This is a genomic window from Exiguobacterium sp. s130, from assembly GCF_018619055.1.
Lineage (GTDB): Bacteria > Bacillota > Bacilli > Exiguobacteriales > Exiguobacteriaceae > Exiguobacterium_A.
In genome coordinates, this window is sequence record NZ_JACSNI010000002.1 from 57,672 (window position 1) to 166,193 (window position 108,522).

The window sequence follows — 108,522 nt, forward strand, 5'->3', positions numbered from 1 at the left end:
ATGAATCCAAATTGTCCGTCTCCTTGTTTCCAGCGGGAGTTTAATTCATAAGCATAGATACCAGGCTTTGTTGGAGCATTGAACTGGTCATTGTTCAAAGTGACGCGAGACTCTTGTTTTTGATCGTTCCACTGTATCAGTTTCACGCTTTTAAGATCACCGGATAATTCGACACGGATGGGGGCTCCGGCAGAGACGGTAACTGACGTTTTTTCCTTTGCTAGATCAAGACCGTCACGGTACGTCTTATCGACACATTGACTGCGAAGTAAGCTATCCCAACAATAAGAGCCTTGGACGGTCGGGACATCCTTTCCGTTTGCCTCGACGTCAGGGTTTGGCGGCGCACCACGGAACGGTTCGAAGACGATGATGCAGACGACTAGAATAAGAAGAACGGCTAACACTAAGGTACGTTTCATGAGACACCTCCATTTGTTTTTATTTATTTTATCAAAATAAAACAAAGCAAGCGGAGGTGTCTTTCAAAAGAAAGGCTATTCCTTTCTTAAATTTCTAGAATCCGTTGCTGACGGATGGGTGCTTGATCCAGCGGTAATGTTGCGACGTACAACTGAATGTTTGTTAGTGGAACCTCCGGGAGAAAATCAAGAACATCATCATGTTGAAGCGCACGTATGATCGCAGCGGTCGTCGTACCGCGCTCATGCCAGTGGAATCGTTCGCTCTGGAACCGTTGCGTCCTTACAAGAAGCGATGAGGCAGGAGATTCAAATCCATATTCGGACTGTTCCACGGTTAAAGCCATCACATCTGCCAGAATACGCTCGACTCTTGTCGCAAACAGATGAATGTACACGACTTGAGTTAACGTCAAAAGAAGATATTCCGAATTTACTCATCTCGCTTGCGAAACAAGATGTCAAAGTGTACGAGGTGCAAATCGCACGCCAATCGTTAAAAGAGATTTTCTTAGCGGTCTGACCAATCAGCAACGGATTGTGTCTCCGGAAGCTCTTCGAGTAAAAGACGACCTCCGTCATTCCATTGACCGTACATCTGATTCAGTTTCGTTTTTTCAATCAACGTTTGCAGACGTTTTTCATAGAGAGCGGGATCCTTACGTACACTTTGAATCGTATCAATCCGGATGCGTCGATAGAGCTCCGGGAAGTCATTAAACTGTTCATGAACGACCGGGTCTTCTTGTAGACGCGTCTTTATTACGTCATCAATAACGAACGCATCAGGTCGCATATCCGGGAGAACCTGTCGTCCGGACGGTTGCATCAAACCGAGCCGTTCTAAGCGACGGACCCGTTCCTTATTTAGTTCGGTCCAGTTACTGTTCTTTCGACGCGGGGTGAACCGTTGCGCCAGTTCACCGTCCGCTGTCTTCTTCACAATTCCATCAATCCAGCCGAAACAAAGTGCATCCTCGACGGCATCAAGATAGAGTAAACCTTCTCTTGTCTGTTTTCGACTGAGGATTATCCAACAAAACGACTTATGTTCCGCGTGTTCTGATAACCACTGTCTAAAGTCCTCGCGATTAGTGAACCGTAAGACGTCCGTGATCTCCATGCTCGTTCCTCCTGTTCATATCGAAATCCCCCTTCGCGTTACACGAGGGGGGATTTCACTTTTTTATCGTAACGGGTCATGATGAAAGACACAATTCCGACCACTCTTTTTCGCTTGATAGAGGGCAGCGTCTGCCTGCTGGATTGTCTGTAGAAAATTGTAGATCTCAGACGGTTGATGGGTTTGGCGAGACACACCAATCGATAACGTTACTTGTAGCGGTTCCGTCGCTGATAACTCATACGTTCGCGTGGCACTGGCTTCACAAATTTGTTCCGCGATTCGACGCGTCTCAGGCAATGAATATTCCGGTAACAGCATCATGAATTCTTCACCGCCGAATCGCCCGAGCACACAAGAAGGGGGACAATAGGACGTAAGCAAGGCACTGATTTGTCGTAAGATATGATCCCCTCGGTCATGACCATATGTATCATTGACCTGTTTGAAATGATCGACATCGATGATCATGATTGAAAAGTTCATCTGTTGTGATTTATATCGTTGGACCGTCTCTTCTAAATGGCGCCGATTATCAAGTCCCGTCAACATATCCGTCAAAGCGAGACGCCGATGCATCCGGACTTGATGGAAGTGCCAGCGGACTTGATGCAGAATACTGTGTAGCAGGAGACCGGCACAGCCGTTTCCGACGAGAAATACCGTCTTCGCCGTCACGTCATTCGGACGAACATGTTGAACGAATGGTAAACAAAGAATGAGTGCGATTGAAAAAATGATCGGAAACGAGATAAAGCGATCCGGTGCTTCATTTTGTAAGTATAAGACAACGATGCTGACGATTAGATACGTACCGACAAGCCAAAATGCATGATTGGAATGAAAAATAAACGTTTGAAGGGAAGCGAAGACGAGCGTCGTGATGAAGCCGCTACTGATGCCTCCATAGATGAAGGCGATGACGATTAAAGTAATCGACAAATCGAAACGAAATCCCTCATAGGTGATGGCATTGTGAATGACCCAGTAGCCGGCACCGGTTGCAAGAATGAGCACTAACAGATTTTTTTTCAGCCAACTGTCGAGCGTATTTCGGAATTGAAACCGCTTAAAAAAGAATAGAGAGATGAGCACGAAGAAAAAGGTTAAAGCGACGTTGAGGATGAGATGATTCAATGTATTCCACATGTTCGTGTTCCTCTCGAATGGTTTATGGAAGATAATTACAATGAAATGATTTACTTAGTAAATATTTACTCTATACAACCAACGATACCCTAAAGGTGTATTAAAGTATCGTAATTACCTTATCTTTAAAAAAAGATAACAGGTTCTCTTCTAAATCAATAATACTCTGAGATTTTCTCGCGTGAAGACTCGATTAGATAATCAAGTGAGACGAAATTATGAATGAATGCAAACGAGCCAATTTCCTTGATGGATACCCCTAATCTCTCTGCATCTTGATTGCGGAAATCTTCATTCGAGTGCAGAATTTCAAAACCTGCTGCTTGCATTCTCTCCCCGTCGAATTCGAGGGTGACGATATCTCCATCTTGCCACTCACTCTTTAATTGATGAAAGTGCATTTGGTACGCTTCGCTTGGGGGATCGACTTCAAACGCGATCCAGCCTTTTGGTGCGTCGACTTGGAATGCCGGCGATAATCCTCCGCGTGACACGATGGATTTCATATGATGCCGATGTGTCATATGACGTAATAGCATGGTCAGACCACTCCTTTTCATCTATTATTACGCGTCGGCGTCAGAATATCGAGAAAAATTTTAAAAAGAAATTGATTCAAAAAATGAAATTGAAAGATAATTGAAATCGGATAACACATTTTCTTGATTCCTGAAAAAGGAAATTTTGAATATCTCCTTTTTGTATAATGAGTGTAATCATATTGATCACGAACATTTTTTAAAGGAGGGAACGATTGGATGAGAATCGTGAAGATAGACCAATTGATAGTAGCATTGAGCATCTTTAGTGGACTTCTTGTATCCTTGGGTCGCTCGACGCAAATATATCCACAACAAATTAGTGGCAATGGGAATCTAGGGTTTCTTCCGCTTCTGTTACTTCTGTTACTTTTTCCGATTGGGATCGTTCTGATGTTGAAATGGATAAGAGAAGCGCAGTTACGTTTTTTATCCTTGATTGGTCTATCCACCAGCACGACAATCTATCTTGTGTGTGGCATCCTTTATCAAATCGAACAGTTCAGCCAGTATCAAGTGTTGGTCAAACAACAAGTCATTGCAGATCGTGGAACGATTGATGGGGACTATTTAACGAGTATTACGTCGATGCCTTCGCCCTATATGAACAGTCAATACTTTAACGGCAATACCTTCTTGATTTACTGGGCAAGCATCTTATTAATGGCGAGCTTGATCGCATGGTGGACTCGAGAGGAATGGCAAATATCTGAGTCAGATTAAAAAATCGCGCGACATGATGTTACCAATGAATAACAAAAAGAGTCCTTCTCTCTCCTGTACCGTGCAGAAGAGAGAAGGACTTGCAAAGTTTTAGCGACTAGAAGTATTTAAAAATGATCGCTCTGCATCTTATGCAGCAATTGATCAAACGTTTCGTGGTCCTTTGATGTAAAGGCGCGGAAATAACGATCATCGATTTCCTCGATTTCAGGAGCGGACGTTTGGATCAACTTCGTTCCCTGTTCTGTCAACAAAACCCGCTTTTCTCGATTGATCCGTTTCCGGATGACGAGATGTTCAGCAAGTAATTTCTTGACCGTTTGTGAAATGGCGCCACTTGAGAGTTCAAGCGTTCGTTCAAGTGATTTTTGCGTCGCACTTTCTTGGTGATACAAGGTCATCAATAAATCGAATTGGGACTTCGAGAGTCCTTTTGGTCTCAACACATCGTTGACTTCTTTCGAATAACGGCCATGGAGTCGCTGAATGGCGTTCCAGTGCTGCATCGAGGATTCGAATGTGAAGGTCATATTTTTTCCTCCTCTTTCGTCACGCAGGGTTGAGCTTATCGAAGAAACGGACCAATTCTTCTTGTTGTCGAGCCGTCAAAGCGGCGAATTGTTCTTGATGAAACGTTCGTAGGCGGGCACCACTTCTTGTAGGATGGCTGTTCCTTTTTCCGTCAGCAGAAGATAGTTCGTCTTCCATTTCCGTTGACGCGTGATCAGTTGCCGGTCGAACAGTCGTTTGATTCCGTGTGAAATCGTGCCCTCGGTCACTTGGATCCGTTCGGCGATTTCCTTCTGACTCGTGCATGAGGTCGTGTGTAAGCAACGTAATACTTCCAGATTCGTATGGGAAAGATCCCAGTGTTTTAAGAAATCGTTGGCACGCTTGATTTGTTGATTATGATAGGCCGCAATTTTATGCCGGCATGCCATTGGATATGTCTCTGTAGTTGTTGTCCTGGAGAACTTCTTAAATATAGAATGTACTGCTGTTGAACTAGTTTCACCATACCATATTAAAAATATCTCGTGCTACTAGTTTGAGCGAAAAACCATCACTTTCCATTATTTCGATATACCTATAAAAAATCCTGATCGAATCAAATCCGATCAGGAAGTATACCGCTTGATAACGTGAGATACGAATCCTTCAATTGGAATCCATATTTCGTAAAGCACATCTCAGAGACGCGTCCTTGTAAGGTGATCGTCGCATAGTCGCCACGAATGACAAAAGACTTAAATTTTTTCACAATGTCTTGAATCAAAGCCTCGAGCAACAAACCACGTTCGCCAAGACCTTCTTCTCTGACATTGATTTCAATTAAAGAAAACGTACCATATTCTGTATTTTCCGTCTGTTTCGTACCTTCATAAAGAACGGTCAAATAGGATCGTTTCGAGACAAGCGATCGACTATTCGGTGGTTCAAGAATCGTAACGTAATAACTTAGTGAAGGGAGACGTAAGTTTCGAGTGACCTCAACAATCTGGCGTTGATTATTATATGCAAGCCCAACGAGTTGTTCTTGTGGATGATTCGGCACTGTCAATCCTTCTTGCTTACAAACGGTTTGCCACTCGGCTTCTGGAATCCAGACAGCCTCTTCGGTTTTCGCTAAAGCTTTAAAGAACTTCACGTTAAACGGATGACCTCCTATATAAAATGACTATCCCATCATGCCTGACGGGTAGATGAAAAACGATTTACAATCTGACGACAAATTTGTCTTCTTTTGCTATAAGTATACCTTGAAATTTCATTTTGAAACAGACTACATCTCGATGAATCTACTGTCTATACTGAATGTATCAAGTCAGGAGGCGAGTATATGAAAACAGTCGAAGGTCCATTTTTCCATGGCACGAAAGCGACACTTCAAATCGGTGACGAATTAAAGCCGGGACATGCATCGAATTTTCGAGAACATCCGCTTCAACATATCTATTTCACAGCAACGCTCGATGCAGCGAAGTGGGGCGCGGAGCTCGCACAATCTGACGCTCCAGAGCACATCTACCTCGTCGAGCCGCTCGGAGCGTATGAAGATGATCCGAATTTGACGAACAAACGATTTCCAGGCAATCCGACCAGGTCGTATCGTTCGACTGAACCTGTGAAGATCATCGCTGAACTCGGAACGTGGGAACGGCATGCGGACGAAGAGATTGAGACGATGAAAGCATCGCTTCAGCGGTTACGAGCAGAAGGGAAGGACACGATTATCGATTAACAAATCAATCTTACTCATTCCGTTTTTTGAAACTCGCTATTTCAACATCAACAGCTGATGATGAACTCTTTATTTAATCAACTAATATCATCATACAAGAGAAGGACATAATGGTACAATATGTAAAAAGGGGGTTATTCGATTGTCTCGCTACAAACAAGAAAAGAAACAAACACTCGATCATCTACGCGATGGTGTTGATCAAGGTCTTGGTAGTGCCGTACCTCGTGGACAAAACGACGGAATGCGCGGACTTGAGATGCTTGCAGTCGTCGTAATCCTTGGTGGAGGATATTTGCTATACCAATGGTTTTTCTAAAGTAAGAAGCATCATCCTATCGAGGACGATGCTTCTTTTTGTTTGATTTCATTGACGATATCATCAAGCGTGACATGAGCCAGCACTTTCTCAAGGGCGGATTGTGCAAGCTCGAAGATTGGCGTGACCGTCGATTGGATGTTTCGTCCGACCGGGCAGTCTGGATTCGGTGCTGCATGGACGCCGAACAATTCCTTGTCCGGTACGACAGCGACAGCGTGATAAACGTCAAGCAGCGTGATGCTAGACAATGGACGGGCGAGCCGCGCACCGGCAACACCCGGACGAACTTCAATCAAATCGGCTTTTTTGAGCATGCTCATGATTTTACGGATGACAACTGGATTCGTATTGACGCTGCCGGCAATCAAGTCGGATGTCATTTTCTCGTCGGTCGCAATCAACGAGAGAATGTGGATACCGACGGAAAAACGTGTACTGATGGCCAACGGATGACCCCTCCTTCTTAAAAACAGTGTTCTCTTATTATACGTCGTATTGTTCATTTGGCAAGAAACGGGGAATAGAGACAATAATGTTGACAAGCACTTCAATTGTAACTATATTAGTTACATGTGATCGGAGTAGTTACATATCAAAAGGAGGAATCATCATGAACATTGGAGTTATCGGTGCAACAGGAAAAGCAGGGCAATTGATTCTACAAGAAGCAATCGAGCGCGGTCATGACGTCACAGCAATCGTCCGTAATGCGGCAAAAGTGACGGCTAACGTCACGATTCTCGAGCGCGATGTCCTCGCTCTGACGAAAGACGACTTGAACGAGTTTGACGCAATCGTCAATGCGTTTAACGCAGCACCCGGTGAGGAGACGAAACATATCGAAGTCGGGCGTCACTTGATCAATCTGTTAGCAGGCAGTGAGACGCGCCTATTCGTGGTCGGTGGAGCAGGAAGCCTATTCGTCGACGAGAGTCATTCGACACGCGTCATGGAAACACCGGATTTCCCGGAAGCGTATTATCCGACAGCCTCGAACATGGGGAAAAATCTGATCGAACTACAAGGACAGCAAGACGTGACGTGGACGTATCTCAGCCCCGCTGGATTCTTTGATCCGAGCGGTCAACGAACAGGAACGTATTCGGTCGGCGGTGAGCAGATGATTCTAAATGCAAAAGGGGAGAGCTACATCAGTTACGCGGATTACGCTATTGCTGTAGTGGATGAGCTTGAAAAAGGACAACACCTCAACGAACGGTTTTCCGTCGTTGGTGAACAAGAATGACGTTGTCAGACCGACGTATCTAGTCGGTCTTTTTTGATGGGCGGAGTGAGAGATACAGCGGAGGACGGATGGCGAAGTGGCGCGGTTTGCTTAAAATGAGAAGAGAAACGACAAAAGGAGCATACATCATGATGCGACGATATTTTAGTATCATCAGTCTGTTAGCTGTCTTGATCGTCTGTACGACGTCGACGCAACCGTCTCGGTTCGAACGTTCGGAACCAGTCGCGACGATTGAGGATCATTACGCAGGACAAATCAATTGGCCGAGTGACACCGATCCGTTGCTAGAGCTTCATGCCAAACCGTGATCTACATATGACCGATCAAAACCCGTCTCCTTAAAGAAGACGGGCTTTTGGGGGACGTTAAATGACAGTCATTGCGCTCAAGAAGACGAAGAAGAACGTGATGCCGCTCGTCAAAATCAAAAAGGGGAGGACGATCAGTAATTCGAGATGCGGACGAAGACCGTAGTAAAGCAGAAAGAACAGTGTCAAACAGGCGGTCGTGATCGTCAACGCAAGAGAAGTCATCAAGAGATGAAGAGGTTCGACGAACGGAACGAGAGACGATCCTGTGATCGTATCGAAAGCTAAACCGAAGGACAAAAAAATGAGTAAATACAGAAGCGATTTTTGACGAAACATGCGGCATGTCTCCTTTTACTAAACGATACATTTAGTATAAAGCGTAGGTCTTCTTGTTTTACCTAACAAAAATGTAAGAACGTGGCTGATTTCAAACAGCTGAATCTTTCTTGTATAACAATGTCAAACGCGTCATCAAAAAGTAAAGGAAAGCGGCGCTACTCGCGATTGCCTGAAAATAGATCGGTTGAAACAGACCTTTGAATACAAGTAACAGTACGCCACCGAGTAATAAAGCGATGCCTTGATTCAGGAGGAGGTGTGTTATCCAAGGTAGTGGACGTGAGCGAAATCGGAAGTAACGAATCGCGTCGGTCAGGATGCCACCGACCGTGATGACGATCACAAACGACAGCAAGGTTTCGAAGACACCTGGATAATACCCAGTGTCTGTATCGGGCATAAGTCGTGGTGACGACAGGAGGTGTTGATAAAGCATCAAAAAAATCCAATTACTCATCAGTAGTCGAAATGACAGACGCATCATGGTACTCCTCCTTCCCGGTTTTCATGACGATGAATAGACGGGTGATCATTACATATAAACAGGCAGCGACTACGTTTCCGATGAAAAATAGCGCGGGAAGTGAACTGAACAAGATGAACGCACCGGCAAACACGAAGACTGTACCTTGATGAACGAGGAGATGCGTCATCCACGGTAGCGAACGCTTTGTGAAACGGACAGCTACTAGCATGTCAGCAATCACGGTACCGCTGAAGAATAATAGCATCACAGTATCTAACTGTTCATTGACGAGCTGCACCGTGTGAGACAAACACGGAACCATCATCGTCATCGAGCCAAACAAGTTAAGAAATAAAAAGAAGCTGAAGACGGTCCGACCGAGCCACCCGAACAGATAGGGGAGGAATGACGGATACTTTCGCGCCGACTCGGAGACGATGAAATAGAGCAACGCTACACCAGAACAGAATAAAATCAGAACGAGCGAAAACGAATTTAGTTGCATGAGTAGATAGAGGACGATGCTTGCGAATAACGCGACGATTTGATTGAGGATGACCCGTTGTGCAAATGAAATATCCGAACGAAATAACAGGCGCGGAAGCCCTTCTGTCAAGAGTGCACCGATCAGAATGAAGGGACCGGCAAACAATAGACCAATCATAAAGAAGTCGGTGAAGGAAGTGCCGTATATTGCTGGGTCACCCATCTCAAACCCAGCAATGAGTGCATACAAGAAAGCGAACAATATCGCGGAAATGAAACTGTTCTTTACGATAGATAACATGAGATAAGCCCTTTCCGACTGACGTTCAAAATAGTTTATACCAATACAACGTCAGATCGATATGTGGATTGGCGAATTGTTTTAAACTATCGACACCGCCGAGCACGAAACCTTCTCGTTCGTAAAAACGGCAAGCAATCAAGTTATCGTCCTGTGCTTCGAGTGACAGACCACTCAACTCACGTTGCTGTGCCCATTTTGATGCAGCGACAAGCAATTGGTGTCCGACGCCTAGTTTACGAAACGCTTGTTTGACCGCGATGTTTTCGATGTAGGCGAAACGGTTCCAGTCACGAACAAGACGAATCTGTCCGACACAAGAAGTGCCGGAAAATGCGAGGAGGACGATTCGATTCTCGTTTTCGATATACGTCGCCCAATCGAGTCGATCGTCAGGGAAACGGGTTTCAGTAGCGGTTTCATAGAGTTCTTCCGTATAGGACCATGTGGTACCAGAAAACTGCGGAACGATGCGTCCGATGATCGGGAATGAATCGTTGGCATGATTGACGAATGGAATGCTCTCGAACGATAGCGGTTGAATCGTCAGCTTTTCAGTCTCTTTCATTGTCATCCTCCTTCTTTCTATAGAGATCTACTTCACTCTATTCATCATCTCCTACAGACTAAGAATTGTCACGAGGAGAGATGCGAGAACAGGTCAATTTTCGAATGAACCAGGTTTTAATTTTTCTAAAAAAGGAATTGCTTCAACAGGAACGAATACATAGTCAGAAGACGTTGAAACAGTACAGAAAGACAGCAGTAGAGGACGTGACAACATGAATATGGATACGGTCAATCAGTATCTCGATGCCTATGGATATGGCGTTATTTTCATTTTTTTATTTTTTGGCATTGTCGGGATTCCAGCACCGGAAGAATCCTTACTCGTCCTGATTGGCATCTTAAGTGGTCAAAACGAAGAACGTTTAATTTATTCAATCTTGACCGCGTATGCTGGGACGTTCGTCGGTATGCTGACGGCATATGGAGCGGGGCGCTTCTTCGGACCGACCGTCCTACGGTACGGTCGATTCCTCGGATTGACGAAGGAACGCTGGGAGCGGGTGTCAAACGGCTACATGGAACGAATCAATCGAACGATCATCGGCGGTCTTTACATTCCGGGGGTGCGGCAGATCAATCCGTATTTTGCGGGCATGAAGCGGATTTCGTTCGGTCGGTACTTCTTTGTGTCAGCAATCGGTTCCGCGCTGTGGGTCGTCCCCTTTGTCTTACTCGGTCATTTAGCAGGAAAGACATTTCATATCAAGCCGGAAGTCGTACCGTATTTCGGACTTGCCTTACTCGTATTGTTCCTGCTCGGAGTGCTCGTGAAATGGCTCAAGCGGAAGCGACTTGAGAAACGCGTCGTTTCAGGGAAAAACGAAGCGGGAAAAGAAGACTAAACGTTACTTCTTTTTTGAAGGATCGTCGGAACAGTTTGAAGGAGTGGACAAACGATGCAAAAAATAGTGATCTTTCCTTTTTTAAGGATGCGATCCGGTCATCATCTGGTTGCCGAAGCGATCGCTGAACGACTGCAAGGTCCAGGGATTGAAGTCAAGGAAGTAGAATTGCTCAGTACGATCAGCCCGTTTGCGGAATGGGTGACATCGAAGTTTTACCTGAACTGGATCCGACACTTCTCAAACGGCTATAGCCGTTTTTATCATCAGCATATTGCCGGACGTTCGAGCAATGCGCGGTCGACAGGGTGGACATCGCATTATTTCCAACAACAGATGTTACGGATCATCCGGACGGAACAACCGGACGTCATCATCTGTACACATGCGTTTCCCTCCTATCTCTTGAATCAATTAAAGGAACGAAACCTTTGTGACGTACCGGTCATCAATGCCTATACGGATTTATTCGTCAGCCGCGTCTGGGGAAAGACGCATATCGAGTATCATCTGTTGCCGAATCGTGAGGCAAGGCAAGAATTGCACGAGCATCATGCTGTACCCATTGAGCGCTTGTTCGTGACAGGTATCCCCGTCCATCCAGCAATCGCTGGCGGTTCCATTTTTCGCTCGACGCAGTCACGCAAACAAATTCTTGTCGCAGGCGGAAACGGTGGACTAGGTCAACTCGAGACCTTACTGACGCAGATCGAACAGTGTCCAGAAGCAGATTTCCATGTCTTATGTGGGAAGAACCAAACATTGTATAAACGACTAGCTTCGCGACGTCATCCACATATCCATCCGCTCACCTATATTGATTCACGGGATGAGATGAATCAGCTGTATGAACGAATGGATGCGATTGTTACGAAACCGGGTGGCGTGACGGTCAGTGAAGCATTCGAAAAACGTGTACCGTTGTTCATTCAGCACGTCCTACCGGGACAAGAAGAGATCAATCGTACGTATTTGATGGAGAAAGGGCTCGCGTTTTCCTTTGATCAAACGGATACACTCGCGGACGTCATCCGTCGGACGCTTGAGAACCCAGACGTCATGCATGCTTGGCAACAAGCAGTCACAGTGTATCAAAATGATCGCGTCATGGCCGATCAGCGGTTCTTCGCGGAACGGATTGCGGGTTGCTTGCAAGACCGTCGCCGAAAAGTAAATGAATAAAAGGGAGTTAGTTTCTATGCGTTCACGTCTTATCACAGCAGGAATTCTCGCGACAATCGCTTATACGGTCGTCCCGTACGTGGCGTCACGCGTCTTTGGGTGGCGCGTGACAAAATCACTGAACTCACGATACGTCTCCTTGACGTTCGATGATGGTCCTGATCCCGTCTATACGGCAGAACTGCTTGATCTCTTAAAACAAGAAGGCATTCAGGCGACGTTTTTTGTCGTTGGTCATAAAGCAGAAGCACATCCGGACCTCATTCGCCGGATACACGACGAAGGGCATCAACTCGGTATCCACAATTACGTCCATCGACCGAACTGGTCGATGCGACCGTCGACGGTCCGGGCAGGAATCGAGCGGACGGCTATGATCATTGAACGGATCACCGGTGAACGTCCGACGGTCTATCGTCCACCGTGGGGTGCACTCAATGCCGGAGATGTCCTCTGTCCAACCGCTTACAAGATGATTCTCTGGTCGAAGATGGCGGAAGACTGGAAGGTAGAAGGCGGGACAGTAAAAATCAAGAGGCTACTATCGAATGTGTCAGAAGGAGATATCATCTTGCTCCACGATAACGGGGATACGTTCGGCGCGGACCCACAAGCACCTGTGCAGACGATTGAAGCGCTTCGTGAACTTTTGCCGAACTGGAAAGCACGCGGCTTACAGTTTCGTCGCATTGATCAAACGTAAAAAAAGAGGAGCTATCCGGTGCCGGATAGCTCCTCTTTTGCATGGATTATGCTTCGCGTGACAAGTCCTCATCTTCTTGACTATGATGGAGAATCAAGCGCCGCACGACGAACGAGCGTAAGAATAGAATGAAGGTGATGACCGGAAGTAGTAACCACCAAGATTGCGTCAAAAATAAGTCGTCGAACGTCGTGATCATGACGAAATGCCGACCAATGTAAAGCCACATGAAAAAGGAACTGACGAATAGAATTGCTTCCGATGTCGTCATGAACTCAAACTCATTATTCATTGAACTACTCCTTATGGGTGGATTTGGTTGATTTTACGCTATCCACCATATCACAAGACCGATACCAATGCCCCAACAAACTAATACGAACGCTAGACCATAACGTCGGAGCAATGGAAAGGAACGAGTTCCTTGTTGTTCAAGTCGTCGTTGTGCTTGTGTCAAGATTTCTTTAGGAATCGAACGGATGATGAAGTAGATACCGAGTGGAACGAGTAAGAGATCGTCGAGAAGGCCGATGACGGGCAAAAAATCTGGTATCAAGTCGATCGGACTGACAGTATAGGCGATCAAGGCGATGATTCCCCATTTGATATGACGAGGTAAACGAGGATGTTCGATTGCATAAGAGAGGACTGATAATTGTTGCTTCATCCGTTTAGCGATCTGTTTCATTCGCTCTAACATAGGCGAGTACTCCTTTCTTATGAGCGAACCGGTTCCCGTTCGTTTGTCGTGACGGCTGCCTCGTCATCCGCTTCATACAGAATGACACGATTTCGTCCTTGTTCCTTTGAGGCATATAATGCGTCGTCCGCAAGAATATTCATTCGTTGAATGGCAATATGTTTCCCGTGAGCGATCCCGACGGATGCCGTGATGGCTATCGACGGGGATCCGTCAAGCTGAAAGTGTGTGTTCGCGATCCGTTCTCGAATCCGGTTAGCGACTTTCATGACTTTTGGAGGCGTGAGATCATAGATGAGGACCATGAATTCCTCGCCGCCAATTCGAGCAGTGATATCATGCGGACGTGTCTCCTCCTGTAAGATCCGTGCGAACTGTTGCAAGACGAGATCACCGTTCGCATGACCGTACGTATCGTTGACATGCTTGAAATGATCGATATCGAGCGCAAGCACATTGTAGACGCGTCCTTCTGCTTCAAGCAATGCCGTCTGTTCGTCCCAGACACGCCGATTGTACAGTCCTGTCAAGTGATCGAGTTCTGCTGATTGTTTATAACGCTGGACCTGTTCGTTGAGCAACTGAAAGTCGATCGTCAAGAGACTCGATAACAGTCCAACCGCAAGTCCGATCGTCCACGTTGAAGCAAGTAAACGAAGAGCGGCGTCACTGAAGCCGAGATTGATCGAGACAGCGATCGAGATCATGAACAAGGACCAGACGTTCATAATCAGGTTTTGCAAGAGCGGTCGATGGAGTAACCGCTTATGAATGAAGTACATCCCGGTGCTGATGCCGAGGACTGCGAGAAAGGCGACGATTGATTGCGGGGTCCAGCCGAAGTAAAATCGAGAACAACCGATGATCAGCGTCGCGATGATGAGAGGCGAACGAACGCCATAAAAAGCGAGCAGGACGAGCGGTAAATGACGTAAGTCCATCCGTAACGATTCATTGACTGCAATTCCTTTGAACATCAATAGCACACCGAGTAGTCCGGTCGCAAGACCAACGATGAGGGACTTCATTCTGCTCGATGCGAGGCGTTGACTATAGATGATTTTAGCGATTAAATAAAAGCCGGTGAAGGCGATACAAGCATTCAATAACAACTCGGCAATGAACATGAGTTCCACATCCTTGAGTATGATACTTTCACGATAGCAGTTTGAAAAGGGATGTCAACGAGAGAGACTCAAAATTTTAAAGATTCAGGAAAATCCTTGCTCTATTGAAAGTATTTGGTAAAATAAGAGAGCTTCAGGAAAAGGGAGGGATGAAGTGAAATTAAAACGTCTTATGATTGAGGCACGGAAACTTGACGGACGTCCGCACTATTCGTGGGATGGATATGTCCTAAAGCAGACAAAAGATTATCTACTCGTCGCGAATATTCCAGGGCGGACGCTTATACATACGACAACTATAGTCTCGAATTCTAGCCGTTTGACGGCTATTTAGATGCTTTCATCCCGACCGTCATGAATAGGAATGATGGAAAGGATACCCAATAAAAAAACGCGATATTACGCATTTAGTCTGTTCCCATTTGTCTCAAGACGTTTGAGTCAGTCTATACGTTGACTCTCTTGATCCTATCATTAAAGCTAGGGGGCCACCTGTTTGTCTCGTCTTAGTAGAGTGATCCCATGTAGTTCATTGAAATATCCTGTAGTGAGAGTATCGTCGTCTACGTAACGTTATGGAGGTCGCTGAACGTTCGTTTGTGATCCAAGCGTACTTTAAACAACGAACAAACGGCTTGAGTCCGGTAAAGTACCGAATTCAAGCCGTTTTAAGGGACATTCGTTCATCTGTTAACGATTCATTCATGAAGTAACAATATGTTTCTTCATCATGTATTGCACGCAGTTAAAAAAGGCACTGATGGCTAGTGGGATGATGACGATACTTATTCCTACAAGCACTAATCCAGGAGCATCATCTAACTGACCTATATAAAAAAACACGGGAAGAATAGAAATCGCTAAAACAGCAATCACGAGGAATGCCTTTTTAATGCTATACGACGATGAAGAAATACGAATAGCCGTGTCCTGCCTTTTTGTAAAGGCGCTCAAAATGCGGAAACCGTGAAAAATAGAAGTCATTAGCGGTATAAGAGCAATATAAGCAACGATCAATACGACATATCCTGGTTTTTCAAAAATGATTGAACTCTTGATTCCGTTCAGCAATGTAGGGATGGCATAGCCCGCTAAACTCAGTAGACCAAGAGATAGTACAAATAGGCATGACTTTAGTAAAAAAACACTTAACTTCAGGGGATTCATGGTAGCAATCCTTCTTTCCATATGACTTTTCATTTAGTGATCTATGTAAAGTGTATGATGAGATACGAACTATTACGTTAGACTTTAGACTGATTTTGTAACGATTACTATAAAGCTAACCGCATTACCGCGTTCTTTAGATATCAATATGTTTAAGTGTCATTGTGATAAAAAATAAAAAATGTAAAAGAGAAGTGAAGGGAGGTATGATGAATGAAAACGATTCGTTGTCACCGTGCATTTGGAGTCTATGGCTTATTAATGAAAGAGGATGCCTTACTCGTCATCGATAAAAATGGTAGACCGTATATCAATCGCTATGATTTACCAGGGGGTAGCCTAGAAGAAGGGGAGACGCTCGCTACGGCGATGCGCCGTGAGTTTACGGAAGAGACAGGGCTTGAGGTAGCACTCGAACGACAGATCGGCGTCGCTGACTTCAAGTTCCCGTGGGACTGGCGAGAGTTCGATGAAGTCCATCATATCGCCGTCTTTTATCTCGTTCGACAGACCGATGGAACGCTTGGCATTCCCAAGCAATTCGTTGGACAAGACTCACTCGGTGCGCGTTGGGTCAAGGCGAGTGAAGTTTCAATCGACAATGCGTCACCGCTCGTACTTGAAGCATTCCGCTGGATTGAGGAACAACAACTCGATCTTGAGGCACGACACTTTTCGAATTGGGATGTCTTAAAATGAATCGAAGCGCTCTTCGCATGCGGAGAGCGCTTTTTCCTGTTCAATTGGCTAGCGCAGCGTCGAGTCGTCGTTTTTGATGCCGGTGATGCGCGAGATGGTACGAGACGAGGGCATACCACTCGGCAGCGTTCAACCAGCCCATCCCACCGTGTTGCGTCTTTTGATCAACGGGTGTCGCCTGAGCAATCGTTGCGAGCGTTACATGACGATCAATCAGTTGCAACCAACGTGTCCGTAATTGTTCAACCTGATCCGTCTCGTTCGGTGGGGCGTTCATTGCATCCGGTAACCGGATCGGTGTCGCCGGAAATGCACCGACAGCAAATAACTGTTCGCCGAACGGTGACTTCCCGGACGTGGTCACGGGTGCGAACCGGCACGACTCGACTTCATCCAAATACTCATGACTGACGACGATCAAATGATCGTACATTTGACTAATCGACCACATGTCATGATCGAGATGATGAATCAACGCCTCCGGATGATAGCGATCAAGTTCTTGTAGATAATAGGTGAATAGTTCGTTCATCCTGTCACTCCTCTCAAAAAATATCTTCTTCTCTCTTTTCGAACAATCCTCGATTTCTTCCTGTCATATTTCTTAGAAAGGAGGAATCACCATGCAAGCTCCATATCTTCCGGTTCCCCATACGCTCTTACGGAGCGGGACGGCATTCGCGTCCGTCCATGAAAAAATGATCTACCTGATCCTTGAAAGCTTCAGCGGTCAAGATGGTCAAGCGTTTCCGTCCTATCAGACGATTGCCGATGCTGTTCCGTGCAGTAAATCGACAGTCAAGTCGTGTATCCAGACCTTGATCGCAAGTGGTCGGATCGAGAAAGTCGAACGGTTCACGAAACACGGAGGACAGACCTCGAATGCTTATCGTGTCCTGCCCCGTGTCGATACGCCATCCCCGGCGAGTCACGAGACGACTGCCCCCGAGACTTCTGCTGGCTCCGAAGAAGAAGTCTTGAAGAAGACGTCTTTAAAAAAGGAACTGGTGCAACAGTATAAGTCGAATATCGGAAAGGCGTCACCACGAATCGAACAAGAGTTGCTGTTGCTTGCGAACGAACATCCAATCGAGCGAATCCAGTACGCAATTGAAGAAGCGGGACGGGCGAACAGTCGTCATTTCGGTTACATTGAACAGGTCGTTAAGCGTCTTGCAACCGGATCCGCGTCAGAACGTTCGAAACAAGTAACCAAACGTTCGAGAAGGAATAATTCATTATTTCAATTACCGAATTGGGTAGAACGTGAAAAAGAAGCACAACGCGCATACGAGGCAAAACAACAGGAACGACAAGTCATTCCTGACGATGACGAGATTGCTGCTTTATTACATACATTGACCAGGGAGGGAGCCTGATGCAACTAGAAGAATTACTGCGACGCGCGAATCAAAAACTAACCGTTCCCGGCATGCATCCGTCGGTCGTCCGGATTGCCCGTGACGTGATTCAAGAGCTTTATCCGCATGGAATCAAACTCGGTATAGCCCAAAGTTTTCGGAGCATTGCGGAACAGAACGCGTTATACGCAAAAGGACGGACGACCCAAGGACCGATCGTGACGCAAGCCCGTGGTGGACAATCAAACCATAATTTTGGTGTTGCAATTGACGTCTTCCTTTACGAAGATGGTGCATTATTTCTTTCTCCACCGGACGCGCGACTTCGCCGAATCGTTGCGGCAATGAAACGGCGCGGAATGGACTGGGGAGGCGATTGGTCCCGTTTTCCCGATTATCCACATTTTGAATTGTACGATCATGTCAGTCTTGCGCGGCATCACGTGCCAAAACCAGGACACTATCTACGCGAACGAATTCAAGCACCGGAACTCGTCCGAGCGATTGAGAAGCGATTGGGTCTGATGGTGACAGGAATCTTTGATATACGTTTGACGCGAGCCATCCAAGCGTTCCAGCAGACATCTCGACTTGCGGTTGACGGGATTGTTGGACCGCAAACATGGCGTCGTCTCTTTCCGGTGTCGCCATGATTCGTTTTCAAGCATGGCTCCGCCTCATGATACCGCTCTATGTCTTTCTAGAGTTGTTCTTACCGACGCTCGGATTTACCGCTTTACCGGTGTCATCGAATGACGTCGAACGGTTCGTGACCGGTCTGGTTGGGGTAATCAGTTTGTTCGTCGCTTGGTGGAAGAATAACGACGTGACCGAGAGGGCATTAAGAAGACGTCAGTCGCAAGAACAGCTGGAAAACACATCCTTAACCGATTGAGCGGTCGGGAAGCGTTTGGATTGTGTCAGCAACGGGCATTATTTCATACAAATGACTAATTGTTTGACTTCAAGATACTGATTGAAGAAATAGACTTTAGTCAAGTAGATAGAGAAAGAAAGGTCGGTCTTCTTGTGAAATGGTCAACGTTGCAACGGTATTTGTTTTTGGCACTCTGTGCGCTTTTATTTACAAGTGTTTGGAGCTATCAAGCTTTCCTAAAAATCGAACGAGAAAACGCCCGTATCTTAAAAGAAGCTATTCCGATCTCGACGGAAGCAGCAGAACTGTTTCCAGCGTTGTTGAATTTAGAACTCAGTGTCCGGAGTTACATCCTTTCACCGAACAAAACGGATCTAGCACAGTATGAACGGACGATTAATCAGCTGGATCAAACGATCACGCGGCTGAACCGGCTCGATGCGAACCATCCCATCATGCGAAAACTCGTTCGGACGGAAGCAATTCCCCGTATCGAGACGGCGACGCAGTTTTACGACAAGCAATTTGAACTCGTCAAGGACGGTGACAGAGCTTCAGCAGAGGCAAGACGATATCAAGGAATGCAGTTCATCGAAACGTTCCGACCGGTTGATGCCCGTTTGCGGACAGACGTCAACCGAATCATTGCGGAAGCAACACAACGTTCCGAGCAAGCATCGAATGCTGCGAAATGGGTCATCGTTGTCGTCGCGAGCATCGCTGTTCTTGTTTTGATTGCCTTCATCCAGACGTTTCGAATGGAACGCAGCAAACAAGTCTTGATTCATCGTTCCTTGCATGATGCATTGACTGGCATCCCGAATCGGCGAGCGTTCGATGAACGATTGGAGAAGCTTCTCGAAGAAGCCAAACAAGAGCGGACACCGCTCTCCTTAATACTGATTGATGTCGATGCCTTCAAGTCCTACAATGACACGTATGGTCACTTAAAAGGGGATGAATGTTTGAAGGAAGTGGCTCGCGTCATAAAACGGCAGGCTCGGCATGGACAAGTCGCACGATACGGAGGAGAGGAGTTCACGGTTTTACTGACGCGTGGCATAGAAGAAACCCGTCATATCGCAGAACGGATTCGACAGGACATTCTTGATTTGAACATCACACACGAGCAGTACGAACCCCTTTGCCGGGTCAGCGTCAGTCTTGGCTTGACGTCACTTGTACCCGAAGCACAGACGACAGAGAAGGAAATCATCGACCAAGCCGATCAAGCACTATATCGAGCGAAAGAGAACGGACGGAATCAGATTGGGGACTTGTGGCAGGGTGAATACGATAAAATCCCCCGCGTGAGTGTTTGCTTCTCACACGGGGGATTTTTCATTGTAGGATGACGCAATACGATCGATCGGAAATGAGAGGCGCCGATATGACATAAACCGTCCTGACAGGTTCACCACCGACACGCGCATTAAGTTGTGTGAGCTGGGAACGAATCTTACGGCTTAAGCCATATCGTAATTCAGTACTGAGCTCATCAACATCTTCCTGTACGTGCAAGAGAAGTTGAAACGGTTCAAGCGAAAAGATTGAAAAATCACAGGAAATCCGTGGATCCTCGAATTTTTCATTCAATTCCTTCTTAATGTAATAGGCTTCTTGTGCACTAATCAACTTTTCTCACCTCACTCTCCTGGTAAATCAACTCTTTCTCTACTATAGTCTATATTACCCATTTTTCTGGCAACTAATCGTCTGATTTTGAAAAAAAGTCAATCCGAATTTTGAAATCATCCAAAATCTAATTTCAAGAAATCCTCCAAAATCTAATTTCAAGAAATCCTCTTAAACTCCGCAAAAAAAAACGCCAAGCTTCAATGAGCAGGGCGGAAGGAGAGAAAAATTCAAGATATCGAAGACTGGACATGGCATTTCTTTAAATATTGTTCCATAGCTTGGACGAAGAAGGTCAGTTGATGAGTGGAGATAACGGGTACCTTTCCGTACCGCACTTCAAAATAAAGCGGATCAACAGGTGACGGAAAAGCGATTCGCTCGAACCATTCCGTCACGGTCTCATGTGTCCTGCGCTGTAATGAAAACGGAAGTTGCTCATTAAAACGAACGAGTTGTTTTCGAATCGAGTCAGCAGGTAGGTCTTTTGTCTCGTAAACGAAAATCGGGAAGCGTGGTGGAAGTACATGACCCGATGCATCTAGTCGCGGACGACGCAACCACTGGAGATAGTGCCATAAAAACCAGCTACAAAACAGGAGAACGAGACATAAGATGAGAAGATAAGGAGGTGTCGTCACCGAAGAGTCAAAACCGGTCCGGAACCAAGGAGTAGGAGGATCGGCTTCACTAATCGTGACAGTACTTCCGTCTCCGCCGTATGAGGTTCCTTCCTCGACTGCACTAAACATCGATGCTTTCGGACCACAGCGATCAATGCAGTATGTATTTGTTGCTGGATCGATTCGTCCAAGCAGTGATGTATAGAATGTCGGGACGAATTGTTGAATGGCAAGCAGTAGAAGACAGACGATTGAAATAAGAAGCAACAGGCGAGTGCGGAGCGTTTGCACAATAGGGACACCTCCTTTGACGAGTACGACTAACAGACGTTCGCTACACAGTATAGCAAAAGTGGAGATGGAATATTTTGATTTTTTCAAAAAATAGTCATTGATTGAGAAAGGAATGAATAGTGTGGATTTACGATCGAGTTACCAAAAAACGACAAAACGATTGGATGGACACGGAAGTCGAACCATCGGAGTATTACAAGAAGCGTTGCAAAGCGTTTCTGCCGATCAACCAAGCGATATGTATGGAAACGGCGAATTGATTAAAACGTTCGAACGTAAGATAGCAGACTTACTCGGGCACGACGATGCGATCTTTTTTCCGAGCGGTACGATGGCGCAACAAATTGCGTTACGGATCTGGTCTGATGAACGGAATAATCGTAAGGTTGCCTACCATCGCCTTTGTCACCTCGAGATTCATGAGCAGGATGGGTTGAAGGAATTACACGGGATTAAACCAGTACTAGTCGGAGAAGTCGATCGCTTAATGACGATAGACGACGTCAAAGCCTTGCCGGACGTCAGCTGCCTGTTACTCGAACTGCCACAACGCGAACTCGGCGGACTGCTTCCGTCGCGTGAGGAACTTGAAATCATTTGTGCATATGCACGGGAACAAGGAATTCGTCTGCACTTGGATGGGGCACGCCTACTTGAAATCTTACCGTACTATGAGGCATCGGCAAAAGAAATCGCAGAGTTATTTGACAGTGTCTATATCTCTTTTTATAAAGGTCTTGGCGGCGTCGCAGGAGCAATCTTAGCCGGACCGGAAGCATTTTGTCGCGAGGCTCGCATCTGGAAACGTCGCTATGGCGGTGATTTGATTAGTCTCTATCCGTATATTCTATCCGCGGATCATTATTATGAACAACGAAAAGACCGGATGGCGGAGTACTATGTAGCCGCAAAAGCACTAGCGAGCAGCTTGAATGCGATACCAGGCATCTCGACTCGTCCCCTTGAGCCGGTCTCAAACATGTTTCATCTTTACTTTGAGGCAGATAAAGCAGTCGTCGAGGAAAAATTGATTGAAATCCAGTCGCACGGAAAAATTGGTATCGCCGGCTATCTTGTCGAGAAAGAAAAAGGCTGCGCAACGGAAATCAATATCGGCGATAGTTTTCTTGCATTGACGACTGACGAACGCGAAAACGTCTTTCGTCAATTGACGGAGGCGTTCTCAGAGGATTGAATGACATCAGGGGCGGGAATCGTAGGATGGAGGCGACGATAGGTGTCGACTTTTTCTGCGATCATTCGCTCCGTTTCTTGTAATGCTGCCAGTTGAGCTAAGACGTTTGCATGGTGTGCTTCAAGCAACGCAAGGCGTTCGCGGGTCGTATCCTGCTCGCCGTGAGCAAGAAACAGTGACACATACGTACGGATTTGCTCGATCGGCATATGCGTTTCACGTAAGCGGAGGACAAATCGAAGCCACGTCACGTCTTGGTCGTCATAACGTCGTTGACCATTCTGGCGCTTCGGAAACAGTAATCCTTCTTTCTCATAATAGCGAATCGTATGGGCACTCGTCATCGTCAGTCGACTGATTTCAGAAATCGTATACATGAATCTCACCTTTCTACTTGACTTAGAGTTCACTCTAAGGATTAGACTCTGACTATACCAAATCGAAAAGGGGATATGCTAGATGAAGTACACGGTCATTACAGGAGCAAGTTCAGGAATTGGGTATGAGACGGCAAAACTACTCGCAGGAAAAGGAAAGTCACTCGTCCTCGTCGCACGCCGGACGTCAGAGCTCGAAAAACTTCGGGATGAAGTCAAACAGATTTCACCAGACAGTGATGTCATCCTCAAGTCGGTCGATCTCGCTGATAACCAAAATGTTCATGATCTTTATGAAGGCTTAAAAGAACTTGAAATTGAAACATGGATCAATAATGCTGGGTTTGGTGATTTTGATCTCGTCCAGGACATCGATCTCGGGAAAATCGAGAAGATGCTCCGCTTGAACATCGAGGCACTGACGATTCTGTCGAGTCTGTTCGTCCGCGACCATCATGATGTCGAAGGAACGACGCTCGTCAATATCTCGTCAGCTGGCGGCTACCGGATCGTACCGAACGCGGTCACGTACTGCGCGACGAAGTTCTATGTCAGTGCCTATACGGAAGGACTCGCGCAAGAACTGCAAAAAGGCGGCGCGAAACTCCGGGCGAAAGTGCTCGCACCAGCAGCGACCGAGACAGAGTTCGCCGATCGTTCGCGCGGGGAAGTAGGGTTCGACTACAGCAAAAACGTTAAGAAATATCATACGGCGGCTGAAATGGCAGGCTTCCTGCATCAGTTAATCGAAAGTGACGCAATCGTCGGCATCGTTGACGGCGAAACGTATGAATTTGAATTGCGTGGCCCATTGTTCAATTACGCGGGATAAAAACTAAGTAAGATCCCTTTTTCAAATGAGAAAGGGACCTTCTTTATGTAAGCATTATATATACGAATTTCATAAATGAATCAAAAAAGACATCAATTACTTATTTTTTAAAGAGTTTCTTTGCTAACTTCCATACGACATAGACGACTGCGCCGATGATCAAAAGATTTATTAGAGCGCCGAAAATCATGAATTGTTCCACGATGTGACCACCTTTACATACATTTTTTGAGGCGTAAGCATTCTATTTACGTTTTCGTTTTGAGAACCTCAAACCTATAAAGAATAAACTATTGCAATGTTCACGGCTAATGTTAATCGCTCATTATCAATGACTCGACCATTCAAAAGATTCAAGATGATAACAATGATCATAAATGACATTAAAAAGTATTTTATGGATTTTTTTATCATAAATGACTTCCTTTTTTTGTGTTCTTCTATTAGTTTAAACATATCGACATTTTAAAAACAAGGAGAATGTCTAATACGAAGAATGACACAGAAACGATTCTCAGGAGTGATGAAATGAAACGAACCTATGTATCGATTACGTTATTGATGATTCTAGGAGTCGGCATCATCGGTGCTTCAGCCTATAAGTCGTTGTACTATGATGAAAAACAAGAGGTCACTCAGAAAATCAATCTCTTTTTGAAGCAACAGAATTATATGACATATGTGAAGAACAAAGAAATTCGCTATGATACGAGCACAGGTGAATTCTTCGCACGCGTCGTGTTCGAAGATGAACCGAATAATGAATATGAGATTTATCAATCGGGATCGAGTCATATTGACGTCACGGGATATAAAGACGGCGTACAGATTACGAACAAACAAGAAGGACGGTATATTTCAAAGGATTGACAACACGTTAAATCCTTTGAAGAAACGAGGTGATCGAATGAAAAACATGTTTTTTTAGGAAGCGTCGTTGCGCTACTCATGGTACTCTTTTCACTTCATTACGGATTTCACGTAATCAGTGATATAACGCTTAAAGTATCTTTATTGGTTTCGCTGATCGTTGTGTTGATTGCGCGGAACAAATGGAAGATTTCGTTTTAATGAGGGATTGATTAGGACGACAGATGACTGTTTGGAGGAAATGATACATGAACGTCAATGAATTTTTGGGTTGGAAAATCAGCTTGGATGATGAACTATATGCCGTCATTGATGAGAAGGCGAGAAAAATGGTAGTCATGGGAAACTTCATCGAACTAACTGCAGTCTTGTGGTTGGATCAAAAAGGCACACTGCAATTAAAGCCGACGTGGGATTGTGTCATATCCATCGATGATGCTGCAAAACAGATTACGATACGCTCGGCAGAATCATTGAACATGAAAGAAGAATGTTAAGTTACCAAAAACGAGTCCATTCACGAAAATCGTGAAGAGGACTCGTTTTTGATTTGAAAAGACAAGTTATTTTAATTCATGTTGACCAGGGACAGTCACTTCAACATTATGCTGGTCGTATACGGTCGTCAGTACATGCCCCTCAATGATTTCATAGTAGTATGTATGATCCAGTTCATTCGTGTATGTGATTTTCATCTCATATCTCCCAGTTTTTGAATCATAGACCGTTTCTTTTTTAGAGATATCCTGATCGTATCCTGTTTCAGCCAACAAACGTTCAATCTTGATTTCCGTAATCACCTTAGATCCTAATCGATACGTTGGATAGGCGGCAATTAGCATGACAAGAACGACAAGGGTATAGACTAGTGGACGTACTTCTTTTTTCATGCGGTCACTTCCCGTCAATTTGATGGTATAAGTATAAAAGTCGTTTGAAAAAGGTCGCTCGTCTGAGTCATTTAACGAAATCGAATTATTTGCATCAAACGAATCATGGTAGAAAGAAGAAGATACAAAGCGGACGCGGTCATTAATACCAAACAGATATATATCAGAAATGTGTTCAGATTAAAAAATTGTGAGTTTAGATAAACGGAGAATCCGACTAAAACATCATCGATGTAATCTAAAGCTAATCCGGCATCGATCATATGTTGTCTTTTGAGATGCTGATATGTAACGTAGCTTTCCCGCTGATGAAAATAACCGATGTAGGTATAGATAGCGGCTAAAATGATCGTAATCATCAAAGAGAGGGGACGAGCGTCAATCAAATAAAAAAGAACGATGATTCCTAATACGATAAGTGGAAACAGGAAAACGATGATGTAAGCAAATAAAATTCCTGGATTGCCGTTTCCGCTGATCTGATGAGAACTTACTTCAAATCCATGTCCTGCCCAGAAGAAAAAAGCACAAATCGTTATTAACACTAACAAGACAATCTGTAATTGTTTCAAACGGTTCATTTGCTGACTCCCTCCATAAAAAAACGTCTATGTATAGTATTACATGTTTCTCTGATTTCATAGTGTTAGGTTTCAGTGATAAGGGATATCGGAAATTTACTTTTCTATCATTCTCCTTTCGCAAACGGACGCAACGCATGTTACGGGACTTGATCTCTTCGAAGACAATGGTTCGTTCTGCGACGCTTCGTAATCGACAAGCCATTCAAGCAAACCGAGCGACGATTCAGCGAGCCAATCTGATTCACTTGAAGTTAGTGCATGAGACGGTCGATGGTATTTATAGTATTTATACGATCTATTTTTGGGAATCCGTCGATCGAACGCTTCAAGAAATGTATCGAGCCTTACGACCAGACGGACGATTCGTTTTAACATACTGTGATGGAAAAGCAGGGGAAGAGGGGGAAGAACTACATGAGCGGATCGAACGGGAATTCATCCTGCTTGCAAACAAAAGGGGATTCGAATCAGTCATTTTGAAACGTAGACCAGTCATTCGTTCGTTTCATACGGTAGCGCTTGTGGGATATAAAGGATGAGCCCGTTGACCAAAGAACAGTGGCACGTTATAATTCGAATAGACGTTTGAATGAAAGGTAAAAGGAGGCAATGTCATGGCACATGATCATCATCATCACCATCCTCATACGGACAATAAAAAGGTACTCGGCCTGTCGTTCCTGATCATTACTGTGTTCATGATCGTCGAGGTCATCGGCGGAATTTGGACGAACAGTTTGGCATTGTTATCAGACGCCGGGCACATGTTAAGTGATTCGATTTCACTTGCGATTGCCCTGTTAGCCTTCCAGTTCTCGAGTCAAGCACCGGATGCGAACAAGACGTTCGGTTCAAAACGCTTTGAAATCTTAGCCGCAATCCTAAATGGCGTGACGCTGATTGTCATCGCTCTCTATATTTTCATTGAAGCCATTCAACGCTTCATCGATCCACCCGCTGTCGCAACGACGGGGATGCTGATCATTAGTGTCCTCGGGTTGCTCGTCAACATTTTAGTTGCCTGGATCATGACACGCGGCGGTGGGCACGAACATAACCTCAACATGCGCGGTGCGTATCTGCACGTCTTAAGCGACATGCTCGGATCGGTCGGTGCGATTGTAGCCGCCTTGCTGATCCTGTTCTTCGGTTGGGGATGGGCGGATCCACTTGCGAGTATCATCGTAGCGATCCTCGTCTTACGGAGCGGTTATTACGTGACGAAGGCGTCCGTTCACGTCTTGATGGAAGGAACGCCGAGTGATGTCGACATTGATGAGGTCGTTTCGACGATTCAGACGAACGAAGCCGTTCTTGGACTACATGATCTACACATCTGGTCGATCACGAGTGGTTATAACGCGTTATCGTGTCACGTCGTCGTCAAGGAGAACATGACCGTCCGGGAGTCGGAGTCGATTCGCGAACAGATTGATCACGACTTAAAACATGTCGGTATTACCCACGCGACCATCCAGGTCGAGACGGATCAACATGCACATGGCAATACGTTGTATTGTGACGGCAAACACGAATCGCATACGCATTAAAAAACGAGCACACGTCCAAAGTCGGACATGTGCTCGTTTGCTTATGCTCAAATGATCGGCACCGTTGGTAGAAACAGCGTCGCGAACAGACTGATACTCAAGAACATCGAGTATCCGAAAAAGGTCGTTTTGGCATTTCCAGCAGCTCGGTTACCTAAGTACATGAAAAAGACGATGGATAAGAACGTCAAACCCGTCAATACGGACGAGTGGTGTTGATCCGGCGAAGGAGCAAGCGACTGGACAAGATGCGCGAGACCAAGCGGCAGGACAATCAAAAGAAAGTAGTAGCCTAGACGTGCCTCAGACGGGACGTCGACCTGTTCCTGTTCGGTTTCATAGTCATAACGCGTTTGCGTTTTCATGGATCTTCACCTCCCTATGCGTTTTAGTATAGCGAATGAACATGTCGGCTCTGTTACAGATGGGTAAGAATGCCTTAACAGACGATGACGATGTGATGACGAAAAAAGAATGGGCAGCAATTGAGAAAAATTGTAAGATGAACAAGAAGTCGTTTTAGGAAAGGAATAAAGCATCATGTCACGTGCGTTTCGTTTTATGTATGTCTCCGATTTGTTATCGACTGTCGGGACGAGTTTTGTTTATATTGCGATTTACTGGTTGAGCGCGGAACAGATTAGTGCTTCAGGTGTCGCCTTGCTTGCAACAGGTGTGTTTTTGATTCGTTTTCTCGTCTCAACGTTCGTTGGACCGTGGATTGACCGTTTCGTCAGCGCATCGTTGTATCAAACGTCCTTACTCATTCGCTTGCTAGCGCTTGGTATTACGTTAGTGGGAATCGGTCTGACAGACGTCGTCTTACCGTGGTTACTCGGCTTGCTCGTCGTTCAGACGATCCTGCAAATCGTTGGTGGAAATGCTGTCTTCACGTGGGTCGTTGATCTAGTCGAAGATGACCAATTGCCGCAAGCGAATGCCTATCTCGCAACAATCGAACGGATCGGGACGTTAAGCGGATTCTTACTTGGTGGGATGATGGTTGCCCACTTCTCGATTGCGAGTATCTTGTGGCTCGATCTGGGACTGCATCTCGTTGCCTGGTTGCTCGTCCGACACATGACGGGACAGGTCGCAGAAGGAGCGCGTGTCGGATCGTACCGCGAAGCGTTACTCGAAGGGATTCATTACGTCGCGCGTGACGGTCGCTTAAAATGGATCCTTGGTTGTGCGATCCTTGCGAACTGGATGATCACACCGATGAATACTTTACTTGCACCATATGCCAAGGATGTCTTGTCGGGAAATGCCCAGACGTTTTCTGCACTCGAACTGGCGACGGTGATTGGGGGGATCACGATGTCGCTCCTTTACGGCAAGTGGGTCGTCTCGATCAGACAGGATAAGCTGTTTCGGATCGCAGTCGTACTGCAAGGACTCGCGATTGCAATCGTTGCTTATATGTCGTCCGTGCCCCTTGCGATTGGCGGATTCGTTTTACTCGGCATGGCGCTGACATTGTTCGGGATTCCGTTTGCGACATTGTTACAACGCTCGACGCCTGCGCACTTGCTTGGACGGGTTCGAACGGCGATGGTCGCAACATCAACGGCGTGTTCTGCACTCTGTTACGGATTATCATCGTACTTGACGTCGCTCTTTAACATCTCATTTGTTTTCCTACTGTTTTCCTTAAGTGGTCTCGTGTTGACAGCTATCTGGTTACTCATTCATCGTAACGTTTCCTTTACCGAGGCACGACAGGACAAGGTCGGATGAAATATCCGCCTTGAGGTGGAGGTAAGCGGTTTCGCGCTTATATACACTAGAGATAGAAATGAACGATGAGGAGTGGAGTCGATGGAGAGTTTATGGATCACGGCATTATTGTTTTTGATTCCGATCAGTGGGATGACGGTCTTTTTGAATGTACTATGGCGTCGAATGGCAACGGAAGGCGTTTCGGAGTAATCATGAACTAAACAGTGCGCCTGCTTACCGAGATTAGATCGGATAGCAGGCGCTTTTTTCATTTGAGTCATGACTGGTCGTAGAAGAATAACCTCAGATTCGTTAATACAGCGATTCGCGTGTAAACTGAAGTAGCAAGTGGTTTTATGATTTTTTCGATCGAAACTAAGGGGGATGAATCACAATGAAAGCAATCATTACAGGCATGAACGGAACGGTGGCACCCGTCGTTGCGGACGTCTTAGCAAAGCACGATATCGAGACAGTCGCGTGGGATCGGACGAAAGTCTCAACGACTGACGAGTCTCAGATGCGGACGTTTTTAGAAACGGAACGACCGGATTATTTCCTACATATAGGTATGGGGTCCGTCAGTTGGACGGAAGCGCTCGTCCGTTTGTGCCAGGAATATCAGATTCCGTTCTTTTTCACGAGTACAGTATCTGTTTTTTCGGACGACGTACCAGCACCGATTGAAAAGGACGCTGTACCGGATGCGACCGATGAGTATGGTGCCTATAAGATTGCTTGCGAGCAAGCGATTCAAGCAATTGATCCTCAAGCAAAAATCGTCCGAATCGGCTGGCAGATCGGGACGGAGGCAGGTTCGAACAACATGGTCGACTTCTTCACGAACGAGATGAAGCAACACGGTGTCATTCAAGCAAGTCGAAACTGGTATCCGTCGAGTTCGTTGCTTGAAGATACAGCAGAAGCGCTCGTTACGATTTTACTTGAACGCGAAGCGGGGCTTTATCAGTTGAACGGAAACGATCGTTATTCGATGTACGATTTAGCGCATGCCTTAAATACACTCCACGCGAAAAACTGGACGATTGAACCAGTCGATGAACCGCGCCGGGATAACCGGATGGCGACAGATGTCGTTTTGGTCCGTTCGTTGTCAGAACGATTGCCACTCTAATCAAACATCCCGCTCTCCTTGACCTGTATCAAAGAGAGCGGGATGTTTTTTACTGCGTGACTGGCGTTTCCGCGGCAAAAGCGAGTGCAGGTCCAAAGATTTCGTAATGCAGTTTGTCCGAAGACGCCGTGAAGTGTTTAATGACGTATTGAATCATCGCTTCCGGCCCACAGACGTATGTCGGATCCGTGATGCCTGCGATAACGTCTTTCGGCAGGCGACCTACTTGATCCGTCGCCTGATGCTCTGCGTAGCGAATGACGCGTGCGCCACGTTGCTCAAGCAAGGCAAGTTGCTCGTTAAATGGACGATTGCGTTCGTCTTGGACGGCGTGATGTAACGTTACCTGTCGACCAGCAGCTAACGCTTCGTCTGCCATTGCAAGCATCGGTGTGATGCCGATTCCACCAGCAATCAGAACGACGGGTTCACCTGATGCATCAAGCGTGAAGGCACCTGCTGGCGCACTGATCAATACCGTGTCACCGACTTGCGCTGCATGTAAGTAGTCCGAGACGATGCCTTCTCGTTTGACACCAATCGTATAAGTCGTCGTGTTTGATGCCGTCGTCAGACTGTACTGACGATTGTGCCATAAGCCGTCGCTATCCTGAATCCGTACCGTGATGTATTGCCCTGCTCGATAATCAGGGAGCGGACCGTCCGTTTTGAAAGTCAGCGAGCGGATGCCGTCTGCTTGTTCCTGAATGTCAGAAATCTCGACGGACTGATAACCGGAAAAGTCTTTCGCCTGTTCGTCCTGCGCGTATAGTTCGGCTTCGAGTGTGATGAACAAATCGGCAATCTCCCCGTACGCTTCGCCCCATGCTTGCAGGATTGCAGGCGTTGCGGCTTCCCCTAAAACGTCTTGCATCGCTCCGAGTAATTCTTGACCGACGAGTGGATACATCTCCGGCTTGATTTGTAGACTTCGGTGCTTATGGAGCACAGGTAATAAGACCGGTTTTAACGTCTCGAGTCGATCGATGTGAGCAGCAGCGGCATACACGGCTGTAGCGAGTGCTTGCGATTGGCGGTCGCTCCGTTGATTCGATTGATTGAAGACGTGTTTCAGTTCCGGATGAGCTTGAAACAAGCGCTGATAAAAGACTTTCGTGATCGCGGCACCGTGCGACGCAAGGACGGGAACCGTCGATTGAACGATTTGAATGGTAGAGTTTGATAACATAAGACCACTTCCTTTTCACTAAGTAATGAAGACAGTCTTAGTATTTCGTAGCCTCGTCATTAATACAACATTTAAAATACTAGATTAAAGAATATCGTGCGTTTTGTCACAAGCAAGTCAAAATATCGACAAGGATTCGTCACGATTGATTGGAAATCCAGAGCTTTGAGAAATCAAAATAACCGAACGAGTCGATCGTGATATTTTGCAGCTCGATCGGATACGGAATTAGTCGTGTATCGTGATAGAACGGGATGAAATACGATTCGTTAATCAAGTAGCGTTCGATCGTTTGATGAATCGGAAGCCAGTCTTCAAACGGTGTTGTATCGTATTGTTCAATCCATGTCAGCATCTCGGGCATCTGCTGAAATAGTCGGATCGGTGGTGAAAACGTATTCGTCATGAACTGATAGAAGGCGTACTGGATATTTCGCTCGAACACTTCGGCATGATTGGCGAGATCGATCGTATCGTAGACATGAAAATCCGTAATACTCTCTTCGAATCCGACTTCGACGAACTCATACGGAATCCTGTCCTGATCAAATCGCTGACAGAGCCAACGTGTTACTTTGTCCGTAAAATCAGTCAACTTGATCCGGATCGGTTGCGTGAACAAAACAGCAGGACCGTCCGGGACGGTATACGATGGACTATAGGACTCAAGAAAACCAGAGTCGTTCGGTTGTGTCCGTTCATGGAAGTCATGAATGCCACCACGGACTTCCGCGACGAGCCGGTGGATATAATGCCGCGCGGCTTTTGATTCAAACGGACCACCAGAACGTGGATGGAGTAAGACGAGACCAAACCCGGATTGCGTTGCGATCGTATCAATCGGACTAGAGTCAGAAGCCGATGTCCGGTAGACCGGGTCATATTGCTCCGGCATCTGGATGAACTCAATCCGGTCGAGCAGGGCGCGGATGCCAAAGTAATTCGGAAATGCCGTCAGAACGGTCTTCTTATCGTCATGTTGCGTCAGTTGAAATGGTCCCGTCCCAACACCGTCCTTGATGATGCTCGTATGTATCGAGGCAAGTTGCGGCAAAATCGAACTCCGGCGCTGATCGAGTGTGAGGTCGACCCGGTACGGACCGTTCGAGACGATCTGTTTGACGTGCCGGTAGGAATAAGCGTAAGCCGGATAGTTGATCAGAGCACGGAAACTCTTCGTCACTTCCTTACTCGTCAGGAGCGAACCGTCATGGAAGCGGACATCCTTCCGTAAGAAGAGACTGAGCATCGGACCATTCCAGACATAGTGATGCGCCAGTTCACCTTGAATATTGCCGTCGACGTCGATCGTAAACAAACGATTGAAGACGTTTTGGACGAGATGGGCACTATGGATATCCGCTGCTTCTAACGGGTGGGTCGTCAAGAAGTTCCGTTTCCGAGGAATCAGCAAGGCGTCCGATGTCGTCTGTGTATAGCCGAATTTTCGTTCGAGTTGCCGCATGAAGCGACCGGCTTGCGCCGGCGACCAGTCCCACGTCAATTCCTCCGTCACTGATTCGATCGAATCACTGTCGATCCGCTCGAGCATCCGTTTCGCATACTCCCGTTCAACGTGGCGCAACCAGACGAGTTCACTTAAGTTGCCTCGTCCGCGACCACTCGTGTAATTCATCCAGCCATCTTCCTGCCATTTATTGAGATATCGTTTCGTTTGTTTAGTACTGAGATGGATGGCGTCGGCAAGCGTCACGATCGAGTAGTGTCCATTTCGGCAAGTCTTCCATAACATAAAAAGATAAGCATCCATCGTCCTTCTCCTCCTTAAAAGGGGACATCTTTTTTAAATGACGTCCATTTTTCTTGTGTCTTGTCTTGTTTATGATACAGGTAGGGAATGGAAGGTGACAATATGAAATGGAAAGAAATACCGAAGCCAATTAAAGTACGTCTCATCACATCGTTTTTCAACCGGGCTGTCTCGTTTTCGATCATGCCGTTCATGGCTCTCTTGTTCGTCAAGGCATTCAACGAAGTCATCGCCGGTGCGTTTTTGATCGCGATGGTCTTCGTCAGCTTCATCACGAATCTACTCGGCGGATATCTTGCCGATCGTTTTTCCCGTAAACGCCTACTCGTCACGACTTCTGCGCTCACGGCGTTGACGTTCATCACGATGGCGATTTCGTTGACGCTCGACTGGATGTTGCTGTTCATGGTCATTTACGCCGTCTTCTCGGTGACGAGTAATCTTGGTCGTCCGGCAATGGGGGCGATCATCATCGATGCGACGACGAAGGAGAACCGCCAAGCGGTCTATGCGCTCGACTACTGGTTGATCAATCTCTCGATCGCCATCGGAACAGCGCTCGGGGGCTGGCTCTACGTCAGCAATCAATTGCTGTTGTTCTGGATCTTGAGCTTTACGTCGTCCGTTTTACCAATCGCTTACTACCTGTTTCTCGACGACACACCGCGAACGTGGCAACGTCAGAAACTACGTGGTGTCATCACGGATATCTTTACAAGCTATCAACTCGCTTGGCGGGACCGTCCGTTCGTTAAGGTCGTCTTTGGTTCGATGTGTATCTTAGCGGCTGAGTTTTCGATGGGCAGTTACGTCGCCGTCCGCCTCGCTGATTCGTTTGAACCGCTATCGTTTGCCGGGTGGTCGATCAACGGGGTTCGGATGATGAGTATCATCAACATCGAAAATACGTTGCTCGTCGTCACGTTAACGTTCGTCGTTCAGCAGCTTGCGAAGCGTCTTTCTCCGCGCCGAACGCTCGCTGCAGGTCTGATGCTGTACACGATCGGTTACGTCGTCGTGACGAGTGCTAACAGTATGACGGCACTGATGCTTTTTATCTTCATCGCAACGATCGGCGAGTTGCTCTACTCCCCGGTCTTAAACACACAAAAAGCGAACATGATGCCGGCGGATCAACGCGGGGCGTACTCGGCCTTCGCCGGAACGTCATTCGCAGGAGCTGATTTGCTTTCTCGGTCGACGATTTTAGTTGGGACATTTTTAATCCCGTCGATGATGAGTGTTTACCTCGGATTGATCCTTTTGACGGGCTTCGGTTTAATCTATACAAGTCTTTTCGTGAAGGAATCGGTCGAACGACAGCGAAACGTATCTTAATAAGGGGGAATACAGATGAACTTACCAGATATTTTAGAAACACCACGGCACGTGTTGCGCCGTTGGCAAGACGACGATGCAGCAGCACTTTACGCTTACGCGAAGGATCCGAATGTCGGACCGAAGGCAGGCTGGGCGCCGCATGCGTCGCTTGGCGAAAGCCAGGAAGTGATTGGCATTTTCCAAGCGTCACCTGGTGAATATGCCGTGACCGATAAGGAGACGGGGGCAGTCATCGGGAGCTTCGGATTTCACTTTAATCGTCGGCCGGACGATTCAATCACCCATGACCGTCAAGTCGAGATCGGCTATGTCCTCGCGCCTAACTACTGGGGAGAAGGGCGGATGCCGGAAATCGTTGAAGCAATGATTGATTTCATCTTCAGGGAACTGCCGATCGATGTCGTTTGGTGTGGTCACTTTGATTTTAATGACCAGTCACGCCGTGTCGTTGAGAAACTTGGTTTTACACCTGTTCTTGACCGACCATTCGTATTAGAGCGAATCGACGGACGGACCGTGACGAGCCATGTCTACAACTGGACGCGTGAGCGGTATGAAGCAATACAAGGGAATTGATAAATATATAAAATAAGATGGCGTGCACCGGTGCACGCCATCTTATTTTATATATTGATGTCTAAATAGACATTAAAAACGAATACATTCTGTTATGGCTTAACTTTCATATCTTCATACCAAAAAAGAGAATAATCCATCATCAATGAGGGTTCATTTTGCTGCCTTAACATGGTAGTAATGTTCCCTAGGTGATACGTACCGTGATTGGCTACATGTAAAAGAATTTCTTCAAAAGTCGTTTCCCGTGGACCTGACCAAGGATTATCCACATGTATCGCCATAGTAAGAGTTGATTTCTGATTTATAAATAGTTGATACTTTGATGCTATATTTTTGAATGCTGTTTTGAATTCTTCAATTGTATATGCATCAGTTAATGGTAATTGACTCATCGCATCTTGTAGCGCTTGTTGAAATTCTACTTTTTCTAAAACATGAATCCACATAGTATCAACTGCAAGAATATGACTAAGTGTTTTAGCAATTGTCGGATAAGAGCTTTTCACCTCTTTATTTAATAGATTTTCAGGTAATGCATCCATATGATCTAACATCAACTGCATCGCCCAGTTGTGATATTCATACATCGTTTTTCCGGCATTCATCCAAATCGCTCCTTTAATTGTAGTAAGAACTGTCTAACTACGTTCAATATAAAAAAGGATATATGACATCTGAGTGTCATATATCCTCATATAGATTAACTATTTTTTTGGCTTCATTTCTTAATATGTCTTGTAAGTACAAGGGATGAATAACAACTACACCTGATCTGAAGCTTAATAAAATGTTGATTAACCATTCCGCATGTAAAGGTGAAGGTAACAATAAAGTCATCGTAACACTACCATCTTCTTCAAAAACCATCGATTGATGCTGAAAATAGTTTAAGACTACATGAATGGATTCAGGATGAACTCTTAACGTGATACTTTCCCGTGCGGGTTTCACGACAGCTCTGTCTCCAGGAATGGGATGGTTATCCTGAATAGATGTTGAAAGTCTTTGAAGGTTGAGCATATGTGACACTTTGAATTCGCGGTAATCATTTCTTAAATAACAATAAGCATAAAGGTACCATGTACGAAATTTATATCGTAGAAAAATGGGATCTACTTCTCGAATGGTCTGTTCCTTTTGAGCACTGATGTATTGAAACAGAACTCTTTTTGATTCTTTGATACTCTTTTGAAGATCAATTAAGAAAGTAGGCTCAACGGATTGATCAGCTAAATCAATGTGTAAATGGTTATTTTGTTCTTCTGTCGTAAGAATCGATAGCCGTTCTAGCGTATTTTTTAAATCTTGATCATGTAATTGCGCTGATAAACTTTTCATTAAAGATAGAACATCGACCATAGAAGACGCATTTAAAAAGGTCTTATCCCATTTATAATTCTCAATAATACCGAAACCTCCATTAGTTCCATGATAAGAAGTAACGGGAATTCCAGCTGCACTAATGGTTTCGATATCTCGATAAATCGTTCTCTGAGAGACATTTAATTCACTAGCTAATTGAGCGGCCGAGATCGTAGAGCGATGCAGTAACTTAAATATGATAGTCAGTAATCGTTCGAGTTTCAAAAAATTCTCCTTTGTATTAAGCACGACTATAGTTTGAACCGTCATTCCATACAAATAATTACGTTTAGTATAATTGATTTATTCGTTCTATGGAGAGATTAAAAAGTACTTCGTAATGAATTGAATCAAAATCCAAAGAAAAAAGTATGCATCGCGCATACTTTTTGTGATTTTCCATATCTTATTAGATATGTTTGGATTGTAAATCTAATTCAATATGTAATTTTGACCTATTTCTTTAAGAATTTATTCGGCGATAAGACAGCTACCACTTTGAAGTCGGGAAGCTAACACCAAAAAAATGAAAATTACTTATGAATCATAAAAATGTAAAATCAAGGGTTACGTATGGAAAAGGAAGTATGTTAAAATTCGGTTCAATTCAAATAAAGTCCTTATCTAAATAAGAAGGAGAGTGGGAAAAAATGAATCAGGTTGCAACCATAAGTATGCTAGGAAACGTCTTTATTTTTATAGTCGTTTTATACTTTATTTACAAAATGATTCAATACATTCGACTGAAATGATCCGTCATCCTATAAAATGAACAATGGATGGTTCGATAAAAAAATAATGAGATACATTTTAATGAAACATAGTTGAAAGTGAACGCTAAAGAGTAAAAAAGTATGCGCCGGCGCATACTTTTTTATAGAGCATGACAAGAGATCTCTGCTAAAAATATATTATGGAGATACGGGACGCTTGAGCGTTAACAATTCATCGTCGAGTGACGCGAATGACTTAACACAGCCGCATGAGCGTCTTGAATTCCAATATTATAAAAGTGAATAGCAACTGACTCTTTGATGAAATCAAAAACACGTTCTGCGGCGAACTTAGATGGCACTTCTAAGAAAAAATCTTGAATAAACTGGATAATTTGTTGTTGTTCTTTACTAAATCGATTGAACATAACGACACTCCCTTTATTTTTGATGATCTCTGAATGATCTAAAAAAATTACAAGAGAATGTATTTTAAAATCACAGTCTATATTTTGTCGTAAAAAAATGTACATGCCTTCCTTTAAAATGTTGCTTTTAATTTCTGAAGCATCCCATCCCAACCTTGGTCCATAAAGTTACGGACACGACCTTGTGGCTGATTTGCTTTCGGCACAAGGTCATCAGCGTTTTTCCATCCGCTGTGTGTCACAGTGAAAAGGGTAAGGTCGTTCAATGGAGTTAGGGAGAAGGTTACGATCCATCCATCTTCATCCCAACTAAACGATAATTCTCTTTCTGGTTGTACGTTTAAGACCGTGCAAGGAGACGGACCAAAAGGAGATTGAATATGAAACACACATCCCGTTTGTGCGACAAGGTCATTTGGCATAAACCATTTAGATAAAGAGCGAGCCGTCGAGACATTCGCCCATACCTGTTCAATGGACTTGTTGATCTTAATGGAATGTTGAATATCTTTCACACATTGATTCATCGTTTACAACCACCTATTCTTTTTTAATATATTTTATTCTAATTCTATCCTCAATTTTTTCTTAATGATATACAAAAATGATCTTAGCGCTGAGGTCATTTTAAGTATCAGAACCAAATCGTTGCTTCAGTGCTTTGAGACGTTTGACTGATCTTGCTTAGATTTTCGAAGAAAGATAACTGCAATCGTAATCGAGGTCAAAACATAACTCACGAGGACGGCGGTAATCTCTGACAAATTAAATACAAACAAAAGCAGCAGTTGAGGCACGAAAAAGATGGACACTGCAATCGGTAAAATCCATGTCTTCGTCTTCCATGCCGTGACGAGAATCCAGAGAATCAATAGGGCACCAACCATCCAGCTGACGCTTGGGGATAACGTGATCTTTTGTGAATCGACAAGTCCGTTGACGATCAATAGTCCGATGATTAACAGAAAATGAATACTACCATGAATGCCGTAACGCATGATACGAGGGCGCGCTCCATCACGTAAAGCATCTTGACGGAAGAGAAACGCCAGGGTGGTCAGGTAAACGGCACTAATCAACAGGAAACCGCCAACTAGCAAGATACTGAACGTCGTTGTACCATTCAAGAGGTTTTGAAGATAGAGAAAACTGGATGCGCAGAGAAAAACTTGCAAGACGATCCAAAACGCTTCTTTTGGATCAAATGCCATCTCTTTAGAAATCGATTGGATGTAATCGGCGGGACTATCACCCGTGATCGCGCGAACGGATTTTCCGTCTGCTTCCGCTTCGATCAGGTGATCTTCGAGTTCGTTGACAATCTCGTTCGTCGCCAATTCATTTTTACCCGAAGCAAGTAGGTATACCTTTAAGTCTTCCAAAAATCGTGTTGATTCCGTCGATAGGGTCATCTCATTCATCCTCCTTTAAAATGCTTTCGACACTCGTTGAAAGGTGATGCCATCTTTGTTTGAAAGCGGCGAGTTCTTCAACACCGCTCGTCGTGATCGAATAATACTTTCGTTTTGGACCGGACGGGGAGACGCGAGAGGTTGCTTCGATCCAGTCCAGTTTTTGCATCCGAATCAATAGAGGATAGATCGTTCCCTCACTGATGTCGGCGAAACCGTACGCTTTCAGTTTCGTCGCCAGTTCATAGCCATAAATCTCTTCTTCCGCAATCAGTGCGAGTAAGCAACCGTCGAGAATTCCTTTTAACATTTGCGTCGATGACATCCGCATCTTCCTTTCGCTACTTGGTATTACAAGGTAATGATACGTTATGCTATTTTGTATTGCAAGGTAGTGAGTAAAATAAATCCAATGAATTTTAGGATGGTGCTTTCACGATGAATTGATATGTAATATATTACTTGTATGAAACCTACAAATGATTTAGCCATTGCACGACTTCCTTTAAGTGAGGAAGTGTATCGACGCTTGCAACACCACATCATCACCTTACGTCTTGCCCCAGGAGAGAAGGTAAACGATCAAGCACTCGCGGAAGCGTTCGGTGTCAGTCGGACACCGGTCCGCGAAGCCTTGAAACGACTCGAAGAGGAGGGATTGATTTTAGCAAAACGGGGCTCACGGACGATCGTGACGGAACTCGATGCTGAACAGGCACAGCAAACTTATCCAATCATTGCGACACTGCATGGGTTAGCGGCGCGTTTAGCAGGACCAATGCTGACGGATGACGATCTAACAAGTCTGAGGTCAATTCATCAACAATTCACGACGGCAATTGATCAGCAGGATACAGAGGCGGCACTAGCACTTGACGATGCCTTTCACGATGTCTTCGTGCAGCGCAGTCAAAACGATCAACTACGCGAGACGATCCGTCGGTTGACCCCGTTGATCCGCCGGCTCGAATATGCTCAGTTTGATCGTCTCGGACGCCAGTCGATTGCCGATCATGCAACGATTTTAGATGCATGTCAACAACAGGATGTCGAGCAGCTCGTCCAGGCGACGGAGCATAACTGGAACGGACTCGGGCGTCTACTCGTCTCGACATTAAAGGAGGAGAGCTGATGCGACCAATCATTTATGGAATTTTAGCGGCAATGTTTTTTGCGGTCACCTTCATCTTGAATCAATCGATGCAAGGGGCAGGCGGTCACTGGATTTATAGTGCATCGCTCCGCTTTTTCCTGATGTTGCCTTTCTTTGTCGTCATCGTCATGATGCGACGGGGGATTGAGCGCGTCTTCCAGGCGCTTCGAGCCGATATCGGCTTTTGGTTACTTTATGGAACGATCGGCTTCGGACTGTTCTACGGCAGCATCTGTCTCGCTGCCGATCATGCCCCGGGCTGGCTGATTGCCGGAACGTGGCAGTTGACGATTTTAGCCGGACCGCTCCTTGCCCCCTTGTTCAACCAACGGATCCCGTGGTCAGCACTGAAGTATTCCGTCCTGATCGTCCTCGGTGTCGTCGTCATGCAACTATCGGTCGCGGGAAGCCTATCGCTACAGTCGCTGTTGTTCGGTGCCTTGCCGGTCCTCGTCGCGGCAATTGCCTATCCACTCGGGAACCGGAAGATGATGGAACGCTATGGGAACGAGCTCGATGTGTTTGAACGGATCCTCGGAATGACACTTGCCAGTCTACCGTTTTGGATCGTTCTTTCTGTGATTGCCTACATACAGGTCGGCTTACCGAGTGTCAATCAAGTGACCCAGTCCGGATTCGTCGCGTTGTTCTCCGGCGTCATCGCAACGTCACTTTTCTTCTACGCGACGTCGCTCGTTCGGACAGATCCGATCCGGTTAGCAGCGATCGAAGCAACGCAATCGTTCGAGATCGTCTTTACTGTTCTCGGAGAGATTCTTTTCCTCCACGCGGCACTACCAACGGGACTCGCAACACTCGGGATCATCCTCGTCATGCTCGGGATGACGTTGCATAGTTTGAATCAGGCAGAGCGAACCGTCGTTCGTTCCGCTAAACGAAAAATCAATTGAGAAAGTAGGCTGTCAGATGGTTTTAACAGGTACACTCGTCAATACCGTCCTGATCATCATCGGGACGTTGCTTGGATTAATGTTCCACCGGATTCCGGAACGCATGAAGGAGACCGTTCTGCAGGCGATTGGACTTGCTGTCGTCGTGCTCGGAATGCAGATGGGGATGAAAAGCACGAACTTCTTGATCGTCATCGGTAGTCTTGTTCTCGGTGGTGCAATCGGCGAGTGGTTCCGGCTCGATGAGAAGCTCGACCGGATGGGAGCGTGGCTCGAACGTAAGATCAGTCGGGGTCGTCCGTCGAACATCGCGGAAGGATTCGTGACAGCGACGTTAATTTTCGTCATTGGCGCGATGGGTGTGTTAGGAGCCCTCGACGGTGGACTACGTCAGGATCACGACGTCCTTTATACAAAAGGATTGATTGACGGTTTTACGGCACTCGTCCTTAGTTCAACGCTCGGGATCGGTGTCATGTTCTCAGCGATTCCCGTCTTTCTCTATCAAGGGGCGATTGCATTAAGTGCCGTTGCGATCACGAAATTCATTCCCGACGCCGCACTGCAGGAATTTATACTTGAGATGACAGCGACTGGTGGGGTGATGATTGCGGCAATCGGTCTTAATCTCGCTGGCATCACGAAGATTCGTGTTGCGAACTTGTTACCGGGTATCGTCATCGTCGCAGTTATCGTCACCGGTCTCCATCTGTTCTCATGAAAAATCCCCACTTATCCGAAAGCGGACGAGTGGGGATTTTCTGTTTATGTCTCGATCAATTCGTGTGTCTCGTAAGCAGTGATTGTATGTCCATCGTAATAAAAGTCATGCAACAACGGTTGATCCGTTGACAAAGCGACCGGTAAGTAATGCCGGAGATTGCTGATGATTCCCATGTTTTCATCGTTTAAGATCCAGTCGAGCGATTTCCAATCAAGGATGCCTTCGATCGTCATGACCGGTGTCGGAAACGGGCGGTCTTCTAGTTCAGCAAGATAGAGATACATGCCAGACGTTTCTTCCCCGTGTAAGCGAACGATGCCTTTTGGTGTCACCGAATCTAACGGGATGCCGGTCTCTTCGAACGTCTCGCGGATGACAGCAACTTCCGGTGTCTCGCCCGGTTCAATCTTGCCGCCGACACCGTTCCACATGCCCATCGCTGGTCGTTTTTGGCGGTTGACGAGTAAAAAACTATCCGCGTGGCGAATTAAACAAAGCGTATATCGATCCATGTTCATTACTCCTGTCCTAAAAGTGAGTCTGATACAGCATCTCGAATTGAGCGGGACCTGCGACCGGCAATTCGGTCGTCGTCGTGTCTTCGATTCGTAACGTCCGCTCGGTCAACGTCTTTTGACCGCTTGGAGTCCGCATTGCGATGAGACGACCTTTGTTGAACGGTGAAGCTTCGCTTTGCTGGATGATCTGTTCCATCTTCGATAAGTCACCCTTTGTAATTGCCTTCTCACGGTCGAACTTGTAGCCAGTCACGAACTCGGCTTGTCCTGTCCGCTGCATTTCGAGAACATCACCTTTGCCAATCCGGTAACTACCGCTAGCGGAATGAACCGTCTCCCCACTCAAGGGAACCGGAACGAGCGGTAAATTGACACCGAAGCCGGTATCAAGTAGGTGTGTCTCATTCCAAATGATTGCAACGTGTGTCGGTCCCGTCGCTGACCAGGCTGCTGATTTCTGATCATAGACGGTCGCTTGTACGAGGCGAACGGGGCAATTCAGTTCTTGTAGGACACGATGCAGCAGTCCGTTCAAGTCATAACAGACACCACCACGTCGCTCCGTCAGAAACGTTTCGATGAAGCGCTCGTCGTTAAACGGACGGATTCGTTTCTCGAGCACAGTCGTATTCTCAAACGGTAACTGGTAGGCAAAGGCTTCGAGTAAGCGAGGTAACTGATCAAACGTGATCGTCTCAAGCGGAAATCCGAGCCGTTGTTCCAAGTCTTTCATCCAATCCATCTGTAATCCCTCCTTTATATACTACCTGATTATCCCATATTGCTTCAGAAAATGTGAATTCGAGCATATATTATCTGAAAATAAGGATAACCCTTTTGTTCGATGGGAATCTTTGATATGCTGAGACAGGATTAATTAAGAATGATTCTCAATGTCGAATCACGAACTAAAGGAGGTCTCATCATGAGACGGAAAACTTGGATGACAGCGTTGACGCTCCTCGTGTTGAGCAGTTTGATGCTTGCGGCCTGTTCAGGTCAAGCAGAACAAACAAACGAAAAGACGCGGACGATTACGCATGAGGCAGGAAAAACGAAAGTGCCGGAGCACCCGAAGAAGGTCGTCGCACTTGAATACTCATTCGTTGATGCGTTAGACGAACTTGGGATTACACCAGTCGGAATCGCACAAGAAAATAAGACCGATGTCTCCGGATTACTCGGAAAAGACATCGCGTTCACGGAAGTCGGTACACGTCAACAACCGAATCTTGAAGTGATCAGTTCCTTGCAGCCGGATTTAATCATCGGCGACTTCAACCGTCATAAAGGAATCTACAAGCAACTGCAAAAAATCGCACCGACGATCATCTTGAAGAGTCGGAATGCGACGTACGAAGAGAACATCGAATCGTTCAAGACGATTGCGGAAGCAGTCGGGAAAACTAAACAGATGGATGACCGACTTGCCCTGCATGAAGAACGATTGAATGTAGCGAAGAAAAAGGTGGATCCAAACGACGATCGAAAAGTGATGGTTGGTGTCTTCCGCGCCGATTCACTGACGGCACACGGTGAGACGTCGTTTGATGGTGAATTACTCGAGAAGATCGGTATCGAGAACGCTGTTACGAAAACAGCGGAACCGACCGTTACGATTACGTTAGAGCAGATGGTCAAATGGGATCCGGACGTCATCTTCATGGCGGAAGCCGATCCAAAGCTGTTGAAGGAGTGGAAAAACAACCCGCTCTGGAAACAGATCACAGCGGTTAAGAACAAAGACGTTTATGAAGTCAATCGTGACCTCTGGACACGCTATCGAGGACTTGACGCTGCAGAACAGATCGTTGACGAAGCGATTCAATTGTTACAACAGAAATAATGAACGACAAAAGCCGGAGCAATCTGGCTTTTCGTTTTGATGAAAGGGGAAACATCCGGTGCAGCGGAAACGTCTGATTTTTGTACTCCTATTACTCGGTTGCTTGGCGGTTTATAGTAGCCTGTTCTTTGGCATCACACAGATGAATCCGATTCACTTAGTCCAAGAGTGGATCAGTGGCACGACATCAAAAGCAGGGCTCGTCCTGACGAATCTGCGCTTACCGCGGCTCTTACTCGGATTGTTGCTCGGAGCGAATCTTGCCGTTGCAGGGGCAATCATGCAAGCCGTGACACGAAATCCGCTCGCTTCACCGCAAGTCTTTGGTGTCAATGCCGGTGCGTCATTTCTCGTCGTCTTAAGCCTGCTCGTCTTTCCGTCGCTCGGAACGGCAAATTTGATCTACTTCGCCTTTGCCGGTGCCTTAGTCGGTGGCGTGCTTGTCTTTTCGTTTGCCTCCGTTCGCGGGATGACAGCATTAAAACTTGCCCTCGTCGGGATGGCGATTCATCTCTTGTTGACGTCGCTGACGAAAGGCTTGATTCTCTTTAACGACCGGATCACGAACGTCTTGTACTGGTTGTCCGGTTCGCTCAGTGACGCAAGCTGGCTTGAACTACGGATCGTCTTACCGTGGTCACTTGCCGGTTTGCTTCTTGCGGCGAGTCTCGCGAAATCACTCGCTGTCTTCCAACTGGGACAAGACGTCGCGGTCGGTCTCGGTCAAAAAGTGACGCGAATTCGTTTGCTTGCTGGGATCAGCGTCGTCTTACTCGCAGGGGTGACGGTTGCAGTCGCCGGAGCGATCGGTTTCATTGGATTAATGGTTCCGCACATCACGCGGCGCCTCGTCGGGGAAGATTACCGGATCGTTCTGCCGGTCACTGCCGTCATCGGTGGACTTCTGCTGACGTATGCCGATGTCCTCGCGCGGTTCATCGCCTATCCGTATGAGTCACCGGTCGGCATCGTGACGTCATTGCTCGGTGCACCATTCTTCCTTGTTCTGGCACGTCGTCAGATGAAAGGGGGATTACGATGAAAGACATGCGTCGGATTTTGATTGTTACGGTGCTCGTGTTCTTCGCGAGTTTTGCCTTACTGTCGGTCGGCTCGATTCAGTTATCGTTATCGGATCTATGGCAGTCGTTCTTTGGTGGAAAGGATGCCTTCATCGTTCAAAATTATCGTCTGCCGCGAACTGTCCTTGCTTTCTTAGCAGGTGCGAGTTTCTCACTTGCCGGAGTCATCTTACAAAGTGTCATCCGTAATCCATTGATTTCGCCTGATGTGATCGGTGTGACGAATGGTGCGTCACTGTTCGCCGTCTTAACGATTGCCCTCGTGCCGGATGGTCCGCTCTTGTTAACACCAATCGCTGCTTTCATCGGAGCAGCACTCGTCATGATCGCCTTAATGATGCTTGAGCGGGGTGGGAATGTCTCCCGTAGTTCGTTTGCGTTGCTTGGTATCGCGGTCAGCGCGATTTGTGCTTCAGGGACGGAATACTTGTTGATCAAGTTTCCACTTCAGACAAACGATTCACTCGTCTGGCTCGCTGGGAGTCTGTTCGGGAAAGGGTGGCAGGAAGTGATGATCTTAGCGCCCGTGCTCGTCGTAATCGGCGCGATTCTTTTCTATCAACATCGTCAACTCGATGTCTTATCACTCAGTGAAGAAGTCAGTATCGGTCTCGGATTACCAATTCAGCGGACGCGGCACATCTTCTTGGCGCTCGCGGTCATTCTAGCTGGTGTTGCCGTCGCGACGGTCGGTGCGATTGGTTTCATCGGACTGATTGCGCCACATATGGCACGGCGTCTCGTTGGTCATAAGCATCTTGCTGTGTTGCCGATGGCGCTGTTGCTCGGTGGCGGGTTACTCGTCGTCGCGGATGCACTCGGTCGAGGGATACATCCACCACTTGAAGTACCAGCCGGATTGATCACAGCGATCATCGGTGTTCCGTATTTCCTGTATCTTTTACGGAGAGAACGGACGGCATGATGTTCGATCTACCAAAATGGAGTCCTAGCGATTACGCGAAGGACTCCATTTTTATGAAAGGAAAGAAGTACGCACTTGACGAATCATGGCGACATCTTTCTATATTTATTTGGCTTCAAGTTGGTTTGATTTTTCTACTTCCTCTTTATACTTTTCTAAAAATTCATCAACTGAAACGTTATTAGCGTTTGGATTCGATTCAATGGTTAATTTACTCGAAGAAACCGATGTGCTTTGATCGTCTACATGTGATGGAATTTCAAGTACCAATTGATCACCTAAACCCGTTTCAAGACCACTTTTTCCGAAGTTAAAAGTTCGTGTGACATACGCTTCAGCATAATTTTTTTGATTCTCTGAATAGACTTTGACATCAGAAATGTTGTATTTGAATGAATTCAGCTGAATTTTATCGACTTCCGTAGTGGATAGAAAAATCAATACAGCCTCGTCCCCTTCAGATAACTTTGAAAGGTTAGTATGCGCTAACGGAGTATTGTTCAAGAAATCTGCTTTTTGTTGCTCAAGCACTGTAGTGAAAAAATTGAAGGCTTGTTCCTCTGTGATGCTACTCTTAGATTTTTCTTGTGCAACATTAGAATCGGCAATCGCATTACTCCATAAGAAACCAGCATATAGGATGACACCTAAAGTGAGGGATGAAAAAATAGTTTTTTTCACGATCGCGACCTCTTTCTATTGTTTGATTCATGTTATTATATAACAAAAAAAACCAAAAAAGGAAAGGGTATAAAAATGAGTAAATCGAATTTTAAGAAAAAAAGGAAAAAGAAAGTATTGGCACTATTTTTAGGAGTCATAGCCCTCATTGTATTACTCATGCCTTTACTATCACCTATTCTGTTTACGGATGCTACGCCTAGAGGTGCTCTTAGACACGAACTATACAAACAAGGCTATTACTATCAAAATTACTTTGCGATCATTACGGAACAAGATCCTGTTGCAGAACGGTACCATATGTTTTGGTATGATTGGAAAAGTGAAACGGGAGGAACACCTTTTATCTGTTATTCGAAGAAGGTCAACGCGGAAAAATATGCTGTATCCTGCGGTACGGGTCCTTAATTGATATCATAAACAATTTGATCAGGCTAGCAGTGCATCGTATTTAATCGGTGTCAGGTAGCCTGATTTTTCTTTACTTCATTGTCCGTCATAGAGATGTCTTTATGCAGAGCGGATTTCTGAACTTAGATTCAAGAAGATTTCTTCCAAGGATACTTCCTCGACTTCGAGTCGATACACGTTAACCTGTTGCGAGACGAGGTAGCTATTGATATTAGCAATATCGTGTTCACATTGGACGTTGACGTCTTTCGCAAGTGTCGACAACTTGGTCTGCAGATGTTGTCGTGTATCATTGTCGAGCGGTGCATGTTTTACATGAACGGTGATGTTCTTCTCATGGTGTTCCCGCAACTCATCCATCGTGCCTTGCGTCTGAATTGATTTATTTGCATATTGCTTATTAAAGTGTCCAAAATATTTTCTTAGTCTCGATATAGTTCCTTTAAGAGACAACTTGACTTTTGAAAGAGATCGTTATTTTTCAATTTACTACTTTCGTCATTTTAAGGTCATGATTTCTAATACATTACATGAATATACGTTAATTAATATAAAACGACTCCAATTCATACGGTGATATTCTTCCACCCTTTTATTAATAAAAGGAGCAAATGACTTTAAACTCCTCATCACAGAATCTGTGAATAGATAAGGGTCATAGATGATTACATCACGCTGAATTCATAAATCTCAATTCGAAAATAACTATAAAATTGAAGTGTGAGTAAGAATAGAAAAACAGACAGTGAAAGTATAGGAAAAGAACAAATAACATGATAATTTAAGAATATATTACATAATCTAAAAAAAGTGAGTGGAAAAAATGAAGCGTAAAACGCTGACGTTCTTAACAGCACTGAGTGTTACCTTAACCAGCTCCTTTATGTACGAGGCATTTGCAGAGGGAAAACAAAAGGCACTGACTCCACAACAAAAAAACCAATATTATCAGCAGTATGCGGTTATTCTTCGTACTATTAATTTGCATCAACCAGATACAGATTTAAAACTCGTCGACAAAAAATCCTTTAAGGCAAATGATTGGGTGACGCCGAACCGTTTTCGAAAGATAGCGAAAGATCGAGTCAAAGTAGAGTTCGCATCGACGTTCGATTTCTCAAAGAAAGAATCCACATCTAAATCAAAAACGATTCATGCGAAGGGGACATCATTTGCCATTTCGATCACTGGTACATTTGATACCACACTTCGTGAGGAGGCAGGAAGGCAAGTCTTTAAAACTGTTACGTCTATGACGTCAACCGCTTCATCGAGTAAGGGGACATGGAGACAGCTTGGCTATACCGCTACTTTGATGGATGGCGGAAGAACATACGATGTGACAGTCGGTGGAGAATTCATTCAACATGGTATTTCTTCCACACATAACATTCCTCTGGAGTTTTATTGTAGTGCAGAAGGTGTGATCAATTAGTTCAAAGTAGCAGGGGAAGAGACATTGATATGTATCCTATTAAGCAGTAAAAAAGAAGCTTACATGATGTGTAAGTGTCTTTTTTATTGCTTTTGTACGTGGAGAAGGAGATTCAATCGACTTGTGATTTCGACATTTTTTCACAAAAATCATACGTATGATATACTGATTTATTTAAAATTGTAAAAGAGGTGAATGACATGGATGATAAAACACAAAAAATCTTACGTATGTGGCTGAGTATTCCTAGATGGATGCGTACTTCCGTTCCGGTACTCCTATCATTACTTATTGTGCTCGATGCCATTTTTAAAGGAGTAGAGATGCTGATTCATCCTATTTCACTCTCGATCTCACTCTTGGATTTACTGATTTGTTTCATTCCTTCTCTTGTATTAACTGTAGTGATTATTAAAAATACGAAGTAATCGACAGAACACTCATATGTATAAAGGAGATGAGACGATGGATCCGCGTAAGAAAAAAGTATATTTTGTTGGGTACATTCTCTTTTTAATCGTGTTATTGATAGATTATTTGTTCGTCCCGAATACAGAATTTTATTCTGTCTTGTGGGTTCTGCTTGGTCTTTTCTTGATATTTAACATTTTTCTGTTCTTTTTTAAACGACGAATTGTAATATTAAGTGCAACACCTAGCTGAAAACACAGTGACATCATCTAAGGCAATCAACGTCACAGGATACGACTCATCTGATTTTTTGTCCAAAAAGGCTTTTATTTGTTCATAGGGTGTCGTTCCTTTTTTCTTTTGAACGAATTCGGTATGAATCATTGTGGCAACTACATCTAATTGTTCAGGATGATTCGATAATGTATCAATGATCATCTTTTCATCCTCCTTTCTACAATTGTTATATCGATCCGTCCTGCAACAGTTATTTAAAACAATACATCTGTCCTCATCAGAATAAAGGAGTTTTAAAATGAACTTAGAACAATACTTGCAACAACATTTTGGGAAGGTGAACTTATTTGATCGTTCCTTTGTCAAGAAGGATTTAGTATTCCACGTAGATTTAGTGAAGGATCTTTATCAGCTAAAGGATAATTTAGATGAAATCAATGAAGAATACTTCAAACAGGTATACAAAAAATCAAACGAACTGTTTGAAGATGTATTCCGAGAAGAGGAGTCCCTTTATTTAATTGTGCATGTGAGAAGTGAGCGCGGTAAGTATCAACAGTCAGCGACGAAAGTGTTTCGTCAGTTAAGACGTAGAACAGATAAATACAACATAAAGTTTGTAGAGAAAGTGATGGATGAGGAAGAGCAAGTGATCGAATATGCCGTGTTATTACCGAACAAAAACGCATTAGATTACAAGCGTTTAATCAAAGCGATTTGCCATCAGGATTTCCCACCGCTGCAACCAAGATTTCGTCAAACATATACATACTATCCGGAAGTCTTTTTCGTGAACGTAGATCGAAAAATCGTCATGAATATCTATGATGATCGCGGTTGTTTCCTACTGTTCGGTGATTCAGCAACGTATGACGTGTTCAAGAAGAAATATCGTAATGATATCAGCTAATCGAATGTAATCGCTTCTAGAAATACTTAAGCTAGTGCCAAGAAGCCGATCACTGAAAAAATAAAAAGCACCAATAGAGAAGTGAGTAATGTTAACGCAAGGATTTTCCCCGTATTTCTTAGACTTATGATGGCGCACACTAGCGCAAGCGCTAGTCCAGCTAACATATAGTTCGTTCCCCAAAAGCCATTGAAAGGCAAGAACTTGAACGTTATAAAAGTAAAGACTACGATGCCGATCGAGATCCATCCTAGATGTTTTCGCATAAACTGCCTCCTCTTAAAATGAATACGTATAGTCATAATTTGGTTCTTTTTTAGCATATCATTACAAATGTTTACAGTGAAAGAGTTTTGTAATCGTCGCCTAAAGATAGTCTGAATGAAATGCGTGTCATACACCTACTCGTCACGAGATATACCAACAAGCAGCAAACGATGGAACAGCTATCAATCGACAAACAATCCCTCACTCTAATCAGAATGAGGGATTGTTTCGTTTCAAAATTAGACCATCAACTCGATCACATTACCTTCCGGGTCTGCGATCGTACTTTCATAATACCCGTCACCCGTCGTCCGAGGACCGTCAAGATGTTGTATACCTTCATCCTGTAACCGAGCTGTCCAGTCATCGACTGCTTGTTTACTGCCGAGCGAAAAGGCGAGGTGGGCATAACCGAGCGCATTCATCGTCCGTTCCGTGATATCCGTCCGTTGCATCAATTCAAGACGCGCACCACTCGAGAACGTCAGGAAATATGACGTGAACCCTTTCATCGGATTATGATATCGCTCGCCTGTCGTAGCATCAAAATGTGTTTCGTAGAATTGACGCTTCCCGTCCAGGTCTGCCACAAAGAGGGCGATATGTTCAATCTTCATCTCCATTCCTCCTTTTTTCAAGACGCTTTTGCCAATCGCTGTCTGAATAACATCCGGTTCAATCCTTCCGTAGCGATCAGCATCAAGAAGATGAGACTGATCGTGAACCAATGGAACAACGATAAGGAGTAGGACGTCGCCAGCCATCCGAACAATGGCGGCATGAAGGTACTACCGGTATAGGCGAATGCCATTTGTACCCCCATCAGCCGTTGCGCCGCGGCCTCCCCGAAGCGAACCGGCGTCTCATGGAGCATTGCCGGATAAATCGGTGCGAGACCAAGCCCGACAAGTACGAAACCAAGCGGCATCCAGGCAGCAGGTGCGAGGATGAAACAGGTGGCTCCGACGAATGCCGTCCATTGACCGACACGAATCAAACGACGATTCGACCAGCGCAGCGATAGAAAACCACTGATGAAGCGCCCCGCGGTGATACTTCCGTAGTAGACGGAAATCCACGTCGCTGCTGATGTTACGGAAAAGGACCGGACTTGGACAAGATAACTGCTGCCCCACAGCCCGACGACCGCTTCGGCTCCACAATAAAAGCAGAAGGCAGCGAGAGCGGCAATAAATCCGCGTGGTTTTCCTGACGACGTACTCACGGTCTGAACCTGTTGAGACACATGTTTCGGAGCCCGCTTCCAGAGTGGTAAACTGACGATCAAGACAATCATCAAGACGAGTTGCAATGCGCCGACGACAAGGTAACCAAAACGCCAGCCGGAATCGAGCAATACACCAGCCATGATGAGCGGACCAGCCGTCGCACCGATGCCCCAGAAGCAATGGAGCCAGTTCATATGATGCGCTTGATAATGCGTGGCGACGAAATGATTCAACGCCGCGTCGACGACTCCAGCGCCCAGTCCAAGCGGAATCGCAAGGACGAAGAGCCAAATCAAGGACGGAGCAACGTAAAAACCAATCAATGCCAGAGCCGTCAAACCGGCAGAAGCTGCCGTGATCGGACCTGTTGAATAACGTTCGATCAGTCGACCGCTAAACAGACTCGAGACGATCGTTCCGGCAGCGATCGTCATGAAGAGCCAACCTGCCATGTCGAGCGGGGCGTCGAGATCGAGCCGCATCACAGGCCACGCCGTACCGAGTAACGCATCTGGAAGACCAAGACTGATAAAAGCGAGATAAATCAAAGATAATAGTAGACGGGTCATCGGGCGAGACCTCCTAACGGAATTTGTTCAATGAATGACTGGATGCTGAGTTGCATCAAACCATCTAAATAATCGGTTTCCCAGTCGCCTTTTCGCAACTGAGGTAATTTGCTGAGCGGAAAGCGCTTGGCGCATCGATCCGTCAATCGAGCTAACCCGTCATCCGAGACATCTGACGCTGCGAACAAGATAACATCCGGATTTAAGGTGGCGCTAAACGAGAGGATGATTCGACTTAACGCCTCATACCAGTCGTCAGAGTGTGGTGTAGTCGTCGCGAGGGCTTGTCCGACATTTCGCTTGTCGTCAAACGGGATGAACGAGATCTCTCCAGCGAAGTGATGCGCTCCGTGGACGACATGACCTGAAACGGCGACACCGGCTCCCGGTCCGTTCGTTCCGAGATACATATAGACGGTCGTCTCGTTATCAGAAGCTTGCGCACGGACCGCGGCGTTCATATCATTTTTGACGATGACGGGTCGCCCGAACCGTTCAGTCAGTTCTTGTTGTAAGGGGCGACCGTCTAGCGTCGGATAATCCGGGGCGAATAGGATCGTGCCGGTCGTATCAACGGCACCGGCGACACCAATCGCAAGCGTCTGAATACGTGGATGATCGTTAAGTAATGCTGTCAGCGTGCTCAATAAAACAGATACATGATCCGTCGAATCGAAGTTCAGGCGATCAGTTGCGATCACATGTCCACCGACGTCGTGGATGCGATACTGCAGATACGTCCGTTCGAGATAAAGAGCGAGTCCGTGAAAGTGATTCACGCGATAGCGATACCGTTTTGCCGGACGACCACCGCGAACCAATTCAAGTGGTGTCTCTTCAATTTCCCGAGCAGTGATCATCTGATCAATCTGTTTGCTCGCAGTCGGAAAACTGACGTCTAGGACGTTCCGAATCACCGGAATCGTATCGAGATGGTCGATCAAAAAAGCGTGACGCGTACGAGAGAGGACTTCAGTCAAAGGATAAACCTCCAATTTGGATTACTTATTAAAATATTTTAATAAGTTTTGATTTAAGTATAGCAGGGCGGGAAATATAGACAACAAATAAGAGGAAAGAAATAAATCCACTGAAAATCATGTTTCATTCTTACTCTCTCTGGATAATAATAAAAGAAGTGAAAAAAATTTTAGTCATATATCTTTAATTCATACTATTCCGATTTGTAATATATTGGATAGCCTGTAACGGGAGGTAGATGGCGAGAGGAGCTTGTAATCATGACCACCCAACTTTCAACCGACCTAGGATCCCAAGATATTTTAGCCTCCCTGCGAGATAATGTCGCAATGATTCGATTCGACCGACAACGTCGTGTCGTCGACGTCAATGGTTTATTCGCTAAGACGATGAAATATAAACGAGAAGAGATGATCGGGATGCAACACCATCTCTTTTGCACAACCGAATTTGCAATGAGTGACAGTTACCAGGCATTTTGGCAGAAGCTTTACAGTGGTTTCAGTACCGCAGATAAAATTGAACGAATCGATGCGCATGGTCAGTCGATTTGGCTAGAAGCTACCTATATGCCGATTTACGATGGAACGGAAGTGACAGGTGTCTTGAAGATCGCTTCTGATATTACTGATCGTCAGCAGACGATTCAAAAGTTTGCGACTTCGTTTGATATGATTGCTAGTGATTTGAATACGCGGTCGACGCATGGCGAGCGAGAAAGCGAAGCGTTACGGCGAACGATCGAACAGATGGCCGAGACGACCCGCGATAATCATCTGACGATTGAACGACTGCAGCGCCAAGCGCAAGACATCACCCAAGTGACCGAGACGATCAAAACGATCGCCTCACAGACGAATCTCTTGTCACTCAATGCATCGATCGAGGCAGCGCGAGCCGGTGAACACGGAAAAGGATTTAACGTCGTTGCGACGGAAGTCCGAAATCTCTCGAAACTCGTTGAACAAGCTGTCGTCGATGTCCGCCAGACGACGCAACGCATGAACGATGAACTGCAGCGGATTGCCCGTGCGATGACGCAAGCAACGAATGATGCACAAGCAAGCGTCACCGTCGTCGCAGAAACAGTCGATCGTTTCCATGACGTGCAGAGTGCGGCATCCACGTTGACGGAGACGGCGCGGGACTTTACACAAGTGATATAACGTTATAGATGATACACGGCATTCCGGTCGACTGGAATGCCGTTTTATTTTTGAAAGTCCACCCGTTCTTTGGAATAATATGTTAATATACTACAAAACGAAAAGGGAGCGATTTTCTAATGAACATTCGAACCGCCCGCCCTGACGATTTTCAGGCGTTGATTCCGCTATTCCAACAAATTCATGAGCAGCATGTAGCTTTACGCCCTGATCACTACCGTCCGCACGAGATGCCGGTTTCGGAAGACTTATTTTTGTCGCAACTCGACCGATCAGATTTCGAAATCCTCGTCGCGGAATACAAAGGACTTGCCGGTGTGATCGTCTTAAAGGAAGATATCATCGAAGGGAGCGGCTTCGTCTTTGATAAACATTACTTACGGGTCATCAGTCTCGTCGTTGCGGATACGCATCAGAAGCAAGGAGTAGGCAAGCGATTGATGCAAGCCGCTTACGCGCATGCGGAAACAATTGGTTGCGACCGGATCGAACTCGGCGTCGATGACGCCAATCAAGAAGCGATCGCCTTTTACGAGGCACTCGGAATGTCTGTCCGCTCAAGACGGATGGAATGGAACGTGACGTCTAGCAGGGAAACGACGTCGTGACGTCAAACAACAGTTACTAGAAAGGAGAGAGGTCATGTTCAGGTTACAAGTGTCCGATCACGTATCGCTTCAATTGTTCGAACGGCACCATGCGGAGACATTATTCGCCCTTGTCGATGCCAATCGCGCACATCTTCGCGAATGGCTCGGTTGGGTTGATGGTACAACAGAGACAAGTACATATCAGGAAGTAGTCATCCCAGCATGGTTGCAACAGTTTGCCGATGGTAACGGGTTTACGTGTGGCATCTATCTTCAGGAGGAACTCGTCGGAACGATCGGTTTGCATGCAATCGATCGGCACCTCGGACAAACGTCGATCGGCTATTACTTAGGAGAAAAGGGACTCGGAAAAGGTATCATGACGGACGTCGTCCGGTTCGTCACGAACTATTGTTTCGAGACGCTCGGCTTGAACCGCGTCGTCATCGAGTGTGCGACGGGAAACGTCCGGAGCAGACGAATCCCGGAACGACTCGGATTCACGGAAGAAGGCGTCTTACGGGACGCTGAGAAATTGTACGGGACTTATCACGACCTCCAGGTCTATGCGATGTTACGACGGGACTGGACGAAAACGCAGGAGGTAGCAGCATGCGCATCGAGCCAATGAAACAAGCGACCTATGAGGTGTATCTACCCGTGGCAATCGAGGGGTATGCGGCAGAGAAGTGTCGCGCCGGTACGTGGTCAGAGAACGAGGCGCATGATAAGTCGACAGAAGAGTTCGCGAAGTTGTTGCCTGAAGGTCTGAAAACGAAGAATCATTATTTGTTTACGTTTCGTGACGAGACAGACAGCGACATCGGAATGGTCTGGGTTCACGTAAAAGAAGAATCACGCGGACGTTCCGCTTTCATCTTCGATGTCAAGATTACGTCCGATAAACAAAACCAAGGGTACGGCAAAGAAGCACTCCGATTACTGGAAGTGATGTTAAAACGAATGAACGTCAAAAAGATTTCGTTACACGTCTTCGCGCATAACGAACGGGCGATTCATGTGTATAACTCGCTCGGGTATGAGAAAACGGATTATTATATGTCGAAACGACTAGATGATTCCGAGTAAAAAGATGCCTCTTGCGCAAGCAGGAGACATCTTTTTCGTTTAACGCCATGTCTGAAGTGTATTCGCGAACTGGATGTTCGTCTCAAGTTCTCCTGTGATTTCACTTGCTGTGAAGTCATTGCCGGCGAGCCAGTCAGCAAAGTCGAACGTGACCGGTTCTTGATCACCACCGAGCGCGAACCATACCTTTAACTCTTCCGGGAAGTAGGCAGACGTATGGATCGTTCCTGCCCACTGCGCATATAAATCAGCGAAGACGCCTTTATCGGTATCATTCAGGAGTCGAAAAGCAGACTCTGCATCTTGAATCATATGTTGATGAGTCTTCAGCTCCATCATTCGACGTTTCGAGTCATCGAGATGATAGCGGTTCTCGTGTTGTAGCAAATCAAAATGGTTCGTACATAGATTCGATTCCCGCACTTGGACGTCTCGCGCCGTCGCCTCGATCACGAACGAACGCGCGGATTTATCGTGGACGACGTACGTGAACGATCCGCGATGTGGAATCTCTTTGACGAGTGAGATCGCATCGTCGACCGACGTACACATCTCGAGGATGATCCGTCCGATCATGAAGCTGACGAATCCATCTCCCGGCCGCCGACGATTGATGAAGTTATAACCCATCGCAAGACCATGTTCGTTCATCCCGTCCATTCGACCGGTCACCCGAGATGCCGGACCGATGATCGCTGAACCGCCATCGTTCGGTTGAAAGACGGAAAATCGTCCGTCATATGTCATCGGATGATAGTCATAGTTTCGAACGAGGAAGTTATCACCGGTCATGATTGAACAACCGCTTTTCGGTCCTTCGACCCGGTAATGTCCGAAATGGAGTAATGTGTCTGGCAATGATAGTTTGAGTTCGTCTTGCAGTCCGAGCAACTCGTCCCAAATATGCGGGGCATACCGAAGAAACATCTCCTTTGTCTCGACCGGATCGACTTGAAAACGGGGGACACGGATTTTCCAGTTGTCCTCGCGGTTATGGAGTAACTGATTTCGTTTAACGTAACGCCCTTGTTCGCGACCGAAGTCATAGTGACTGCCGCGGAATTGTGTGATTTCATTGGCTACACGTTGCATAGGACTCACCCTTTCTTCAACTGCTGTACGCTGATTATATCGAATGGATGACCGAAAGTCGTATAGAAGGACTTTATTGGAGCACATCAAAATATGGGAATATTGAAAAAACAGTCAACTTTTTCAATCCTGAACCGATAACAAAAGCGGGAGGGGATGGAATGAAACACATGTCAGTCAGACGGAAGATACAAGCTTTGATCGCAACAGCCGTCGTTGCGATGCTACTAATTGCGGGAGCAGGACTCTATTTCTTGAATCAGATGTCCAGCGCTTCCCGAGCGATGTATCAGGAGAACTTGATTCCGATCCAAGAAGTAGCACAGATTCGGATCGATACACGGGCTCTTGATTCCTTTTTAGTCGAGATGATTCTAACGAAGAATGAGGAACGCATCACAGAACTTCAAGCTGATATCGATACACGTCAGGCTCAGATTCGGTCGTCGGTCACGAAGATTGAAAAAACGGGGCAATTCGATGCGCGAGAAAAGAAACAACTCGAGGAGTTGAAGGATAATGTCCTCGCTTACGACAACTCGATGACGCTCGTTCAAGATGCGGCGACGCGCAACGAGACAGAGGAAGCCTACACGGCGTATTCCGATGGTCTGGAACAAGTTCGTGATAACGTCGCAAACTCAGCAAAGTCATTGATGGCTTCGATGACGAAACAAGCGAAGACGCTTGACGCCCAGAACCAAGCGAAAAAAGAGACCGCCTTTTACATAATGCTCGGTATCTTTTTACTCACGGTCCTCTTGTTTGCAGGACTTGCCATATACATCACACGTCTCATCACGCGTCCAATTCGTCAACTGCAAGGCTGGATGGATCAATCAGGTAAGGGTGACTTGACCGTCCGAGGTCATTACGATTCGAAAGACGAACTCGGTCAATTGACGACATCGTTCAATGAAATGATCGCCTCACAACAACAAGTCGTCCTTGAACTGACGGGAACGGCAGACCGCGTCGCTGTTGCGTCGGATGAACTGAGCGTCAATGCGGAATCAACGACGAAAGCGACGGAGATGGTCGCTGTGACGATGGAAGAGATGGCAAGCGGCGCAAGTCAACAGCTGCATCAAGTGTCCGATGCTTCACGGACGATCGAAGAATTGACGACGTCCGTCCGTTACGTCGCCGGTAATGCGCAACAGATGACGCAACGGACGACAGAGGCGATGGAAAAAGTTGCCCACGGTGGAAAGGTCGTCGGTACACTTGGGACACAGATGGGACGCATTCAAGAAGACGTCTCGCAACTCAGCCAAGTCATCGATGGTCTAGGCAACCGATCACAGGAAATTGGTCAAATCACGGATTCGATTAAAGGTGTTGCGGCGCAGACGAATCTCCTCGCGTTAAACGCCGCAATCGAGGCGGCACGCGCCGGCGAACAAGGACGCGGATTTGCCGTCGTTGCAGCGGAAGTCAAGACGCTTGCTGAACAATCGGCGGTCTCGGCAAAACAAATCGAGTCGTTGATTCGGATCATTCAGCAAGAGACGGAGGCGTCGGTCGCCTCGATGGAGAAAGTCTCAACCGAGATGACGAGCGGGATTGCCGTCGTCGATCAGGCAGGGACATCCTTCTCGGAAATCGAGACAGCGATCACCGACGTGACAGGGCACGTCGAAGATGTGTCCGGCGCAGTTCAGGAAATGGCGGCAGCGAGTGAACAGATCGCTTCTGTCATGCGGACGATTCAAGCGGTGACGGAAGGAACCGCTGCTGGGACACAAAACATCTCCGCTTCGACCGAGGAGCAGATGGCGTCTATGGAAGAAATTTCGTCTGCATCGCAATCGCTCGCGACGATGGCGGATGATTTAAAACAAGTCACAGGCAGATTCAGCGTGTAAGATATTGCACTACGACCATGAGGGGTAACCGTCATGGTCGTTTTTTTATTTGTGGTAATGACTGGAAAACGGGCAGGAGAGTAAATTTGTTTCGTCGTATGTACATCACTAAGGATGACGAAAGGTAACAGATGGACGGATGTTATGAAAGTGATTGAAGAAACTGTTTGACAGCGCGGCGGGACCGCAAATGAACGATTTGTTTATCGGACGTCGCTTTAAGCGTTGAAAGGATACTCGGTCGCTTATCGATCGGAAACCGCCAAATCCATTTCAGAAAATCAAGCGACAGTTTCTCGGGACAGCCTGCCGCCATATCCGGTCGGCCGGTCTTACGATAGCGCAAGGTCCGTTTCATCGCACGGTACAGACAAAGCGTCCGCGGCAGATCAAGGAAGATGACCGTATCAGCGGCATCGATTCGTAAGTCAAGCGTTCCACCGTAATTACCGTCGATGATCCATGTATCACGCGATATGAGTGTTTGTTGAATCTGGCGTTGTTCCTCACGCGAAACCGCCTCCCAGTTCGGACGCCACAATAAGCTGTCGAGGTGATCAACGGGATAACTTAGTTTTTTGCCCATCTCGCGGGCAAACGTCGATTTACCGGACCCACCAGAACCAATCAGGATGATTTTTCGCATCATAGACCTTCTATTTTTTGTCATAGGAATTGATCATATCACGGTTTTCTAGTCGAGGATAGAACGAAAGGAGTGAATGAGATGGTACCAAATTTCATAATCGAAGGGATGACGATCGTTTTTACACTACTCGTAATCAGCTGCGGCGTGATATTCCTGCCGCAGCGGTGGAAGCGATATGGCTTAATTTTACTTGGTTTGGTGGCAATCGGGTGCAGTTCCTTTTGGTACATCCGACCGACGCTCGTCAATCAACAGATTGCTGAGAATGAGAAATTGCTTAAGGTGGAACTAGCACGTCGATTCCCTGATGAAGTCTACAATATAAAAACACAAAAATTTTCGTATGAGTCTTCGGCGAATCCGGCTTCAATCGAAGTCGAATTTGCAAATGAACCTAACGTAACTTATTTTCTAGATATGGATGGGAACCGGATTAGGTTGTCAAGTTTTATCTTTAAAAACGGAGGATTTCCACAGGATTTACAGCATGAATTCAAATAAAGACCGGATGCTCAAAACATCCGGTCTTTTGATTAAGTGGATTTCAATTTTTTCGTTGCGGACATCGTTTTGACGGCAGAGAAGGTAATCAGACCGAATCTGACCCAAAATATGTTCTAGGTCGCAAGGACGAGAAGGTTGACGTCTTCCATGTTATTTCGACTCCTTTTCGTAAGTGGACACGATCTTTCATACTTATATTTTAATGACGATACAAACTGCAGACACCACGTCGAAACGCTCTAGATGTGCTTTCTAGCGACGGTTTGACAACATTCTGACACACTTGAGGAGGAATGACGGATGCCAATTAAACGAACGGATCATATCAGTCTGAACGTCGTGAACCTAGAAGAAGCGATTCACTTTTTTTCGCTTTGCGGGCTCGAAGTACGTGGACGATGGGAAATGGAAGGGAAGTTGCTCGAACGTTTGTTGAATCTAGACGGGGCAAAGACGGAATGTGTTGCTCTTGGGTTACCAGGTGAAGCAATCTGGCTCGAACTGGTTCGGTTCAAACGACCAGTTGAGACGTCCACTGTCGTCCAGACCGTTTATTCCAGTGGATTGCGTCATCTCTGTTTTGAAGTGACAGGACTCGATACACTCCTCAAACGGTTAGCGAATCATGGATATCAACCGATTGGGGACGTCGCGAATTACGAAAATGAGTATAGCCTATGTTACATAAGAGGACCAGAAGGTGTGATCATAGAGCTAGCAGAAAAAATCGGACCTGTCTAAGACTGGTCCGATGTATATTTTTAAGAGCAACAGGAAGTCGATGATTGTGGCAGAGAAACGTTGCACACACCCGTCTCTGGTAATGATAAATTGATCTGCTTGGCACGTGCCTCATCTCCGACAAGAAAAGCAACGATTGATCGAACTTGTTCATAACCGGTAGCAAGCAGGAAGGTCGGAGCACGACCGTAACTCTTCGCACCGACCAGATAAAGTCCGTGATCAGGATGACGTAACTCCGCTTCCCCATGTGGACGGACAGTTCCGCAACTATGAAAGTTCGGATCAATCAGAGGAGCAAGTACTCGACTACTCTCGGTGACAGGATCGATATCAAGCCGTACTTCCTCGAGAAACGAAAAGTCGGGTCGACTTCCTGCGTTGACGATTAGCTGATCGATGTGATGGAGGGATCGACCATCTTGCGCAGTGATGCCAAACGACTGTCCTTTTGATTCAATGGATTGGGTCTTGAAGTTGGAGTGAATCCTAATCTGATCTCCTTCAACGAGCTGACGGATACGTGAACCGAGTGCCCCGCGACCTTCCAGTGCATCCTTATCTTCGCCGCCGTAAGCTTGAACGGGGTCCGATTTGCGAAGGATCCAATGAATCTCCGTTTCAGGGTGGTGCGCTTTAATGGAAACGAGTTCAAGGAGCGAGTTCAAAGCCGAGTGCCCGCTACCGATGACAGCGACGGATTGATTCGCGAAAACAACAGTATCACGTTTCCCATCTACGATCGAATACCGGACAGGTAAGTTCTGCTCGATTTCGACTCGATGACCAGAACTGATAGCAGGGTTTGGTCGCCGGAGGACGCCAGATGCATCGATGACCGCGCGAGCGAGAATATGTTTACGTCCATTCGGCGTGTCCATGACTAATTCAAACGGCGTCACTTCGCGTGAGGCATTCGTCATCTTGTCTAGACCTGCCCGTGAGATCGAGAGAATCTCATGTTGGAAATGTAGGAAAGGAGCAATTTCCGGTAAAGCAGCAAGTGGGGCAAGATATTGATTGATTAATTCAGTACCGGTCGGCACAGCATCGTCCGTTGGGGCGCTCCAGTCCGTCAACTCGAGCAAATGACGTGCTGCATCACTGATATTGTATTGCCATGTTGAAAACATCCGAACGTGTTCCCATTGTTTGACCTGATGCGCAATCGAAGGACCTCTCTCAAATAATAAAAACGATTGACCTTCCACTACAAGTTGAGCTGCAGCTGCAAGACCGATCGGTCCGGCACCGATGATGACGATTGGGTGGGAAGAACCGTATGGCATGAATAAAACCTCCTTTTTGTTTGTAAATTGCAAGTATTAGAGACATGGTTTACAACAGACGTCACTCTCGCCCATCTTCGTATTAAGCAAGTCGATTGCCTGGAGGACATGTGCTTTTTCGAAGGAAGTCATTGATGAGAAGATGGCATCCAGATACGTGTTCATCTCTTCGTCGATGGCTTGAGCAACACGCAATCCTTTTTCGGACAGGCGAAGTAGGTGAATTCGCCGATCGTTGATCGCGGGACGCTTTACTAGTAGGTCTCGTTTAATCAATGTTTGTACTTGTCGGCTGAATGTAGTGATATCAAGAGCGAGTTGGTCAGCAATTTCTTGCATCGAGGAATCTGGGTGTTTCGCGACTTGATATAATAAATGGCTTTGGACAAGTGAAATATCTTCATCCAGAAAGGCGCAGCAATTCTTGTTAAGCAAACCAAAGCGGCGGGTGAACGTTTGAAACAACTCACGTGTCTCAGTCATGTAAAGTCTCCTTTCAAAATATCGTTGATGAGTCAGTTATACGATAAATATTTGCATTTTGCAAGTAAATAGATGATGATTTAATTAATCAGACGAAAAGGAGGATTTTGGATGTACGTTCGATGGATGAAAGAAGAGGATCGTCTTCAAGTGATTGAGATTTATCGTCAAGGGATTGAAGATCGAAATGCGACATTCGAGATGACGATTGATTCGGATGCATTTTGGAATGCGATCACCCAATGTGAACGATTCGTATTGATAAAGGAAGACTCTATTGTCGGTTGGGGAAAGTTGAGTCGGATATCTGAACGAACTGTTTACAGTGGGATTCGAGAAGTCAGTATCTATGTAGAACGCTCCGTCCGTGGTAAAGGCGGTGGTCGACTTTTGTTAGAGACGATGGTTCATTTTGCGGACACTCAAGGCATCTGGACGCTTCAGTCTCAACTGTTTCCTGAAAACGAGGCAAGCAGACGCTTGCATGAGCGACTCGGATTCGAACTTGTCGGTCGACGGCGTGCGATTGCAAGACATCATGGAGTATGGCGCGATGTGTTGTTGTTGGAACGACGAAACGATTTACGGTGAAAGGACATTGCATAACTATCATGTTATATAATAATATGGTTATGTCATCGAACGAAATCGAGAAAGAGGGGAAACCGATATGTCATCCATCACCGCCGATCATTCGACCATAGAAGTCAGTCAGTTTCTGAAGTTGCTCTCAGATCCGACCCGACTTGAAATCATCCGACGTCTTGCGGTGCGAGAGCATTGTGTCTGTGACTTCGTTGATTTGTTTGGCATCTCACAACCGGCAGTCAGTCGTCATCTCAAACTACTTCGGTCAGCTGGTGTCATCTTGGAAAGACGGGAGCGCCAATGGAACTACTTTCGACTAAATTCAGAGCATGGGCAGCATGACCTGTTGCGACGAATCCTCGAACAAGTGGGCGTAGCAGACGTTCCTAATACAATAACGTGTTAATCGCAGTCCTCATACGACTGCTATCAAATGAAGAAATGAAGTGAATTAATTGACAGCATCACAATGGCTTGCGATCGGAATATTTCTGATCACCTTATTTTTGATCATCAAACAACCGAAAGGGCTCGGCATCGGGTACTCGGCGATCGGGATGGCGATTGTCGCACTTTTAACGGGCGTCGTCGAACTGGGAGACGTCGCGACCGTCTGGGGGATCATCTGGAACGCGACGTTCACCTTCATCGCCTTGATCGTCATCTCGTTGATCTTAGATGAGATCGGTTTCTTTGAATGGGCCGCGTTACATATGGCCCGAATCGCCCGCGGTGGCGGTCTGAAACTATTCATCTACATGACGTTACTCGGCGCCCTTGTCTCGGCCTTGTTCGCGAACGATGGGGCTGCCTTGATCCTGACACCCATCGTCCTCGCGATGGTCCGTCACTTGAAGTTACCGGATGCGGTCGTCCTGGCATATGTCTTCGCCTCCGGCTTCATCGCCGACACGGCAAGTCTTCCGTTCGTCATCTCGAACCTCGTCAACATCGTCTCGGCGGACTTCTTTCAAATCGGCTTTACAGAGTATGCGGCACGGATGGTCTTCGTCAACGTCTTTTCAGTCGCGGGAAGTCTACTCGTCTTGTATCTCTATTTCAAGAAGCAGATCCCGAAACTTTATGCTGTCGAGGATTTGGCGCAACCGACGTCTGCGATTAGAGATATGCGGATGTTCCGTGCTTCGTGGATCGTCCTTGGTTTGTTGCTCATCGGGTATTTCACGAGTGATGCAATCGGCATTCCGGTCAGTCTCGTTGCTGGCATCATCGCCGTCTTCTTCTTATTCCTGGCGCAAAAATCACCAAGCGTCCCGACGAAGAAGGTCCTTGCCGGTGCCCCGTGGGCGATCGTTTTCTTCTCCCTTGGTATGTATATCGTCGTCTACGGTCTACGTAATGCCGGACTGACGCAAGTCCTCGCAGAGTTAATCGAGTGGATGGCGACGAATCTCGCATCGGCGACGTTCGGGATGGGCTTCTTGGCCGCCCTGTTATCCTCAGTCATGAACAATATGCCGACTGTCATGATCAATGCTTTGTCAATCGAGCATACAGCAACCACGGGAGCGATTCGTGACGCCTTAATCTACGCGAATGTCATTGGTAGCGATCTCGGTCCAAAAATCACGCCGATCGGCAGTCTCGCGACATTATTGTGGCTCCATGTCTTGCGCTCGAAAGGAGTCCGGATTGGGTGGGGACAATATTTCAAAATCGGTACCGTCTTGACGATTCCGACGCTCGCCATCGCGTTGCTCGGGCTCTATATCAGCTTACTGCTCTATTAAAAGGAGGACGTTTCTATGACAAAACTACTTATCATCGGTTCGGTCGCTGCCGGCACATCGGTCGGGGCGAAGGCACGCCGCAATAGTGAAGACTTAGAGATCACGATCTACGACCGGGACGAGGACATCTCCTATTCCGGTTGTGGCATTCCCTATTTCGTCGGTGGTGAGATCGCTGAGCTCGATGAATTGACGCCACGCGATGCGGCGTTCTTCAAGAAACGTTACAACATCGACGTTAAGACGCGTCATAACGTCGAAGCGATCGATCATGAGACGAAGACAGCAACGATCCGTCATCTGGATACGGGTGAGACATTCACGGATACGTACGATACGCTCGTTTTCGCGACGGGTGCTTCAAGCATTATTCCGCCGCTACCGGGCGTCGATCTCGAAAACATTTTTCCGGTACGTAACATCCGCAATGCGGAAGCGATTCGTCGGTACGTCGACGCGCAAGCTCCAAAACGTGCTGTCATCGTCGGCGGCGGATTCATTGGACTCGAGATGGCGGAGCAGTTGACGTATCGCGGAATCGAAGTGACGCTCGTCGAACGATTGGCGCAAGTCATGCCACCGCTAGACGTTGATATGGCAAAACGCGTTAGTGACCATCTCGAAGCGAACGGCGTCATCTTGCGACTCGGTGAGTCCGTCGCTTCGTTCGAAGGGGAGAAAACGGCTCGTGCAGTCGTTCTTGCGAGTGGCGAGAGGATCGAGACGGATCTCGTCATCCTGTCAGTCGGTGTCAAACCAAACACGCAACTCGCACAAGAGATCGGCGTGACGATTGGACAGACCGGTGCGATCGCCGTCAATCGACAGATGCAAACGAACATCGAGGACGTTTATGCGGTCGGTGATGTCGCCGAGAGCTTCTCCGTCATCACCGGTCAACCACTGTACCGTCCGCTTGGTTCGACGGCAAACAAGATGGGACGAATCGCTGGGATGGTCATCACCGGTGAAACGATTGAACACCGGGGAATCCTTGGAACGGGTATTTTTAAAGCATTCGATTTGACGGTCGCCCAGACCGGAATGACTGAGAAAGAAGCACGCGACGCTGGGTATGACATTGAAGTATTGCACAACATCAAGCCCGATCGTCCTGAATATCTCGGCGGCAAAGAAATGGTCATCAAGGCGATCGCAGATCGGAGCGATGGTCGTGTCCTCGGTGCCCAAATCGTTGGTTCGCAAGGGGTCGATAAACGGATCGATGTCCTTGCGACCGCGATCAGCTTCAAAGCAAAAGCAGAAGACTTATTCCATCTTGATCTGGCTTATGCGCCGCCATTCTCGACGACGAAGGACCCCGTTCTTTATACCGGGATGGCCCTCGATAACGCGATCAAACGAACGGCCCGTCTGAAAACACCGAACGCTTTGATGGAAGAGGTCGCTGCGGGCAATGTCTTCCAAATCATCGATACGCGGTCACGCGCTCAGTTCGAGAAGAGTCATGTCGACGGGGCAATCCATATTCCGCTCGGTGAGTTACGTGAGCGGGCGCAGGAACTGGATCCGACGGTACCGACAATCGTTTACTGCAATAAAGGTGTCACAGGAAACGCGGCACAGAACGTCTTGAAGAATCTCGGGTTCAGGGACGTCTGTAACTTATCCGGTGGCAATCAAAACTATCAACACATCAAGTCTTGTCTCTGACGAGGAAAGTCTTCGCGAAGGCGGAGGCTTTTTTTGTTTACTTCGGATTAGAATCAGGAAAGGATTAAGGACGAGGAACATGTCAATTCAATAGGGGAGGATGAATGGATGGTACGCGCTTTATTTTTGAACTGTACTTTAAAAGCATCACAAGAACCATCGAACACGGAAGAGTTGATTCGTGACGTGATCGCGTACTGGGAGCATGAGGACGTCGATTCAGAAATCGTCCGTGTCGTCGATCATCAAGTCGCATTCGGTGTGACGGAAGATGAAGGAAACGGCGACGAGTGGCCGGCACTCTTCGACAAAGTCAAACAAGCAGATATCGTCGTCATCGGGACACCGCTGTGGCTCGGTGAAAAAAGTAGTGTCGCGACACAAGTCATCGAACGGTTATACGGGGGAAGTGGCTTGACGAACGACGTTGGACAAGCCATCTATTATAACAAGGTCGGTGGTGTCATCGTCACCGGCAACGAGGATGGGGCGAAACACGCGTCCGCGTCGATTTTATACGGTCTGTCGCACATCGGATTCACGATTCCCCCCAATGTCGATGCGTACTGGGTCGGTGAAGCGGGACCTGGACCGTCTTACATCGAAGCCGGACGTGACAATGACTTCACGAAACGGCATGCCCAGTTTTTAGCTGCCAATCTTTTGCATCTTGCTCGGCTATTGAAAGTGCATCCGATTCCAGCAGAAGGGAATGTGATGGAATGAAGAGAGGATATGTTACAGGATATGGTGTTGCGACCTTATTTGCGATGAGTTTAATGGTAGCAGGATGTGGGAACGACGAAACGGCGACGGACAAGGTCGAGGACGGATCTACAAACTCGAATACGACCGACAATACGATGAAAGATAAGGATGCGGTCACGAAAAATGCAGATACGGATTATGGATTCACCAGTTTATCGATTGAAGCGGACGTCAACGGGGATATGGACGCAATCGACATCAGCTATGACCGAGAGAATGACGGCACGGAAGCCGAATACCAGTATAAAGATGAAAACAAACGCGGGGACGCGGCGATGACGGAACTCGACGCGAAGTTCAAGAACTTAAAAGTAGATGCGGATACATCTGAGAAAGATGTCATCGCGGAAGTGGAGCGTGTATTTGCGATTCAAGATGCGTCCCGCCTCGAGGTAGAGATTGACTTCTCGGACGGAACAGAAAAAGAATATAAAAAATAAACGACGGGGCTGACTCACATGTCGTCCTCTAAAGATAAGGGTGGCAGAATGATGATCTGCCACCCTTATCTCGTAAAAAAAATGACGCGTCACACGCCACTCCTACAGGAAAAAGTGCATTATGCGCTGTCAGAGACGAACAAGACCCGCTTTCCTGCTTGAATGAAGCAAGAAAACTGACTTGTGTCTCGCCTGAGGAAAAGGCGTAAAAAGACGCGTCATTCTTTTTTGAGTCAGCCTCGTCGTTTTAGTGAATCGTCATATGAGCGAGGACCCCATAATGATCACTTGGTATGACGTGATGGGGCAGTCGTTCATGTCCGATCAATTGAACGCGTTGTAAGGTCACTGGTGCCGGTGAGCGTTGACACAGCAACCAATCGTACCGGGCAGGTGTCGTGATTCCGTCATTCTTTTTAGCATACGAATTCGTCATAGGATCAAGAGTCACAGGAGCAAGTTGACCGGTCCGCATGGCAAAACTGTCAGCGAGATCGACCCACTCCTTAAGCGTTGCTTGATGCAGAGAAGAATTTGGACAATCATTAAAGTCACCACCAAGGAACTCGACCGTCGCGTCATCTGTTTGTGAGGCAATCCATTCGTTGACGAATCGAAGTTGATCGAGTCGAATGTCTGAAGCACGCCAGTTGAAATGAATGTTCGTCACGGCAAATCGAACACCTTCAATCGAAAACGGAATCCGAATCGCACAGTGATGGTTGATGTTTGCTGTCGCTGCGGCACTCGCATCCGTTCGCTCAAACGGCAGTTTCGTTAAAATGGCAAGTCCTTCATCCGGTGAATCCATATAAGGATCCATCATCCAATAAGGATAACCGGTCGCCTCTGCGAGATGTTCGGCGATTGAGACGAACGGTTCATCCGGATGAAACGTCGACATCACTTCCTGCAGAAGAAGAACATCCGGTTGATGCTGATTGATTTCCGCACACAATGCCGCAAACCGTTCCTGACGCTTGTATGGATGATGCCAAATGTTATACGTCGCGATCGATAATGAGAAACTCATAATGCTAAGCCCATCAGGACAGTATCATAATAACAGCCGTCCGACAGCAACCGATCGTGGCGTAGTCGTCCTTCTTCTAGGAAACTGTGGCGCTGGTAGAGTCGGATCGCCCCGTGATTCGTCTCGACGACTTCGAGTTGGATTTTCAGAAGCGACTGCGTCTTCGCCCAAGCGATCATCCGGATCGTCAATTGGGTGCCGATTCCTTGTCCCCAATCCGAACGCAGGACACCTAAGCCGAACGATGCTTTATGAGCAAAGCGCTTTAATGCAAATCCACGACACCTGGCGTAAGCAATGAGTTGTTCCTCCCGTTCAACGACGAGGATTTGATCCGGAACCAATGAATTGTGTAACTGATCAACGAAATCGGTCGCCGTCATCACGTCCTCACCAGGCATCCGGTCGAAGTACTCCGTTTCCGCGTCGAGTGCTTGACGTAGTACAGCAAGTGCTTCAGCATCACTAAGACGAGCCGGACGAATGTGGTAACGTTGCGTATTAAATGAGTGGTGCGTCGTCTGCATATATTAACCTCCCATCTAGATAGAATATGCCATCATTGTGGCATTGTTGTCGGATTGTAATCGGTCACATGTATATGCTAGGGAAACGGTGTATCACGAAGAGGGTCAACTGACGGACCATCCGGAGTAGGCGCAAACTCAATAGTCCTTCGTCAAACGATGTTAGCGGCGAACGTGGACGATCCAAGCGGTCATATAGGTAAAGGTTCCAACCGATAGGACGAGCGCGATCGCATAAAACGGAAACGAAGGATACCGTTCAAGTAGTGGCTGTTCAAATAAAAAGGCAATCATCAGGATAGGAAGACTGATCAAAAAAGAAACGTACGCCGCGCGGGTCGCCTTACCAGTGATAAGGGCTTCTCGTTCGTCCGAGTCAGAGAATTCTGCTGTTGACGTCGACCATTTTGAAAATGACCGGGAGCGATCCGTTCGTGAGAGATAGCCAATGCATGAGACGACAATAGCGATGATGATCAGTGGCAGCATGATGCTGAGATCGAGCTCAAACGACAGACCGGTACCGGATACAGGATCATCTTGAAATAATTGAAGTTTGTCATGAATCGCACTGATGAGAGACGCAGCTAAAAAATAGAGACAACAATTTAAAACAGATTGGGTTATGACGCGGTTCATCAAGACTCCTCCTCTAATTGAAATAATTCCTCCACTGGTCGATCGAAGACGCGAGCAATTTGCATTGCGAGTAATAAGGATGGCGTATAGCTGCCTTTTTCAAGCGAGATGACGGTCTGGCGTGTCACGCCGATCCGTTCAGCGAACTGTTCTTGCGTCCACTTCTGTTGTTGGCGGTAAATCCGGACTTGATTCGTCAGCTTCATCCAGCGACCTCCTTTCCAGTTATCTGTATTGTAAAGTCTGTTTTACATTTTGTAAAGTAGACTTTACTTTTTAGATGAGAAAAAGCCAATGAATCAAGACGATCCATTGGCGTAGTCGTAAGCGATACATTCAAATTGGTTTATATTGCAATGGGAATGAAGCGAGCCATTCGCAAACATTACATGACGTGCGGCGTTACAATGATGGCTATGAGACATACGAACATCGTAATGACGTGATGTCGTCGTAAGGACAAGGGAAGCAAAACAAGCCCTGCGATCGTGACACCAGTAACGATCCATCCTAAAAGAAATTCCGTGTCATGGGAAGCGATCGGAATACTCAATAGATACGCTGTCGCGTGCGGAAAGTAGCCCAATACATCAAAAAGAATCCCGCTAAAAACACCAATCAATAGCAAACCGATCGCTAGCTGAAACCGTTTTTTTGATTTAATCATATAGATGCTCCTAATCTGTTTGTTTGACGCATGACTTCGTGATCGGTGCGTCTACCTTCTAGTCATTCGTCAAAATGAATCGAATTCCTGTCTGTTATCTTTCTCGGAACTTTATCAAAAATCCTTGCTTCTATGCACCAATCGGAATATTCAGATAATAATCGGGTATCATCATGAAAACACCATCGCCGATTCAGTGGAAAGGAGAAGAGAAGATGATGCCTGAACTGATACCGGATGACCGGGAGCTCGAACGAAGGATTCGAATCGTCCATCTGTTGCGAAAACTGGGTAAAACAGACGAAGCGATTGCAAGGTCCCTCTATGTACCGATCGAATGGGTCCAGTCGATTTATGAAGAAGACGACTGGCAACAAATGCAATCATCCTAAGGCAAGGGCGTCTCGTCCTTGTTTTTTCATCTGTTCTGTTAGACTTATCTAATAAACATGAAATCAGGATGTCAGAAATCAAAGACACATAACAACATGGTGCGTGATTTGAAAATTGGACAGGAGGAGACAAAAGATTCAACTATTGCACTATGATGTATTTACGACGACACCAGGAACCGGTAATCCAGCCGGAGTCGTCTTAAACGCCGATTCGCCGTCACGTCGATTTTCAACGGATGATTCCAGATCATCAATAATTTGCATCCGTTTTGACTGACTATCTTCAAGCATCGATTCACCACATCTGTTTCGATACATATGATGCGCAGGCGACTTTACACGGACGTCGCTTCTCAGCAACGGGATCAGGTAGCGTTGAAGATCCGGTAACAGGAACGGCGAGTGGTGTGATGGGTGTCTATTACCGAAAATTCATGAAGCCATCCGTCTCAGAAACGATGATCACCGTCGAGCAAGGACATGAGATAGGACGATCAGGTCAGGTGAGAATCCATGTCTCCGGTCAAGGACTTAATCACAACGACTGGAAGGTCGAGATGGACGGGAAAGCCGTCTTTGTTGGTGTTAAGAAAGTGGGAGAGGAAGAGGCAGATGTTGAAACACTTCATTTGGGATTTTGACGGCACCTTGTTCGATACCTATCCGGTGTTGATCGATGTTTTCGTGGACATGCTCGAGAGCGAGGGGCAATCGGTCGATCGAGAACGTGTCGCTGAGCTGATGGCGATCTCGGCAAAGACGATGTATGAGGCGTTTGCGGTGTCCGAAGCGTTCATTACGAACTACAAACAACAAAAGGCGACGATCGAGCGCGAACGGTCCGGTCCGTTTCCAGGAATTCATGAATTGCTTGAGACATTATCGGCAAGTGGTGCGACGCATCATATCGTCACCCATCGCGGAACATCCATTCATGCGTTGCTTGCAAAACACGAATTGACGCATCATTTTCAAGACATCCTGACTGCAGAACATGGCTTCGTCCGTAAGCCGGATCCGGAAGCTGTCACGTACTTGATTCATCGGCATCAGATGGCTCTAGACGAGACGATCATGATCGGGGACCGGGAACTCGACGTCTTAGCGGGACATCGTGCGGGTATTGCTACATGTCTGATCAACGAACGAACAAATGAGACGGTTGCGACCTATACGGTACCGACGCCTGAACAATTACACGAACGATTACTGACATAACGACAGCCCCGCTTCCAGTGATGGGAACGGGGCTGTTTTTTTAAGAAGACAAACGATCCGATTCAGTTACTTCAGTACGTGGTGCATGCCAGAAGTATGTCAGTAAAATACCGACCGCAAGCATCATCGTCGCGAAATAAAACGGATAGTTAAGGTTGACGTCAAACAATAATCCGCCGACGATCGGTCCGAGAATATTCCCGATACTCGTAAACATCGAGTTCATTCCACCGACAAAACCTTGTTCATCCCCGGCAATCTTCGAAAGATAGGTCGTGACGGCAGGTCTCATCAAATCAAAGCCAACGAAGACGACCATCGTCACGAGAATGATCGAGACATAGTTCGTCACGAACGTCATCAAGACGACGAGCAACGTCGAACCGATCAAACTGTAACGGATCAAGCGAATCTCACCGAACCAACGTGTCAAACGATCGAACAGCCCGACTTGGACGATGACACCGACAATCGCACCAAGGGAGATCGCAAGCGCGATATCTTTTGCCGTGAAACCGAACTTCCGGTCAACGAACAGCGCGAACAAGGACTCGAACGAGGCGAGGCCGAACGACGAGATCAATAGGACTAGGAAAGCGATGAAATAGAGCGGACTAAATACTTTCCGAAAACCCGTCTGTTGTTTGATGGTCGTCGCCTCATAATGACGGTTAGGTTCCTTGAGCGTAAAGATAGATAACACCATTGCCGTCAGACCGAACGCGGCAGCAAAGAAGAACGGCGTCCGCGTGCCGAGGTCAGCAAGAAACCCGCCGATCCCGGGTCCAATGATGAAACCGGTCGAGATGGCGGCAGACATATAGCCAAGCGCTTTCGGACGGGTTTCGTTCGTCGTGATGTCAGCGATGAAAGCGGTGACAGCTGGCATGATGAAGGCCGCACTGACACCACCGAGAATCCGCGACGCGAACAGGACTTCGACCTGTTGACCGAGACCGAACAAGAGCTCAGACATGCTAAAGATGAATAAACCGATGATGATCATTGGCTTGCGTCCGTACTTATCGACGGCACGTCCTGCAAGCGGGGACAGAATCAATTGCGCGAAGGCGAAGGCAGATACCATGTAACCAACCGTCGCCCCGGAGATGCTTAACTCATTCATGATCGTCGGTGTGACAGGAATGACAAGTCCGATTCCGAGAAAAGCGATGAATAAGTTGAGCAGGAGTGTACTTAAAATCAATGTATTGTTTTGCATAGGTCACCTCAATTGTTTGGAATCGTTTTCGACATGCCACGCCAGACGATTGGCCAGATGGCTTGCTGTCTAGCATGAAAGGCGTCGACGCCGTTATAGACAAGTTCTGTCAGCGTACCTTCAGCGACCGTCAAATAAGCAAGCGCTGCACTTTTGTAGTCCGTCGAATAGAGAATCTGTTCCGTTCGGTCACGTTCGCGTAACAGACGCGTCAATAAATCATGCAGTGAATCGAAGAATGGGTTGAAGCGATCGGTCATCTCTTGTTCGAGTTTTTCTGGTGGAAAATAGGCTGCCCGAAGGATGAATCGCATCAGGACATCATCCTGCTGCTCTAATATGAACCAATCGAAGAAGCCGTGCAAGGATTGCTCGAGCGGTTGCTGTCGTGTTTTTGTGAAATACGTAGCGAAACGACGCTTTTGTTCCTGCAAGGCATATGTCGTCGCTTGCAGAAAGAGGTCGTCTTTGCCTTTATAATGCGCGTAGATGGACGGTTTTTTGATACCGACTTCTGTTGCGATCTCTTGTAGCGATGCTCCTTCATAGCCGTGCGCTGCAAAATGATGGATGCTCGTCTGTAATAATTGTTGTGCTTTCAGATAAATCACCTTCCTAACGGTCGTTAGGTAATACTGTAACAGGAAATTTCATGGGCAGTCAATGAGAGTGTCTTACCACACAAAAAAACTGACTCTGCCATGGCGGAATCAGTTTTATAAGGAATCATTATTTATTCATGACACGACCGCGTGTTGCGACGCGTGAACCGACAATCCCAGCGAACGACGTGAAGATCAGAGTCAGAAGGAGACCTACGAACGACCAGATCGAAACTTTCGATGCCGTTTGTGTCGCTTGTTCCGTTTGCTGACGAACATCTTGAACCGTTTTCTTCAAGTCAGCTGATCTCTCGTCAAATGTTTGTTTCGCATTATTGATTTGATGCGTTGTTTCTTTTGTTGCCGTGTTTAAACCATCGACAATGTTTTGCGTCGCTTTATCTGCCTCGGCGCCTGTAAGATCCGTGTTCTTCGCAACTGCGTCAGCGATTTTCTTTTCATCGAGTTCCTTCGTATCGATATCTGAGACGTTTTTCGTAACGGAGTCGAACCCTTTCGTCGCAGCGTCTTTTGCAGTCGACGCGACAGACTCGATGCCGCTACCGGCATCTCCACCGACTGTTCCGAGTAATGAACCGACCGATTGTAACGTATTGACGGTCGTAAACGACAAGAGAGCGAACAAGAGGATGACGCTCGTCGACCAAGTCAAAAATCCGTGAATGAGACCGGGTCGAGCTGACGTCACACCAGGAACGAATCCGGCAACGAATAACGAAATGAGCAATGACAGAATCGCCCAGATGATCAAGCCTGTTCCGACGCCATCGAACGGGTTATACGACGTGACGTCCGTGACGCCGAGACCGATCGCCGATCCAATCAGACTGAAAAGAATCAATAAAGATAAGAATGATACCACACCGGCAAAAATTGAACTCCATGAAATGTTACGACCCGCATCGTCCGCTTCCGCTCGGAAGTGGGATGAAAAGCCTTTATTTGTTTTTTTCCGTAATCAGCACTACCTCTCCCAAATTAATCTTTCAAGTTTGAGATGTTCATGAATAGCATAGCTTCACCACAAGTTTCTTACGCGCATAGCTCTTTTATATCCGGGAAGTCACAATGAAAAACCTAGTATTACAGTTACATGATTAATGATCGTATGAACTTTAAAATGTCCGAAATATTCCAACATGCAATTACCATGACATGTAGAAAGAGACTAACGTATCCCTTTAAAGGTCAATCAACGGTGACGATATAAGAGGTGAAATGAAATTAAAACAAGGAGATGAGTATATGAATTGGTTTAAGAAATCACCTTCACCTTCCTTTGACGCGCTCATTGAAGTCGAACGCACTCATGTCATATTGAATGTTCCAGCATCCTTACATGAACAATTACGTCTAATCGGTCTACACGCCATCGATTTACAAATTGCACGAGTCATCCGCGAGGATGTTTCCCGTTGGATGCCGAGCATGGTCGATGCGTTCTACGAGGAGTTAATCCGGGTTCCGTCTCTCCGTCAGTTGATTGAAAAACATTCGAAACTTGAACGGTTGAAAGGCACCCTCGCTCGGCACATCTTACAAATGTTCGATGGTCAGGTGACAATGGACTACATCGAAGCCCGGCGCCGGATTGCTGAACGGCATGTTCGGATCGGTTTGCACAATAAATGGTACATCGCTGCCTTCCAGAAAGTCTGGAACGTTCTCAGTGAGAAGATTGACGACAGTGCTTGGCCGGAAGCAGAGCGTGTCCGAATCATGCGGGCAGCGGGAAAACTATTCAACCTCGAACAACAGATCGTCATGACGATGTATGAGGATCAAATCGATGAAGAACGCCAAGCGATCGCGACAGCAAAACATCACGTCGGGGATGGCGTTCAAAAATCGACCGAGGAACTCGCTGCGATGAGTGAGGAGTCGTCAGCAAACTTCCAAGAGATTGAACGGCACGCCAAACACGTCTCAACGACGACAAACGCGATTTCGATCCAGTTGACGGAAGCGGTCAGTGAAGCAGAAGCGGGCGTCGTCCTGGTTGAAGAAGAGACACGGCGCTTTGAGCATGTCGTTGCAGATTTATCACGGACGACCGAACAAGTCGCTGAACTGTCTCGTCTGTCGCAGGAAATCGAACGGATCGCTGGGATGGTGACGACGATTTCTGATCAGACGAATCTACTCAGTTTGAACGCCTCAATCGAAGCGGCACGTGCCGGGGAGATGGGACGCGGGTTCACCGTCGTTGCGCAAGAAATTCGGAAGCTTGCCGAAGAGAGTAAACAGTCGGCAACAGAGACGTCGCGGATCGCCAAAGAGATTACGCAAAAGATGCTCGTCGTCTCAGAGCGGATGGGAACGACGGAGACAGCGGTCGTCCGGACGACGACAGAGATGCAACAAGTCGTCCGTGCCTTTTCAAGGATTTCGGAACAGACCGACAATGTCTCGCGGCAAATTCATGAACTATCGACTGATACGAAGGATATCGCCGGCACGATCGAAGGCATGCGTAAGATTGCAGAAGCGATTGCTGAGACAGCGGATGATTTACAAGAAGTCGCCGCGACCCTCTGATTTAGTCCTCCTTTCCATGTGAAAGGAGGACTTTTTTGACGTTTTATGGAAAAATAGAGTTGGAGGTGTGGAAGGTTCATGGTGCAGAGTCTATTATTGATTGTTTAATGCTTTTTCGCTTTGATCGGACATTACCTGACGACAGGGGAACTCGCTCCACGTGAGGTGTACGGATTACTTGGTTTAACCGTCGTCGCTTTCTTGAACGGTAGAGTCGAATGGTGGCAAATCCGGTGTGATTTGCGTTATCGTAGACGAGAGGCAGAGGTGTCCGTTCGCTTAGCGGACCGGGCGACGCAAAAGACGAATACGGTTTTCTCGCGCATGAACAATGGCTGACGTTCTCACGACGTTATGCCACGTGGTGGCAGGCGATCCTTGTGCGCTTCAAGAAGTTTGAATCGTTTTTCCTCGATGTAACGTTCGACGGAGAAGGAACCCGTCTTCAAATTAAAGAAACGAGAACGGAATGGCTTCGCAATACGACACATTTCGTGATTCGTAAAGATGGACGTGACGTCGGTACAATCCGTACCGATCCGGCACTTCGTCAGCAATTGCGGCTACAAGAAGTCTTACTCGTCTCGTATGCCGGTCAGGAGTATCAGATTCGTTCCTCGACAGTCACGAGAAAGATCGGTGTTCATCAGAACGGGGACTGCATTGCGACGAGTTCACGACACGGGGCGCAACTTCACTTTGATTGTGAGACGAATATACGTCTATTAGCTGTCGCAAGCATGATCGTCTTTCGACTTGTTTATTCATAATTATTTTATTTCAAATACCTTTATTATAACAAAAATAAAATGAAGCAGTTTCAAAGGAGTACGGCGTTACATACTAAAATACTCTTATTACGAAAAATCCAACTGGCTGATACGGAAGCGATGTTTAGAACGGATTGTGGAACAATGGAAATGGTAGCGATGCATTAGCTGCAGTCCTTGCCTTTGGTTTTCAAGAAATGCTCCTTTATAAGGTTTCAGTCGCCCATAATATCGATAAAGCTCCAGGAGGAATCATGCAGAAGGTCGGTATGATTCAAGAAGGACTGTATGGGTGATGATTCGCAATGCGACTGGAAAATATAAGGATTGTGCAATCGATGGGCTGCTTCGTGAAACATATGATCTAAAAAAGAACGAATAACGAAAGAGGTGTGATACGTTGCAAGAAATGACACTGTATCGGAATTTTAACGAACTGGCAGATGATGTATTGGAATTAGCGAAAGAGATTCTACCTGACCAATTGTTGTATTTAACGACGATCGAAGAAAACCAACAGATGATTTTACGACTCTCAAATGATCATCAACGAATCGAGATTCGAGCAGGACAAGTGTTCGAGATGGAAAAGACACTTTGTCGTCACATCAATTTCGAAAAGAACGAACCCATCTGGTATGAGTCCATCAGCGATGACGAGCGCTTAGAAGATATGCAGGACGCATTAAAAGCGTTACAGATCGAGTCCTATCTCGGGATTCCGATCAGCTTAACGAATGGTCAACCCTTTGGTACGTTGTGCGCTGTCCATTATGAAGCAAGTCAATTCGAAGAGAAGAGCATTCAACTTCTCCAACGGATCGCGAAACTATTTTCGTATTACCTTGAGCTCGAACAGTTTGCTTGGAAGGACACGCTAACACAATTGTATAACCGACGTTATTTGATGAGACAGTGGGAAACGGAACAGCAACATTCCGGTGCGCTGTTTTATCTTGATCTTGACGGATTCAAGCAAGTGAACGACGTGTATGGGCATGAGACCGGCGACAAAGTCTTGATCGACGTCGCGAAACGACTACAGGATAGTACACGTTCTTATGAAGACGCGTTTTCTGTCCGGATCGGGGGAGACGAGTTCTTGATTCGTTTCACCCATCAGAAGACGAAAAAGGAGTACGAACGAATTGCGCAGCAGCTCCTTCAGAAACTTGGACCATGGCAGACGCCATACGCTGTCTCGACCAGCATCGGGATCGTGCTATTTGATGATGAAACCATTAAGCTAAAAACGATCATTCAACAGGCAGACCGTGCGTTATATGCCGCAAAAAAAGACGGTAAGAATACGTTTCGTTTTGCGGATGCTGTCTCACATCGCGTCCAATAATCAACGAAAAAACGCGATGTTTCCTCACAAGGAGGAGCATCGCGTTTTCAATTAACCGGTCTTTCGAATCGATTCGAACAAGCGTCCCTTATAGACATCAGCGATCGTATTGAGGAACGTCTCGCTCAGTTTTTTCGGGAAGAACGGTTTTGCATAGACATACTGGTAGGCTTTCTTCAAATCATCCCATTGTGTACACGGTTCGGTTTGACGGAACCTTGCGACATCGATGATCCGTGCTCCATTTGCCGTTAACAAAATATTGCGTAGATGAATATCTGATGGATTAAGACCTACGGCACGTGCCTCTGCTAGCGCTGCATCGACAGTCGTTAAGACGGATTCTGGAATATAGGTCCCGCTGACGAGGCATTCGAATAACGTTTGTCCTTCGATGTATTCGAGCACAAGGTAATCGGGTCCATATTCGAACATCCTCGCATACGTCGAAAACGTCGTCAGTTGTTCATAAATGCCACCTTCTAACTCAGCGAGAGGACGAAATGACGGATAGAACTTCTTGATGACGCGGTCGGTGCCACGAACCCGGAATACATAGGCGCTACGACCGGTGCCGATCCAGTCGAGCTCTTTTGGGAGATGTTCGATCGTACAGACCGGTCCCGTTTCTTTCAACTGAATCAACTCGGCTATCTCAGCGTCTGTCTTCACTGTTGCCACTTCCTTTCGCTCTGCTTGATCGTATGGTCATTATACGCTTATCTGACGGGAAAAGTTTCAAAAATCATTCGTGTGTGAAAGTTTTGAACATTTTGTGATATGCTAAAAATGCTACACTGTTACATACTTCAAGGGGGTCTATAATCATGTCAACGACACAACAATGGCGCGACCATTTTGATGGTCTTCGCGCATACGAAGAAGCCGTCGCATTACTATACTGGGATATGCGGACATATATGCCGGATCAAGGTGCAGCGAATCGTTCCGCTTCGATCGGATTCCTCTCAACAGAGAGCTTCCGTCGCCGGACAGGGAAAACGTACCAACAATTACTGGCAGCGATGGAGCAAGAGACGCTGAAGGGCATCGAAGCGATCTCGTTCGCGAAAGCAAAAGAAGCATTCGATCGCGACTCGAAGATTCCAGAAGCCGAGTATCAAACGTTCATCACGTTGATTTCGGAAGCCGAGAGTGTCTGGGAAAAGGCGAAGGACGCGAATGATTGGTCGATGTTTGAACCATATCTCGAGAAAATCGTCGCGATGGAACGCCAGTTCGTCGAGTATTGGGGTTATGATGTGCACCCGTATGACGCGCTCCTGCATGACTATGAGCCAGGGATGACGGTCGCAACACTCGATCCATTATTTGCGGAACTCCGTCAAGCAATCATTGGTTTGCTCAGTCAACTCGAAGGAAAAGACTTCCCGACGCTTGATTGGTCAGCGGACCGCGAGACACAGATCGCCTTGAATCAAGAATGGCTCCGTGATATCGGTTATGACTTCACGTCCGGTCGATTGGATGAGACGGTTCACCCGTTCCAAACGACGATCAACCGGAAGGATGCGCGGATCACGACGAAATATGATGAGAACGACTACCGGAACTCCGTCTTCGGCACGATGCATGAAGCCGGGCACGCGACGTATGAGCAAGGTATCGAACCGGAACTCGATTCACTTGGTCTCGGTGAAGGTGCTTCGATGGGGATCCACGAATCACAATCACTGTTCTTCGAGAATTTCATCGGACGTAATCAAGGCTTCTTATCAGCACGTTATCATGGTCTACAACAAGCAATCCCGTCGCTTGCTGATGTCCCATTTGAACGCTTCTATGCAGCGGTCAACGAAGTCAAGCCGTCACTCATTCGGATCGAAGCCGATGAATTGACATATGCCCTTCATATCATCATTCGGTATGAGCTTGAAAAGCGCCTGATGACGAAAGAACTCGAAGTGAAGGATCTCCCGCAAGAATGGAACCGTCTCTATAAAGAGTATCTCGGCGTCGATGTCCCGAGTGACGATAAAGGGGTCTTACAAGACGTCCACTGGTCAGGTGGATCGTTCGGTTATTTCCCAAGTTACGCGCTCGGTCTCGTCTACGCGGCACAATTGAACGAAGCGCTTCGTCGTGACGTCGAAAACGTCGATGGTCTGATTGCAGCTGGTACACTCGCACCGATCAAAAGCTGGCTGAAGGAAAACATTCACCGTCACGGGAAATCGAAGACACCGGCTGAACTGATCGAAGCAGCAACGGGTCAATCGATCTCGGTCGCACCCCTCGTCAACTACTTGACGAAGAAATACACGCGTGTCGTCGAGGCACTCTGATGTTATGGTTTGCACACCGCGGTGTCAGTGACCGTTTTCCTGAGAACACGCTCGAAGCAATCGCCGCTGCGATCGAAGACGACGTCGATGGTGTCGAGTTCGATGTCCATTTCTCAAAGGATGGTGTTGGTGTCATCATTCATGACGAGACTGTCAACCGGACGACGAACGGGACAGGGCGTGTGATCGACATGACGGTCGCTGAACTGCAAGCACTCGATGCCGGAGCACGTTTCAAAGGAGAAGCGATCAAGACGAAGATTCCGACGCTTGACGAAGTACTCGCAATCCTCGCACCAGCGACACTGCGGCTCAACATCGAGCTGAAGACGGATACGATTCGCTATGATGGCATTGAGGCGTATGTCCTCGAGCGTTGCGCGGCGCACGGCATTGCGACGGATCGGTTGTTGTTCAGTTCGTTCAACCATTATTCGGTTGCTCTGATTCGCAAGCTTGACCCGAGCGTCGAGACGGCGATTCTGTATCCCTATCCGATCTATCATCCGGAAGAACAAGCCCTCCGGATCGGTGCGACGGGGATTCATCCCGATTACCGACGCGTGACGGAGGCGGATGTCGCGTTCGCTCACGCAAAAGACGTCACGGTTCGGGTCTATACCCCGAAGACGATCGCCGATGTCCATCAGATGCAAACGATCGGTGTTGACGCCGTCATCGTCAATGATCCAAAAGGAATGCGCGACACACTCGAAGGATGAGGAGGGGAAGGGATGCGCAAGGAATACGTATTCGTCATCAGTTTGTCGCTCGTCGCCTTATTCGTCGGTCTCCAGCTTGGCTTTGCCCGCTTGCCGGAACCAAAACCGAAGCAAGTGACGACGACACCGATGCGTCCTGCGGATTATGAGGCAGGACTTGCATCAGCGAAACGTGAATTGAAGCAGATTCAGCGCTTCACCTTGAAAAGCACCCTTCCTGCTAATGGAACGACGGTGACTTGGATCTATGAGACCCCATCCGATGAACGGATTGCGGTCGATTGGTACTATGTTGAGAGTTACCCGGAAGCCCAAGTCCAGATGACACGTAATGAGACGTCCCGGATCATCTCGTATGAACGCTACTTGATCGTCATCCGACCAATATACGGGACGGTCGTTGATAGTGAACTAGAACAGTTCGCGCTCCGCTTTACAGGTTATTTCACGACACAACAATAGGGGGAAAACGATGTCAGGTAAAATCATTCTCTTGATTGGTGGATCGGGCAGCGGAAAGTCTTCCCTAATCAAACGTCTGCGGACGGAATACGCACACGTCCGGTTCATCCCGTCAGTGACGACACGACCGAAACGTCCGACGGAAATTGATGGAGCAAGCTATCACTTCGTCGACGTCAAGACGTTCCAGCAACTGATCCAAGAGGACGGGTTCATCGAATACGCCCATGTTCACCGCGCGTGGTACGGAACACCACGGCAAGCGTATGTCGATGTCCTCGAGCAGGATCAAATCGTCATCAAGGACATCGATCCAAAAGGAGCAGCAAACTTTAAACGTCTGTTTGGTGACCAAGTCATCACGATCTTCGTCTCGGTCCCACCCGATTTGATGAAGGAGCGATTGTTGATGCGCGGTGATACACCGGAGTTCGAAGCGCGACTCGTCGATTACGAGGAAGCGTGGAAAGACCGCGATCACTACGATTATATGATCGAAAACATCGATTTCGAAACGGCGTATGCCGATCTGCTTGAGATCATTGCCAGCTATATCCCACAGGCATGACGAAGAGGACGCAAGTAAGCGTCCTCTTTTTGTCTTCAGAAAGGAGTCTTCATGCTACCAGATCATCCATTACTGACCGATATCGATAGCGTTAGACGGCTTGCCGGACGCTCGCACCAAGCTGTCTGGTTCGTCAAGACAACAACAGCACACTACATCGTCAAGGTCGTGACGGACCCATTAAGTCGTCAGTTTGAACGAGAGGCGGCTTTAATGGTCCCAGAACAAAAGGGAATTTCTCACGCCTTACCGCTAGCGACCGGACGGACTGCGACGACCGCGTACGGCATTTATCCATACCTACCCGGACGAACCGTTCGGAGCGTGCTTCTCGAGTCACCAGAATTAGCTCCTCGACTCGGTCAGGAGACAGGGCGAGCGTTGAGAAGCATTCATGACGTGATAGCACCGAGCGGGACGGCGGCATGGAAAGAACGTTGTCAGGCGAAACATGACCGCTATCGCGCAGCAGTTAATGGGTTGCTTGAGCCAGAGTGGATCGAGCGACTCGATCGGTTCATCCTTCTAAGGCTTTCACTTTTAGCTGAGCGTCCGAATCAACTGCAACATGACGATGTCCATCTCGATAATCTTCTTGTTGAGAATGGACATCTCTGTGCCTTCCTCGATTACGGGAACCATGATTACGGCGATCCGTGGCATGACTTCGTCAAATGTGGATTGTTTCAAGTCGAGACGAGTCCCGTCTTTGCCCGTCACATGATCGATGGATACTTCGAGAGCAAAGTACCGTCTAACTTTTGGCAGATCTACAGCCTCTATATGGCGATGGTCGTTTTCTCGTCTCTCGTCTGGGCAAAACGGTTCGATGTAGACGGATTGGAGGCAATGCAACGACGTGTTCAGCGGATCATCCGAGACCACGATGGATTTCAGTGTGAAACACCGCTTTGGTATGAGAGGCAAAATCATGACTAAAAAAATGGATTCGTTTCTCACTTGAAGAGAAACGAATCCATTATTTTTTGAGTGGACCTTTAAATGAAAAGGGAGATTACCATTCGAATCCTTCTTCACTATACTTGCCGTTCGAATTGAAGAACCGTTCTTCTGTTTTACCGTTTACCGTATTCGTATAAATCACGTAGACGTCGAGATGATCGTTTTGATCCGCCATCTTCTTAGCGGCTTTCTTAGCATCCGCTTCAGTCGTATAGGTTTCTGACTTACTTGCCTTACCGTGTTTTTCTTGCCCTTGTTCTTCATAACCTTCTACTGTCCATACTTTTTTTGATGACATCATTAACTTCCTTTCCTGCCAAAAGCGAGTCCGCTTGGCTGTTACATTATGCTGTGCGAACCAATCTATCGTCAACTGTTGCTTTATTCCGTAACGATCTCGTCCAAATGATCGGCATAATAACGAAGTGCCCGGTTAAATGTCTGAATCGAGGCGTCCGACGACGTCGCAGCAAGACTCTTGAGTAACCGACCGACAGCCTGATTGACTTGACCGAGGTTGTACTCCGTCATCGCGAGGAATGCTTGTAAGGCGTGGGCGTCTGGAAATTCAAGCAACGCGCTTCGGAAAACGCTTGATGCTTGTTTGAACTGACCGATGACGCGGTATGTACTGCCGAGCCCGATATAAGCTTGCAAGCGGTCCTCACCAGCAAGACCGAGCGCAAGTGCTTGTTCATAGTAGGGGACAGCAGCCTGTTCCTCACCAAGACTATCATGACACCAGGCCATCTGATAGAGGACCGCCGGATCGTTAGGGGCTGTTTCGACATACTGACGGACGAGTTCCTTTGCTGCTTCATACTGTCCCGTCTTTCGTAAGTGTTGCACTGATTCGAAATCAAACATCGTGTTTCCTCCTAATCGATTACTAAAAAACGGATCCGATCGCTTTTGACCGGATCCGTTCCATCGAACAGCTTAGACTGTTTTTTCAAGCTTCGTTAAGAGCGAGCGGAACAACTCCAGTTCCTGATCCGAGAAGTCCTCAAAGACGTCTGCAAGGTAATCCATCTTCATCGACTCGAGTTTTTCGTAAAGCTCAATGCCTTTCGGTGTTGCCCGCAGTTCGACGACGCGACGATCGAGCTCGCTTCGCTCACGTGAGATCAACTCTTTTTTCGTCAATTCGTCTGCCAGAGCCGTAATCATGCTTGCTGAAAATTGGAACTCTTGCGAGAGCGCTGAAGCAATTTGGGGACTGTTCGCACAAAGTGATTTTAAGATGAAGAACTCGTTACGTGTCAAGTAAGTCGTAAACATGCTACGCACGTCCTTTTTGATCGCGCGGTAGTTCATCCGTAATCCTTTTTCCGTATCAACGATCAACTGATCGCGTTGTGCTACTTCTAGTGTAGTTGCCATGTATCCTTCACTCTTTCTATACCGTAGTTTCTTTCACTCGTGATTTAGTATAGTGAAAAATTTTAGTTTAATCAATATTTTTCTCTTGAATCATCTGACTCGACGACACGGGCGACTTGGGCGACGATTTCTTCGACGTTGCGTAACTCCGGATAGAAACGGCGGAAGAAGTAGTCAATGCGGTGCGTATCTTCACCAGCGATCGTCAATGCCATACAGATATAGGCGATCCCGATTCCTTGACGAGGCAGGAATGGATTCGGCATGACCTTTGCACAACGTAAGGCGAGCGGACTATGTGTCGAGACCGCTTCAATCAGTTCACCGTACGTCCGGATATCGACGTAATGGAACATTCGGATCAGTTCGTTGATCAACTGTTGATCGGAATCGAGCATCATTTGTGACGTGACGAGACGTTTGTCGAGTTCGCTGATGACGGGGGAGTGATCGATGAAGTAATTCAAGTTATCTGCCGTGATCCGGACTTGATGCGGATCAGACAAGATTTGTTGGACCGTCTCGTCTTCAAATTGTTTCAACTGTTTCTTGATGTTGACGAACTCCTGATCGGCGATCTCGAGTAATCCTGCCACCCGACTGAAGCTACGCCGGACTTCTGCCGGGACACTGTTCGGATTTTTATATCCGAGATCATGCTCGATCTCGGCCCACGCATGTTGGAGGATCGAGCGGATCTGAATCTCTGCCGTGTAGTCCTTGAAACGTCCATACTCGCTCAAGGCAAGCCGCTGTTCACTGAGTGACGCGACGAAGTGGACCGAGAGGTAACCAAATTCCGTCGTATCAAGCAAGGTCGACTTATCGACCGATTGATCACGATCGATCGCGAACTCATTCTCGATGATGCGCGCCGCTTCCCGAACGTCATCATGGAAATAGGTGACGATCCGGATCCCGGTCAAGTCATGGACGTCCTTGAGCGAACGGTATTTATTCGGTTGTCGTAAGACCTTTTGATACAGGCTCTCGGAGTCTTTCGTCCGGGCGACGATTGAGTGGTACTTGATACCTGCCGCGTCTAACAGCTCGGACAGAAGCATCTTCAACTTGTCGGCATAGGCATCATATTCTTCCTTATCATTGACGTATTCGAGCATCATCGTATTTAAATCTTGTGATTGCACCGTTTTGCACCTTCCTCATCCTGTAGTCATCTAGCCATATTGTAGCACTCTGCTTTACTAAACGCACAAGAAAACCCTGTTTGAAGCAATACGATTCGTGGGAAAAAGACAAGTAGTACGTGTTCAGGAGGAGATTGAAAATGGAAATAGTGGATGCCCGTGCTTTACCTGCCGATCATATGGATGTCTTGCATGTCACACCGTCGTCGATCTATTTTCGACGTCGCCTCGATGACGCCCGTTACCACATCAGCCGGTATGATCTTGAAGATCAAGAACAAGTCGATCTGACGCAGCAGGCTTTGACGGATCACGGACCAACTCGTCCGTTTGTTCGTCATGGAAAGGTCTATTGTCTGAATGAACATACGCAAGAGCAAGGCGGGGAGACGGAAGTGCTCGTCCTCGATCTCTTGTCCGGGAAACGCGAGCAGATTGCGTCGTTTTACGTGGAAGGGGATTTGACGCTCTACTGGGTGCTCAATGACAACTATCTCGTATTCTTGCAGACGACGGATACGACGTCCGCGTTTTTGTATGACGTCAAGGACGAATCACGGCAGACGATTCGCGATCCACGGCTCTACGGGATGACGGAGAATTACCGGGAACTCTATTTCTTTCTCGTCACGCTCGAAGACAAGGAGTACATCGTCTGTAACGCTCGGCTCGATGAGTTCTCGTTCTATGACGCCCTTGAAAGTGGTGTCATCTCACCAGAAGATCCGATTGATCACTCCGAAAGTCTGTTGATCGCACCACTTTCGACCTTGATTGAGGAGATTGAACAAGGTGTCGAACATTTATCGTTTGCGACACTATTGAAATTAGATGGGGAAGGGGATACCGTCCAATATCTCGGGGAACAAGAAGGGCATCTTATCTTCAGTGCCTATACCGATCGTCTGAACGAAGAAATCTTTTACCGGATCGATACGGAAGCGAGTGTCGAAGAGGTCGCCCGGATCCAGTGGAGTGACTATGAACCGCTCGATTTCACTTACGATGACGTTGAGTCGACGATCTTCATCGTTAATGACCGTTCCGAGCACCATCATGAAGTAATCAACTTACGCAACGGTGCCCGATTCCTTGATAAAGAACCGTTCGAACGTGTCTTACGCGGACGTTTCTATCTACACGAAGCGGTTGGAGACAACGCGGAACCAATGGTCACCGTCTATGATGCAGAACACAATGAACGCTATCGGTTCGAGGATGCCTATTATGTCACTGTGTCCGGGGAACTTGTCATCTTATCAGTCCATCAACTTTAAAAAAGGGCGGTTGTTCTTTTCATGAGAGCAACCGTTTATCATCTAAAATGAAATTATTTCAATTACCGAATTTATAACAAAAAATAAAAACCAGCTGAGAGTAAACCTCAGACTGGCTAGAAATGCTACACTTATTCTGCGTCAGTCGTACGTGTGTAGACGTCAACTTGGATATTTCCAGCAGTTGCACGCGAGTAAGGGCAGACCGTATGCGCGACTTTTGCAAGTTCAGCCGCAGCTTCTTCTGAGATCCCGCGGACGAGAACATCGAGTTCGACTGAAAGCATGAATCCGTCAGCTGCTTCGTTTAACGTTACGTGTGCTGTGACTTCACTGCCATCGTGTTTGATCCCTTGTTTGCGAGCGACCATGTTCAAGGCAGAGTCGAAGCAAGCAGAATATCCTGCAGCAAAGAGTTGTTCTGGGTTCGTTGCTTGTTTTTTCGATCCTGGTACTGGCATTGCGAGGGCGACGTCAAGGATTCCGTCCTCCGATACGACGCGTCCGTCGCGACCTCCGACAGCTGTTGCAGATGATGTGAACATTGGTTTCATGTGTGTAACTCCCTTTCGTTGTTAGATTCAAATAAGTAGCTTACAATTAGATTGTATACAATTTAAATCGAAATGCAAATCGTTTGCTCACGATAGGAGGAATTTTTTATGAACCCGTTAGCTTTAGATGAACAACTCTGTTTTCCGTTTTATGCGATTTCGCGTGAGATCACGCGTCGTTATCGTCCGTTACTTGAACCCCTCGGTCTGACGTATCCACAATATCTCGTCATGCTCGTCGTCTGGGAGGAGGAGGGACAATCGCTTAAAGCCATCGGCGAACGGCTCCATCTTGACTCCGGTACGTTGACGCCGTTACTCAAGAAACTCGAAGCAGCAGATTTGTTGCGACGCGTCCGTAAGCCGGAAGACGAACGACACATCCAGATTTTTTTGACAGATGCCGGTCGTGCGTTACGGAAACAAGCAGAGACCGTTCCACTTGATCTCGTCCAAACACTCGACGTCGATGAAGAAGACTTACGCGTCGTCAAAGCGGCACTGAATCGTCTCGTCATGAAAATGAGCGACCCGGATTAACCGGATCGCTCATTGTCTTATTTACGGCGGAAGCCTTCTTCTTCAAGATAGTTCGCTGCTTCCTTATACGAGTTGAATGCACCGTCTAAAAGATCACCGGCGTAGACGAGCCACGTGTCGATGTCTTCATTGAGCAACGTCAATTCGAACTGGTTATCGTTGACCCATGTTTCTTCGAGTGTTTCGACCGATTGGACTGTTGAGAGTGCTTTGATTGCATCTTCTAATAAGAGAATTAAAGCAGGTTCTGAGAATTCACGGATGTTGACGAAACCTTTTTCGTCCGTTTCATAACCTGGTAGACCAGCGGCATAGACGAAGCCGTTACCGTTCGGATGTAAATGATAGACGAGATTCTTCTTCTCATACTGACTGTCTGGAAATTGGAAATTGACGCGCTTCAGCGAGACATCTTTTCGGACGAGTTGTGGGAAGGTCTCGATAATTCGTAGTTTTTCTTCAAAAGTTAACATGGTTCCTCCTTGGTGTTACAGTTCTTCACTTCTATATATGCGATGAAATCAAACAAAATGTCAACCGCTGTCTGAAACCAAGCGACGTTTTTAACCGTAAATGGAAACGAAAGGAAGTGTTTTTTGATGTCTACTGTACAATGGCATACGCTGCCAGAACGATCGATTCGAGCAGAACGGCTCGGATTGTTGCCGTTACATGGCTTAATCGCCGTCATCTTGATCGGAACGACGATTACTCAAGTCATGTGGCTCGACCTGACACCTTGGTGGATGGGCATCGTCGGTCTGCTTTGGCTGATCTATTTCATTCCCCGTATCGTCTACATACCCGTTCTTCGCTTGAAGTATATGCGTTATCGCATCGATGAGGAATTTCTCGTCGTCCGAAACGGCATCTTCTTCCGCCGCGAAGTCACCGTGCCGCTCGTCAAGGTGCAATTGATCGATAGCCAAACGGGACCGATTCTGCGTCGCTATGATTTGATCACACTTGATATTCGAACGGCATCCGGCTTCGTCACGTTGACGCGACTGGATCGTGCGCAAGGGGAGGATCTGCGCAAACAAGTCGAACGATTCGCGAAACTCGAGGAGCGGGAGGAGGAATCGTTATGACCCGGCGCGTCCACCCGCTGTTCATCGTGATGTCGAGTATCTCGATCATCCGCTCGCTCCTGATTCCGTTCGCCGCCTTGATTTTAAATGCGATCCGAAAAGGCGAGATCAACACCTATACGTGGATCGGGATCAGTGTCGGGATTGTGTTCGTCCTCTTATACGGGATCGCCTCCTGGTATTTCTATACGTTCACGATTGATGCCGAGACGATTCGGGTCCGCAAAGGAATTCTCCAAAAAAGTGAACGGACGACGCAACGTAAACGGATCGAGTCGATCGGCATTCAGCAAAACGTCATCGAACGACTGTTGCGTCTTGCGACGTTGACCGTCGAGACATCGTCTGAGAGCGGAACACCGGAAGTCGAACTGAAGGGGATCCGTCTTGATTTTGCGAAAGAACTGAAGTCGTCGATCAAAAACGAGGGACAGCTCGTCGTCGAAGAACAACAGGCGGAAGTCGCCTATACGATTCCAATCCGCGATTTGGCATTAGCCGGTGCCTTGTCAGGACGCGTCGGACTAGCGCTCGTCGGGATCGGGACCGCCTATCAATTCATCGATCAGTTCATTGAACGTTATGTCGATCGACTGTTCTCAGAACTCGCTCATTTATCGTTGTTCGTTTTGACGGGACTTGGCGTACTCGTCTTACTCGTCATCTACATCGGCTCAATCATCGTCTATATCTTGAAATACGGTTCGTACCGTGCCGTCTTGCAACACAACCGATTGTTGATCGGGTACGGGATGTTGAACCGGACCGAGGTCGCGTTTCATGCTGATAAGATCCAAGCCCTCGTCATTCAGGAAAGCTGGATTCAGCGTTTGATCGGACGAGCGAGCCTGTCCTTGCACATCATCTCGGCGACCGGAGAGAAGGAGCGACTGTTGCTCCATCCGTTCATCCGGACGAACGAGATTGATCCGTTTCTGGCGACATATCTGCCGCGCTTTCGACAGTTCAGCCCGCAGCATGAAGTCGCACCGATTGGCTTTCGCTACCGGGTTCGTTGGCCGTTACTCGGTTATGCGCTGTTGTTTACTGCATTAAGCAGTGTCGTCATCATCGTCCTTGATTCCTCATGGCGCTTCCTGATCTTGCTTCTGTTCATCTGGTTACCGTTCTATTACTTCGCTGTGCGTAGCGGTTACCGAAAGACCCGTTTCGGAACCGGCCACGATCTCTTGATGTTACGCAAACAATGGGTCCAAAAAGAGACCGTCTATACGCCACGACTGAAAATCGAGGAATTGACCTGGTCCGTTTCTCGCTGGCTCGAAGCAAAGGAGATTGCCCGGATTGAGATTCAACTACGGGGCAATACTGCTTTTAACGCGCTTTATTTTGAACGAACGGATATCGATACCTTACAGCGCTGGTATAAACAATCGTTCCTTTCGACCCCGTTAGCAGGGGAAGTGAAAACCGACGACGAATAAGGAAAGACTCACTGTCGGAAAGGAAGCGAAGCACATGCGCAAATGGGGAATCGGCATCGTGTTGCTCGTCACGTGTCTGCTACTGTTCATCGTCTATGATGGATACCGGATGCAAGAAACATTGATCGGTCAGTCGGACGCTTCTCCGATTCTGAAGACGACGAGAACGGACGGACAGGTGACGAAAGACGAGACATGGTTCAAACAAACGAGCGAGACACAGCAATGGTCGAAGGACGGGCTCGTCCGCTTCGGTCGTTATCTACCGGTTGACGGTAGCAAACAGACAGTCCTCCTCGTCCCGGATGAGATGATGTTTTCACAGACCGGTGCTTACGCATTAGCTCGTTATTATCATGAGGCTGACTTTAACGTCTTACTCATCGAACGGCGTGGGCAGGATCGCAGTGGCGGCGTTCGGAACTACGGCTGGCTCGATCGACTGGATGTCTTGGAATGGACAAAGCGCTTAGTGGCTGAAAACGGAGACGATAGAATTGTCTATCACGGACTCGGTGTCGGCGCTGCTACCGTTTTACTTGCTGCTGGTGAGACCATACCGATGCAAGTCCGAGCGATCGTTGCCGAAGGAGCTTACGCCCGACTCGACGACTGGTTCAGTTTCCTTGCGGACGATCAGATCCATTACCCAGCGCTGCCGTCGTTGACGGTCGCAAGCATGTGGAACAAAGGGGAACAGGACTTCTTCTTCGGCGACGTCTCGGTGACGCGCCAAGCGACGAAAATCCGGGTTCCGACGCTGTTCATCCATGGACTGAAGGACGACCTCGTCCCGGTTCGGATGATGTACGAGCTGTATCAAGCAAAAACCGGATTAAAACAATTGTATCCGGTTCGTGATGCCGGACATGACGAGACATATACGATTGATCCGGACAACTATGAAAAACGATTGCGTTTGTTCCTGCAACCTTACTTGCGGGATATGTAAAGAAGGGAAGACGGAAGCATGCAGACGAGACAATCATCCTACTACTGGGTCGGCTCCGACGAACCGTTCGTCGATACGCAACAAATCGACCGGTTTGGTCGGATGATGCTCGGACGATTCGGTGGCTGCTCGAGAAGCGGTCAATATAAAAATGAAGACGGAGCTGCTATCTTATTCGGCAACGATTGGGAGATGGCCGTCGTCTTAGACGCTCATAAGACAGCAGATAGTGCGGCACTTGTCTTACAGCACCTAGCGCAATATGAGTCGCGTATTCGAGATGATCTAGATGCCCCACTCACTGAAGCGTTTGGTCGAATGGAGACGACCGTGCTGGATCTCTTTCAAGATCCTGACTTCATAGCGGCATGCGCAACGTTACAAGGGGAGACCGCCTGTCTGATTGCCGTTCGCAAAGGGCGCTTCATCTGGTGGTTCTCCGTTGGTGACGTCGTCTTGTATCTGTTTCACCCGGATTTGATGAAGATGGGACAAGCTGCTTTGAATGAGCGGCAGTTCTATGAATGGATTGGACGCGCGAACGCCTTTGCGTTACCGGTCCCGAGTTACACACGAGGCGTCCGCGAGTTGCGGCAAGGGGACAACCGATTGTTCGTGACGACGGATGGTTTGCTCGAGTGCCCGGGAACACCGTATGTCGAAGCAATGCAAATCGATAAAGACTTACAGTCAGGGGGTGTCGAAGAACTGCTCTCGACGATTGAAGCGTTGGGCGTGCGCGACAGTACGACCGTCGTTGCGTGGTCCGTCACGATCGAAGAATCAGTCACCCAACCAAGCGATACATAAAACACCCCGCATTCCTTTTGGAGCGCGGGGTGTCGTCATTCTGTTTCAGTTGGTTGCTGCTGTTGCTGATCGAGTTCAACCGGTTCTTGGTCGACCGGTGTTTTCACTTCAGCCAATGGGAAGGCGATGCCCGCACTCGTCAGCAAAGTGATCAAGGCGGCGCTCGTCAATGTTTGGCGCATGGTCCAACACGTCCTTTCTGTCTGTTTCTGACGTTATATTTTAATAATTCTGAACATTCTTCATCGTTTCGTCAAGCAATCTTTTATTTCCACTACGTATTTTTCCCAAAAACCCAGTATACTTAAACATGAAAAAGGGGGAAATCGATTGAAATTAACGAAAGCCAACACACGTCTATTAGAAACCGTTTTACCGCGATTGAATTTGAACGTCGCAGAACCGGACCGGACGGAAATCGAAGACCGCTTACGGGCAGACATCTACGAAGCCCAGCGGAAACAACGACCATTCGAAGAGATTCATGGTCTTTCCGTTGAGGCACGTCTCGACCAGATGATTGCCGAGTTACCGCAGCGGCACCGGATGGAAACGCAGAAACGCTGGACGCGGAACTACGTCTCGTCGATTTTGATGTTCATCTTCATCGAAGGAATCGACGGATTATTCCAGTTTGCCTTGATTGATTACTTATTCTTCTCAATCATCGCCTTGTTCTTGATCGATGCGATGCCTCAAGTCATCACGGCACCGAAGCTTAAACAAGTCAAGTCGCGGGTCTGGATTCAATTCGTCATCAGTTTCATTCTATTTTCAACCTATAAGGCACTGCTCGTGACGATCTTCCCGGCACCGGACGTCTTGATTCAGGTCAGTGGATTGCAGTCTTATATCATAGGCATTGCAGGGCTGGTCGGTCTTTATATCTACTGGTCGAAGAATCCGTTACGAAAACGCGGCGCGTAATTTGCGAGAGGGGATGGTTGCGTGGAATTCACACATTGGAAACGACGGCTGCAAGATCATTTCGAACGAATGGGCTTTTCCTTACTGACGGAACGCCTAGCGATGCAAGACATGGTCAAACTCGAAGCGACACATGGTGCCTTCCTGTTCTTCCCGGTGACGATTCATCTCTATGAACGGTCCGGCTGGAAGATGGTCGCGTTTGAGGCAGAGACGGGGGAGGATCCGCAACTCGTCGAGCAGCAGATTGCCTCGTTGTTCCAACTCTTGATGGTGACGTTCCAAGAAGAAGAGCGGGAATTTCTGCTCGGTTTCCATGCTAATACCGGTCGTTACCTGACGGACCGTAATGCACCCGTCGGACGGCTCGTCCGTCTGATCGAAGAGTGCTGGTATGACGGTGACGTCCTGCGAGTCGACACATTCGATCCGTTTCCGGGACTGTTCGTCGCACCACCTTTTGCCCATCAAAGTTATGCCTTCATGCCGGAAGAACGGACGTGGCGCTTATCCGTCGGGCGTACTGGACGTCCGGCGAACGATTATCGTTTCGACGGAACGATTTTGTCCCCACACCGCTTACCGGAATCGGAATTATTTACTGTGACACCAAAGTCGGTACCGTTAGAGGATGAAGAGGCGATCCGAAACTTACTGGAAACGGAACGACAGACGATCGCTAAGTTCCATGATCGTGCCATGGCTACGATTCGGGCGTACGACCCATCATTTGGTTTTGCTTGGCGCGGGACGCAGACATTTTTCCACGGTGTTCCGGTCAATCCATTCGCACAACGCTTGTGGCTCGAGAACGGCGTGACGCGTTACCGGATTCTACAACAAGGATCGACGCGATTGCTTGCTTCCGGTGAGACTTGTGACGCTGTCATCGAAATGCTCGATGCTGCCGTCAGCAGTGAAGAACCGGATGGTCAATCCGTCAGTCCGATTGGTCAACTGATCCTCGGGATTTGGCAACAGATCGAGTCGGACGAAGCAACGTATATCACGAACGTTGATTGCCGCGGCATCTCGCGTACACAAGCCGATAACCGGATCCGCCACGCGCTAGCAAGGCAAGAGACGATCGAGTGGGTGCACCGGGCACCGAACGAAGATGATATTTGTCGCTTTGCCGGTCTGACGTTGACCTTCCCACATCGTCCACCGGGTGTCATCACGATTGAACGAACGGAAGCAGAATAACACGAACAGGCACGTCCGCGAGTAAGCAGACGTGTCTGTTCGTTTTTTTAGTGCGCATGCTGTGACAATCGATTAAAGACGACGGACAGACTGTAATAGATCATTGCTGTCAGAGCAGCGATCGTAAAAGAAAGCGGTAGGTCAAATGCGTCCTTCGTCGTCAAGAGAATCAGGAGACTCGCGATCACGATACCGTACACTCCGTAACCGAGGACTGTCGGCACATACGCTAATGTCGTCGATGACCGGTTGATGATCATGCCGATAAGGAAGTCGAGTAAGAAGCCGGACAGCAAGATGATTGGCAAGGTCGCTAAGACGTAAAACAAAAATGTTGAACCGAATGATTCATACATCGTATCCGATGTCCGATCTCAGAGCGGTGTATAGGATATGTATGCTAGGACGGTGCAAACGAGCGTGGTGGTCAAGATGACGGCAAGTAATCGGTTTAACATCAAGGTTCCTCCTTTATTTTCCTTATTGAGGGGTCCCCCCAACAAAACGCGGAAAACATACGCTAAGTCAATTTCTGGATGAAATAAATCGACTTTTTCCTATGCTAAGGAATTAATAGCCTTTCATATTGGCTAAATAATCTTAGAATTCTAAGCGATGATATACTCCTTTTTTCTAAAACTCAACCTTATTTAACCCCTGAATCCTAGGATCTTTTTTTATGTAGAGGAATTGGCTTTGATAATGTCTTCTGTATATTTGAGATGGGGTATATCCACTTAGTTGCTTAATATGATTTTAAAAATGTCCCTATTAATAGTATTGAAGATAAAAGTTAGTGATATCTTTTATCTTTTTTCGCTTAGAATGTTAAACCTTAAAGCAAGTTATTTACGAAAGCAGATTACAAAGAGAAGAAATTAGGAAATACAGGTGGAAGCAGTTCTTTTGAACAATTAGCTGAATACTTTTTAGCAGATTTAGATGGCGCTGCAAATATTCAAGATATTACAAACTGTGCAACGAGATTACGTGTTTCAGTAAAAGATCCTGAAAAACTAGAAAGTGAACAAGTTTTTAGAAAACATGGAGCACATGGCTTAGTTCGAAATAAACAAGCGATCCAAATAATAGTTGGACTATCAGTTGGTCAAGTTCGAGATAAAATGGAAGAAAAGGTTAAAAGTGTTCGAAAGTAAAATAGGATGTAAGAAGGTTAAAGAAATCTCCCAATGAGTGAAACCTTTCCCATCATCTTTCCAAACTATTACGATGAAGGAAAAATCGCAGTATACTCACCTTAAAGAAATATTTATACACTAAGACATAACAACAATAAGGAAAGAGGGACTAAAAATGAAAAAAAATTCTGTAGTAATTGCTGGTGGGGGAAGTACTTATACAGCTGGAATTGTAATGATGTTAATTGAAAATCAAGATAAATTTCCATTACGGAAATTAAAATTTTACGATAATAATAAAGAACGTCAAGATATCGTTGCGAAAGCATGTGAAATTATCATTAAGGAACGTGCTCCTAAAATTGAATTCATAGCAACAACAGATCCCGAGGAAGCTTTTACAGATGTTGATTTCGTAATGGCACATATTCGTGTCGGTGGTCTAAAAATGCGTGAACTAGATGAAAAAATTCCATTAAAATATGGGGCCGTTGGTCAAGAAACATGTGGACCTGGCGGCATGGCCTATGGTATGCGTTCAATTCCAGGAGTAATTGAATTAATTGATTATATGGAAAAGTATTCACCGAATGCTTGGATGTTAAACTACTCTAACCCAGCTTCGATTGTTGCAGAGGCAACACGTATCTTACGTCCTAACTCGAAAATCATTAATATTTGTGATATGCCAGTTGCCATTAAAAAATCAATGGCTGACATTTTAGGGTTGGAATCTGAGAATGATATTATTGAACGGTATTATGGACTAAACCATTTTGGTTGGTGGACTGAGCTTTATGATAAAGAAGGCAATGACTTAATGCCAAGATTGAAAGAACATGTAAAACAATGGGGTTATGGGGCTAAAAATGATGGGATCAATAATCCACTGCTAGCGGAATCCAGCTGGATGGATACATTTACTAAAGCTAAGGACGTATACGCTGTTGACCCGGATACACTACCAAATACGTATTTAAAATATTATTTATTCCCTGACTATGTAGTACAACATTCAAACCCAGAACATACACGGGCAAACGAAGTGATGGATCATCGTGAAAAGAATGTCTTTGCCGAATGTATACGAATTGCCGAAGCTGGCACCGCTGAAGGAACAAGTATTGAAGCCGGGGAACACGCGGAATTCATCGTTCGATTGGCAGGAGCGCTTGCATACAACACATATGAAAGAATGCTATTAATTGTTCCTAATAATGGGGCGATTGCAAACGTTGAACCAACTGCAATGGTTGAGATTCCATGTTTAGTAAGTAAAGCAGGTGTGGAATCACTATCTATTGGGACGATTCCTCAATTCCAAAAGGGATTGATTGAACAACAAGTATCAGTAGAAAAGTTAGTCGTTCAAGCTTATTTAGAAAAATCATATCAAAAACTTTGGCAAGCGCTAACATTGTCAAAGACAGTACCAAGTGCGAGTGTTGCAAAAGCAATTTTAGATGACCTTATCGAGGCAAACAAGGATTTTTGGCCGGAACTTTCTTAAGGAAAAAGGGTTTGCTAAACTAGTAGCGGGTATGAGGTGTTTTCATACCCTGTTGCCTGGTAATTAAGTTAGGAGGATCTCCTTGTGAATCTTGAAGAGTTAATTAATAAAAATTATGAGTATTTGAGTGATACTGATTTTACTATTGCTAAGTACGTTCTTGCTAATAAAGATAAAATTGGGAACATGGGTATTAATCAGTTAGCTAAAAATAGTTTAGCATCCAAATCATCTGTATTAAGATTTGCTCAAAAATTAGGTTTTAGTGGATATAGTGAATTTAAAAACTTTGTAAAATGGGAAAATGCCAGCCCAAATGAGGAACTTAAACCAAATGAATTGTTTGAACAAGTTCTTTATGATGTCAATAAAACGTTAGACTATTTAAATAGTGTGGATTTTGAACCTATTTATAAAGCAATTGATACTAGCGAAAATATTTATGTCATTTCAACAGGAATAGCCCAGAAAAATCAAGCTGCAGAACTGCAACGACTATTCCTACTTATTGGCAAACCCGTTCAAATTATTCCTGCAATGGCCCACGCAAATGAATATAGGCTTATAATTGAAAAGTTAACTTCTAAAGATTTAATTATTTTGTTTTCGCTATCCGGTGAAAATCCAAACTTACAAGGGTTACCTGATATTCCTGCAGTTAAGGGTGCAAAAATGCTTTCCCTTACCAATTTTAAAAGTAATTGGTTGTCAGGACATGCTGATTTTAATTTATATGCTTCCAGTACGATGAATCCTAATCCGAAAAATTGGTGGGTACGATCTGCCTCTTCCTTTTTTATTGTGGTAGAAGCATTGGCATTTGGATACTTAGATTATATAAATAGTAAAAGATAGACATTGAGGTGTGAAATGATGTTTTTTAAGAAGAGTAAAAAAGAAAAAAATATATTCATCCATAGCCCTTTAAAGGGCGAGGTTATTCCATTAGGAAGTGTTCCAGATCCCGTTTTTTCCCAGAAAATGATGGGCGAAGGGCTAGCCTTTATTCCAACTAACGGCGAAGTTTTTTCTCCTGTAAACGGGAAGGTTACACAAGTGTTCCCTACTAAACATGCAATTGGAATGGTAACGGAAGATGGCCTTGAAATGCTATTACATTTAGGACTTGAAACAGTTGAATTAAAAGGTGAAGGATTTAATATCAAAATTAATGCTGGAGATATAGTTAGTGTTAATGACCACATTGGTACTTTTGATCTTTCCTATATTGAGGAGAAGGGAAAAGAAATTATTTCAGTCCTTGTTTTCCCGAATTTTGAAGAAAAAATCTCTGAAATGATTCCGTTAAAGTCAGATGAAGTTGAAAGTGGAACGGAAATTGCTCAATTGATTTTTAAATAACTCAAATTTCATATTTGAAAATCGATTTGTGATGGGGCTCTCAATAATTTAAGACCCAGCCAAATTCGTAGCTTGAACTGATTTTAAAAAGCGAAACGGCCTCCATTCTTGTTAAGGAAGATTCTCATGCCATAGTTGTTATTTATTTTTGACAACCTAATTCTTAGATCAAAAAGTGAATTTATTAAGTAATAATTAGCCTGTATGATATTTCCTTCATTCAGGCTTTTATTATGTTCCTCTGATCTATAATCCGAGCGACGCAATCAGCCGTCGCACGTCCTGATCCGCTTGTTTAGGTGTTAAAATCAACAGTTGATCGTCTACGAGGACACGTGTCTGACCACGAGGCGTCAGGATTTCATCTTCACGAATGATCGCAACGACGAGCACATCCTGGGGCATCTCGATATCCTGTAACGTTCTTCCGGCAATCACACTGTTTGTCGAGACCCTGACCTCGATGATCTCCGCTTGCGGATGGGTGACGGTCATGAATTTCAGGAACGGTTCGACCGTCGTGTCGGGCTGTGTCTCTAGCCCCATTCGCCGGACGATCCACGGCAAGGCCGTTCCTTGCAAAAGAGCAGACGTCATGACGGTGAAGAAGACGATATTGAAAAGAAGCGGCGCATCAGAAAGACCACTCGAAAGCGGATAGGTCGCGAGAATGATCGGAACGGCTCCACGTAGACCAGCTGCCGTGATGACACTCTGTTCTTTGACCGTGTACCGAAACGGAAGTAGCGATAAGACGACGGCAAGTGGACGAGCGAGCAGGATCAACGTCAGGACGATGACGGCCGAGACGAACAAGGTCCGAGGATCAAGCAATTGTTTTGGAAAGACGAGCAGTCCGAGCATGATGAACATGCCGATCTCTGCTAAATGCGACAAGCTGCCACTGAATCGTTTGAGCGTCTCGCGGTAAATCATGTCATGATTGTTGATCCAGATTCCGGTCAAATAGACGGCGAGAAACCCACTGGCGTGCAAAATCGTCGCGAGACCATACGAGAAGAGAGCACCGCTGAACAGAAGCGTCGGATAAAGGGCGGACGATGACAACTCGATCCGGTTCAGCAGTTGCGTGACGAGATACCCGATCGCAAGACCAACTAGTGTCCCGAGTCCCATCTCGTAGATGAAGGACAGAATACCCGCACCGATCGAGAACGATTCCGGCGCTAATGCAAACGATGTGAACAAGATCGTCAGGAAGACGGCCATCGGATCATTCGTTCCGGACTCCGCTTCAAGCGTATGTTTGACTTTGGCATCGACCGGTCGTCCACTGAGCAGGGAAAAGACAGCCGCCGCATCAGTCGAGCCGACGAGTGCGCCGATCAATAACGCGACCGACCAAGAAAAATCAAGCAGATAATGTGCGACGAAAGCGATGATTCCTGTCGTTGCGAGGACTCCGATGGTCGCGAGCGACAGGGCAGCAGGGAGAATCTTTCGGAAATGCGTCCATTTTGTATGCAAGCCACCGTCAAATAGAATCAAGACGAGCGCCATTGTTCCATAGAGACGGGCTTGTTCGAAATCACCGAAGTTGATGATTCCTGAAACGTCGGACCCTGCGATGATACCTACAACGACGAATAGGATCAACGTCGGTACATTTAACCGGACAGCGAACTTCGTCGTGATGATTGCAGTCAGTAATAGTGTGCCTGCGATGAACAAAATCGTACCTTCTTCCATCCCACCACCTCTTTCTTGATGACATGCTCTCTTCTTAGTATACGTTATTTTTTGAAAATTTCGAAAAATAATACCGAAATAAGGTGTATAAACGAATAGAAAAAGGAAAACTAGAAGCAGGACTAGTGCGTTCAAAATGGAACATCAAGGAGGAAGAGGGATGAACATCTGTATCGTCACGGGTGCCAATTCTGGTATGGGAATGGTCACGATTCAAGAATTACTGGAGCGGGGAGATCGTGTCATCGCGACCGTCCGGTCTCAGAAAAAAGTGACGGCACTCGTTCAACTGTTGCGGGAAAACGGTGTATCGCATACACAACTGGAAATCGAGATTGTGCAACTGGATCAACTGGACTCCGTCCGTCGTTTTGCGGATCGCCTGTTCGACATGATGGGTCGAATCGACCGTTTGATCCTAAATGCTGGAGTCATGGTACCGCCGTATCATGTCACGAAGGACGGCTTTGAATCGCAATTCCAAGTCAATTACTTGAGTCACTTCTACTTGATCGAGCGATTGTTGCCTTTACTCGAGAAAGGACAAGATCCGCGCGTCATCTCGATTTCCTCTCTCGCCGGTGAAGGCGGCTTGATCCGGACCGACGTCGAACTTGAGGCGATCGCGCACGTCAAAAAAGAACACTACAGCCCGATGCGTTCTTACCGCGAATCGAAGCTCCTGCAAATGATTCATATGCGTGAGCTAGCTGAAAAGCACGGCGACCGGATCACGTTCGTCAGCGTCCACCCGGGGATCGTCAATACGGATTTGTTCTATCGCGGCAAGTACGGCAAAGTGATGAAGACGTTACTCAAACCAGTTGCGCAAGTCGGATACTGGACCGGAAAACTTTATACACCGGAATACGGTGCGAAGACGGCGCTCTATCTTGCAACAACCGACGATCCACTTGAAAACGGCGGCTATTATGCGGATTCCGCTCCTCGACTCAGCAATCCGATCGTTGAAGATGACGAGTACCGGGCACAAGCACGGAATTTGTCGCGCCGCTGGGTCGAATTATCCTGAACGCCAAAAAAACGACCGGCTCGTGGGAAGCAGGTCGTTTACCGTTGTGACGACTGGGGGTCAGATCACTCCTAAAGAATACGTTACATCGAAATAAAATTGTGGAATATGAAAAAAATCACAAAATAATGGGCAAACATGAAATCTTGAAGCAAAAAGGTTTTCTTCTCGCTTCGCATTCGTTAGGATAGAGAAGAATTTTTTTGTAACAGGAGGAATAACATGATACGACAAGCTACATCAAAAGACGTTCGAAACATCGCAACCCTACTTGAGCAAAAAGCGCTCTCCCTTAAAGCTGGTGGCAGTAGCCAGTGGTCAGCTTATCTTGAGCAAGACATCGAGCAACTCGTCGTGCGAGATTTAGAAGCCGGTCGCCTGTATGTCTTTGAGGATCAGAACGAGCTGCTTGGTTCCGTTGCCCTGCTTCCTTCGCTCGAATGGGATCAATCCTTGTGGGATGATGTAGAAGGTCTGTATATCCATCGAATCGTCGTCAGTGACCGCGCAAAAGGACGTGGAGTCGGTCGGAAACTGCTGGAACATGCGATTGCTGTGACAGAGGACGAAGGGGAAATCCTACGACTCGACTGTGTCGCTTCAAACGAGTTTCTCAATGCGTATTACACGTCATTCGGCTTCGTCTATCAAGGAACACGGGACGGGTTCGCGATTTACGAGTATGAACGCATCGAAGCGACGGCCTGAAGCGGTTCAATCAAGACAACGGTCGTTTCGTTTGGTATGGTAAGAGAAAAAGAACGGTTCAAGGAGTGATCGGATGCGATTGAATATCGGCTTCATCGGCTTTGGCAAAAGTACGACCCGTTACCATTTACCGTACGTGATGATCGAGGACAACTATCACGTCACCTGGATTTACAATCGGAAGGAAAAACCGGAGTTATTCGCGTCCTATCAGGATCGACTGCCAGATGCACGTTTTACGACGGATGTGTCTGAGATGCTCGCTGACCCGGCACTTGATGTCGTCGTCATCAATACACCACCGGCTACCCATTTCGAATACGCGTTGCTCGCCTTGCAACAGCAAAAGCATGTTCTCGTCGAAAAGCCGTTTACCGTGACGGAAGAGGAGACGAAGCGTTTATTTGCGGAAGCACATGCGCAAGGCGTCAAAATTCTCGCTTATCAAAACCGCCGTTACGACAGCGACTTCCAAGTCGTCGCCCAAATCATCCGTTCCGGAAAACTCGGACGACTTGTCGAAGTCGTCTCGCAGTTTGATTTGTTTCGTCCCGAAGCAGCGTCAGCTGATGCGCGCCATGAGAACGGCGCACTCTACGGACTCGGTGTTCATACGCTTGACCAAATCATCGCCTTATTCGGAAAACCGGACAAGGTCGCCTTTGATGTGCGTAGTGTTCGACTGCCGCACAATCCCGATGATGCGTTTGCGATTGATCTCTATTATCCGGAGCTAAAAGTCAGCGTTCGGACGAGTCACGTCGCGCTTGCTCCGGCACCCCGATGGATGTTACACGGCACGAACGGCACGTTCATCAAACAACACGTCGACCGGCAAGAGCTCGACCTGAAAGCGAACTACTTCCCGGGAGAAGAGGGCTTTGGAGAGGATTCGGAAGACGATTACGGTCGTTTGATTTATCATGATGAACATGGTCACTTACAAGACGTCCGGATTCCGAGTCCCGTCGGTGATTACGGTAAAATGTATCGTGCCTTTTACCGCAGTATCGTCGAAGATGCACCGCTTCCAGTGAAAGAAGAGGACACCTTGTTCGTTGCCCACCTGCTTGAACAGGCTTTTGCGCAACCGTCTCCTTATATCTTGACGATCCAAAATTAAATTTTAATTTGATTGCAGGTTGATGACAACTCGACTGTGCCTATAGGCATGGTCGGTTTTTTTTGATATAACGAACGAGTACATCTCTTATTTTTCAGATTTTTCTAAAGAAATGTTGATTATTTTTTCAAAAAGTTGGGAAAAGGGGAATGTCTCATCAAATCTAAACATAGGGGGTCTATCATGAAACGATTCTTATCCGCATTGCTCGTAGCGGCTGTTATCGTTGGGGTACTCAGCCCTTCGTTGATCGCTGAGGCCGCGACGAAGTTGACCGTGACGACGGAGGTCTTGCGTGTCCGCGAAAAACCGTCGACATCGAGTAAGATTCTCGGTAACGTCTACAAAGGGAACGTCTACACTTCAAAGGGAACATCCGGCAGCTGGTATAAAATCAGCTACAAATCCCGTACCGGCTACATACACAAGAACTACGTCAAATCGTCCACGTCGAAATACACGTCGACAGGAACGAAGTATACGACGGTCGGTACGCTCAACGTCCGGACGGGCGCTGGTACGAAGTATAAGGTCGTGGATCAATTAAACAAAGGCGTTGCGGTTGCGACATATGGCACGTCAGGGAGCTGGACACGGATTCTCTATAAGGGGAGTTACCGTTATATCTCGACGCAATACGTATCAAAGTCAAAGCCATCAACGTCGACGAAGCAGTTAAACGTCCCGTACTACAACCAATATTCACTCGGGTATCCATCCGGTTGTGAGTTCGTCTCGTTGAAGATGGCACTCGAGTACAAGAAAAAAGCCGTCTCTGCTGCGTCTCTCTACAATCAAATGCCGAAAAGCATGAAGAACGCGACGTATAAAAACGGGAAGTATTACTGGGCAGATCCACAAAAGATGTTCACAGGTAATCCCGCTGGAACGCTCGACTACTACAAGAACTGGGGAATCTATCCGAAAGGAATTCTACCTCTCGCGAAAAAATACCGCAGCGGGTCCGTTGATATCTCAAAACAAGGTGTTTCAAAGATTGAGAGTGAGATCCGTAGCGGAAACCCGGTCATCGTCTGGGCAACGGTCGATTTCAAGAATCCATATGGCTACTTCTCATGGATTAAACCGGACGGCAAAACATTCACAGGTTACCGGAACTATCACGTCATGCTCGTGACAGGCGTCTCAAGCGGTTCGTTCTACGTTTCAGATCCATATCGTGGCAAGTATAGTGTCAGTCGTTCGCAGTTCACGTCCGTCTTCAATCAGACAGGACAATATGCGTTATCTGTTCGTTAAACGCTCAACCGGTCGCTTCCACGCGACCGGATTTTTATTTTCAGGCGTATTGATACGAAAACTACTGTAAAATGAAGGAGTTCACCTGCTAGGTGTGTAAAAGAATGACAATGTATCCATGAAAGGAAGTGAAGAGATGGAAGATCCACGGATCACGCGTCTCGAGCAGGAGGTCGCGGCGTTACGCCAACGCGTGGCTGCCCTTGAAGGACAGCACACTTCGTCTGTCGCACCTGAACCGAGCGAACCAGAAGTAAGTACAGTCGCCCGCCCAGCTCCGCGCCCTGCCTTTACGAAACGAAAACCGGTTGTTCCTCCACCAACATTTAAGGAAAAACGCTCCCGCGAAGACTGGGAACAGGTCATCGCAACTGTCTGGTTACCCCGAATTGGAGCAATATTCGCCGCACTTGGGGCTTTGTTCCTCTTCTCCTACGCCTCGGTTGCCGGTCTGATCAGTCCGCCTGTCCGCATCGGAAGTGGGGTATTGATTGGTTTACTCGTCATCGCCCTTGGAGAATACCAGTATGAGAAGAAGCGACGTGAACTTGGGGTCGGGCTCGTCGCGACAGGTACGATCGTCGCTTTGGCGGCATTGTTCGCCGGAATGGCCTTATATCAATTCTATCCACCGTCATTAGCTTTCTTACTTGAGCTCGTCGTCGTTTTCATCGCGTACGGTCTGATGCTTTGGATGCGATCGCAAGCCTTGCTCGTCCTTGTGTCCATCACTGGTTTCTTATTACCGTATCTGCAATTATCGGACGATCCGAACTTACCGCTCTTCTTATTGTACGAGGTCGTCTTGTTCGCAGCGATCTTCTTTGCCGTTGACCGACTGAAGGCAAAAAAAGCGTTCGTCTTCGCTTGGGTGATCTTTACGATCGCACTCGCGTTCGGTCTACTCTCGTTAGAGCTCTACTGGCTTGATGAACAGGTACCACGACTCGATGAATGGTCGGTCTTACTTGCAGCGCTCTTCGGCTACGGTGCGACTTCCTTCGTCGGAAAACGGATTCAGTTTGAGAAGAACGTCCCAAGTTGGCTCGCTGGGGGTGTCGTCTTACTGACGTTACTGATCCTTGACTGGTCTTTCGGTACGCTGATCGCGATTCTGTTCGCTGGCACTGCCTACCTGCTCGCTGAACGATTGAAGGATTCCGCTCAAAACGGTGTCGGTCACGTCGCCTTACTCGTCGCCGTCCTCTTGATTCCGGCAGATGCCCTCAGCTGGACGTATCAACTGCGCTACTTTTTGATTGCTGGATTAATCGCTGCATTCTGGTTCGTTCCACGAGCGCGGATGCCACACCAACGGTTATTTAACGTCGGATTGTATGTCGTCTTCATCTTCTCGGCTGTCGTTGACTATGAAACCTACCAAAACCTAGGTTTGTCCTACGCCTTGACCGTTCTAGCGATGGTCCTAGCTTCGACAGCGTTCGTCTTACTCCTCGTTCAGACACATCGTGATCCGGGCTGGAAAGGGTCGTGGCAACTCGTCCTTCTCTTAGCGGCGATCGGTGTTTTTACGACCTACACGTTGATCATCATGGAGTTACCGTTCTATCGCGGTCTTGAAGAGACAGCGCGTAGTACGACGTTATCCGCTGCTTATATCGTCCTCGCCCTCGTGCTCGTCGCGATCGGTCGGATGCGGACATCGTCGACGTGGCGGTTATCCGGATTGTTGCTCCTGACGATCAGTGCCGTCAAGCTTTTATTGTTTGACTTGTCTTTCCTCACCTTGTTCCAAAAAGCGTTCGTCTTCATTGGCTTTGGAATCGTGACGTTCATCATTTCACGGACCTATTTCAAAAAACGAAAAGAAAATGCCTGACAAAGCGCTTGGATTGGTCAAGAATGACCAGTTCAAGCTTTTTTTATTGTGCAAAAAATTTATTGATAACGATTATCATTGTCGTCTATACTGATAAAGGAACTGACTTAACCATTTACAGGGGGAACGATAGATGAAACAAGCATTGTTGATGACAGGCGCACTCGCGGTCGTCTTAGCGGGTTGCAGTGAAGCAAAACAAGCGGAAAAACCAGCACCGAAAAAGGCGAATTTCGATCAGGTCGTCACCGATTACCGGACGTATGCGATCAATGAAATCGATACGTTCGTTCGTGAGACAGAAAAATTCACCGATGCCGTTCAAGCAGGCAAACTGGAAGAAGCAAAAGCGTTGTACGCACCGACGCGGATGTATTACGAACGCGCGGAACCGATCGCGGAAGTGTTCGGTGATCTCGATCCGAAAATCGATGCGCGAGCAGGCGATGTCAAAGCGTCGGAGTGGGGGGGCTACCACCGGATCGAACAAGGGTTGTTTGAAAAGGGAACGACAAAAGGCTATGAAGCGTACGCGAAACAATTGATGAAAGACGTCCACTTACTGCGGGCGAAGGTCGAGACGGTCGAAGTGACACCGGAGTTACTCGTCACGGGGGCGACCGATTTGTTAAACGAGGTCTCGACGTCAAAAGTGACAGGGGAAGAAGACCGTTATTCGCATACCGATTTATATGACTTCGCGGCAAACGTCGAAGGGGCTGAAAAGATCTACGAACTATTGAACCCGGCGCTGAAGAAACAAGATGCGACGTTATCAAAAGAGATCGCTGCTCGCTTCAAGGATGTCCATGCATTACTTGACGCGAAGAAAAAGGGTGACGGCTACGTCCTCTATACGAGTCTCTCGAAACAAGACGTCAAGCAGATGAGTGTCGCCATCAATGAACTCGCGGAACCGCTCTCGAAGATGGGCATCGTACTGGAGGGATAAGCATGAAACCAATCCAAGAAGGCGTCACGCGGCGTGACGTCCTGAAGGTCGCAGGCTTGACGAGTCTCGGAGCCGCCCTATATGCCAGCGGTCTTGAGAAGTTTCTTCCGCGGACATTAACTGTCGAAGCAAGTGATCAAGAGCCGTTCTACGGGACATATCAA

Annotated in this window: 141 protein-coding genes and 1 pseudogene (2 of these 142 running past the window's edge); 79 read left to right on the forward strand and 63 right to left on the reverse strand. The window is 46.9% G+C overall.

The window, feature by feature from the left end:
- Window positions 1–422: the 5' portion of a hypothetical protein gene (locus tag HZS85_RS03970; RefSeq protein ID WP_214853396.1), read on the reverse strand. Its footprint begins 16 nt before the window's first position; only the first 422 of its 438 coding nucleotides appear in the window; its start codon is at window positions 420–422; the stop codon falls past the left edge of the window.
- Between the two features lie 86 nt (window positions 423–508).
- A complete protein-coding gene (locus tag HZS85_RS03975) occupies window positions 509–757 on the reverse strand; it encodes a hypothetical protein (RefSeq protein ID WP_214853399.1) in 249 nt (82 codons plus the stop codon).
- 38 nt (window positions 758–795) lie between these two features.
- Here HZS85_RS03975 and HZS85_RS03980 point away from each other — a divergent pair, with 38 nt between their 5' ends.
- Complete coding sequence (locus HZS85_RS03980; protein ID WP_214853402.1) at window positions 796–945, forward strand: hypothetical protein; 150 nt, start codon at window positions 796–798, stop codon at window positions 943–945.
- On the opposite strand, the gene HZS85_RS03985 is transcribed toward HZS85_RS03980, so the two are convergent.
- The 3 genes from HZS85_RS03985 to HZS85_RS03995 all read right to left on the reverse strand — a co-directional run bounded on the left by HZS85_RS03985 (window position 934) and on the right by HZS85_RS03995 (window position 3,233).
- Window positions 934–1,545, reverse strand: coding sequence for a YdeI/OmpD-associated family protein (locus HZS85_RS03985; protein ID WP_214853414.1), 612 nt, complete (start codon window positions 1,543–1,545; stop codon window positions 934–936). The genes HZS85_RS03980 and HZS85_RS03985 overlap by 12 nt on opposite strands.
- A gap of 63 nt (window positions 1,546–1,608) precedes the next feature.
- Window positions 1,609–2,694, reverse strand: a complete 1,086-nt coding sequence (locus tag HZS85_RS03990) for a GGDEF domain-containing protein (protein ID WP_214853417.1) — start codon at window positions 2,692–2,694, stop codon at window positions 1,609–1,611.
- A gap of 155 nt (window positions 2,695–2,849) precedes the next feature.
- Entirely contained in the window at window positions 2,850–3,233 is a 384-nt protein-coding gene (locus tag HZS85_RS03995) for a hypothetical protein (protein WP_214853421.1), read from the reverse strand.
- Between the two features lie 219 nt (window positions 3,234–3,452).
- On the opposite strand from HZS85_RS03995, the gene HZS85_RS04000 reads away from it, so the two are divergent.
- Entirely contained in the window at window positions 3,453–3,956 is a 504-nt protein-coding gene (locus HZS85_RS04000) for a hypothetical protein (protein ID WP_214853424.1), read from the forward strand.
- A 107-nt stretch (window positions 3,957–4,063) separates the two neighbouring features.
- On the opposite strand, the gene HZS85_RS04005 is transcribed toward HZS85_RS04000, so the two are convergent.
- From HZS85_RS04005 to HZS85_RS04015, 3 genes are all read right to left on the reverse strand, one after another.
- Window positions 4,064–4,486 carry a MarR family winged helix-turn-helix transcriptional regulator gene (locus HZS85_RS04005; protein WP_214729941.1) on the reverse strand — a complete coding sequence of 141 codons (423 nt, stop codon included), beginning with the start codon at window positions 4,484–4,486 and terminating at the stop codon, window positions 4,064–4,066.
- Between the two features lie 75 nt (window positions 4,487–4,561).
- A complete protein-coding gene (locus HZS85_RS04010) occupies window positions 4,562–4,897 on the reverse strand; it encodes a MarR family transcriptional regulator (protein WP_214853427.1) in 336 nt (111 codons plus the stop codon).
- Window positions 4,898–5,064: 167 nt separating this feature from the next.
- Entirely contained in the window at window positions 5,065–5,604 is a 540-nt protein-coding gene (locus tag HZS85_RS04015; RefSeq protein WP_214853430.1) for a hypothetical protein, read from the reverse strand.
- A gap of 192 nt (window positions 5,605–5,796) precedes the next feature.
- On the opposite strand from HZS85_RS04015, the gene arr reads away from it, so the two are divergent.
- Complete coding sequence (gene arr, locus HZS85_RS04020; RefSeq protein WP_214853434.1) at window positions 5,797–6,198, forward strand: NAD(+)--rifampin ADP-ribosyltransferase; 402 nt, start codon at window positions 5,797–5,799, stop codon at window positions 6,196–6,198.
- A 142-nt stretch (window positions 6,199–6,340) separates the two neighbouring features.
- Window positions 6,341–6,517: a hypothetical protein gene (locus HZS85_RS04025; RefSeq protein ID WP_155960154.1), complete on the forward strand. Its 177-nt coding sequence runs from the start codon at window positions 6,341–6,343 to the stop codon at window positions 6,515–6,517.
- An 11-nt stretch (window positions 6,518–6,528) separates the two neighbouring features.
- On the opposite strand, the gene HZS85_RS04030 is transcribed toward HZS85_RS04025, so the two are convergent.
- Complete coding sequence (locus HZS85_RS04030) at window positions 6,529–6,966, reverse strand: Rrf2 family transcriptional regulator (protein ID WP_214853437.1); 438 nt, start codon at window positions 6,964–6,966, stop codon at window positions 6,529–6,531.
- A 164-nt stretch (window positions 6,967–7,130) separates the two neighbouring features.
- Here HZS85_RS04030 and HZS85_RS04035 point away from each other — a divergent pair, with 164 nt between their 5' ends.
- A complete protein-coding gene (locus HZS85_RS04035) occupies window positions 7,131–7,766 on the forward strand; it encodes an NAD(P)-dependent oxidoreductase (protein ID WP_214853440.1) in 636 nt (211 codons plus the stop codon).
- A 128-nt stretch (window positions 7,767–7,894) separates the two neighbouring features.
- A complete protein-coding gene (locus tag HZS85_RS04040; protein ID WP_035408191.1) occupies window positions 7,895–8,077 on the forward strand; it encodes a hypothetical protein in 183 nt (60 codons plus the stop codon).
- A gap of 57 nt (window positions 8,078–8,134) precedes the next feature.
- Here the strand turns inward: HZS85_RS04040 and HZS85_RS04045 are convergent, their stop codons facing one another.
- From HZS85_RS04045 to HZS85_RS04060, 4 genes are all read right to left on the reverse strand, one after another.
- Window positions 8,135–8,416 (reverse strand): hypothetical protein, encoded by a 282-nt coding sequence (locus HZS85_RS04045; protein WP_056061134.1) that lies wholly within the window; start codon window positions 8,414–8,416, stop codon window positions 8,135–8,137.
- Window positions 8,417–8,507: 91 nt separating this feature from the next.
- Entirely contained in the window at window positions 8,508–8,903 is a 396-nt protein-coding gene (locus HZS85_RS04050; protein ID WP_214853443.1) for a hypothetical protein, read from the reverse strand.
- Window positions 8,869–9,672 carry a hypothetical protein gene (locus HZS85_RS04055; RefSeq protein WP_214853445.1) on the reverse strand — a complete coding sequence of 268 codons (804 nt, stop codon included), beginning with the start codon at window positions 9,670–9,672 and terminating at the stop codon, window positions 8,869–8,871. The genes HZS85_RS04050 and HZS85_RS04055 overlap by 35 nt, the downstream gene beginning before the upstream one ends.
- A 25-nt stretch (window positions 9,673–9,697) precedes the next feature.
- Window positions 9,698–10,240 carry a GNAT family N-acetyltransferase gene (locus HZS85_RS04060; protein ID WP_214853449.1) on the reverse strand — a complete coding sequence of 181 codons (543 nt, stop codon included), beginning with the start codon at window positions 10,238–10,240 and terminating at the stop codon, window positions 9,698–9,700.
- Window positions 10,241–10,454: 214 nt separating this feature from the next.
- Here HZS85_RS04060 and HZS85_RS04065 point away from each other — a divergent pair, with 214 nt between their 5' ends.
- From HZS85_RS04065 to HZS85_RS04075, 3 genes are read left to right on the forward strand one after another with little or no spacing between them, the layout of a single operon-like run.
- On the forward strand, window positions 10,455–11,084 hold the full coding sequence (locus HZS85_RS04065) for a DedA family protein (protein WP_214853467.1): 630 nt from the start codon (window positions 10,455–10,457) through the stop codon (window positions 11,082–11,084).
- Window positions 11,085–11,138: 54 nt separating this feature from the next.
- Window positions 11,139–12,266: an MGDG synthase family glycosyltransferase gene (locus tag HZS85_RS04070; protein WP_214853470.1), complete on the forward strand. Its 1,128-nt coding sequence runs from the start codon at window positions 11,139–11,141 to the stop codon at window positions 12,264–12,266.
- A 16-nt stretch (window positions 12,267–12,282) separates the two neighbouring features.
- Entirely contained in the window at window positions 12,283–12,969 is a 687-nt protein-coding gene (locus HZS85_RS04075) for a polysaccharide deacetylase family protein (RefSeq protein ID WP_214853482.1), read from the forward strand.
- Between the two features lie 46 nt (window positions 12,970–13,015).
- Here HZS85_RS04075 and HZS85_RS04080 read toward each other — a convergent pair whose 3' ends face one another.
- From HZS85_RS04080 to HZS85_RS04090, 3 genes are read right to left on the reverse strand one after another with little or no spacing between them, the layout of a single operon-like run.
- Window positions 13,016–13,261, reverse strand: coding sequence for a hypothetical protein (locus HZS85_RS04080; RefSeq protein ID WP_214853484.1), 246 nt, complete (start codon window positions 13,259–13,261; stop codon window positions 13,016–13,018).
- Window positions 13,262–13,294: 33 nt separating this feature from the next.
- Complete coding sequence (locus tag HZS85_RS16855; RefSeq protein ID WP_214853486.1) at window positions 13,295–13,669, reverse strand: YkvA family protein; 375 nt, start codon at window positions 13,667–13,669, stop codon at window positions 13,295–13,297.
- A 17-nt stretch (window positions 13,670–13,686) separates the two neighbouring features.
- Window positions 13,687–14,796: a GGDEF domain-containing protein gene (locus HZS85_RS04090; protein WP_214853488.1), complete on the reverse strand. Its 1,110-nt coding sequence runs from the start codon at window positions 14,794–14,796 to the stop codon at window positions 13,687–13,689.
- A 154-nt stretch (window positions 14,797–14,950) separates the two neighbouring features.
- Here HZS85_RS04090 and HZS85_RS04095 point away from each other — a divergent pair, with 154 nt between their 5' ends.
- Window positions 14,951–15,130 carry a hypothetical protein gene (locus tag HZS85_RS04095; RefSeq protein WP_214853491.1) on the forward strand — a complete coding sequence of 60 codons (180 nt, stop codon included), beginning with the start codon at window positions 14,951–14,953 and terminating at the stop codon, window positions 15,128–15,130.
- Window positions 15,131–15,498: 368 nt separating this feature from the next.
- On the opposite strand, the gene HZS85_RS04100 is transcribed toward HZS85_RS04095, so the two are convergent.
- Window positions 15,499–15,963 (reverse strand): hypothetical protein, encoded by a 465-nt coding sequence (locus HZS85_RS04100; protein ID WP_214853494.1) that lies wholly within the window; start codon window positions 15,961–15,963, stop codon window positions 15,499–15,501.
- Between the two features lie 213 nt (window positions 15,964–16,176).
- Between HZS85_RS04100 and HZS85_RS04105 the strand changes: the two genes are divergently transcribed.
- Window positions 16,177–16,662 (forward strand): NUDIX hydrolase, encoded by a 486-nt coding sequence (locus tag HZS85_RS04105; RefSeq protein ID WP_214853497.1) that lies wholly within the window; start codon window positions 16,177–16,179, stop codon window positions 16,660–16,662.
- A 40-nt stretch (window positions 16,663–16,702) separates the two neighbouring features.
- Here the strand turns inward: HZS85_RS04105 and HZS85_RS04110 are convergent, their stop codons facing one another.
- Window positions 16,703–17,194: a DinB family protein gene (locus HZS85_RS04110; RefSeq protein ID WP_214853500.1), complete on the reverse strand. Its 492-nt coding sequence runs from the start codon at window positions 17,192–17,194 to the stop codon at window positions 16,703–16,705.
- Window positions 17,195–17,285: 91 nt separating this feature from the next.
- On the opposite strand from HZS85_RS04110, the gene HZS85_RS04115 reads away from it, so the two are divergent.
- The 4 genes from HZS85_RS04115 to HZS85_RS04130 all read left to right on the forward strand — a co-directional run bounded on the left by HZS85_RS04115 (window position 17,286) and on the right by HZS85_RS04130 (window position 20,255).
- Entirely contained in the window at window positions 17,286–18,041 is a 756-nt protein-coding gene (locus HZS85_RS04115) for a helix-turn-helix domain-containing protein (RefSeq protein WP_214853502.1), read from the forward strand.
- Complete coding sequence (locus tag HZS85_RS04120; protein ID WP_035408163.1) at window positions 18,041–18,676, forward strand: M15 family metallopeptidase; 636 nt, start codon at window positions 18,041–18,043, stop codon at window positions 18,674–18,676. The genes HZS85_RS04115 and HZS85_RS04120 overlap by 1 nt, the downstream gene beginning before the upstream one ends.
- Window positions 18,646–18,918: a phage holin gene (locus tag HZS85_RS04125; protein WP_214853506.1), complete on the forward strand. Its 273-nt coding sequence runs from the start codon at window positions 18,646–18,648 to the stop codon at window positions 18,916–18,918. Before HZS85_RS04120 ends, HZS85_RS04125 begins: the two co-directional genes overlap by 31 nt.
- 134 nt (window positions 18,919–19,052) lie before the next feature.
- On the forward strand, window positions 19,053–20,255 hold the full coding sequence (locus HZS85_RS04130; protein ID WP_214853508.1) for a GGDEF domain-containing protein: 1,203 nt from the start codon (window positions 19,053–19,055) through the stop codon (window positions 20,253–20,255).
- On the opposite strand, the gene HZS85_RS04135 is transcribed toward HZS85_RS04130, so the two are convergent.
- Together HZS85_RS04135 and HZS85_RS04140 are read right to left on the reverse strand one after the other, a co-directional pair.
- The gene (locus HZS85_RS04135) at window positions 20,242–20,535 is read right to left on the reverse strand and encodes a hypothetical protein (RefSeq protein ID WP_035408158.1); all 294 of its coding nucleotides are present in this window, start codon (window positions 20,533–20,535) and stop codon (window positions 20,242–20,244) included. The two genes, HZS85_RS04130 and HZS85_RS04135, sit on opposite strands and share 14 nt — an antisense overlap.
- Before the next feature lie 230 nt (window positions 20,536–20,765).
- Window positions 20,766–21,449 (reverse strand): hypothetical protein, encoded by a 684-nt coding sequence (locus HZS85_RS04140; protein ID WP_214853511.1) that lies wholly within the window; start codon window positions 21,447–21,449, stop codon window positions 20,766–20,768.
- A gap of 124 nt (window positions 21,450–21,573) precedes the next feature.
- Here HZS85_RS04140 and HZS85_RS04145 point away from each other — a divergent pair, with 124 nt between their 5' ends.
- The gene (locus HZS85_RS04145) at window positions 21,574–22,647 is read left to right on the forward strand and encodes a threonine aldolase family protein (protein WP_396208868.1); all 1,074 of its coding nucleotides are present in this window, start codon (window positions 21,574–21,576) and stop codon (window positions 22,645–22,647) included.
- Here the strand turns inward: HZS85_RS04145 and HZS85_RS04150 are convergent.
- Window positions 22,617–23,024: a MerR family transcriptional regulator gene (locus HZS85_RS04150; RefSeq protein WP_214853527.1), complete on the reverse strand. Its 408-nt coding sequence runs from the start codon at window positions 23,022–23,024 to the stop codon at window positions 22,617–22,619. The two genes, HZS85_RS04145 and HZS85_RS04150, sit on opposite strands and share 31 nt — an antisense overlap.
- A gap of 82 nt (window positions 23,025–23,106) precedes the next feature.
- Between HZS85_RS04150 and HZS85_RS04155 the strand changes: the two genes are divergently transcribed.
- The 3 genes from HZS85_RS04155 (at window position 23,107) to HZS85_RS04165 (ending at window position 25,223) form a co-directional block, all read left to right on the forward strand.
- Window positions 23,107–23,856, forward strand: coding sequence for an SDR family NAD(P)-dependent oxidoreductase (locus HZS85_RS04155; protein ID WP_214853529.1), 750 nt, complete (start codon window positions 23,107–23,109; stop codon window positions 23,854–23,856).
- Window positions 23,857–24,384: 528 nt separating this feature from the next.
- Window positions 24,385–24,726 (forward strand): DUF3139 domain-containing protein, encoded by a 342-nt coding sequence (locus HZS85_RS04160; RefSeq protein ID WP_214853532.1) that lies wholly within the window; start codon window positions 24,385–24,387, stop codon window positions 24,724–24,726.
- A gap of 248 nt (window positions 24,727–24,974) precedes the next feature.
- A complete protein-coding gene (locus HZS85_RS04165; protein WP_214853534.1) occupies window positions 24,975–25,223 on the forward strand; it encodes a hypothetical protein in 249 nt (82 codons plus the stop codon).
- A 66-nt stretch (window positions 25,224–25,289) separates the two neighbouring features.
- On the opposite strand, the gene HZS85_RS04170 is transcribed toward HZS85_RS04165, so the two are convergent.
- Together HZS85_RS04170 and HZS85_RS04175 are read right to left on the reverse strand one after the other, a co-directional pair.
- On the reverse strand, window positions 25,290–25,616 hold the full coding sequence (locus tag HZS85_RS04170) for a DUF3139 domain-containing protein (RefSeq protein WP_214853536.1): 327 nt from the start codon (window positions 25,614–25,616) through the stop codon (window positions 25,290–25,292).
- Window positions 25,617–25,687: 71 nt separating this feature from the next.
- Window positions 25,688–26,197 (reverse strand): hypothetical protein, encoded by a 510-nt coding sequence (locus HZS85_RS04175; RefSeq protein WP_214853538.1) that lies wholly within the window; start codon window positions 26,195–26,197, stop codon window positions 25,688–25,690.
- Between the two features lie 137 nt (window positions 26,198–26,334).
- On the opposite strand from HZS85_RS04175, the gene HZS85_RS04180 reads away from it, so the two are divergent.
- Together HZS85_RS04180 and HZS85_RS04185 are read left to right on the forward strand one after the other, a co-directional pair.
- Complete coding sequence (locus HZS85_RS04180; RefSeq protein WP_214853540.1) at window positions 26,335–26,739, forward strand: class I SAM-dependent methyltransferase; 405 nt, start codon at window positions 26,335–26,337, stop codon at window positions 26,737–26,739.
- Window positions 26,740–26,814: 75 nt separating this feature from the next.
- Window positions 26,815–27,750 carry a cation diffusion facilitator family transporter gene (locus tag HZS85_RS04185; protein ID WP_214853542.1) on the forward strand — a complete coding sequence of 312 codons (936 nt, stop codon included), beginning with the start codon at window positions 26,815–26,817 and terminating at the stop codon, window positions 27,748–27,750.
- A 47-nt stretch (window positions 27,751–27,797) separates the two neighbouring features.
- Here the strand turns inward: HZS85_RS04185 and HZS85_RS04190 are convergent, their stop codons facing one another.
- Window positions 27,798–28,115: a hypothetical protein gene (locus HZS85_RS04190; RefSeq protein ID WP_023468204.1), complete on the reverse strand. Its 318-nt coding sequence runs from the start codon at window positions 28,113–28,115 to the stop codon at window positions 27,798–27,800.
- Between the two features lie 175 nt (window positions 28,116–28,290).
- Here HZS85_RS04190 and HZS85_RS04195 point away from each other — a divergent pair, with 175 nt between their 5' ends.
- Entirely contained in the window at window positions 28,291–29,490 is a 1,200-nt protein-coding gene (locus HZS85_RS04195; RefSeq protein ID WP_214853545.1) for an MFS transporter, read from the forward strand.
- 376 nt (window positions 29,491–29,866) lie between these two features.
- On the forward strand, window positions 29,867–30,607 hold the full coding sequence (locus HZS85_RS04200; protein ID WP_035408136.1) for a sugar nucleotide-binding protein: 741 nt from the start codon (window positions 29,867–29,869) through the stop codon (window positions 30,605–30,607).
- Window positions 30,608–30,656: 49 nt separating this feature from the next.
- Here HZS85_RS04200 and HZS85_RS04205 read toward each other — a convergent pair whose 3' ends face one another.
- Entirely contained in the window at window positions 30,657–31,796 is a 1,140-nt protein-coding gene (locus HZS85_RS04205; protein ID WP_214853548.1) for a globin domain-containing protein, read from the reverse strand.
- A gap of 139 nt (window positions 31,797–31,935) precedes the next feature.
- Window positions 31,936–33,567, reverse strand: coding sequence for an ABC transporter substrate-binding protein (locus tag HZS85_RS04210; protein WP_214853551.1), 1,632 nt, complete (start codon window positions 33,565–33,567; stop codon window positions 31,936–31,938).
- A gap of 102 nt (window positions 33,568–33,669) precedes the next feature.
- Here HZS85_RS04210 and HZS85_RS04215 point away from each other — a divergent pair, with 102 nt between their 5' ends.
- The gene (locus HZS85_RS04215; protein ID WP_214853554.1) at window positions 33,670–34,905 is read left to right on the forward strand and encodes an MDR family MFS transporter; all 1,236 of its coding nucleotides are present in this window, start codon (window positions 33,670–33,672) and stop codon (window positions 34,903–34,905) included.
- A gap of 15 nt (window positions 34,906–34,920) precedes the next feature.
- Complete coding sequence (locus HZS85_RS04220) at window positions 34,921–35,484, forward strand: GNAT family N-acetyltransferase (protein ID WP_214853558.1); 564 nt, start codon at window positions 34,921–34,923, stop codon at window positions 35,482–35,484.
- 92 nt (window positions 35,485–35,576) lie between these two features.
- Here HZS85_RS04220 and HZS85_RS04225 read toward each other — a convergent pair whose 3' ends face one another.
- The 6 genes from HZS85_RS04225 to HZS85_RS04250 form a co-directional block, all read right to left on the reverse strand.
- Window positions 35,577–36,092 carry a DinB family protein gene (locus HZS85_RS04225; protein WP_214853561.1) on the reverse strand — a complete coding sequence of 172 codons (516 nt, stop codon included), beginning with the start codon at window positions 36,090–36,092 and terminating at the stop codon, window positions 35,577–35,579.
- A 76-nt stretch (window positions 36,093–36,168) separates the two neighbouring features.
- On the reverse strand, window positions 36,169–37,074 hold the full coding sequence (locus tag HZS85_RS04230; protein ID WP_214853564.1) for a helix-turn-helix transcriptional regulator: 906 nt from the start codon (window positions 37,072–37,074) through the stop codon (window positions 36,169–36,171).
- A 712-nt stretch (window positions 37,075–37,786) separates the two neighbouring features.
- Complete coding sequence (locus tag HZS85_RS04235; protein ID WP_349679675.1) at window positions 37,787–37,990, reverse strand: DUF2164 family protein; 204 nt, start codon at window positions 37,988–37,990, stop codon at window positions 37,787–37,789.
- 113 nt (window positions 37,991–38,103) lie between these two features.
- Window positions 38,104–38,517, reverse strand: coding sequence for an SRPBCC family protein (locus HZS85_RS04240; protein WP_214853567.1), 414 nt, complete (start codon window positions 38,515–38,517; stop codon window positions 38,104–38,106).
- 126 nt (window positions 38,518–38,643) lie between these two features.
- The gene (locus HZS85_RS04245; protein ID WP_214853570.1) at window positions 38,644–39,402 is read right to left on the reverse strand and encodes a hypothetical protein; all 759 of its coding nucleotides are present in this window, start codon (window positions 39,400–39,402) and stop codon (window positions 38,644–38,646) included.
- Window position 39,403: 1 nt separating this feature from the next.
- Window positions 39,404–39,727 carry a PadR family transcriptional regulator gene (locus tag HZS85_RS04250; protein ID WP_056061231.1) on the reverse strand — a complete coding sequence of 108 codons (324 nt, stop codon included), beginning with the start codon at window positions 39,725–39,727 and terminating at the stop codon, window positions 39,404–39,406.
- Between the two features lie 141 nt (window positions 39,728–39,868).
- Here HZS85_RS04250 and HZS85_RS04255 point away from each other — a divergent pair, with 141 nt between their 5' ends.
- The 3 genes from HZS85_RS04255 to HZS85_RS04265 are packed head-to-tail and all read left to right on the forward strand — an operon-like array spanning window position 39,869 to window position 42,187.
- Window positions 39,869–40,534 carry a GntR family transcriptional regulator gene (locus tag HZS85_RS04255; RefSeq protein WP_214853573.1) on the forward strand — a complete coding sequence of 222 codons (666 nt, stop codon included), beginning with the start codon at window positions 39,869–39,871 and terminating at the stop codon, window positions 40,532–40,534.
- Window positions 40,534–41,466, forward strand: a complete 933-nt coding sequence (locus HZS85_RS04260; RefSeq protein ID WP_214853575.1) for a DMT family transporter — start codon at window positions 40,534–40,536, stop codon at window positions 41,464–41,466. Before HZS85_RS04255 ends, HZS85_RS04260 begins: the two co-directional genes overlap by 1 nt.
- 16 nt (window positions 41,467–41,482) lie before the next feature.
- Window positions 41,483–42,187 (forward strand): DUF554 domain-containing protein, encoded by a 705-nt coding sequence (locus tag HZS85_RS04265; protein ID WP_035408116.1) that lies wholly within the window; start codon window positions 41,483–41,485, stop codon window positions 42,185–42,187.
- A gap of 44 nt (window positions 42,188–42,231) precedes the next feature.
- Here the strand turns inward: HZS85_RS04265 and HZS85_RS04270 are convergent, their stop codons facing one another.
- A complete protein-coding gene (locus HZS85_RS04270; protein WP_214853578.1) occupies window positions 42,232–42,702 on the reverse strand; it encodes an NUDIX hydrolase in 471 nt (156 codons plus the stop codon).
- Window positions 42,703–42,718: 16 nt separating this feature from the next.
- Window positions 42,719–43,450, reverse strand: coding sequence for an arylamine N-acetyltransferase family protein (locus HZS85_RS04275; protein ID WP_214853580.1), 732 nt, complete (start codon window positions 43,448–43,450; stop codon window positions 42,719–42,721).
- 183 nt (window positions 43,451–43,633) lie between these two features.
- Between HZS85_RS04275 and HZS85_RS04280 the strand changes: the two genes are divergently transcribed.
- The 3 genes from HZS85_RS04280 to HZS85_RS04290 are packed head-to-tail and all read left to right on the forward strand — an operon-like array spanning window position 43,634 to window position 46,561.
- Window positions 43,634–44,554 carry an ABC transporter substrate-binding protein gene (locus tag HZS85_RS04280; protein ID WP_214853582.1) on the forward strand — a complete coding sequence of 307 codons (921 nt, stop codon included), beginning with the start codon at window positions 43,634–43,636 and terminating at the stop codon, window positions 44,552–44,554.
- Between the two features lie 58 nt (window positions 44,555–44,612).
- A complete protein-coding gene (locus HZS85_RS04285; protein WP_414655222.1) occupies window positions 44,613–45,596 on the forward strand; it encodes a FecCD family ABC transporter permease in 984 nt (327 codons plus the stop codon).
- Entirely contained in the window at window positions 45,593–46,561 is a 969-nt protein-coding gene (locus HZS85_RS04290; RefSeq protein ID WP_251137837.1) for a FecCD family ABC transporter permease, read from the forward strand. Before HZS85_RS04285 ends, HZS85_RS04290 begins: the two co-directional genes overlap by 4 nt.
- Window positions 46,562–46,666: 105 nt before the next feature.
- Here HZS85_RS04290 and HZS85_RS04295 read toward each other — a convergent pair whose 3' ends face one another.
- On the reverse strand, window positions 46,667–47,242 hold the full coding sequence (locus HZS85_RS04295) for a hypothetical protein (protein ID WP_035408108.1): 576 nt from the start codon (window positions 47,240–47,242) through the stop codon (window positions 46,667–46,669).
- A gap of 75 nt (window positions 47,243–47,317) precedes the next feature.
- On the opposite strand from HZS85_RS04295, the gene HZS85_RS04300 reads away from it, so the two are divergent.
- Window positions 47,318–47,650 carry a hypothetical protein gene (locus HZS85_RS04300; RefSeq protein WP_396208872.1) on the forward strand — a complete coding sequence of 111 codons (333 nt, stop codon included), beginning with the start codon at window positions 47,318–47,320 and terminating at the stop codon, window positions 47,648–47,650.
- A gap of 102 nt (window positions 47,651–47,752) precedes the next feature.
- Here HZS85_RS04300 and HZS85_RS04305 read toward each other — a convergent pair whose 3' ends face one another.
- Window positions 47,753–48,013, reverse strand: a complete 261-nt coding sequence (locus tag HZS85_RS04305; RefSeq protein WP_214853585.1) for an ATP-binding protein DrrA1-3 family domain-containing protein — start codon at window positions 48,011–48,013, stop codon at window positions 47,753–47,755.
- A 463-nt stretch (window positions 48,014–48,476) separates the two neighbouring features.
- On the opposite strand from HZS85_RS04305, the gene HZS85_RS04310 reads away from it, so the two are divergent.
- Window positions 48,477–49,088 carry a hypothetical protein gene (locus HZS85_RS04310; protein ID WP_214853587.1) on the forward strand — a complete coding sequence of 204 codons (612 nt, stop codon included), beginning with the start codon at window positions 48,477–48,479 and terminating at the stop codon, window positions 49,086–49,088.
- 200 nt (window positions 49,089–49,288) lie between these two features.
- On the forward strand, window positions 49,289–49,516 hold the full coding sequence (locus HZS85_RS04315) for a hypothetical protein (RefSeq protein WP_214853590.1): 228 nt from the start codon (window positions 49,289–49,291) through the stop codon (window positions 49,514–49,516).
- Window positions 49,517–49,730: 214 nt separating this feature from the next.
- Here the strand turns inward: HZS85_RS04315 and HZS85_RS04320 are convergent, their stop codons facing one another.
- Window positions 49,731–49,937 carry a hypothetical protein gene (locus HZS85_RS04320; protein ID WP_214853594.1) on the reverse strand — a complete coding sequence of 69 codons (207 nt, stop codon included), beginning with the start codon at window positions 49,935–49,937 and terminating at the stop codon, window positions 49,731–49,733.
- A 97-nt stretch (window positions 49,938–50,034) separates the two neighbouring features.
- Between HZS85_RS04320 and HZS85_RS04325 the strand changes: the two genes are divergently transcribed.
- Entirely contained in the window at window positions 50,035–50,646 is a 612-nt protein-coding gene (locus HZS85_RS04325; RefSeq protein ID WP_214853596.1) for a DUF3885 domain-containing protein, read from the forward strand.
- A gap of 506 nt (window positions 50,647–51,152) precedes the next feature.
- Here the strand turns inward: HZS85_RS04325 and HZS85_RS04330 are convergent.
- Genes HZS85_RS04330 through HZS85_RS04340 form a run of 3 tightly spaced genes read right to left on the reverse strand, consistent with a single transcriptional unit; the run spans window position 51,153 to window position 53,691 of the window.
- Window positions 51,153–51,530 carry a VOC family protein gene (locus HZS85_RS04330; RefSeq protein ID WP_214853605.1) on the reverse strand — a complete coding sequence of 126 codons (378 nt, stop codon included), beginning with the start codon at window positions 51,528–51,530 and terminating at the stop codon, window positions 51,153–51,155.
- Between the two features lie 17 nt (window positions 51,531–51,547).
- On the reverse strand, window positions 51,548–52,711 hold the full coding sequence (locus HZS85_RS04335) for an MFS transporter (RefSeq protein WP_214853608.1): 1,164 nt from the start codon (window positions 52,709–52,711) through the stop codon (window positions 51,548–51,550).
- Window positions 52,708–53,691, reverse strand: coding sequence for an ROK family protein (locus HZS85_RS04340; protein ID WP_214853610.1), 984 nt, complete (start codon window positions 53,689–53,691; stop codon window positions 52,708–52,710). The genes HZS85_RS04335 and HZS85_RS04340 overlap by 4 nt, the downstream gene beginning before the upstream one ends.
- 261 nt (window positions 53,692–53,952) lie before the next feature.
- On the opposite strand from HZS85_RS04340, the gene HZS85_RS16860 reads away from it, so the two are divergent.
- The 4 genes from HZS85_RS16860 to HZS85_RS04360 all read left to right on the forward strand — a co-directional run bounded on the left by HZS85_RS16860 (window position 53,953) and on the right by HZS85_RS04360 (window position 56,537).
- Window positions 53,953–54,858: a methyl-accepting chemotaxis protein gene (locus HZS85_RS16860; RefSeq protein WP_214853612.1), complete on the forward strand. Its 906-nt coding sequence runs from the start codon at window positions 53,953–53,955 to the stop codon at window positions 54,856–54,858.
- Between the two features lie 119 nt (window positions 54,859–54,977).
- A complete protein-coding gene (locus HZS85_RS04350) occupies window positions 54,978–55,466 on the forward strand; it encodes a GNAT family N-acetyltransferase (protein ID WP_214853615.1) in 489 nt (162 codons plus the stop codon).
- A gap of 34 nt (window positions 55,467–55,500) precedes the next feature.
- The gene (locus HZS85_RS04355; protein ID WP_214853617.1) at window positions 55,501–56,079 is read left to right on the forward strand and encodes a GNAT family N-acetyltransferase; all 579 of its coding nucleotides are present in this window, start codon (window positions 55,501–55,503) and stop codon (window positions 56,077–56,079) included.
- Window positions 56,061–56,537: a GNAT family N-acetyltransferase gene (locus tag HZS85_RS04360; RefSeq protein ID WP_214853618.1), complete on the forward strand. Its 477-nt coding sequence runs from the start codon at window positions 56,061–56,063 to the stop codon at window positions 56,535–56,537. The genes HZS85_RS04355 and HZS85_RS04360 overlap by 19 nt, the downstream gene beginning before the upstream one ends.
- 39 nt (window positions 56,538–56,576) lie before the next feature.
- On the opposite strand, the gene HZS85_RS04365 is transcribed toward HZS85_RS04360, so the two are convergent.
- Window positions 56,577–57,629, reverse strand: coding sequence for a C45 family autoproteolytic acyltransferase/hydrolase (locus tag HZS85_RS04365; protein WP_214853620.1), 1,053 nt, complete (start codon window positions 57,627–57,629; stop codon window positions 56,577–56,579).
- A gap of 161 nt (window positions 57,630–57,790) precedes the next feature.
- Between HZS85_RS04365 and HZS85_RS04370 the strand changes: the two genes are divergently transcribed.
- Window positions 57,791–59,497, forward strand: coding sequence for a methyl-accepting chemotaxis protein (locus HZS85_RS04370; protein WP_214853622.1), 1,707 nt, complete (start codon window positions 57,791–57,793; stop codon window positions 59,495–59,497).
- A 142-nt stretch (window positions 59,498–59,639) separates the two neighbouring features.
- Here the strand turns inward: HZS85_RS04370 and HZS85_RS04375 are convergent, their stop codons facing one another.
- Window positions 59,640–60,143 carry a DNA topology modulation protein gene (locus tag HZS85_RS04375; protein ID WP_214853625.1) on the reverse strand — a complete coding sequence of 168 codons (504 nt, stop codon included), beginning with the start codon at window positions 60,141–60,143 and terminating at the stop codon, window positions 59,640–59,642.
- Between the two features lie 81 nt (window positions 60,144–60,224).
- On the opposite strand from HZS85_RS04375, the gene HZS85_RS04380 reads away from it, so the two are divergent.
- Both HZS85_RS04380 and HZS85_RS04385 read left to right on the forward strand, forming a co-directional pair.
- Window positions 60,225–60,647: a hypothetical protein gene (locus HZS85_RS04380; RefSeq protein WP_214853628.1), complete on the forward strand. Its 423-nt coding sequence runs from the start codon at window positions 60,225–60,227 to the stop codon at window positions 60,645–60,647.
- 303 nt (window positions 60,648–60,950) lie between these two features.
- A complete protein-coding gene (locus HZS85_RS04385) occupies window positions 60,951–61,391 on the forward strand; it encodes a VOC family protein (RefSeq protein ID WP_214853631.1) in 441 nt (146 codons plus the stop codon).
- Window positions 61,392–61,411: 20 nt separating this feature from the next.
- Here the strand turns inward: HZS85_RS04385 and HZS85_RS04390 are convergent, their stop codons facing one another.
- Together HZS85_RS04390 and HZS85_RS04395 are read right to left on the reverse strand one after the other, a co-directional pair.
- Window positions 61,412–62,680 (reverse strand): NAD(P)-binding domain-containing protein, encoded by a 1,269-nt coding sequence (locus HZS85_RS04390; RefSeq protein ID WP_214853634.1) that lies wholly within the window; start codon window positions 62,678–62,680, stop codon window positions 61,412–61,414.
- A gap of 36 nt (window positions 62,681–62,716) precedes the next feature.
- The gene (locus tag HZS85_RS04395; protein WP_214853637.1) at window positions 62,717–63,163 is read right to left on the reverse strand and encodes a MarR family winged helix-turn-helix transcriptional regulator; all 447 of its coding nucleotides are present in this window, start codon (window positions 63,161–63,163) and stop codon (window positions 62,717–62,719) included.
- Between the two features lie 111 nt (window positions 63,164–63,274).
- On the opposite strand from HZS85_RS04395, the gene HZS85_RS04400 reads away from it, so the two are divergent.
- The 6 genes from HZS85_RS04400 (at window position 63,275) to HZS85_RS04425 (ending at window position 68,384) form a co-directional block, all read left to right on the forward strand.
- Window positions 63,275–63,754 (forward strand): GNAT family N-acetyltransferase, encoded by a 480-nt coding sequence (locus tag HZS85_RS04400; protein ID WP_214853640.1) that lies wholly within the window; start codon window positions 63,275–63,277, stop codon window positions 63,752–63,754.
- A 79-nt stretch (window positions 63,755–63,833) separates the two neighbouring features.
- Complete coding sequence (locus tag HZS85_RS04405; RefSeq protein ID WP_214853643.1) at window positions 63,834–64,157, forward strand: ArsR/SmtB family transcription factor; 324 nt, start codon at window positions 63,834–63,836, stop codon at window positions 64,155–64,157.
- A gap of 49 nt (window positions 64,158–64,206) precedes the next feature.
- Window positions 64,207–65,502 (forward strand): arsenic transporter, encoded by a 1,296-nt coding sequence (locus HZS85_RS04410; RefSeq protein WP_214853647.1) that lies wholly within the window; start codon window positions 64,207–64,209, stop codon window positions 65,500–65,502.
- Window positions 65,503–65,517: 15 nt separating this feature from the next.
- Window positions 65,518–67,176, forward strand: a complete 1,659-nt coding sequence (locus tag HZS85_RS04415; RefSeq protein ID WP_214853664.1) for an FAD-dependent oxidoreductase — start codon at window positions 65,518–65,520, stop codon at window positions 67,174–67,176.
- A 108-nt stretch (window positions 67,177–67,284) separates the two neighbouring features.
- Window positions 67,285–67,902 carry a flavodoxin family protein gene (locus HZS85_RS04420; protein WP_214853667.1) on the forward strand — a complete coding sequence of 206 codons (618 nt, stop codon included), beginning with the start codon at window positions 67,285–67,287 and terminating at the stop codon, window positions 67,900–67,902.
- Window positions 67,899–68,384 carry a YusW family protein gene (locus tag HZS85_RS04425; RefSeq protein ID WP_251137838.1) on the forward strand — a complete coding sequence of 162 codons (486 nt, stop codon included), beginning with the start codon at window positions 67,899–67,901 and terminating at the stop codon, window positions 68,382–68,384. Before HZS85_RS04420 ends, HZS85_RS04425 begins: the two co-directional genes overlap by 4 nt.
- Before the next feature lie 247 nt (window positions 68,385–68,631).
- Here HZS85_RS04425 and HZS85_RS04430 read toward each other — a convergent pair whose 3' ends face one another.
- From HZS85_RS04430 to HZS85_RS04450, 5 genes are all read right to left on the reverse strand, one after another.
- The gene (locus HZS85_RS04430; protein ID WP_214853674.1) at window positions 68,632–69,417 is read right to left on the reverse strand and encodes an endonuclease/exonuclease/phosphatase family protein; all 786 of its coding nucleotides are present in this window, start codon (window positions 69,415–69,417) and stop codon (window positions 68,632–68,634) included.
- Window positions 69,414–69,944, reverse strand: coding sequence for a GNAT family N-acetyltransferase (locus HZS85_RS04435; RefSeq protein ID WP_214853677.1), 531 nt, complete (start codon window positions 69,942–69,944; stop codon window positions 69,414–69,416). Before HZS85_RS04435 ends, HZS85_RS04430 begins: the two co-directional genes overlap by 4 nt.
- A 162-nt stretch (window positions 69,945–70,106) precedes the next feature.
- Entirely contained in the window at window positions 70,107–70,583 is a 477-nt protein-coding gene (locus HZS85_RS04440; RefSeq protein ID WP_214853682.1) for a DUF2178 domain-containing protein, read from the reverse strand.
- Window positions 70,583–70,789, reverse strand: a complete 207-nt coding sequence (locus HZS85_RS04445; RefSeq protein ID WP_035408056.1) for a helix-turn-helix transcriptional regulator — start codon at window positions 70,787–70,789, stop codon at window positions 70,583–70,585. Before HZS85_RS04445 ends, HZS85_RS04440 begins: the two co-directional genes overlap by 1 nt.
- Before the next feature lie 179 nt (window positions 70,790–70,968).
- Entirely contained in the window at window positions 70,969–71,250 is a 282-nt protein-coding gene (locus HZS85_RS04450) for a hypothetical protein (RefSeq protein ID WP_214853685.1), read from the reverse strand.
- A gap of 173 nt (window positions 71,251–71,423) precedes the next feature.
- Between HZS85_RS04450 and HZS85_RS04455 the strand changes: the two genes are divergently transcribed.
- Window positions 71,424–71,642, forward strand: coding sequence for a hypothetical protein (locus HZS85_RS04455; RefSeq protein ID WP_155960153.1), 219 nt, complete (start codon window positions 71,424–71,426; stop codon window positions 71,640–71,642).
- Between the two features lie 150 nt (window positions 71,643–71,792).
- Here HZS85_RS04455 and HZS85_RS16730 read toward each other — a convergent pair whose 3' ends face one another.
- Window positions 71,793–71,936, reverse strand: coding sequence for a hypothetical protein (locus tag HZS85_RS16730; RefSeq protein WP_251137839.1), 144 nt, complete (start codon window positions 71,934–71,936; stop codon window positions 71,793–71,795).
- Here HZS85_RS16730 and HZS85_RS04465 point away from each other — a divergent pair.
- Together HZS85_RS04465 and HZS85_RS04470 are read left to right on the forward strand one after the other, a co-directional pair.
- Window positions 71,915–72,286 (forward strand): PhzF family phenazine biosynthesis protein, encoded by a 372-nt coding sequence (locus HZS85_RS04465; RefSeq protein ID WP_214853701.1) that lies wholly within the window; start codon window positions 71,915–71,917, stop codon window positions 72,284–72,286. The two genes, HZS85_RS16730 and HZS85_RS04465, sit on opposite strands and share 22 nt — an antisense overlap.
- A complete protein-coding gene (locus tag HZS85_RS04470; RefSeq protein ID WP_214853703.1) occupies window positions 72,258–72,863 on the forward strand; it encodes an HAD-IA family hydrolase in 606 nt (201 codons plus the stop codon). The genes HZS85_RS04465 and HZS85_RS04470 overlap by 29 nt, the downstream gene beginning before the upstream one ends.
- A gap of 40 nt (window positions 72,864–72,903) precedes the next feature.
- Here HZS85_RS04470 and HZS85_RS04475 read toward each other — a convergent pair whose 3' ends face one another.
- From HZS85_RS04475 to HZS85_RS04485, 3 genes are all read right to left on the reverse strand, one after another.
- Complete coding sequence (locus tag HZS85_RS04475) at window positions 72,904–74,085, reverse strand: MFS transporter (RefSeq protein ID WP_056061330.1); 1,182 nt, start codon at window positions 74,083–74,085, stop codon at window positions 72,904–72,906.
- 8 nt (window positions 74,086–74,093) lie between these two features.
- Window positions 74,094–74,696, reverse strand: coding sequence for a TetR/AcrR family transcriptional regulator (locus HZS85_RS04480; protein ID WP_353048859.1), 603 nt, complete (start codon window positions 74,694–74,696; stop codon window positions 74,094–74,096).
- Window positions 74,697–74,814: 118 nt separating this feature from the next.
- A complete protein-coding gene (locus tag HZS85_RS04485; protein ID WP_290783902.1) occupies window positions 74,815–75,570 on the reverse strand; it encodes a hypothetical protein in 756 nt (251 codons plus the stop codon).
- Window positions 75,571–75,953: 383 nt separating this feature from the next.
- Between HZS85_RS04485 and HZS85_RS04490 the strand changes: the two genes are divergently transcribed.
- The 4 genes from HZS85_RS04490 to HZS85_RS04505 all read left to right on the forward strand — a co-directional run bounded on the left by HZS85_RS04490 (window position 75,954) and on the right by HZS85_RS04505 (window position 79,367).
- Window positions 75,954–77,246: a globin-coupled sensor protein gene (locus HZS85_RS04490; protein WP_214853705.1), complete on the forward strand. Its 1,293-nt coding sequence runs from the start codon at window positions 75,954–75,956 to the stop codon at window positions 77,244–77,246.
- 120 nt (window positions 77,247–77,366) lie between these two features.
- A complete protein-coding gene (locus HZS85_RS04495; RefSeq protein ID WP_214853707.1) occupies window positions 77,367–77,585 on the forward strand; it encodes a hypothetical protein in 219 nt (72 codons plus the stop codon).
- A gap of 41 nt (window positions 77,586–77,626) precedes the next feature.
- Window positions 77,627–78,016 (forward strand): hypothetical protein, encoded by a 390-nt coding sequence (locus HZS85_RS04500; RefSeq protein ID WP_214853710.1) that lies wholly within the window; start codon window positions 77,627–77,629, stop codon window positions 78,014–78,016.
- A 409-nt stretch (window positions 78,017–78,425) separates the two neighbouring features.
- Window positions 78,426–79,367 carry a sensor domain-containing diguanylate cyclase gene (locus tag HZS85_RS04505; protein WP_214854701.1) on the forward strand — a complete coding sequence of 314 codons (942 nt, stop codon included), beginning with the start codon at window positions 78,426–78,428 and terminating at the stop codon, window positions 79,365–79,367.
- A gap of 51 nt (window positions 79,368–79,418) precedes the next feature.
- Here HZS85_RS04505 and HZS85_RS04510 read toward each other — a convergent pair whose 3' ends face one another.
- Window positions 79,419–80,039 carry a serine/threonine protein kinase gene (locus HZS85_RS04510; protein WP_214853713.1) on the reverse strand — a complete coding sequence of 207 codons (621 nt, stop codon included), beginning with the start codon at window positions 80,037–80,039 and terminating at the stop codon, window positions 79,419–79,421.
- A gap of 155 nt (window positions 80,040–80,194) precedes the next feature.
- Between HZS85_RS04510 and HZS85_RS04515 the strand changes: the two genes are divergently transcribed.
- Genes HZS85_RS04515 through HZS85_RS04535 form a run of 5 tightly spaced genes read left to right on the forward strand, consistent with a single transcriptional unit; the run spans window position 80,195 to window position 84,364 of the window.
- On the forward strand, window positions 80,195–81,673 hold the full coding sequence (locus HZS85_RS04515) for a carboxypeptidase M32 (protein WP_214853715.1): 1,479 nt from the start codon (window positions 80,195–80,197) through the stop codon (window positions 81,671–81,673).
- Window positions 81,673–82,395, forward strand: coding sequence for a glycerophosphodiester phosphodiesterase (locus HZS85_RS04520; protein ID WP_251137840.1), 723 nt, complete (start codon window positions 81,673–81,675; stop codon window positions 82,393–82,395). Before HZS85_RS04515 ends, HZS85_RS04520 begins: the two co-directional genes overlap by 1 nt.
- A gap of 12 nt (window positions 82,396–82,407) precedes the next feature.
- Window positions 82,408–82,857, forward strand: a complete 450-nt coding sequence (locus HZS85_RS04525; RefSeq protein ID WP_035408033.1) for a hypothetical protein — start codon at window positions 82,408–82,410, stop codon at window positions 82,855–82,857.
- 10 nt (window positions 82,858–82,867) lie between these two features.
- The gene (locus HZS85_RS04530; RefSeq protein WP_214853717.1) at window positions 82,868–83,425 is read left to right on the forward strand and encodes a guanylate kinase; all 558 of its coding nucleotides are present in this window, start codon (window positions 82,868–82,870) and stop codon (window positions 83,423–83,425) included.
- A 51-nt stretch (window positions 83,426–83,476) separates the two neighbouring features.
- A complete protein-coding gene (locus HZS85_RS04535; protein WP_214853719.1) occupies window positions 83,477–84,364 on the forward strand; it encodes an aminoglycoside phosphotransferase family protein in 888 nt (295 codons plus the stop codon).
- A 76-nt stretch (window positions 84,365–84,440) separates the two neighbouring features.
- Here the strand turns inward: HZS85_RS04535 and HZS85_RS04540 are convergent, their stop codons facing one another.
- The 4 genes from HZS85_RS04540 to HZS85_RS04555 form a co-directional block, all read right to left on the reverse strand.
- Window positions 84,441–84,689, reverse strand: coding sequence for a hypothetical protein (locus HZS85_RS04540; protein ID WP_231496855.1), 249 nt, complete (start codon window positions 84,687–84,689; stop codon window positions 84,441–84,443).
- Between the two features lie 80 nt (window positions 84,690–84,769).
- Entirely contained in the window at window positions 84,770–85,255 is a 486-nt protein-coding gene (locus HZS85_RS04545) for a tetratricopeptide repeat protein (RefSeq protein ID WP_214853730.1), read from the reverse strand.
- A 72-nt stretch (window positions 85,256–85,327) separates the two neighbouring features.
- A complete protein-coding gene (locus tag HZS85_RS04550) occupies window positions 85,328–85,771 on the reverse strand; it encodes a MarR family winged helix-turn-helix transcriptional regulator (RefSeq protein WP_035397402.1) in 444 nt (147 codons plus the stop codon).
- A 71-nt stretch (window positions 85,772–85,842) separates the two neighbouring features.
- A complete protein-coding gene (locus tag HZS85_RS04555; RefSeq protein WP_235514003.1) occupies window positions 85,843–86,919 on the reverse strand; it encodes a GTP pyrophosphokinase in 1,077 nt (358 codons plus the stop codon).
- Window positions 86,920–87,059: 140 nt separating this feature from the next.
- Here HZS85_RS04555 and HZS85_RS04560 point away from each other — a divergent pair, with 140 nt between their 5' ends.
- Window positions 87,060–88,196: a Six-bladed beta-propeller, TolB-like protein gene (locus tag HZS85_RS04560; protein WP_214853733.1), complete on the forward strand. Its 1,137-nt coding sequence runs from the start codon at window positions 87,060–87,062 to the stop codon at window positions 88,194–88,196.
- Between the two features lie 131 nt (window positions 88,197–88,327).
- Here the strand turns inward: HZS85_RS04560 and HZS85_RS04565 are convergent, their stop codons facing one another.
- A complete protein-coding gene (locus tag HZS85_RS04565; protein WP_023468292.1) occupies window positions 88,328–88,750 on the reverse strand; it encodes an organic hydroperoxide resistance protein in 423 nt (140 codons plus the stop codon).
- A gap of 108 nt (window positions 88,751–88,858) precedes the next feature.
- Between HZS85_RS04565 and HZS85_RS04570 the strand changes: the two genes are divergently transcribed.
- Window positions 88,859–89,290, forward strand: coding sequence for a MarR family winged helix-turn-helix transcriptional regulator (locus tag HZS85_RS04570; protein ID WP_023468293.1), 432 nt, complete (start codon window positions 88,859–88,861; stop codon window positions 89,288–89,290).
- Between the two features lie 17 nt (window positions 89,291–89,307).
- Here HZS85_RS04570 and HZS85_RS04575 read toward each other — a convergent pair whose 3' ends face one another.
- Window positions 89,308–89,763, reverse strand: a complete 456-nt coding sequence (locus HZS85_RS04575; protein ID WP_023468294.1) for a hypothetical protein — start codon at window positions 89,761–89,763, stop codon at window positions 89,308–89,310.
- Between the two features lie 126 nt (window positions 89,764–89,889).
- On the opposite strand from HZS85_RS04575, the gene HZS85_RS04580 reads away from it, so the two are divergent.
- From HZS85_RS04580 to HZS85_RS04595, 4 genes are read left to right on the forward strand one after another with little or no spacing between them, the layout of a single operon-like run.
- Complete coding sequence (locus HZS85_RS04580; protein ID WP_214853736.1) at window positions 89,890–90,381, forward strand: PH domain-containing protein; 492 nt, start codon at window positions 89,890–89,892, stop codon at window positions 90,379–90,381.
- A complete protein-coding gene (locus tag HZS85_RS04585) occupies window positions 90,378–91,826 on the forward strand; it encodes a PH domain-containing protein (protein WP_214853739.1) in 1,449 nt (482 codons plus the stop codon). Before HZS85_RS04580 ends, HZS85_RS04585 begins: the two co-directional genes overlap by 4 nt.
- Before the next feature lie 34 nt (window positions 91,827–91,860).
- A complete protein-coding gene (locus HZS85_RS04590) occupies window positions 91,861–92,778 on the forward strand; it encodes an alpha/beta hydrolase (RefSeq protein WP_214853742.1) in 918 nt (305 codons plus the stop codon).
- Between the two features lie 18 nt (window positions 92,779–92,796).
- Entirely contained in the window at window positions 92,797–93,588 is a 792-nt protein-coding gene (locus HZS85_RS04595) for a PP2C family serine/threonine-protein phosphatase (protein ID WP_214853746.1), read from the forward strand.
- A 35-nt stretch (window positions 93,589–93,623) separates the two neighbouring features.
- Here HZS85_RS04595 and HZS85_RS04600 read toward each other — a convergent pair whose 3' ends face one another.
- Entirely contained in the window at window positions 93,624–93,770 is a 147-nt protein-coding gene (locus HZS85_RS04600) for a hypothetical protein (RefSeq protein WP_214853749.1), read from the reverse strand.
- A gap of 148 nt (window positions 93,771–93,918) precedes the next feature.
- Between HZS85_RS04600 and HZS85_RS04605 the strand changes: the two genes are divergently transcribed.
- The gene (locus tag HZS85_RS04605; protein WP_214853751.1) at window positions 93,919–94,515 is read left to right on the forward strand and encodes a hypothetical protein; all 597 of its coding nucleotides are present in this window, start codon (window positions 93,919–93,921) and stop codon (window positions 94,513–94,515) included.
- 21 nt (window positions 94,516–94,536) lie between these two features.
- Window positions 94,537–95,721, forward strand: coding sequence for a hypothetical protein (locus HZS85_RS04610; protein WP_035408013.1), 1,185 nt, complete (start codon window positions 94,537–94,539; stop codon window positions 95,719–95,721).
- Between the two features lie 47 nt (window positions 95,722–95,768).
- Here the strand turns inward: HZS85_RS04610 and HZS85_RS04615 are convergent, their stop codons facing one another.
- Window positions 95,769–96,077 (reverse strand): hypothetical protein, encoded by a 309-nt coding sequence (locus HZS85_RS04615; RefSeq protein ID WP_214853753.1) that lies wholly within the window; start codon window positions 96,075–96,077, stop codon window positions 95,769–95,771.
- A gap of 528 nt (window positions 96,078–96,605) precedes the next feature.
- Between HZS85_RS04615 and HZS85_RS04620 the strand changes: the two are divergent.
- From HZS85_RS04620 to HZS85_RS04635, 4 genes and pseudogenes are all read left to right on the forward strand, one after another.
- Window positions 96,606–96,878: pseudogene (locus HZS85_RS04620) on the forward strand (glucose PTS transporter subunit EIIB); the annotation flags it as partial.
- 157 nt (window positions 96,879–97,035) lie between these two features.
- Window positions 97,036–98,370 carry a 6-phospho-alpha-glucosidase gene (locus HZS85_RS04625; RefSeq protein ID WP_214853755.1) on the forward strand — a complete coding sequence of 445 codons (1,335 nt, stop codon included), beginning with the start codon at window positions 97,036–97,038 and terminating at the stop codon, window positions 98,368–98,370.
- A gap of 84 nt (window positions 98,371–98,454) precedes the next feature.
- Window positions 98,455–99,225: a MurR/RpiR family transcriptional regulator gene (locus HZS85_RS04630; RefSeq protein ID WP_214853757.1), complete on the forward strand. Its 771-nt coding sequence runs from the start codon at window positions 98,455–98,457 to the stop codon at window positions 99,223–99,225.
- A 15-nt stretch (window positions 99,226–99,240) separates the two neighbouring features.
- Complete coding sequence (locus tag HZS85_RS04635; RefSeq protein ID WP_061810986.1) at window positions 99,241–99,732, forward strand: PTS sugar transporter subunit IIA; 492 nt, start codon at window positions 99,241–99,243, stop codon at window positions 99,730–99,732.
- Window positions 99,733–99,978: 246 nt separating this feature from the next.
- Here HZS85_RS04635 and HZS85_RS04640 read toward each other — a convergent pair whose 3' ends face one another.
- Window positions 99,979–101,442, reverse strand: a complete 1,464-nt coding sequence (locus HZS85_RS04640; protein ID WP_214853760.1) for a potassium/proton antiporter — start codon at window positions 101,440–101,442, stop codon at window positions 99,979–99,981.
- 160 nt (window positions 101,443–101,602) lie between these two features.
- Between HZS85_RS04640 and HZS85_RS04645 the strand changes: the two genes are divergently transcribed.
- The 7 genes from HZS85_RS04645 to efeB form a co-directional block, all read left to right on the forward strand.
- Entirely contained in the window at window positions 101,603–102,475 is an 873-nt protein-coding gene (locus HZS85_RS04645; RefSeq protein ID WP_214853763.1) for an SDR family NAD(P)-dependent oxidoreductase, read from the forward strand.
- Window positions 102,476–102,697: 222 nt separating this feature from the next.
- Window positions 102,698–103,183 (forward strand): GNAT family N-acetyltransferase, encoded by a 486-nt coding sequence (locus tag HZS85_RS04650; RefSeq protein ID WP_214853766.1) that lies wholly within the window; start codon window positions 102,698–102,700, stop codon window positions 103,181–103,183.
- A gap of 73 nt (window positions 103,184–103,256) precedes the next feature.
- Window positions 103,257–104,306: an oxidoreductase gene (locus HZS85_RS04655; protein WP_214853770.1), complete on the forward strand. Its 1,050-nt coding sequence runs from the start codon at window positions 103,257–103,259 to the stop codon at window positions 104,304–104,306.
- Between the two features lie 183 nt (window positions 104,307–104,489).
- Window positions 104,490–105,566, forward strand: coding sequence for a C39 family peptidase (locus HZS85_RS04660; protein WP_214853772.1), 1,077 nt, complete (start codon window positions 104,490–104,492; stop codon window positions 105,564–105,566).
- A 136-nt stretch (window positions 105,567–105,702) separates the two neighbouring features.
- The gene (locus HZS85_RS04665; RefSeq protein WP_214853774.1) at window positions 105,703–107,406 is read left to right on the forward strand and encodes a DUF2339 domain-containing protein; all 1,704 of its coding nucleotides are present in this window, start codon (window positions 105,703–105,705) and stop codon (window positions 107,404–107,406) included.
- Window positions 107,407–107,539: 133 nt separating this feature from the next.
- Window positions 107,540–108,358, forward strand: coding sequence for an iron uptake system protein EfeO (efeO, locus tag HZS85_RS04670; RefSeq protein ID WP_214853776.1), 819 nt, complete (start codon window positions 107,540–107,542; stop codon window positions 108,356–108,358).
- 2 nt (window positions 108,359–108,360) lie between these two features.
- Window positions 108,361–108,522 carry the 5' portion of an iron uptake transporter deferrochelatase/peroxidase subunit gene (gene efeB / locus HZS85_RS04675; protein ID WP_251137841.1) on the forward strand. The gene runs 1,071 nt beyond the window's last position, so the window shows 162 of its 1,233 coding nt (coding positions 1–162); its start codon is at window positions 108,361–108,363; the stop codon falls past the right edge of the window.

Coding starts and splice junctions, on each gene's coding strand:
- HZS85_RS03985 (WP_214853414.1), bottom strand. CDS start 1,545: ATGGAGATCACGGACGTCTTACGGTTCACTAATCGCGAGGACTTTAGA.
- HZS85_RS03990 (WP_214853417.1), bottom strand. CDS start 2,694: ATGTGGAATACATTGAATCATCTCATCCTCAACGTCGCTTTAACCTTT.
- HZS85_RS03995 (WP_214853421.1), bottom strand. CDS start 3,233: ATGCTATTACGTCATATGACACATCGGCATCATATGAAATCCATCGTG.
- HZS85_RS04000 (WP_214853424.1), top strand. CDS start 3,453: ATGAGAATCGTGAAGATAGACCAATTGATAGTAGCATTGAGCATCTTT.
- HZS85_RS04005 (WP_214729941.1), bottom strand. CDS start 4,486: ATGACCTTCACATTCGAATCCTCGATGCAGCACTGGAACGCCATTCAG.
- HZS85_RS04010 (WP_214853427.1), bottom strand. CDS start 4,897: ATGGCATGCCGGCATAAAATTGCGGCCTATCATAATCAACAAATCAAG.
- arr (WP_214853434.1), top strand. CDS start 5,797: ATGAAAACAGTCGAAGGTCCATTTTTCCATGGCACGAAAGCGACACTT.
- HZS85_RS04035 (WP_214853440.1), top strand. CDS start 7,131: ATGAACATTGGAGTTATCGGTGCAACAGGAAAAGCAGGGCAATTGATT.
- HZS85_RS04040 (WP_035408191.1), top strand. CDS start 7,895: ATGATGCGACGATATTTTAGTATCATCAGTCTGTTAGCTGTCTTGATC.
- HZS85_RS04045 (WP_056061134.1), bottom strand. CDS start 8,416: ATGTTTCGTCAAAAATCGCTTCTGTATTTACTCATTTTTTTGTCCTTC.
- HZS85_RS04050 (WP_214853443.1), bottom strand. CDS start 8,903: ATGATGCGTCTGTCATTTCGACTACTGATGAGTAATTGGATTTTTTTG.
- HZS85_RS04055 (WP_214853445.1), bottom strand. CDS start 9,672: ATGTTATCTATCGTAAAGAACAGTTTCATTTCCGCGATATTGTTCGCT.
- HZS85_RS04060 (WP_214853449.1), bottom strand. CDS start 10,240: ATGAAAGAGACTGAAAAGCTGACGATTCAACCGCTATCGTTCGAGAGC.
- HZS85_RS04065 (WP_214853467.1), top strand. CDS start 10,455: ATGAATATGGATACGGTCAATCAGTATCTCGATGCCTATGGATATGGC.
- HZS85_RS04070 (WP_214853470.1), top strand. CDS start 11,139: ATGCAAAAAATAGTGATCTTTCCTTTTTTAAGGATGCGATCCGGTCAT.
- HZS85_RS04075 (WP_214853482.1), top strand. CDS start 12,283: ATGCGTTCACGTCTTATCACAGCAGGAATTCTCGCGACAATCGCTTAT.
- HZS85_RS04080 (WP_214853484.1), bottom strand. CDS start 13,261: ATGAATAATGAGTTTGAGTTCATGACGACATCGGAAGCAATTCTATTC.
- HZS85_RS16855 (WP_214853486.1), bottom strand. CDS start 13,669: ATGTTAGAGCGAATGAAACAGATCGCTAAACGGATGAAGCAACAATTA.
- HZS85_RS04090 (WP_214853488.1), bottom strand. CDS start 14,796: ATGTTCATTGCCGAGTTGTTATTGAATGCTTGTATCGCCTTCACCGGC.
- HZS85_RS04100 (WP_214853494.1), bottom strand. CDS start 15,963: ATGAATCCCCTGAAGTTAAGTGTTTTTTTACTAAAGTCATGCCTATTT.
- HZS85_RS04105 (WP_214853497.1), top strand. CDS start 16,177: ATGAAAACGATTCGTTGTCACCGTGCATTTGGAGTCTATGGCTTATTA.
- HZS85_RS04110 (WP_214853500.1), bottom strand. CDS start 17,194: ATGAACGAACTATTCACCTATTATCTACAAGAACTTGATCGCTATCAT.
- HZS85_RS04115 (WP_214853502.1), top strand. CDS start 17,286: ATGCAAGCTCCATATCTTCCGGTTCCCCATACGCTCTTACGGAGCGGG.
- HZS85_RS04120 (WP_035408163.1), top strand. CDS start 18,041: ATGCAACTAGAAGAATTACTGCGACGCGCGAATCAAAAACTAACCGTT.
- HZS85_RS04125 (WP_214853506.1), top strand. CDS start 18,646: ATGGCGTCGTCTCTTTCCGGTGTCGCCATGATTCGTTTTCAAGCATGG.
- HZS85_RS04150 (WP_214853527.1), bottom strand. CDS start 23,024: ATGTATACGATTTCTGAAATCAGTCGACTGACGATGACGAGTGCCCAT.
- HZS85_RS04155 (WP_214853529.1), top strand. CDS start 23,107: ATGAAGTACACGGTCATTACAGGAGCAAGTTCAGGAATTGGGTATGAG.
- HZS85_RS04160 (WP_214853532.1), top strand. CDS start 24,385: ATGAAACGAACCTATGTATCGATTACGTTATTGATGATTCTAGGAGTC.
- HZS85_RS04165 (WP_214853534.1), top strand. CDS start 24,975: ATGAACGTCAATGAATTTTTGGGTTGGAAAATCAGCTTGGATGATGAA.
- HZS85_RS04170 (WP_214853536.1), bottom strand. CDS start 25,616: ATGAAAAAAGAAGTACGTCCACTAGTCTATACCCTTGTCGTTCTTGTC.
- HZS85_RS04175 (WP_214853538.1), bottom strand. CDS start 26,197: ATGAACCGTTTGAAACAATTACAGATTGTCTTGTTAGTGTTAATAACG.
- HZS85_RS04180 (WP_214853540.1), top strand. CDS start 26,335: ATGTTACGGGACTTGATCTCTTCGAAGACAATGGTTCGTTCTGCGACG.
- HZS85_RS04185 (WP_214853542.1), top strand. CDS start 26,815: ATGGCACATGATCATCATCATCACCATCCTCATACGGACAATAAAAAG.
- HZS85_RS04190 (WP_023468204.1), bottom strand. CDS start 28,115: ATGAAAACGCAAACGCGTTATGACTATGAAACCGAACAGGAACAGGTC.
- HZS85_RS04195 (WP_214853545.1), top strand. CDS start 28,291: ATGTCACGTGCGTTTCGTTTTATGTATGTCTCCGATTTGTTATCGACT.
- HZS85_RS04200 (WP_035408136.1), top strand. CDS start 29,867: ATGAAAGCAATCATTACAGGCATGAACGGAACGGTGGCACCCGTCGTT.
- HZS85_RS04205 (WP_214853548.1), bottom strand. CDS start 31,796: ATGTTATCAAACTCTACCATTCAAATCGTTCAATCGACGGTTCCCGTC.
- HZS85_RS04210 (WP_214853551.1), bottom strand. CDS start 33,567: ATGGATGCTTATCTTTTTATGTTATGGAAGACTTGCCGAAATGGACAC.
- HZS85_RS04215 (WP_214853554.1), top strand. CDS start 33,670: ATGAAATGGAAAGAAATACCGAAGCCAATTAAAGTACGTCTCATCACA.
- HZS85_RS04220 (WP_214853558.1), top strand. CDS start 34,921: ATGAACTTACCAGATATTTTAGAAACACCACGGCACGTGTTGCGCCGT.
- HZS85_RS04225 (WP_214853561.1), bottom strand. CDS start 36,092: ATGAATGCCGGAAAAACGATGTATGAATATCACAACTGGGCGATGCAG.
- HZS85_RS04235 (WP_349679675.1), bottom strand. CDS start 37,990: ATGTTCAATCGATTTAGTAAAGAACAACAACAAATTATCCAGTTTATT.
- HZS85_RS04240 (WP_214853567.1), bottom strand. CDS start 38,517: ATGAATCAATGTGTGAAAGATATTCAACATTCCATTAAGATCAACAAG.
- HZS85_RS04245 (WP_214853570.1), bottom strand. CDS start 39,402: ATGACCCTATCGACGGAATCAACACGATTTTTGGAAGACTTAAAGGTA.
- HZS85_RS04250 (WP_056061231.1), bottom strand. CDS start 39,727: ATGTCATCGACGCAAATGTTAAAAGGAATTCTCGACGGTTGCTTACTC.
- HZS85_RS04255 (WP_214853573.1), top strand. CDS start 39,869: ATGAAACCTACAAATGATTTAGCCATTGCACGACTTCCTTTAAGTGAG.
- HZS85_RS04260 (WP_214853575.1), top strand. CDS start 40,534: ATGCGACCAATCATTTATGGAATTTTAGCGGCAATGTTTTTTGCGGTC.
- HZS85_RS04265 (WP_035408116.1), top strand. CDS start 41,483: ATGGTTTTAACAGGTACACTCGTCAATACCGTCCTGATCATCATCGGG.
- HZS85_RS04270 (WP_214853578.1), bottom strand. CDS start 42,702: ATGGATCGATATACGCTTTGTTTAATTCGCCACGCGGATAGTTTTTTA.
- HZS85_RS04275 (WP_214853580.1), bottom strand. CDS start 43,450: ATGGATTGGATGAAAGACTTGGAACAACGGCTCGGATTTCCGCTTGAG.
- HZS85_RS04280 (WP_214853582.1), top strand. CDS start 43,634: ATGAGACGGAAAACTTGGATGACAGCGTTGACGCTCCTCGTGTTGAGC.
- HZS85_RS04290 (WP_251137837.1), top strand. CDS start 45,593: ATGAAAGACATGCGTCGGATTTTGATTGTTACGGTGCTCGTGTTCTTC.
- HZS85_RS04300 (WP_396208872.1), top strand. CDS start 47,318: ATGAGTAAATCGAATTTTAAGAAAAAAAGGAAAAAGAAAGTATTGGCA.
- HZS85_RS04305 (WP_214853585.1), bottom strand. CDS start 48,013: ATGGATGAGTTGCGGGAACACCATGAGAAGAACATCACCGTTCATGTA.
- HZS85_RS04310 (WP_214853587.1), top strand. CDS start 48,477: ATGAAGCGTAAAACGCTGACGTTCTTAACAGCACTGAGTGTTACCTTA.
- HZS85_RS04315 (WP_214853590.1), top strand. CDS start 49,289: ATGGATGATAAAACACAAAAAATCTTACGTATGTGGCTGAGTATTCCT.
- HZS85_RS04320 (WP_214853594.1), bottom strand. CDS start 49,937: ATGATCATTGATACATTATCGAATCATCCTGAACAATTAGATGTAGTT.
- HZS85_RS04325 (WP_214853596.1), top strand. CDS start 50,035: ATGAACTTAGAACAATACTTGCAACAACATTTTGGGAAGGTGAACTTA.
- HZS85_RS04330 (WP_214853605.1), bottom strand. CDS start 51,530: ATGAAGATTGAACATATCGCCCTCTTTGTGGCAGACCTGGACGGGAAG.
- HZS85_RS04335 (WP_214853608.1), bottom strand. CDS start 52,711: ATGACCCGTCTACTATTATCTTTGATTTATCTCGCTTTTATCAGTCTT.
- HZS85_RS16860 (WP_214853612.1), top strand. CDS start 53,953: ATGACCACCCAACTTTCAACCGACCTAGGATCCCAAGATATTTTAGCC.
- HZS85_RS04350 (WP_214853615.1), top strand. CDS start 54,978: ATGAACATTCGAACCGCCCGCCCTGACGATTTTCAGGCGTTGATTCCG.
- HZS85_RS04355 (WP_214853617.1), top strand. CDS start 55,501: ATGTTCAGGTTACAAGTGTCCGATCACGTATCGCTTCAATTGTTCGAA.
- HZS85_RS04360 (WP_214853618.1), top strand. CDS start 56,061: ATGCGCATCGAGCCAATGAAACAAGCGACCTATGAGGTGTATCTACCC.
- HZS85_RS04365 (WP_214853620.1), bottom strand. CDS start 57,629: ATGCAACGTGTAGCCAATGAAATCACACAATTCCGCGGCAGTCACTAT.
- HZS85_RS04370 (WP_214853622.1), top strand. CDS start 57,791: ATGAAACACATGTCAGTCAGACGGAAGATACAAGCTTTGATCGCAACA.
- HZS85_RS04375 (WP_214853625.1), bottom strand. CDS start 60,143: ATGCGAAAAATCATCCTGATTGGTTCTGGTGGGTCCGGTAAATCGACG.
- HZS85_RS04380 (WP_214853628.1), top strand. CDS start 60,225: ATGGTACCAAATTTCATAATCGAAGGGATGACGATCGTTTTTACACTA.
- HZS85_RS04385 (WP_214853631.1), top strand. CDS start 60,951: ATGCCAATTAAACGAACGGATCATATCAGTCTGAACGTCGTGAACCTA.
- HZS85_RS04390 (WP_214853634.1), bottom strand. CDS start 62,680: ATGCCATACGGTTCTTCCCACCCAATCGTCATCATCGGTGCCGGACCG.
- HZS85_RS04395 (WP_214853637.1), bottom strand. CDS start 63,163: ATGACTGAGACACGTGAGTTGTTTCAAACGTTCACCCGCCGCTTTGGT.
- HZS85_RS04400 (WP_214853640.1), top strand. CDS start 63,275: ATGTACGTTCGATGGATGAAAGAAGAGGATCGTCTTCAAGTGATTGAG.
- HZS85_RS04405 (WP_214853643.1), top strand. CDS start 63,834: ATGTCATCCATCACCGCCGATCATTCGACCATAGAAGTCAGTCAGTTT.
- HZS85_RS04415 (WP_214853664.1), top strand. CDS start 65,518: ATGACAAAACTACTTATCATCGGTTCGGTCGCTGCCGGCACATCGGTC.
- HZS85_RS04420 (WP_214853667.1), top strand. CDS start 67,285: ATGGTACGCGCTTTATTTTTGAACTGTACTTTAAAAGCATCACAAGAA.
- HZS85_RS04425 (WP_251137838.1), top strand. CDS start 67,899: ATGAAGAGAGGATATGTTACAGGATATGGTGTTGCGACCTTATTTGCG.
- HZS85_RS04430 (WP_214853674.1), bottom strand. CDS start 69,417: ATGAGTTTCTCATTATCGATCGCGACGTATAACATTTGGCATCATCCA.
- HZS85_RS04435 (WP_214853677.1), bottom strand. CDS start 69,944: ATGCAGACGACGCACCACTCATTTAATACGCAACGTTACCACATTCGT.
- HZS85_RS04440 (WP_214853682.1), bottom strand. CDS start 70,583: ATGAACCGCGTCATAACCCAATCTGTTTTAAATTGTTGTCTCTATTTT.
- HZS85_RS04445 (WP_035408056.1), bottom strand. CDS start 70,789: ATGAAGCTGACGAATCAAGTCCGGATTTACCGCCAACAACAGAAGTGG.
- HZS85_RS04450 (WP_214853685.1), bottom strand. CDS start 71,250: ATGATTAAATCAAAAAAACGGTTTCAGCTAGCGATCGGTTTGCTATTG.
- HZS85_RS04455 (WP_155960153.1), top strand. CDS start 71,424: ATGAAAACACCATCGCCGATTCAGTGGAAAGGAGAAGAGAAGATGATG.
- HZS85_RS16730 (WP_251137839.1), bottom strand. CDS start 71,936: ATGCTTGAAGATAGTCAGTCAAAACGGATGCAAATTATTGATGATCTG.
- HZS85_RS04470 (WP_214853703.1), top strand. CDS start 72,258: ATGTTGAAACACTTCATTTGGGATTTTGACGGCACCTTGTTCGATACC.
- HZS85_RS04475 (WP_056061330.1), bottom strand. CDS start 74,085: ATGCAAAACAATACATTGATTTTAAGTACACTCCTGCTCAACTTATTC.
- HZS85_RS04490 (WP_214853705.1), top strand. CDS start 75,954: ATGAATTGGTTTAAGAAATCACCTTCACCTTCCTTTGACGCGCTCATT.
- HZS85_RS04505 (WP_214854701.1), top strand. CDS start 78,426: ATGACACTGTATCGGAATTTTAACGAACTGGCAGATGATGTATTGGAA.
- HZS85_RS04515 (WP_214853715.1), top strand. CDS start 80,195: ATGTCAACGACACAACAATGGCGCGACCATTTTGATGGTCTTCGCGCA.
- HZS85_RS04520 (WP_251137840.1), top strand. CDS start 81,673: ATGTTATGGTTTGCACACCGCGGTGTCAGTGACCGTTTTCCTGAGAAC.
- HZS85_RS04525 (WP_035408033.1), top strand. CDS start 82,408: ATGCGCAAGGAATACGTATTCGTCATCAGTTTGTCGCTCGTCGCCTTA.
- HZS85_RS04530 (WP_214853717.1), top strand. CDS start 82,868: ATGTCAGGTAAAATCATTCTCTTGATTGGTGGATCGGGCAGCGGAAAG.
- HZS85_RS04535 (WP_214853719.1), top strand. CDS start 83,477: ATGCTACCAGATCATCCATTACTGACCGATATCGATAGCGTTAGACGG.
- HZS85_RS04540 (WP_231496855.1), bottom strand. CDS start 84,689: ATGATGTCATCAAAAAAAGTATGGACAGTAGAAGGTTATGAAGAACAA.
- HZS85_RS04545 (WP_214853730.1), bottom strand. CDS start 85,255: ATGTTTGATTTCGAATCAGTGCAACACTTACGAAAGACGGGACAGTAT.
- HZS85_RS04550 (WP_035397402.1), bottom strand. CDS start 85,771: ATGGCAACTACACTAGAAGTAGCACAACGCGATCAGTTGATCGTTGAT.
- HZS85_RS04560 (WP_214853733.1), top strand. CDS start 87,060: ATGGAAATAGTGGATGCCCGTGCTTTACCTGCCGATCATATGGATGTC.
- HZS85_RS04565 (WP_023468292.1), bottom strand. CDS start 88,750: ATGAAACCAATGTTCACATCATCTGCAACAGCTGTCGGAGGTCGCGAC.
- HZS85_RS04570 (WP_023468293.1), top strand. CDS start 88,859: ATGAACCCGTTAGCTTTAGATGAACAACTCTGTTTTCCGTTTTATGCG.
- HZS85_RS04575 (WP_023468294.1), bottom strand. CDS start 89,763: ATGTTAACTTTTGAAGAAAAACTACGAATTATCGAGACCTTCCCACAA.
- HZS85_RS04580 (WP_214853736.1), top strand. CDS start 89,890: ATGTCTACTGTACAATGGCATACGCTGCCAGAACGATCGATTCGAGCA.
- HZS85_RS04585 (WP_214853739.1), top strand. CDS start 90,378: ATGACCCGGCGCGTCCACCCGCTGTTCATCGTGATGTCGAGTATCTCG.
- HZS85_RS04590 (WP_214853742.1), top strand. CDS start 91,861: ATGCGCAAATGGGGAATCGGCATCGTGTTGCTCGTCACGTGTCTGCTA.
- HZS85_RS04595 (WP_214853746.1), top strand. CDS start 92,797: ATGCAGACGAGACAATCATCCTACTACTGGGTCGGCTCCGACGAACCG.
- HZS85_RS04600 (WP_214853749.1), bottom strand. CDS start 93,770: ATGCGCCAAACATTGACGAGCGCCGCCTTGATCACTTTGCTGACGAGT.
- HZS85_RS04615 (WP_214853753.1), bottom strand. CDS start 96,077: ATGTATGAATCATTCGGTTCAACATTTTTGTTTTACGTCTTAGCGACC.
- HZS85_RS04625 (WP_214853755.1), top strand. CDS start 97,036: ATGAAAAAAAATTCTGTAGTAATTGCTGGTGGGGGAAGTACTTATACA.
- HZS85_RS04635 (WP_061810986.1), top strand. CDS start 99,241: ATGATGTTTTTTAAGAAGAGTAAAAAAGAAAAAAATATATTCATCCAT.
- HZS85_RS04640 (WP_214853760.1), bottom strand. CDS start 101,442: ATGGAAGAAGGTACGATTTTGTTCATCGCAGGCACACTATTACTGACT.
- HZS85_RS04645 (WP_214853763.1), top strand. CDS start 101,603: ATGAACATCTGTATCGTCACGGGTGCCAATTCTGGTATGGGAATGGTC.
- HZS85_RS04650 (WP_214853766.1), top strand. CDS start 102,698: ATGATACGACAAGCTACATCAAAAGACGTTCGAAACATCGCAACCCTA.
- HZS85_RS04655 (WP_214853770.1), top strand. CDS start 103,257: ATGCGATTGAATATCGGCTTCATCGGCTTTGGCAAAAGTACGACCCGT.
- HZS85_RS04660 (WP_214853772.1), top strand. CDS start 104,490: ATGAAACGATTCTTATCCGCATTGCTCGTAGCGGCTGTTATCGTTGGG.
- HZS85_RS04665 (WP_214853774.1), top strand. CDS start 105,703: ATGGAAGATCCACGGATCACGCGTCTCGAGCAGGAGGTCGCGGCGTTA.
- efeO (WP_214853776.1), top strand. CDS start 107,540: ATGAAACAAGCATTGTTGATGACAGGCGCACTCGCGGTCGTCTTAGCG.